At 74.6% G+C, this 112500-nt stretch carries 111 protein-coding genes, 1 tRNA gene, 1 rRNA gene, 1 other RNA gene and 2 pseudogenes (1 of these 116 only partly in view); 65 read left to right on the top strand and 51 right to left on the bottom strand.

The features are described from left to right. The first annotated feature begins 200 nt into the window (after positions 1-200). Both rrf and AB0N29_RS18750 read left to right on the top strand, forming a co-directional pair. Positions 201-317, top strand: a 5S ribosomal RNA gene (rrf, locus tag AB0N29_RS18745). Between the two features lie 101 nt (positions 318-418). Further along, a complete protein-coding gene (locus tag AB0N29_RS18750) occupies positions 419-1474 on the top strand; it encodes a tetratricopeptide repeat protein (protein WP_364869147.1) in 1056 nt (351 codons plus the stop codon). Positions 1475-1490: 16 nt separating this feature from the next. Here the strand turns inward: AB0N29_RS18750 and AB0N29_RS18755 are convergent, their stop codons facing one another. Then, positions 1491-2018 (bottom strand): hypothetical protein, encoded by a 528-nt coding sequence (locus AB0N29_RS18755; RefSeq protein ID WP_364869150.1) that lies wholly within the window; start codon positions 2016-2018, stop codon positions 1491-1493. Positions 2019-2137: 119 nt separating this feature from the next. Here AB0N29_RS18755 and AB0N29_RS18760 point away from each other — a divergent pair, with 119 nt between their 5' ends. Beyond that, the gene (locus tag AB0N29_RS18760; protein ID WP_364869153.1) at positions 2138-2977 is read left to right on the top strand and encodes a protein phosphatase 2C domain-containing protein; all 840 of its coding nucleotides are present in this window, start codon (positions 2138-2140) and stop codon (positions 2975-2977) included. A 169-nt stretch (positions 2978-3146) separates the two neighbouring features. Next, positions 3147-3665: a DUF3145 domain-containing protein gene (locus AB0N29_RS18765; protein WP_166196528.1), complete on the top strand. Its 519-nt coding sequence runs from the start codon at positions 3147-3149 to the stop codon at positions 3663-3665. A gap of 31 nt (positions 3666-3696) precedes the next feature. Here AB0N29_RS18765 and AB0N29_RS18770 read toward each other — a convergent pair whose 3' ends face one another. From AB0N29_RS18770 to AB0N29_RS18805, 8 genes are all read right to left on the bottom strand, one after another. Then, positions 3697-4128: a hypothetical protein gene (locus AB0N29_RS18770; protein ID WP_364869157.1), complete on the bottom strand. Its 432-nt coding sequence runs from the start codon at positions 4126-4128 to the stop codon at positions 3697-3699. Positions 4129-4215: 87 nt separating this feature from the next. Continuing rightward, positions 4216-4641, bottom strand: a complete 426-nt coding sequence (locus tag AB0N29_RS18775; RefSeq protein ID WP_364869159.1) for a hypothetical protein — start codon at positions 4639-4641, stop codon at positions 4216-4218. 75 nt (positions 4642-4716) lie between these two features. Then, positions 4717-6156, bottom strand: a complete 1440-nt coding sequence (locus AB0N29_RS18780) for a carboxyl transferase domain-containing protein (RefSeq protein WP_302267253.1) — start codon at positions 6154-6156, stop codon at positions 4717-4719. Continuing rightward, entirely contained in the window at positions 6153-7403 is a 1251-nt protein-coding gene (locus AB0N29_RS18785) for a beta-ketoacyl-ACP synthase II (protein WP_364869164.1), read from the bottom strand. The genes AB0N29_RS18780 and AB0N29_RS18785 overlap by 4 nt, the downstream gene beginning before the upstream one ends. Before the next feature lie 74 nt (positions 7404-7477). Next, positions 7478-7723, bottom strand: coding sequence for an acyl carrier protein (locus tag AB0N29_RS18790; protein WP_302267251.1), 246 nt, complete (start codon positions 7721-7723; stop codon positions 7478-7480). A 90-nt stretch (positions 7724-7813) separates the two neighbouring features. Continuing rightward, the gene (locus AB0N29_RS18795) at positions 7814-8818 is read right to left on the bottom strand and encodes a beta-ketoacyl-ACP synthase III (protein ID WP_364869168.1); all 1005 of its coding nucleotides are present in this window, start codon (positions 8816-8818) and stop codon (positions 7814-7816) included. Next, entirely contained in the window at positions 8818-10002 is a 1185-nt protein-coding gene (locus AB0N29_RS18800) for an acyltransferase domain-containing protein (protein ID WP_364869171.1), read from the bottom strand. The genes AB0N29_RS18795 and AB0N29_RS18800 overlap by 1 nt, the downstream gene beginning before the upstream one ends. A 130-nt stretch (positions 10003-10132) precedes the next feature. Further along, positions 10133-11323: a helix-turn-helix domain-containing protein gene (locus AB0N29_RS18805; protein WP_364869174.1), complete on the bottom strand. Its 1191-nt coding sequence runs from the start codon at positions 11321-11323 to the stop codon at positions 10133-10135. A gap of 179 nt (positions 11324-11502) precedes the next feature. On the opposite strand from AB0N29_RS18805, the gene AB0N29_RS18810 reads away from it, so the two are divergent. After that, positions 11503-12453, top strand: coding sequence for an alpha/beta fold hydrolase (locus AB0N29_RS18810; protein ID WP_302267247.1), 951 nt, complete (start codon positions 11503-11505; stop codon positions 12451-12453). 74 nt (positions 12454-12527) lie between these two features. On the opposite strand, the gene aceE is transcribed toward AB0N29_RS18810, so the two are convergent. Beyond that, positions 12528-15320, bottom strand: coding sequence for a pyruvate dehydrogenase (acetyl-transferring), homodimeric type (aceE, locus tag AB0N29_RS18815; protein WP_302267246.1), 2793 nt, complete (start codon positions 15318-15320; stop codon positions 12528-12530). A gap of 360 nt (positions 15321-15680) precedes the next feature. Between aceE and AB0N29_RS18820 the strand changes: the two genes are divergently transcribed. From AB0N29_RS18820 to AB0N29_RS18855, 8 genes are all read left to right on the top strand, one after another. Further along, on the top strand, positions 15681-16058 hold the full coding sequence (locus AB0N29_RS18820) for a DUF3052 domain-containing protein (protein WP_364869532.1): 378 nt from the start codon (positions 15681-15683) through the stop codon (positions 16056-16058). A gap of 9 nt (positions 16059-16067) precedes the next feature. Continuing rightward, positions 16068-17735, top strand: coding sequence for an AMP-binding protein (locus AB0N29_RS18825; RefSeq protein ID WP_364869179.1), 1668 nt, complete (start codon positions 16068-16070; stop codon positions 17733-17735). After that, positions 17732-18196 carry a peroxiredoxin gene (locus AB0N29_RS18830; RefSeq protein ID WP_364869182.1) on the top strand — a complete coding sequence of 155 codons (465 nt, stop codon included), beginning with the start codon at positions 17732-17734 and terminating at the stop codon, positions 18194-18196. The genes AB0N29_RS18825 and AB0N29_RS18830 overlap by 4 nt, the downstream gene beginning before the upstream one ends. Positions 18197-18389: 193 nt before the next feature. Next, positions 18390-18464: transfer RNA gene (locus tag AB0N29_RS18835), tRNA-Val, on the top strand. A gap of 46 nt (positions 18465-18510) precedes the next feature. Further along, the gene (locus AB0N29_RS18840; RefSeq protein ID WP_364869185.1) at positions 18511-18777 is read left to right on the top strand and encodes a hypothetical protein; all 267 of its coding nucleotides are present in this window, start codon (positions 18511-18513) and stop codon (positions 18775-18777) included. Between the two features lie 182 nt (positions 18778-18959). Next, a complete protein-coding gene (locus tag AB0N29_RS18845) occupies positions 18960-19130 on the top strand; it encodes a hypothetical protein (RefSeq protein ID WP_302267163.1) in 171 nt (56 codons plus the stop codon). 286 nt (positions 19131-19416) lie between these two features. Continuing rightward, positions 19417-19812 carry a hypothetical protein gene (locus AB0N29_RS18850; RefSeq protein ID WP_302267162.1) on the top strand — a complete coding sequence of 132 codons (396 nt, stop codon included), beginning with the start codon at positions 19417-19419 and terminating at the stop codon, positions 19810-19812. A gap of 3 nt (positions 19813-19815) precedes the next feature. Beyond that, positions 19816-20691, top strand: coding sequence for a serine/threonine-protein kinase (locus tag AB0N29_RS18855; protein ID WP_364869188.1), 876 nt, complete (start codon positions 19816-19818; stop codon positions 20689-20691). Between the two features lie 31 nt (positions 20692-20722). On the opposite strand, the gene AB0N29_RS18860 is transcribed toward AB0N29_RS18855, so the two are convergent. Genes AB0N29_RS18860 through AB0N29_RS18875 form a run of 4 tightly spaced genes read right to left on the bottom strand, consistent with a single transcriptional unit; the run spans position 20723 to position 24595 of the window. Then, the gene (locus AB0N29_RS18860; protein WP_364869190.1) at positions 20723-22051 is read right to left on the bottom strand and encodes an MFS transporter; all 1329 of its coding nucleotides are present in this window, start codon (positions 22049-22051) and stop codon (positions 20723-20725) included. A 29-nt stretch (positions 22052-22080) separates the two neighbouring features. Next, entirely contained in the window at positions 22081-22758 is a 678-nt protein-coding gene (locus AB0N29_RS18865) for a response regulator transcription factor (protein ID WP_302267159.1), read from the bottom strand. After that, complete coding sequence (locus tag AB0N29_RS18870; RefSeq protein WP_364869194.1) at positions 22743-24152, bottom strand: ATP-binding protein; 1410 nt, start codon at positions 24150-24152, stop codon at positions 22743-22745. Before AB0N29_RS18870 ends, AB0N29_RS18865 begins: the two co-directional genes overlap by 16 nt. A 50-nt stretch (positions 24153-24202) precedes the next feature. After that, a complete protein-coding gene (locus AB0N29_RS18875; RefSeq protein ID WP_364869197.1) occupies positions 24203-24595 on the bottom strand; it encodes a hypothetical protein in 393 nt (130 codons plus the stop codon). A 125-nt stretch (positions 24596-24720) separates the two neighbouring features. Between AB0N29_RS18875 and AB0N29_RS18880 the strand changes: the two genes are divergently transcribed. Next, positions 24721-25068: a hypothetical protein gene (locus AB0N29_RS18880; protein ID WP_364869200.1), complete on the top strand. Its 348-nt coding sequence runs from the start codon at positions 24721-24723 to the stop codon at positions 25066-25068. Positions 25069-25105: 37 nt separating this feature from the next. Here the strand turns inward: AB0N29_RS18880 and AB0N29_RS18885 are convergent, their stop codons facing one another. Both AB0N29_RS18885 and AB0N29_RS18890 read right to left on the bottom strand, forming a co-directional pair. Then, positions 25106-26011 (bottom strand): SDR family oxidoreductase, encoded by a 906-nt coding sequence (locus tag AB0N29_RS18885; protein ID WP_364869203.1) that lies wholly within the window; start codon positions 26009-26011, stop codon positions 25106-25108. Further along, positions 26008-27123 (bottom strand): Vms1/Ankzf1 family peptidyl-tRNA hydrolase, encoded by a 1116-nt coding sequence (locus AB0N29_RS18890; protein WP_364869206.1) that lies wholly within the window; start codon positions 27121-27123, stop codon positions 26008-26010. The genes AB0N29_RS18885 and AB0N29_RS18890 overlap by 4 nt, the downstream gene beginning before the upstream one ends. Before the next feature lie 107 nt (positions 27124-27230). Between AB0N29_RS18890 and AB0N29_RS18895 the strand changes: the two genes are divergently transcribed. Beyond that, the gene (locus AB0N29_RS18895; protein ID WP_364869209.1) at positions 27231-28763 is read left to right on the top strand and encodes an AMP-binding protein; all 1533 of its coding nucleotides are present in this window, start codon (positions 27231-27233) and stop codon (positions 28761-28763) included. A gap of 47 nt (positions 28764-28810) precedes the next feature. After that, positions 28811-28957 carry a hypothetical protein gene (locus tag AB0N29_RS18900; protein WP_364869212.1) on the top strand — a complete coding sequence of 49 codons (147 nt, stop codon included), beginning with the start codon at positions 28811-28813 and terminating at the stop codon, positions 28955-28957. Positions 28958-28981: 24 nt separating this feature from the next. Here the strand turns inward: AB0N29_RS18900 and AB0N29_RS18905 are convergent, their stop codons facing one another. Then, the gene (locus tag AB0N29_RS18905; RefSeq protein WP_302267150.1) at positions 28982-29290 is read right to left on the bottom strand and encodes an antibiotic biosynthesis monooxygenase; all 309 of its coding nucleotides are present in this window, start codon (positions 29288-29290) and stop codon (positions 28982-28984) included. A gap of 38 nt (positions 29291-29328) precedes the next feature. Between AB0N29_RS18905 and AB0N29_RS18910 the strand changes: the two genes are divergently transcribed. The 3 genes from AB0N29_RS18910 to AB0N29_RS18920 all read left to right on the top strand — a co-directional run bounded on the left by AB0N29_RS18910 (position 29329) and on the right by AB0N29_RS18920 (position 32462). Then, a complete protein-coding gene (locus tag AB0N29_RS18910) occupies positions 29329-30447 on the top strand; it encodes a Nif3-like dinuclear metal center hexameric protein (RefSeq protein ID WP_364869216.1) in 1119 nt (372 codons plus the stop codon). Between the two features lie 183 nt (positions 30448-30630). After that, positions 30631-31239, top strand: coding sequence for a C4-type zinc ribbon domain-containing protein (locus AB0N29_RS18915; RefSeq protein ID WP_364869219.1), 609 nt, complete (start codon positions 30631-30633; stop codon positions 31237-31239). Beyond that, entirely contained in the window at positions 31236-32462 is a 1227-nt protein-coding gene (locus tag AB0N29_RS18920; RefSeq protein WP_302267147.1) for a bifunctional RNase H/acid phosphatase, read from the top strand. Before AB0N29_RS18915 ends, AB0N29_RS18920 begins: the two co-directional genes overlap by 4 nt. 20 nt (positions 32463-32482) lie before the next feature. Here AB0N29_RS18920 and yaaA read toward each other — a convergent pair whose 3' ends face one another. Further along, positions 32483-33262 (bottom strand): peroxide stress protein YaaA, encoded by a 780-nt coding sequence (gene yaaA, locus AB0N29_RS18925; protein ID WP_302267145.1) that lies wholly within the window; start codon positions 33260-33262, stop codon positions 32483-32485. Between the two features lie 18 nt (positions 33263-33280). Between yaaA and AB0N29_RS18930 the strand changes: the two genes are divergently transcribed. Both AB0N29_RS18930 and AB0N29_RS18935 read left to right on the top strand, forming a co-directional pair. Beyond that, complete coding sequence (locus AB0N29_RS18930; RefSeq protein ID WP_364869223.1) at positions 33281-34744, top strand: RNB domain-containing ribonuclease; 1464 nt, start codon at positions 33281-33283, stop codon at positions 34742-34744. 81 nt (positions 34745-34825) lie between these two features. Beyond that, entirely contained in the window at positions 34826-36385 is a 1560-nt protein-coding gene (locus tag AB0N29_RS18935) for an MXAN_6640 family putative metalloprotease (RefSeq protein WP_364869227.1), read from the top strand. 34 nt (positions 36386-36419) lie between these two features. Here AB0N29_RS18935 and AB0N29_RS18940 read toward each other — a convergent pair whose 3' ends face one another. Continuing rightward, positions 36420-37025 (bottom strand): hypothetical protein, encoded by a 606-nt coding sequence (locus AB0N29_RS18940; RefSeq protein WP_364869231.1) that lies wholly within the window; start codon positions 37023-37025, stop codon positions 36420-36422. A 9-nt stretch (positions 37026-37034) separates the two neighbouring features. Beyond that, complete coding sequence (locus AB0N29_RS18945; RefSeq protein WP_364869535.1) at positions 37035-38174, bottom strand: zinc-dependent alcohol dehydrogenase; 1140 nt, start codon at positions 38172-38174, stop codon at positions 37035-37037. Between the two features lie 222 nt (positions 38175-38396). Here AB0N29_RS18945 and AB0N29_RS18950 point away from each other — a divergent pair, with 222 nt between their 5' ends. Continuing rightward, positions 38397-40409 carry a SpoIIE family protein phosphatase gene (locus AB0N29_RS18950; RefSeq protein WP_364869234.1) on the top strand — a complete coding sequence of 671 codons (2013 nt, stop codon included), beginning with the start codon at positions 38397-38399 and terminating at the stop codon, positions 40407-40409. Positions 40410-40604: 195 nt separating this feature from the next. Here the strand turns inward: AB0N29_RS18950 and AB0N29_RS18955 are convergent, their stop codons facing one another. Both AB0N29_RS18955 and AB0N29_RS18960 read right to left on the bottom strand, forming a co-directional pair. Then, a complete protein-coding gene (locus AB0N29_RS18955) occupies positions 40605-42590 on the bottom strand; it encodes a beta-propeller domain-containing protein (protein ID WP_364869237.1) in 1986 nt (661 codons plus the stop codon). Then, positions 42587-43096 (bottom strand): sigma-70 family RNA polymerase sigma factor, encoded by a 510-nt coding sequence (locus tag AB0N29_RS18960; protein WP_364869240.1) that lies wholly within the window; start codon positions 43094-43096, stop codon positions 42587-42589. The genes AB0N29_RS18955 and AB0N29_RS18960 overlap by 4 nt, the downstream gene beginning before the upstream one ends. 71 nt (positions 43097-43167) lie before the next feature. On the opposite strand from AB0N29_RS18960, the gene AB0N29_RS18965 reads away from it, so the two are divergent. Next, positions 43168-44118, top strand: coding sequence for a hypothetical protein (locus AB0N29_RS18965; protein WP_364869243.1), 951 nt, complete (start codon positions 43168-43170; stop codon positions 44116-44118). Between the two features lie 12 nt (positions 44119-44130). Here AB0N29_RS18965 and AB0N29_RS18970 read toward each other — a convergent pair whose 3' ends face one another. Together AB0N29_RS18970 and AB0N29_RS18975 are read right to left on the bottom strand one after the other, a co-directional pair. Further along, positions 44131-44334 (bottom strand): hypothetical protein, encoded by a 204-nt coding sequence (locus AB0N29_RS18970; RefSeq protein ID WP_302267135.1) that lies wholly within the window; start codon positions 44332-44334, stop codon positions 44131-44133. Between the two features lie 9 nt (positions 44335-44343). After that, the gene (locus AB0N29_RS18975; RefSeq protein ID WP_364869247.1) at positions 44344-45105 is read right to left on the bottom strand and encodes a helix-turn-helix transcriptional regulator; all 762 of its coding nucleotides are present in this window, start codon (positions 45103-45105) and stop codon (positions 44344-44346) included. Positions 45106-45231: 126 nt separating this feature from the next. On the opposite strand from AB0N29_RS18975, the gene AB0N29_RS18980 reads away from it, so the two are divergent. Further along, on the top strand, positions 45232-45594 hold the full coding sequence (locus AB0N29_RS18980) for a DUF1330 domain-containing protein (RefSeq protein ID WP_364869250.1): 363 nt from the start codon (positions 45232-45234) through the stop codon (positions 45592-45594). Positions 45595-45621: 27 nt separating this feature from the next. Here the strand turns inward: AB0N29_RS18980 and rnpB are convergent. Next, positions 45622-46023: RNase P RNA component class A (gene rnpB / locus AB0N29_RS18985), an RNA gene on the bottom strand. A gap of 56 nt (positions 46024-46079) precedes the next feature. Between rnpB and AB0N29_RS18990 the strand changes: the two genes are divergently transcribed. Further along, positions 46080-46520, top strand: coding sequence for a tetratricopeptide repeat protein (locus AB0N29_RS18990; RefSeq protein WP_302267131.1), 441 nt, complete (start codon positions 46080-46082; stop codon positions 46518-46520). A 3-nt stretch (positions 46521-46523) separates the two neighbouring features. Here AB0N29_RS18990 and AB0N29_RS18995 read toward each other — a convergent pair whose 3' ends face one another. Beyond that, positions 46524-47471: a circularly permuted type 2 ATP-grasp protein gene (locus tag AB0N29_RS18995; protein ID WP_364869254.1), complete on the bottom strand. Its 948-nt coding sequence runs from the start codon at positions 47469-47471 to the stop codon at positions 46524-46526. Between the two features lie 97 nt (positions 47472-47568). Then, positions 47569-47877 (bottom strand): annotated as a pseudogene (locus tag AB0N29_RS19000) (circularly permuted type 2 ATP-grasp protein); the annotation flags it as partial. Between the two features lie 185 nt (positions 47878-48062). On the opposite strand from AB0N29_RS19000, the gene AB0N29_RS19005 reads away from it, so the two are divergent. The 5 genes from AB0N29_RS19005 (at position 48063) to AB0N29_RS19025 (ending at position 51577) form a co-directional block, all read left to right on the top strand. Beyond that, positions 48063-48281, top strand: a complete 219-nt coding sequence (locus AB0N29_RS19005) for a hypothetical protein (protein WP_302267129.1) — start codon at positions 48063-48065, stop codon at positions 48279-48281. Between the two features lie 4 nt (positions 48282-48285). Next, entirely contained in the window at positions 48286-48576 is a 291-nt protein-coding gene (locus tag AB0N29_RS19010) for a hypothetical protein (RefSeq protein ID WP_302267128.1), read from the top strand. A gap of 184 nt (positions 48577-48760) precedes the next feature. Continuing rightward, entirely contained in the window at positions 48761-49684 is a 924-nt protein-coding gene (locus tag AB0N29_RS19015; RefSeq protein WP_364869259.1) for an ABC transporter permease subunit, read from the top strand. Positions 49685-49716: 32 nt separating this feature from the next. Further along, positions 49717-50805 carry an ABC transporter substrate-binding protein gene (locus AB0N29_RS19020; protein WP_364869261.1) on the top strand — a complete coding sequence of 363 codons (1089 nt, stop codon included), beginning with the start codon at positions 49717-49719 and terminating at the stop codon, positions 50803-50805. Then, on the top strand, positions 50798-51577 hold the full coding sequence (locus AB0N29_RS19025; protein ID WP_302267125.1) for an ABC transporter ATP-binding protein: 780 nt from the start codon (positions 50798-50800) through the stop codon (positions 51575-51577). The genes AB0N29_RS19020 and AB0N29_RS19025 overlap by 8 nt, the downstream gene beginning before the upstream one ends. Positions 51578-51617: 40 nt before the next feature. Here AB0N29_RS19025 and AB0N29_RS19030 read toward each other — a convergent pair whose 3' ends face one another. The 3 genes from AB0N29_RS19030 to AB0N29_RS19040 form a co-directional block, all read right to left on the bottom strand. Next, positions 51618-52793 (bottom strand): PQQ-dependent sugar dehydrogenase, encoded by a 1176-nt coding sequence (locus AB0N29_RS19030; RefSeq protein ID WP_364869265.1) that lies wholly within the window; start codon positions 52791-52793, stop codon positions 51618-51620. 35 nt (positions 52794-52828) lie between these two features. Then, entirely contained in the window at positions 52829-53683 is an 855-nt protein-coding gene (gene panB, locus AB0N29_RS19035; RefSeq protein WP_364869268.1) for a 3-methyl-2-oxobutanoate hydroxymethyltransferase, read from the bottom strand. A gap of 99 nt (positions 53684-53782) precedes the next feature. Continuing rightward, a complete protein-coding gene (locus AB0N29_RS19040) occupies positions 53783-54292 on the bottom strand; it encodes a VOC family protein (protein ID WP_364869272.1) in 510 nt (169 codons plus the stop codon). 97 nt (positions 54293-54389) lie between these two features. On the opposite strand from AB0N29_RS19040, the gene AB0N29_RS19045 reads away from it, so the two are divergent. The 12 genes from AB0N29_RS19045 to AB0N29_RS19100 all read left to right on the top strand — a co-directional run bounded on the left by AB0N29_RS19045 (position 54390) and on the right by AB0N29_RS19100 (position 68408). Then, a complete protein-coding gene (locus AB0N29_RS19045) occupies positions 54390-56435 on the top strand; it encodes an NAD(+) synthase (protein WP_364869538.1) in 2046 nt (681 codons plus the stop codon). Between the two features lie 307 nt (positions 56436-56742). Beyond that, entirely contained in the window at positions 56743-57414 is a 672-nt protein-coding gene (locus tag AB0N29_RS19050; RefSeq protein WP_302267118.1) for a TasA family protein, read from the top strand. Positions 57415-57592: 178 nt separating this feature from the next. Continuing rightward, positions 57593-58249 carry a hypothetical protein gene (locus tag AB0N29_RS19055; RefSeq protein ID WP_364869276.1) on the top strand — a complete coding sequence of 219 codons (657 nt, stop codon included), beginning with the start codon at positions 57593-57595 and terminating at the stop codon, positions 58247-58249. A 90-nt stretch (positions 58250-58339) separates the two neighbouring features. Continuing rightward, complete coding sequence (locus tag AB0N29_RS19060) at positions 58340-59677, top strand: glutamine synthetase family protein (RefSeq protein WP_302267116.1); 1338 nt, start codon at positions 58340-58342, stop codon at positions 59675-59677. Positions 59678-59682: 5 nt separating this feature from the next. Then, positions 59683-60078 (top strand): hypothetical protein, encoded by a 396-nt coding sequence (locus AB0N29_RS19065; RefSeq protein ID WP_302267115.1) that lies wholly within the window; start codon positions 59683-59685, stop codon positions 60076-60078. Beyond that, a complete protein-coding gene (locus AB0N29_RS19070) occupies positions 60075-60809 on the top strand; it encodes a type 1 glutamine amidotransferase (RefSeq protein WP_364869281.1) in 735 nt (244 codons plus the stop codon). The genes AB0N29_RS19065 and AB0N29_RS19070 overlap by 4 nt, the downstream gene beginning before the upstream one ends. Further along, positions 60806-63781 (top strand): bifunctional [glutamine synthetase] adenylyltransferase/[glutamine synthetase]-adenylyl-L-tyrosine phosphorylase, encoded by a 2976-nt coding sequence (locus tag AB0N29_RS19075; RefSeq protein WP_364869284.1) that lies wholly within the window; start codon positions 60806-60808, stop codon positions 63779-63781. Before AB0N29_RS19070 ends, AB0N29_RS19075 begins: the two co-directional genes overlap by 4 nt. 9 nt (positions 63782-63790) lie before the next feature. Continuing rightward, on the top strand, positions 63791-64600 hold the full coding sequence (locus tag AB0N29_RS19080) for an isocitrate lyase/phosphoenolpyruvate mutase family protein (protein ID WP_364869287.1): 810 nt from the start codon (positions 63791-63793) through the stop codon (positions 64598-64600). A gap of 97 nt (positions 64601-64697) precedes the next feature. Continuing rightward, positions 64698-65408 (top strand): hypothetical protein, encoded by a 711-nt coding sequence (locus AB0N29_RS19085; protein ID WP_364869290.1) that lies wholly within the window; start codon positions 64698-64700, stop codon positions 65406-65408. A 99-nt stretch (positions 65409-65507) separates the two neighbouring features. Then, the gene (locus tag AB0N29_RS19090; protein WP_364869292.1) at positions 65508-66989 is read left to right on the top strand and encodes a PepSY domain-containing protein; all 1482 of its coding nucleotides are present in this window, start codon (positions 65508-65510) and stop codon (positions 66987-66989) included. Positions 66990-67317: 328 nt separating this feature from the next. Beyond that, positions 67318-68034 (top strand): signal peptidase I, encoded by a 717-nt coding sequence (locus AB0N29_RS19095; RefSeq protein WP_364869295.1) that lies wholly within the window; start codon positions 67318-67320, stop codon positions 68032-68034. A 5-nt stretch (positions 68035-68039) separates the two neighbouring features. Further along, complete coding sequence (locus AB0N29_RS19100) at positions 68040-68408, top strand: Hpt domain-containing protein (RefSeq protein ID WP_302267108.1); 369 nt, start codon at positions 68040-68042, stop codon at positions 68406-68408. 2 nt (positions 68409-68410) lie between these two features. Here the strand turns inward: AB0N29_RS19100 and AB0N29_RS19105 are convergent, their stop codons facing one another. After that, positions 68411-69139, bottom strand: a complete 729-nt coding sequence (locus AB0N29_RS19105) for a response regulator transcription factor (RefSeq protein ID WP_302267107.1) — start codon at positions 69137-69139, stop codon at positions 68411-68413. 109 nt (positions 69140-69248) lie between these two features. Here AB0N29_RS19105 and AB0N29_RS19110 point away from each other — a divergent pair, with 109 nt between their 5' ends. Further along, on the top strand, positions 69249-69713 hold the full coding sequence (locus AB0N29_RS19110; RefSeq protein WP_302267106.1) for a hypothetical protein: 465 nt from the start codon (positions 69249-69251) through the stop codon (positions 69711-69713). Positions 69714-70034: 321 nt separating this feature from the next. Continuing rightward, on the top strand, positions 70035-70337 hold the full coding sequence (locus AB0N29_RS19115) for an STAS domain-containing protein (RefSeq protein ID WP_302267105.1): 303 nt from the start codon (positions 70035-70037) through the stop codon (positions 70335-70337). Positions 70338-70434: 97 nt separating this feature from the next. Here the strand turns inward: AB0N29_RS19115 and AB0N29_RS19120 are convergent, their stop codons facing one another. After that, entirely contained in the window at positions 70435-71244 is an 810-nt protein-coding gene (locus AB0N29_RS19120) for a sigma-70 family RNA polymerase sigma factor (protein ID WP_302267104.1), read from the bottom strand. 339 nt (positions 71245-71583) lie between these two features. Here AB0N29_RS19120 and AB0N29_RS19125 point away from each other — a divergent pair, with 339 nt between their 5' ends. The 4 genes from AB0N29_RS19125 to AB0N29_RS19140 are packed head-to-tail and all read left to right on the top strand — an operon-like array spanning position 71584 to position 74373. Beyond that, positions 71584-72339: an IclR family transcriptional regulator gene (locus AB0N29_RS19125; protein ID WP_302267103.1), complete on the top strand. Its 756-nt coding sequence runs from the start codon at positions 71584-71586 to the stop codon at positions 72337-72339. Between the two features lie 48 nt (positions 72340-72387). Then, on the top strand, positions 72388-73164 hold the full coding sequence (locus AB0N29_RS19130; RefSeq protein WP_364869303.1) for an SDR family oxidoreductase: 777 nt from the start codon (positions 72388-72390) through the stop codon (positions 73162-73164). A gap of 11 nt (positions 73165-73175) precedes the next feature. Then, entirely contained in the window at positions 73176-73688 is a 513-nt protein-coding gene (locus tag AB0N29_RS19135) for a MarR family transcriptional regulator (RefSeq protein WP_302267101.1), read from the top strand. Beyond that, positions 73672-74373, top strand: a complete 702-nt coding sequence (locus AB0N29_RS19140) for an alpha/beta hydrolase (RefSeq protein ID WP_364869307.1) — start codon at positions 73672-73674, stop codon at positions 74371-74373. Before AB0N29_RS19135 ends, AB0N29_RS19140 begins: the two co-directional genes overlap by 17 nt. On the opposite strand, the gene AB0N29_RS19145 is transcribed toward AB0N29_RS19140, so the two are convergent. Genes AB0N29_RS19145 through AB0N29_RS19160 form a run of 4 tightly spaced genes read right to left on the bottom strand, consistent with a single transcriptional unit; the run spans position 74360 to position 78319 of the window. Continuing rightward, entirely contained in the window at positions 74360-75136 is a 777-nt protein-coding gene (locus tag AB0N29_RS19145; RefSeq protein WP_302267099.1) for an enoyl-CoA hydratase, read from the bottom strand. The two genes, AB0N29_RS19140 and AB0N29_RS19145, sit on opposite strands and share 14 nt — an antisense overlap. 50 nt (positions 75137-75186) lie before the next feature. After that, a complete protein-coding gene (mmsB, locus tag AB0N29_RS19150) occupies positions 75187-76092 on the bottom strand; it encodes a 3-hydroxyisobutyrate dehydrogenase (protein ID WP_364869311.1) in 906 nt (301 codons plus the stop codon). Further along, positions 76089-77171 carry an enoyl-CoA hydratase/isomerase family protein gene (locus AB0N29_RS19155; protein WP_364869314.1) on the bottom strand — a complete coding sequence of 361 codons (1083 nt, stop codon included), beginning with the start codon at positions 77169-77171 and terminating at the stop codon, positions 76089-76091. The genes mmsB and AB0N29_RS19155 overlap by 4 nt, the downstream gene beginning before the upstream one ends. Then, positions 77168-78319, bottom strand: coding sequence for an acyl-CoA dehydrogenase family protein (locus tag AB0N29_RS19160; RefSeq protein ID WP_364869317.1), 1152 nt, complete (start codon positions 78317-78319; stop codon positions 77168-77170). The genes AB0N29_RS19155 and AB0N29_RS19160 overlap by 4 nt, the downstream gene beginning before the upstream one ends. Positions 78320-78396: 77 nt before the next feature. Between AB0N29_RS19160 and cobU the strand changes: the two genes are divergently transcribed. After that, entirely contained in the window at positions 78397-78948 is a 552-nt protein-coding gene (cobU, locus tag AB0N29_RS19165) for a bifunctional adenosylcobinamide kinase/adenosylcobinamide-phosphate guanylyltransferase (protein ID WP_364869320.1), read from the top strand. Between the two features lie 44 nt (positions 78949-78992). On the opposite strand, the gene AB0N29_RS19170 is transcribed toward cobU, so the two are convergent. Both AB0N29_RS19170 and cobT read right to left on the bottom strand, forming a co-directional pair. Beyond that, positions 78993-79763 (bottom strand): adenosylcobinamide-GDP ribazoletransferase, encoded by a 771-nt coding sequence (locus tag AB0N29_RS19170; protein WP_364869323.1) that lies wholly within the window; start codon positions 79761-79763, stop codon positions 78993-78995. Beyond that, positions 79760-80788, bottom strand: coding sequence for a nicotinate-nucleotide--dimethylbenzimidazole phosphoribosyltransferase (gene cobT, locus AB0N29_RS19175; protein WP_302267090.1), 1029 nt, complete (start codon positions 80786-80788; stop codon positions 79760-79762). Before cobT ends, AB0N29_RS19170 begins: the two co-directional genes overlap by 4 nt. 61 nt (positions 80789-80849) lie before the next feature. Here cobT and AB0N29_RS19180 point away from each other — a divergent pair, with 61 nt between their 5' ends. Further along, complete coding sequence (locus tag AB0N29_RS19180; RefSeq protein WP_364869328.1) at positions 80850-81554, top strand: SprT-like domain-containing protein; 705 nt, start codon at positions 80850-80852, stop codon at positions 81552-81554. 16 nt (positions 81555-81570) lie between these two features. Here AB0N29_RS19180 and AB0N29_RS19185 read toward each other — a convergent pair whose 3' ends face one another. Both AB0N29_RS19185 and AB0N29_RS19190 read right to left on the bottom strand, forming a co-directional pair. Continuing rightward, positions 81571-83508, bottom strand: a complete 1938-nt coding sequence (locus AB0N29_RS19185; RefSeq protein WP_364869331.1) for a CocE/NonD family hydrolase — start codon at positions 83506-83508, stop codon at positions 81571-81573. A gap of 226 nt (positions 83509-83734) precedes the next feature. Beyond that, the gene (locus AB0N29_RS19190) at positions 83735-83995 is read right to left on the bottom strand and encodes a hypothetical protein (RefSeq protein ID WP_302267084.1); all 261 of its coding nucleotides are present in this window, start codon (positions 83993-83995) and stop codon (positions 83735-83737) included. Between the two features lie 264 nt (positions 83996-84259). Between AB0N29_RS19190 and AB0N29_RS19195 the strand changes: the two genes are divergently transcribed. From AB0N29_RS19195 to AB0N29_RS19205, 3 genes are all read left to right on the top strand, one after another. After that, a complete protein-coding gene (locus AB0N29_RS19195) occupies positions 84260-85228 on the top strand; it encodes an MsnO8 family LLM class oxidoreductase (RefSeq protein WP_364869335.1) in 969 nt (322 codons plus the stop codon). A gap of 73 nt (positions 85229-85301) precedes the next feature. After that, positions 85302-86495, top strand: coding sequence for a 4-hydroxybenzoate 3-monooxygenase (locus AB0N29_RS19200; RefSeq protein ID WP_364869338.1), 1194 nt, complete (start codon positions 85302-85304; stop codon positions 86493-86495). 61 nt (positions 86496-86556) lie between these two features. Continuing rightward, the gene (locus AB0N29_RS19205; protein WP_364869341.1) at positions 86557-88005 is read left to right on the top strand and encodes an aldehyde dehydrogenase family protein; all 1449 of its coding nucleotides are present in this window, start codon (positions 86557-86559) and stop codon (positions 88003-88005) included. Between the two features lie 18 nt (positions 88006-88023). Here AB0N29_RS19205 and AB0N29_RS19210 read toward each other — a convergent pair whose 3' ends face one another. Both AB0N29_RS19210 and AB0N29_RS19215 read right to left on the bottom strand, forming a co-directional pair. Further along, positions 88024-88809, bottom strand: a complete 786-nt coding sequence (locus tag AB0N29_RS19210) for an IclR family transcriptional regulator (protein ID WP_302267079.1) — start codon at positions 88807-88809, stop codon at positions 88024-88026. A 31-nt stretch (positions 88810-88840) separates the two neighbouring features. Next, complete coding sequence (locus tag AB0N29_RS19215; protein ID WP_302267078.1) at positions 88841-90118, bottom strand: aromatic acid/H+ symport family MFS transporter; 1278 nt, start codon at positions 90116-90118, stop codon at positions 88841-88843. A 136-nt stretch (positions 90119-90254) separates the two neighbouring features. Between AB0N29_RS19215 and pcaH the strand changes: the two genes are divergently transcribed. The 5 genes and pseudogenes from pcaH to pcaC all read left to right on the top strand — a co-directional run bounded on the left by pcaH (position 90255) and on the right by pcaC (position 94105). Next, positions 90255-91109: a protocatechuate 3,4-dioxygenase subunit beta gene (gene pcaH / locus AB0N29_RS19220; RefSeq protein ID WP_364869346.1), complete on the top strand. Its 855-nt coding sequence runs from the start codon at positions 90255-90257 to the stop codon at positions 91107-91109. Further along, a complete protein-coding gene (gene pcaG / locus AB0N29_RS19225) occupies positions 91109-91666 on the top strand; it encodes a protocatechuate 3,4-dioxygenase subunit alpha (RefSeq protein ID WP_302267076.1) in 558 nt (185 codons plus the stop codon). The genes pcaH and pcaG overlap by 1 nt, the downstream gene beginning before the upstream one ends. Before the next feature lies 1 nt (position 91667). Next, complete coding sequence (locus AB0N29_RS19230) at positions 91668-92885, top strand: lyase family protein (protein ID WP_302267075.1); 1218 nt, start codon at positions 91668-91670, stop codon at positions 92883-92885. Continuing rightward, positions 92882-93619 (top strand): annotated as a pseudogene (locus AB0N29_RS19235) (alpha/beta fold hydrolase); the annotation flags it as partial. The gene AB0N29_RS19230 and the pseudogene AB0N29_RS19235, both read left to right, overlap by 4 nt. A 132-nt stretch (positions 93620-93751) precedes the next feature. After that, positions 93752-94105 carry a 4-carboxymuconolactone decarboxylase gene (pcaC, locus tag AB0N29_RS19240; protein ID WP_364869541.1) on the top strand — a complete coding sequence of 118 codons (354 nt, stop codon included), beginning with the start codon at positions 93752-93754 and terminating at the stop codon, positions 94103-94105. Positions 94106-94133: 28 nt separating this feature from the next. On the opposite strand, the gene AB0N29_RS19245 is transcribed toward pcaC, so the two are convergent. From AB0N29_RS19245 to AB0N29_RS19255, 3 genes are read right to left on the bottom strand one after another with little or no spacing between them, the layout of a single operon-like run. Next, the gene (locus tag AB0N29_RS19245) at positions 94134-94805 is read right to left on the bottom strand and encodes a CoA-transferase (RefSeq protein WP_364869350.1); all 672 of its coding nucleotides are present in this window, start codon (positions 94803-94805) and stop codon (positions 94134-94136) included. Further along, entirely contained in the window at positions 94805-95500 is a 696-nt protein-coding gene (locus tag AB0N29_RS19250; protein ID WP_302267070.1) for a 3-oxoacid CoA-transferase subunit A, read from the bottom strand. The genes AB0N29_RS19245 and AB0N29_RS19250 overlap by 1 nt, the downstream gene beginning before the upstream one ends. Then, positions 95500-96687, bottom strand: a complete 1188-nt coding sequence (locus AB0N29_RS19255) for a thiolase family protein (protein WP_364869353.1) — start codon at positions 96685-96687, stop codon at positions 95500-95502. Before AB0N29_RS19255 ends, AB0N29_RS19250 begins: the two co-directional genes overlap by 1 nt. 72 nt (positions 96688-96759) lie before the next feature. On the opposite strand from AB0N29_RS19255, the gene AB0N29_RS19260 reads away from it, so the two are divergent. Beyond that, entirely contained in the window at positions 96760-97662 is a 903-nt protein-coding gene (locus AB0N29_RS19260; RefSeq protein WP_364869355.1) for a LysR family transcriptional regulator, read from the top strand. Between the two features lie 10 nt (positions 97663-97672). Here AB0N29_RS19260 and AB0N29_RS19265 read toward each other — a convergent pair whose 3' ends face one another. Continuing rightward, positions 97673-98062, bottom strand: a complete 390-nt coding sequence (locus tag AB0N29_RS19265) for a MerR family transcriptional regulator (RefSeq protein WP_364869358.1) — start codon at positions 98060-98062, stop codon at positions 97673-97675. 65 nt (positions 98063-98127) lie between these two features. On the opposite strand from AB0N29_RS19265, the gene AB0N29_RS19270 reads away from it, so the two are divergent. The 4 genes from AB0N29_RS19270 to AB0N29_RS19285 all read left to right on the top strand — a co-directional run bounded on the left by AB0N29_RS19270 (position 98128) and on the right by AB0N29_RS19285 (position 105578). Further along, positions 98128-99663, top strand: a complete 1536-nt coding sequence (locus AB0N29_RS19270; protein WP_364869360.1) for a SulP family inorganic anion transporter — start codon at positions 98128-98130, stop codon at positions 99661-99663. A 106-nt stretch (positions 99664-99769) separates the two neighbouring features. Continuing rightward, the gene (locus tag AB0N29_RS19275; RefSeq protein ID WP_364869363.1) at positions 99770-101299 is read left to right on the top strand and encodes a DUF3375 domain-containing protein; all 1530 of its coding nucleotides are present in this window, start codon (positions 99770-99772) and stop codon (positions 101297-101299) included. Further along, a complete protein-coding gene (locus AB0N29_RS19280) occupies positions 101296-102069 on the top strand; it encodes a DUF4194 domain-containing protein (protein ID WP_364869366.1) in 774 nt (257 codons plus the stop codon). The genes AB0N29_RS19275 and AB0N29_RS19280 overlap by 4 nt, the downstream gene beginning before the upstream one ends. Before the next feature lie 2 nt (positions 102070-102071). Next, positions 102072-105578 (top strand): SbcC/MukB-like Walker B domain-containing protein, encoded by a 3507-nt coding sequence (locus AB0N29_RS19285; protein WP_364869369.1) that lies wholly within the window; start codon positions 102072-102074, stop codon positions 105576-105578. Between the two features lie 212 nt (positions 105579-105790). Here AB0N29_RS19285 and AB0N29_RS19290 read toward each other — a convergent pair whose 3' ends face one another. Next, complete coding sequence (locus tag AB0N29_RS19290) at positions 105791-106633, bottom strand: helix-turn-helix domain-containing protein (protein WP_364869372.1); 843 nt, start codon at positions 106631-106633, stop codon at positions 105791-105793. Positions 106634-106684: 51 nt separating this feature from the next. Here AB0N29_RS19290 and AB0N29_RS19295 point away from each other — a divergent pair, with 51 nt between their 5' ends. Further along, a complete protein-coding gene (locus tag AB0N29_RS19295; protein WP_364869376.1) occupies positions 106685-107068 on the top strand; it encodes a VOC family protein in 384 nt (127 codons plus the stop codon). 62 nt (positions 107069-107130) lie between these two features. On the opposite strand, the gene AB0N29_RS19300 is transcribed toward AB0N29_RS19295, so the two are convergent. Continuing rightward, entirely contained in the window at positions 107131-107958 is an 828-nt protein-coding gene (locus AB0N29_RS19300) for a fumarylacetoacetate hydrolase family protein (protein WP_302267059.1), read from the bottom strand. A gap of 129 nt (positions 107959-108087) precedes the next feature. Here AB0N29_RS19300 and AB0N29_RS19305 point away from each other — a divergent pair, with 129 nt between their 5' ends. Next, positions 108088-109767, top strand: coding sequence for an AMP-binding protein (locus AB0N29_RS19305; protein ID WP_364869381.1), 1680 nt, complete (start codon positions 108088-108090; stop codon positions 109765-109767). Here AB0N29_RS19305 and AB0N29_RS19310 read toward each other — a convergent pair. The 3 genes in view from AB0N29_RS19310 to AB0N29_RS19320 are tightly spaced (each overlapping or abutting the next) and all read right to left on the bottom strand, a layout consistent with a single transcriptional unit that may run on beyond the window. Further along, the gene (locus AB0N29_RS19310; RefSeq protein WP_364869384.1) at positions 109752-111335 is read right to left on the bottom strand and encodes an AMP-binding protein; all 1584 of its coding nucleotides are present in this window, start codon (positions 111333-111335) and stop codon (positions 109752-109754) included. The two genes, AB0N29_RS19305 and AB0N29_RS19310, sit on opposite strands and share 16 nt — an antisense overlap. After that, positions 111332-112117: an SDR family oxidoreductase gene (locus AB0N29_RS19315; protein ID WP_364869387.1), complete on the bottom strand. Its 786-nt coding sequence runs from the start codon at positions 112115-112117 to the stop codon at positions 111332-111334. Before AB0N29_RS19315 ends, AB0N29_RS19310 begins: the two co-directional genes overlap by 4 nt. Continuing rightward, positions 112114-112500: the 3' portion of a nuclear transport factor 2 family protein gene (locus AB0N29_RS19320; RefSeq protein ID WP_364869390.1), read on the bottom strand. Its footprint extends 117 nt past the window's final position; the window shows 387 of its 504 coding nt (coding positions 118-504); the start codon falls outside the window, past its right edge; its stop codon occupies positions 112114-112116. Before AB0N29_RS19320 ends, AB0N29_RS19315 begins: the two co-directional genes overlap by 4 nt.

The following is a 112500-nucleotide window of genomic DNA, read 5'->3' on the forward strand; positions in this document are numbered from 1 at the left end:
AATGCCTAGCCGACCGGTACTAATAGGCCGAGGGCTTGTCCCACAACCACTCAACCAAGACAACAACCACGTTGCATGAGTGCTCGCGTCCACGAATCCAGAACACAGTTCGACCCCACGACAAGTGGGTGCACGACACATGTGAACAGAGGCTTGGCCACACCCGGCTGACAACACGCCAGGGTGTGGACCGCTAGAGTTACGGCGGCCATAGCGAAAGGGAAACACCCGGTCCCATCCCGAACCCGGAAGTTAAGCCTTTCAGCGCCGATGGTACTGCAACCGCGAGGTTGTGGGAGAGTAGGACGCCGCCGGACATACACTCCGTAGAGGCCACCGCAAGGTGGCCTCTACGTGTTTTTCCCGCAATTTCGTGAGGATCGGGCCCGTCCGGGCCAGGAAGTGCAGAGGTGGAGCCGTGGCCGAGGAGCGTCGCAGCCAGCGTCCGTCGCAGGGGACCGGCAGCGGAGGCCGGTCCGGTGGTCCGCGAGGCGGCAAGCCCGCCGGCGGCAAGCCGGCCTCCGGTGGCCGTGGCCGTCCCGACAAGGGCAGTGCCGGTCGTCCCGAGAAGGGCGGCTCCGGCCGCTCCTCGCGGTCGAGCGAGCGCGCCGACCGTTTCGAGCCGGGTGGCGACGAGCGTCGTGACCGCCGCTCGGGCGGTCGTCCGGAGCGGGGCGGTCGCCCCGAGCGCGGTGGACGACCCGAGCGCGGTCGCAGCGAGCGATCCGGCGGCAAGCCCGACTGGAAGCGTCCCGCCGACAAGCAGGTCGACCGCACAGCCGAGCAGGCGCGCTACGACGGTCCCGACCTGCCCGAGGACGTGACCGGCAAGGAGCTCGACCGCTCGATCACGGCCCAGCTCAAGGGTCTTCCGGAGAAGCTCGCGTCCCGTGTCGCCCGGCACCTCGCCGCGGCGGGCATGCTCATCGACGACGACCCGGAGACCGCCTACCAGCACACGTTGGCGGCCCGGGCGCGCGCGCCCCGGCTGGCCGTCGTGCGTGAGGCGGCCGGCGAGGCGGCGTACGCAGCCGGGCACTACGCCGAGGCGCTCGCCGAGCTGCGTGCGGCCAAGCGGATGAACGGCGCGACCGCCTACCTGCCGATCATGGCCGACTGCCACCGCGCCCTCGGCCACCCCGACCAGGCGCTGAAGCTGGCGAAGAGCCCGTCGGTGGCCAACTTCGTCCCCGAGGCGAAGGCCGAGATGACGATCGTCGAGGCCGGTGCGCGTCGGGACATGGGCCAGGTCGACGCGGCGCTGCGCACCCTGGAGCTCGCACCGCTCACGTCGAAGACGCGGGCGTCGTGGGTCGTCCGGCTGCGGTACGCCTACGCCGACACGCTCGAGGCGGCCGGTCGGCTGACCGACGCGCTGGCGTGGTTCCACCGGACGCACGCGATCGACAGCGACGAGGTCACGGACGCCGCGGCGCGTGCCGAGGCGCTGGAGAAGCGGATCCCGCAGGACTGAGCGCGAAGGGCCGTGGTCAGCGTCCCAGGACGTTGACCACGGCGTGGTCCACCCCGGCGGGCTGCGTCGCCGCGCGGATGCCGTCCTGGTAGCCGACTCGGATCCGGTCGACGACCACGATGGCCGGCTCGTCCGCTGCCACCTCGACGAGCAGCGAGTCCCCGGGCTCGAGCCGCTGGCCCTCGGGGTCGACCAGCTCGCTGCAGTACGCCGCCGGGTCGGAGGTGACTCCGGGGGAGCCGTCCCGACACAGCAGCGGACGCACGTCGACGTCGGTGTTGGCGGTCACCCGCAGCTTGACGCCGTCGACGCCCAGCGAGCGGTCGGTCGGCGCCGGCGCCATCGCGACGTACACCGGCACCCCGACCGGTGTGGCGGCCTGGCGGGTCTCCTCGCTGGTGGCCAGCTCCGGAGGGTGGGTGGTGTACCACAGCAGGACCGCGAGCAGCGCGACCAGCAGGACCAGCGCCACGGCGGCGCGGACCGCCCGCCGGCTCCGTGACACCTCGAGCGCAGCCGAGGTCCGGGGCGGGCTGTCGGACATGGGGCGAGGGTAGGGCACGTCACACCGCGATTGCGGACGAGACACGTCGGGTACAGCTCCCGTGGCCTTGACCCGGTCGGCGGTGGAGGATTCACTACCCGGGGGCTGGAGGAGGAGCGGTGCTGCGGTTCTCGGGTGCAGGGTTCAGCGATGTGGGCCACGTCCGCGACCACAACGAGGACGCCGGCTTCGTCGGCACGACGCTCGGCCTGGTGGCCGACGGGGTCGGCGGCGCCGCCGCGGGCGAGGTCGCCTCGGCGACCGTCGCCAGCGCGGTCGTCGAGACGGTCCTGGGTCCCGCCGGGGACCCGGGTCACGCCCGGACGCCCGAGCAGGTCCTCGTCGCCGGGGCCGACCGGGCGCGGGCCGGCATCCGCCGCGCCATCCAGCGCGACCTCACCCGGCTCGGGATGGCCACGACGCTGACGGTGCTCCTGTGCGACGGGGAGCGGGCAGTGCTGGGACACGTGGGGGACTCCCGCGCCTACCGGCTGCGCTCCGGCGTCCTCGAGCAGCTCTCCACCGACCACACGTACGTCGCGCACCTGGTGGAGTCCGGTCAGCTGGCCCGCGAGGCCGTGCCCCGGCATCCCTGGCGCAACGTGGTGCTGCGGTCGGTCGACGGTGACCCCGCCGACCAAGGGCTCGACCTGCGCCCGGTGCGCCTGCGCGCGGGCGACCGCTACCTGTTGTGCAGCGACGGCCTCACCGACATGGTCGTCGACGAGGTGATCGGCGAGGTCCTCGGTCGTGGTCATCCGGACGCGGCAGGTACCGCACTGGTCGACCACGCGCTCGCGGCCGGCGGCAGGGACAACGTCACCTGCGTGGTGCTCGACGTCGTCGAGGTCGACCCCGCAGCGGCCGGTCCGACGGGCCCGGCCGACGGCGTGCGCCTCGGCGCCCTGCTCGACCCGGCCAACGTGGTGGAGCCGAGCAGCCCCGTGCGCTCGGGGTGAGTGCGTCGGCGGGGAGTCCCGACCCGCCGATCGGTCGTGGTGGCTGGTGCTCAGGCGCCTCATGGGTCACAATGGGGGCACAACTACATCGTTGTCACTCGACTGACTTCGACCGACACGAGACCGCTGGGGAAGGCGTAGCTCGCGCCGGAGGAAGAAGGAGGTCACGGTGACCGCACGCACTGCTACCCGCACCGCGACGAGGGGCGTCCTGTACGTCCACTCAGCGCCGTCCGCGCTGTGCCCGCACATCGAGTGGGCCGTCGGTGGTGTGCTGGGTGCTGCCGTCAACGCCGACTGGACCCCCCAGCCGGCGCAGGCAGGCACCTACCGCGCCGAGCTCTCCTGGACCGGCGCACCGGGTTCGGCAGCCGCCATCGCCTCGGCGCTGCGCGGCTGGAACCACCTGCGCTTCGAGGTGACCGAGGAGCCGACCTCCGGCACCGAGGGTGCCCGGTACTCCTACACGCCCGAGCTGGGCGTCTTCCACGCCGTCACCGGCCTGCACGGCGACATCATGATCCCCGAGGACCGGCTCAAGGCCGCCGTGGTCAAGGCCGCTCTCGGGGACACCACGCTGCTGGTCGAGATCGACAAGCTGCTCGGGAAGCCGTGGGACGACGAGCTGGAGACCTTCCGGCACGCCGGCGACGGAGCGCCGGTGCGCTGGCTGCACCAGGTCGTCTGAGCACCCCGGGGCCCTCGGGGGCGGGCGCGGGTCAGCGCTTGCGGTACAGCCGGAAGTGCGACGGCTCGACCCAGCCCTTGTGGATCTCGGTGATGCTCGTCTGCCAGGTCACCCGCATCTTGATGGTGAACCGACCCGGGACCGTCGAGGGCCGGCAGATCGTCCACGACCTCTGGCCCCTCGCCGGGTCCGAGTCCACGTCGATGGCGCCGGAGGCCAGCTTCACGCCCCGGGGGTCGACCAGGAAGATCTCCGCCGCCCAGTCGTCGCTCGGCGGGTCGACGACGTAGTGGTAGTTGTAGCCGTGGCACCCGCTGCGCAGCGGGCGGTCTGGTGCGCCGGTGCTGCCCCAGTCCCGGTGCTCGTACGCCGCGGCCGGCGGTGTCGGTGCCAGCGCGGCGCCGAGGGTGAGCGCGGCGGCGGCGAGGGCGGCCGGTATCGGGCGGGAGCTGCGGCGCGGCATGGCGACCTCCGGTGACTGTGACTGCGGTCACCTGGTCAACGCGTGCGGGTGGTACCGGGTTACGTCACCCCGCGGCCGCCGGGCCCGTCACGGTCGCCGGAGCCGGAAGTGGCTGTTGGGGAGTCGGCCCTCCTCCTCGTCCCAGCCGTCCCAGACCGACACCTTCGCCTTGATGGTGAACCTGCCGGGGGACGAGGCGACGCCGCACAGCCGGAACCTCAGCCCGCCGGTGGGCTCCTCGCTGTCGCTGAGGAGGTAGGTCGAGGCGACCTTGTGGCCCTTCGGGTCCTTGATCTTCACCTCGACCTCCCAGTCGTCGGTCGGGACGGTGAGGCGGTAGCGGTAGGCGTAGCGCTTGCAGCCGCGCTTGAGCACGCCGTCGGGAGCGGCGGTGCGCCCCCAGTCCGCGCGGACCTCGACCGGTTCCGCCGCCGACGCGTGCCCGGCCGGGCCCAGGAGGGGCAGGCTGGCAGCGACCAGGGCGGCGGCGAGCAGACGGGCGTGGGATCGCATGGCCCCATCGTTCCCGACGAGTGGTGAGGGCCACACCCCTCGCGGAGTGTGGCGTGCGCCTCAGCGTCCGGCGGGCTAGAGCGGGATGTTGCCGTGCACGCCGTGGCGGACACCCTCGGCCTGCACCGCCTCGTCGATCGCCCGGGCCAGGGCCGAGCGGGTGAGTGCCGGGTCGACGACCTCGTCGACGACACCGATCTCGACGGCCTTGTCCACGCCGCCGGCGAGCCGCTCGTGCTCGGCGGCCAGCTCGGCCTCGACCTGGGGACGGATCTCGGGAGCGACCTCGGCCAGGCGACGGCGGTGCAGCACCCGGATGGCCGCGACCGCACCCATGACCGCGACTTCGGCGCCGGGCCAGGCGAAGACCCTGGTGGCGCCGAGCGAGCGCGAGTTCATCGCGATGTAGGCACCGCCGTACGTCTTGCGGGTCACCAGCGTGACGCGGGGGACCACGCACTCGCCGAACGCGTGCAGCAGCTTCGCACCGCGGCGCACGACACCGTCCCACTCCTGGCCGACGCCGGGCAGGTAGCCCGGGACGTCGACGAGCACGACGAGCGGGACCCCGAGGGCGTCGCACATCCGCACGAAGCGGCTGGCCTTCTCCGCGGAGAGGGAGTCCAGGCAGCCGCCGAGGCGCAGCGGGTTGTTCGCGACCACGCCGACGGTGCGGCCGCCGAGACGACCGAGGGTGGTGACGATGTTCGGCGCCCACTTGGCGTGCAGCTCGAGTGCCGTGCCCTCGTCGAGCACGGAGGCCACGAGCGGGTGCACGTCGTACGCCCGCTTGCGGGACTCGGGCAGCAGCGCGGCGAGGTCACGGTCCTCGACCTCGGAGACGCGCAGGCTGCCCTGGGCGCCGAGGAGGGTCGCGACGGCCCGCGCGCGGTCGAGCGCCTCGCGCTCGGACTCCGCGAGCACGTGGACGACGCCGGAGCGCCGGCCGTGCGGCTCGGGTCCGCCCAGGCGCAGCATGTCGACGTCCTCGCCGGTGACCGACCGGACCACGTCTGGGCCCGTCACGAAGATCCGGCCCTCGGGACCGAGGATGACGACGTCGGTGAGCGCGGGGCCGTACGCCGCGCCGCCGGCGGCCGGGCCGAGCACGACCGAGATCTGCGGCACGCGGCCGGAGGCCTGCGTCATCACCTTGAAGATCCGTCCGACGGCGTGCAGCGACAGCACGCCCTCGGCGAGACGGGCGCCGCCGGAGTGCCACAGCCCGATGATCGGGACGCCGTCGGTCATCGCTCGGTGGTAGGCGTCGACGACGACCTGGCAGCCCTGGTCGCCCATCGCGCCGCCCATCACGGTGGCGTCGGAGCAGAAGGCCACGACCCGGGTGCCCTCGACGGTGCCGACCGCGGCGACCATGCCGGAGTCGTCGTCGGGGGTGATCAGCTCGAGGGAGTCGGCGTCGAGCAGGGCCCGCAGCCGGGTGACCGGGTGGCGGGGGTCCTGGTCCCGGGGGACCTTGGTGGGCGTCCGCGGGGCCGTCGGCGCCTGGGTCACGAGACGCTCCGGAACGCGATGGCGACGTTGTGGCCGCCGAAGCCGAAGGAGTTGTTGAGGGCGGCGATGTCGCCCTCGGGCAGGTCGCGGACCTTGTCGGCCAGGTCGAGGCCGACGTCCTCGGGGTCCTCGAGGTTGATCGTCGGCGGCACGGTGCGGTGGTGGAGCGCGAGCACGGTGGCGACCGACTCCAGGGCGCCGGCGGCACCGAGGAGGTGCCCGGTCATCGACTTGGTCGAGGTGAGGACCGCGCCGGACGCCGCATCGCCGAGCGCGTTGCGGATCGCGAGCGCCTCGGCCACGTCGCCCTGGGGCGTCGAGGTGGCGTGGGCGTTGATGTGGGCGACGTCGCCGGGGGAGAGGTCGGCGTCGCGGAGGGCGAACCGCATCGCGCGGGTCGCGCCGGCGCCGACCGGGTCGGGCTGGGCGATGTCATGGGAGTCGGCGGTGATGCCGGCACCGCCGGCCTCGGCGTACACCCGCGCGCCGCGGGCGGCGGCGTGCTGCTCGGACTCCAGCACGAGGACCGCGGCACCCTCACCGAGCACGAAGCCGTCGCGGCCCTTGTCCCAGGGACGCGAGGCGGCGGCCGGGTCGTCGTTGCGCTTGGACAGCGCCATCATCTGCCCGAAGGCGGCCATCGGCAGGGCATGGACCGCGGCCTCGGTGCCGCCGCAGACGACGATGTCGGCGCGGCCCAGGCGGATCAGGTCGATGCCCAGTGCGATCGCCTCGTTGCCCGAGGCGCACGCCGAGACCGGCGTGTGGACGCCCGACTTGGCGCCGAGCGCGAGGCCGATGCCGGCGGCCGGGCCGTTGGGCATGAGCATCGGGATCGCCAGCGGGGAGACGCGGCGCGGTCCCTTGGCGAGCAGGGCGTCGTAGTTGGTCAGCAGCGTGGTGACACCGCCGATGCCCGACGCCATCGCGACCGACAGGCGCTCGGGGTCGATGCCCGCCTCGGCGGCGCTGCCGGTCAGGCCGGCGTCGGCCCAGGCCTCGAGGGCGGCGACCATGGCCAGCTGCCCCGAGCGGTCCATGCGGCGCGCCTTGACCCGGTCGAGGGTCTCGCTCGGCTCGACCGCCACGCGGGCGGCGATGCGGGCGCCGAGCGGCTCGGCCCACTCCTCCTCGAGGGGACGGACGCCCGAGCGGCCCTCGAGCAGGGCGGACCAGGTGGAGGGGACGTCGCCCCCGACCGGGGAGGTGGCTCCCAGACCGGTGACGACGACGCGCGTGGCGGACATGATGGCTGCTCCTCGGGGAGGGGACGTGCGGAGGGGGGACGGCGCCGGCCGCGACGGGCCGGCGCCGGTCGGGGTCAGGCGGAGGCGCGCTCGATGAAGGCCACGGCGTCACCGACGGTCTTGAGGTTCTTGACCTCGTCGTCGGGGATGGAGACGCCGAACTTCTCCTCGGCAGCGACGACGACCTCGACCATCGACAGCGAGTCGACGTCGAGGTCCTCGACGAACGACTTGTCGAGCTGGACGTCGGCGGCGTCGACGCCCGCGACCTCGTTGACGATCTCGGCGAGGTCGGAGCGGATCTCCTCAGTGGTGGCCATGCTGGTTCCTCTCGGTGGTGGGGTGGTGCTGGGTCTGGGGGTGCTGCGGGGTGGTGCGGTGGTGCGCTCGTGGTGCCGCGGTCGAGCGGCTCAGGGGACGACGACGACCTGGGCGGCGTACGCCAGGCCGGCACCGAAGGCGACCAGCAGGGCGGTGTCGCCGGAGCGGGCGTCGCCCTCGGTGACCATCCGGTCCAGGGCCAGCGGGATCGAGGCGGCCGAGGTGTTGCCCTGCTCGGCGATGTCGCGGGCGATGCGGACGGTGGGGGGCAGCTTCATCGACCGGGCCATGGCGTCGGTGATCCGCATGTTCGCCTGGTGCGGCACGAAGCAGTCGAGCTGGTCGGCGGTGATGCCGGCCCGGTCCAGGGCCTCCTGGGCCACCTTGGCCATCGCGAACGACGCCCAGCGGAAGACCGCGCTGCCCTGCATGGTCAGGTGCGGCATCGCCGGCTCCGCGGCGGCCAGCACGTCACGCCAGTCGTGGCGGGACCGGATGAGGTCGGACTGCTCGCCGTCGGAGCCCCACACGACCGGGCCGATGCCCGGCTCGTCGCTCGGGCCCACCACGGCGGCGCCGGCGCCGTCGGCGAAGATGAACGCCGTGCCGCGGTCGGTCATGTCGGTGATGTCGGAGAGCCGCTCGACGCCGACGACCAGGACGTGCCTCGCGCTGCCGGTCCGGACGAAGTCGGCAGCCATCGCGACGCCGTGGCAGAAGCCCGCGCAGGCGGCCGACACGTCGAACGCCGCGGCCTGGTCGGTGCCGAGCTCGTGGGCGACCAGGGTCGCGACGGCCGGGGTCTGCATCAGGTGGCTGACGGTGGCGACGACGACGCAGTCGACCTGCCCGGCGTCGAGGCCGGCGCGCTCGAGCGCCTGGCGCGCGGCGGCGACCGACATCATCTGGATGGTCTCGTCGTCGGAGGCGAACCGGCGCTGCTTGATGCCCGACCGCTGCTGGATCCACTCGTCGCTGGAGTCGATCGCCTCGACCACCTCGGAGTTGGGGACGACCCGGCGGGGGCGGTAGGCGCCGATGCCGAGGATGCGTGCGTGCTCCGCGCCGGTGGTGGCCTGGATCCGCGCGCCCATCAGGCCGCTCCCTCGGGGTGCAGCCGCAGCAGTGGCTGGCCGGGCGAGACGAGGTCGCCGTCCTCGACGAGCCACTCCACGACCTGGCCGCCGTGGGCGGCGGTGACCGGGATCCGGTCCCGCAGGCTGGCGACGTCGCCGATCGCTGCCCCGGCGGGCAGGACGGCGGAGGTGGCCGCGGCGCCGGCGATGTGGAAGGTGCCCTTGACCGGGGAGACGACCATCCGCCAGGTGGGGGAGGTCTCCATCTCCGAGGACTCGCCGTGCTCCTCGCAGAAGGCCCGGGCCGCGTCGAGCTGGTCGGGGGTCTTGAGCGCGAACGTCGCCACGCCCTTGAGCGCGCGCTTGGCGATGCCGGTCAGCGTGCCCGCCGGCGGCATCTCGAGGATGCCGGTGACGCCGAGGTCGGCCATCGTCTCCAGGCACAGGTCCCAGCGCACCGGGCTCGCGATCTGCCCGACGATCCGGCGCAGCACCTCGTTGCCGTCGTGGACGACCTGCCCGTCGCGGTTGGAGATCAGCCGCGTCCGCGGGTCGTGGGTCGAGACCGAGCGGGCCAGGTGCGCGACGTGGTCGACGGCCGGGCGCATGTGCTCGGTGTGGAAGGCGCCCGCGACGCTCAGCGGCATCAGCCGGGCCTTGGCGGGCGCGTCGTCCGCGAGGGCGGCGAGCTGGTCGAGGGTGCCGGCCGCGACGACCTGACCGGGGCCGTTGTCGTTGGCGGCGGTCAGGCCGTGCCGCGCGAGGGCGGCCAGCACCTCGTCCCGGTCGCCGCCGAGGACGGCGGTCATCCCGGTGGGCGTCACGGCCGAGGCGTCGGCCATGGCGTTGCCGCGCTCGCGCACCAGCACCATCGCCTGCTCCGCGGTGATCGCCCGGGCGCCCGCCGCGGCGGTCAGCTCGCCGACGCTGTGGCCGGCGACCGCGCCGATCTTGGCGAAGGCGTCGGCCGGGTGCGGGAAAAGCTCGAGCGCGGCGACCAGGCCGGTCGCGACGAGCAGCGGCTGCGCGATCCGGGTGTCGCGGATGGTCTCCGCGTCGGACTCGGTGCCGTGGGCGACCAGGTCGACCCCGGCGACGGTCGCGAGCCACTCGAAGCGCGAGGCGAAGACCGGGTCCTCCAGCCAGGGCCGGAGGAAGCCGGGAGTCTGGGCCCCCTGGCCCGGGGCGACGATGACGAGCACGGGTCCACCCTGCCCCTCCGAGGGGTCCGCGCTCGCCTCCGGCGCCCACGAAATCCGCAGGCCGGTTCTTGTGGGGTTCCCACAAAAGCCGACGTGGCGTCGCAGCTAGTCCCGCGGCCGGTGGAGAGGGCTACTCGACACGGCCGGACTGGCGGCCCAGGACGAGCGCGATCCGCAGGACGAACGCGTCCCGGGGGCGGCTGGGGGAGAAGCCGGTGGTGTCGGTGACCTGGCGCAGGCGGTAGCGGACGGTGTTGGGGTGCACGAAGAGGGCCCGCGCGGTGCCCTCGATCGAGGAGCCCTCGTCGAGGTACGTCGCGAGCGTCTCGACCATCGTCCCGCGGGCGCGCAGCAGCGGGAGGTAGAGCTGCTCGACGAGGTGCCGGCGGGCGTGCCCGTCGCCGGCCAGTGCGCGCTCGGGCAGCAGCTCGATGCTCTGCACCGGCCTCGGCGCCCCCGGCCACCCCGCGGCCGCGCGGTGCGCGGAGACGGCGGCGCGTGCGGAGACGTGCGCACCGGCGAGGTCGTCGGCGGCGGGGCCCACGACGACGGGTCCCTCCCCGAAGAGGCCGACGACCGACTCGGCGGCCACCCGCGGGTCGGCCACGCCGCCCAGGAGCACCACGAGCCGGTCGCCCTGCACGGCGCACAGCGCCTCCAGGCCCGCGGTCCGCGCCGCGCGGCGTACCTCCTCGGGCAGGTCGGCGGCCGCCGTCCGCTCCGGGACCGCCCCGAGGACCACCGCGACGTCGCCGGCGGCGCTCCAGCCCAGCGCGCTGGCCCGGCTCAGCACCGCCTCGTCGGCCTCGGCGCGGAGCACGGCGTCCACGACGAGGGCCTCGAGCCGGGCGTCCCAGGCGCCGCGCACCTCCGCCGCGCGGGCGTAGACCTCCGCGGTCGCGAAGGCGACCTCGCGGGCGTAGCGGAGCACGGCGGCGCGGACCAGGGGCACGTCCTCGGCGCCGAGCAGGCGGTCGATGTCGGACTCGACGACCTCGATCGACAGCCGCACCAGGTCCACCGTCTGCTGGAGGTTGATCACGCCGGCCAGCGCCCTCGGCGCCGCGCCGAACACCGACGCGGCCAGCTCGTTGGCGCCGGGCGCGGGCGTGCCGTCGTCGGCGCGGAACCAGTCGACGAAGCCCCGGATGCCGGCCTGCACGATCAGGCCGACCCAGGAGCGGTCCTGGGCGCTGAGGTCGCGGAACCAGGGCATCTCGGCGTCCATCCGCGCGGTGGCGGCGGTGCTGAGCGCACCGGTGGCCCGCTGCAGCGCATCGGCGGCGCGCGAGTGGGGTACTGCGGCTGGACTGCTCGACACGTCCGCAGGCTAGTCCCGCACCGTTGCGCGGGTGGCCGCGGACCGGTCGACCGGGCGAGGCACGACGACGAGGTCGTGCCGGATGCCCGACAAAACAAGGGAAATCCCGCGTTTCCCGGCGCCGGACCCTAGGGTCGGCGGACAGGCACGAGCACGAGCTCCCGCCGGAGGAGTACCAGGTGTCCACGAAGTCCCACGAGGTCCAGCACGTCACGATCCACGGCCACCGCCGGGCGTACGTGAAGGTCGGGTCGGGTCCCGCGCTGCTGCTCCTGCACGGGCTGGGGTGCTCCCACACCACCTGGGCGCCGGTGATCGACCTGCTCGCTCGGCGCTACACCGTCATCGCCCCCGACCTGCTCGGCCACGGGCAGTCGGACAAGCCGCGGGCGGACTACAGCCTCGGCGGATTCGCCAACGGCATGCGCGACCTGCTGACCGTCCTCGAGGTCGAGCGGGTGACCGTCGTCGGGCACAGCTTCGGCGGCGGGGTGGCGATGCAGTTCGCCTACCAGTTCCCCGAGCGCACCGACCGGCTGGTCCTTGTCGCCTCCGGCGGCCTGGGCCCGGAGGTGACCCCCGCGATCCGCGCGATCACCACCCCGGGGTTCCACCAGGTCATGGGCGTCCTGACGCTCCCCGGCATCCGGCACGCGGGCAAGAAGGGCATGCAGCTGATGACCGCGCTGCCCTCGCGGCACGCGCGGGACCTCGGTGAGATGGCGGAGATCTACGACTCCTTCAAGGACCCGGCCGCGCGCCACGCGATCCGCCACGTCGTGCGCGGCGTCGTGGACTGGAAGGGCCAGGTCGTCACGATGGCCGACCGGGCCTACCTCACCGAGGAGATGCCGATGGCGGTGGTGTGGGGCCGCGACGACACCGTCATCCCGGTGCGCCACGCCGGGCTGGCCGGTGACCTCGCCCCGCGGTCGCGGGTGGAGATCATCCCGAACGCCGGGCACTTCCCGCACAAGGACCACCCCGAGCGGTTCGCCAAGCTGCTCCACGACTTCGTCCGGACCACCCAGCCCTCGACGTACGACCGGGAGCGCGTGCGGACGCTGCTGGTGAACGGCCGCAGCGAGCCGGCGCCGGTCGCCTCGGTCACCGACATCACCAGCGCCTGAGGACGCAGCAGGGCGGTGACCACCGGAGTGGTCACCGCCCTGCCGTCACGCGTCGAGGCTGACGCCCTCGTCCCTCAGGCGTCTCCGCCTTCCTGCTTCACGCCGGCGACGGCGGTGGGGTCGTCGATCCGGTACGTCGCGAACGCCTTCTCGACCTGGGAGCGGTCGACCTGCCCGGCGTCGGCGAGGGCCTGGAGGGCCTGCACGACGACGGACTGGGCGTCGATGTGGAAGTACCGTCGGGCGGCCGGGCGGGTGTCGGCGAAGCCGAACCCGTCGGCACCCAGCACCCGGTAGTCACCGGGCACCCAGCGGGCGATCTGCAGGGGCACGGCCCGCATGAAGTCCGAGACCGCGACGACGGGCCCCTCGACGTCGACCAGCCGCTCCTCGACGTAGGAGCTGCGCGCCTCCTCGCCGGGGTGCAGCAGGTTCCACTCCTCGGCGGCGACGGCGTCGCGGGCCAGCTCGTTCCACGAGGTGACCGACCAGGTGTCGGCCTGGACGCCCCACTCCTCGGCGAGCATCCGCTTCGCGTCCTGGATCCACGGCATGCCGACGCCCGAGCCCATCAGCGTGACCCGCGGGCCCTCGCCCTCGGCGCGCGAGACCTGGTGCATGCCGCGCAGGATGCCCTCGACGTCGACGTCCTCGGGCTCCTTGGGCTGCGGCACCGGCTCGTTGTAGACCGTCAGGTAGAAGATGACGTTCTCGCCGTTGCCCTCGGGCCCGCCGGTGCCGTACATCCGCTCGAGGCCGGAGCGCATGATGTGCGCGACCTCGTAGGCGTAGGCCGGGTCGTAGTGCACGACCGCCGGGTTGGTCACCGCGAGCAGCGGGGAGTGCCCGTCGGCGTGCTGCAGGCCCTCACCGGTCAGCGTGGTGCGACCGGCGGTGGCGCCGACCAGGAAGCCTCGGGAGAGCTGGTCGGCCATGGCCCAGATCGAGTCGCCGGTCCGCTGGAACCCGAACATCGAGTAGAAGATGTAGAACGGGATCATCGGCTCGCCGTGCGTGGAGTACGCCGAGCCGGCGGCGGTCGCCGAGGCCATCGCGCCGGCCTCGGAGATGCCCTCGTGGAGCATCTGGCCTTGGGTCGACTCCTTGTAGGAGAGCAACATGTTCCGGTCGACCGACTCGTACTGCTGGCCGGAGGGGTTGTAGACCTTCGCGCTCGGGAACATCGCGTCCATGCCGAACGTGCGGTACTCGTCCGGGGCGATCGGCACGATGCGCTTGCCGATCTCGGTGTCCTTCATCCAGTCCTTGAGCAGACGGACGACGGCCATCGTGGTGGCGACGGAGTTCTTGCCCGAGCCCTGCTTGAGCTCGGCGTAGGCCTTGTCACCCGGCAGGGTGAGCGGCTTGGCCCGCACGACGCGCTTGGGCAGCGAGCCGCCGAGCTGGCGACGACGCTCGAGCATGTACTCGATCTCGGGGGAGTCCGCGCCGGGGTGGAAGAACGGCGCGGTGCCGGTCTCCTCGTAGGCCCGCTCGAGGTCGCGGTCGGAGATGGGCAGGTAGAGCCGGTCCCGGAACCGCTTGAGGTCGGCCGGGGTCAGCTTCTTCATCTGGTGGGTGGCGTTCTTGCCCTCCAGCGCGTCGATCGTCCAGCCCTTGATCGTCTTGGCGAGGATCACGGTCGGCTGGCCGACGTGCTTGGTGGCCGAGTCGAACGCGGCGTACACCTTGCGGTAGTCGTGGCCACCGCGCGGCAGCTTCTGGATCTGCTGGTCGCTCATGTGCTCGACCATCGCCCGCAGGCGCGGGTCGCCACCGAAGAAGCTCTCGCGCACGTAGGCGCCGTCCTCGACCGAGTAGGTCTGGAACGCGCCGTCCGGCGTGGTGTTCATCTTGTTGACGAGCACGCCGTCCACGTCGCGGGCCAGCAGCGGGTCCCACTCGCGACCCCAGACGACCTTGATGACGTTCCAGCCGGCGCCGCGGAAGTTGGCCTCGAGCTCCTGGATGATCTTCCCGTTGCCCGTGACCGGGCCGTCGAGCTGCTGCAGGTTGCAGTTGATCACCCAGGTGAGGTTGTCGAGCTCCTCGCGGGCCGCGACCCGGATCGCGCCGAGCGACTCGGGCTCGGCCATCTCGCCGTCACCGAGGAACGCCCAGACGTGCTGCTGGCTGGTGTCCTTGATGCCGCGGTTCTGCAGGTAGCGGTTGAACCGCGCCTGGTAGATGGAGTTGATGCCGGTCAGGCCCATGGAGACCGTCGGGAACTCCCAGAAGTCCGACATCAGCCGGGGGTGGGGGTAGGACGGCAGCCCGGCGCCGGGCCCGTGCTGGACCTCCTGGCGGAACCGGTAGAGCTGCTCCTCGTTCAGGCGACCCTCGAGGAACGCGCGGGAGTAGACACCGGGGGAGGCGTGGCCCTGGATGTAGACCTGGTCGCCGCCGCCGGGGTGGTCCTTGCCGCGGAAGAAGTGGTTGAAGCCGACCTCGTAGAGGCTGGCTGAGGACTGGTACGTCGCGATGTGGCCGCCGACCTCGAGGCCCTTGCGGTTCGCGCTGGACACCATGACGGCGGCGTTCCAGCGGATGAACGCGCGGATCCGACGCTCCGCCTCCTCGTCACCGGGGAACCACGGCTCCCGCTCGGGCGGGATGGTGTTGATGTAGTCGGTGCTCCGCAGGGCGGGGACGCCGACCTGCATCTCGCGCGCCCGCTCGAGCAGGCGGAGCATGACGTAGCGCGCGCGCTCGCGTCCGCGCTCGTCCACGAGGGAGTCGAAGGAGTCGAGCCAGTCGTTGGTCTCGTCCGGGTCGATGTCGGGCAGCTGGGTCGGCAGGCCCTCGTGGATCACCGAGGGGGTCGAGCCCTTGCGCGTGCCTGAGCTGGTGGGTGGTTCTCCGGTCACCTCGTCATCGTTGCACGCGGGTGCGAGGGACGGAATTTACCCGTCGGTAGCCAGGCGGCCACGAAGGGCGGGGGCGACCGGTCGTCGGTCGCCGGTCGGCCCTCGGCCGGCCCCGAAGCCGACGTCGACGGGGCCGGTGGGCGCCGATCGGGCCGGCGATCGGGGCGGCGCGCGACGTTCCCGCAGGTCGGGACGGCTTGCGCCTCGGCGCGGTCTCCGCTGGACTACTCCCCATCGCCCGCGGAGCGCGGGCGTACCGATCGCGTCTGGAGGACCACGTTGAGCTCGACCGAGGGTGGGGGGACCACCCGGACCGGCGCCGCAGGCGCCGACCAACCCGACACCGGACCTGCGGAGCGACTGGGGTTCACCAAGGGCATGGTCGTCCAAGAGCTCGGGTGGGACAACGACACCGACGACGACCTCCGCGTCTCCATCGAGGACACCATCGACGCCGACATGGTCGACGGTGACTACGGCAACGTCGTGGACGCGGTCCTGCTGTGGTGGCGCCAGGAGGACGGCGACCTGGTCGACGGCCTCGTCGACGCGCTGACCGACCTCGTCGGCGGCGGCGCCATCTGGCTGCTGACCCCGAAGGTCGGCCGCCCGAACTCCGTCGACGCCGCCACCGTCGCGGAGGCCGCACCGATCGCCGGGCTCTCCCAGACGACGACCGCCGCGGTGAGCAAGGACTGGGCGGCGACCCGCCTGGTGGCGCCCAAGACCCCCGCGTAGGTTCGCCCCGTGCTGCAGACCCTCCTCGGCCGCGCGGCGACCGCGGGCACCGGTGCCAAGGTGCTCGCGTCCTCGGGCATCATCCGGCCCTACCCGCCGGCCGTGCTGGCGCGCCTGGCCAGGACGGTCAAGGACTGGGGGACCGGCCCCGCGGGCGGCTTCGCCAGCCTGGCCGTGCGCTACCCCGACCGGGTGGGCCTCGTCGACGAGCTCGGCGAGCTGACCTTCGGCGAGCTGCACCGCCGCTCGAACGCACTGGCGCGCGCACTGCGTGCCCGTGGCGTCGGCGAGGGCGACGGGGTCGCGGTGATGTGCCGCAACCACCGCGGGTTCATCGACGCGAGCATCGCCGTGGCCAAGCTCGGCGCCGACGTGCTCTACCTCAACACCGCCTTCGCCGGGCCGCAGCTGGTCGACGTGCTGGAGCGCGAGCAGCCGACCGTCGTGGTCCACGACGAGGAGTTCACCGACCTGCTGGCCGCGGCCGACGTCGAGGAGCGGGTGCTGGCCTGGGTCGACGGCGACGGCGACGGTGAAGGCGCCACCGGGGGCGTCGCCACCCTCGAGCAGCTCATCGCTGCCGAGGACGACGGCGACCTCGACCCGCCCGACCGGCACGGCCGCACGATCATCCTGACCTCGGGCACGACCGGCACGCCGAAGGGCGCCCCGCGCAGCGAGGCCGGCATCGACGCCGCGATCTCGCTGCTGTCGCGGATGCCGCTGCGGCACGGCTGGCGCACCCACATCGCCGCGCCGCTCTTCCACACGTGGGGCTTCGCGCACATGGCGCTGTCGATGCTGCTGGGCTCCACGGTCGTGCTGCGCCGCCGCTTCGACCCCGAGGACTGCCTGCGCACCGTCGAGGAGGAGCGCTGCGACTCGCTGGTGGTGATCCCGGTGTTCCTGCAGCGGATCCTCGGCCTGGAGGAGCAGGTGCTGCAGCGGTACTCCCTCGACACCGTCAAGGTGGTCGCGTCCTCCGGCTCGGCGCTGCCCGGTGACCTGGCGGTCACCTGGATGGACCACTTCGGCGACCACCTCTACAACATCTACGGCTCGACCGAGGTCGCCTACGCCTCGATCGCGACGCCGGTGGACCTGCGCGAGGCCCCCGACTCCGCCGGCCGGCCGCCGTGGGCCACGACCGTCCGCATCTACGACGAGCAGGGCAAGGAGGCGCCCGCGGGCGCCTCGGGCCGGATCTTCGTCGGCAACAGCCTGCTCTTCGAGGGCTACACCGGCGGGGGCGGCAAGGACGTCCTCGACGGGCTGATGGCCACCGGCGACGTCGGCCGGTTCGGGGAGGACGGCCGCCTCTACGTGGAGGGGCGCGACGACGAGATGATCGTCTCCGGCGGGGAGAACGTCTTCCCCAAGGAGGTCGAGGACTGCCTGGCCCGCCACGAGGCCGTGGTCGACGTCGCGGCGATCGGGGTGGACGACCCCGACTACGGCAAGCGGCTGCGGGCGTTCGTGGTGCTGCGCGACGGCGCTGCGGCCGACGAGGACACGCTCAAGGACTGGGTGAAGGCGAACCTCGCGCGCTACAAGGTCCCGAAGGAGATCGTGCTCATCGACGAGCTGCCCCGCAACGCCACCGGCAAGGTCCTCAAGCGTGAGCTGAAGGACCACCCGGGGCCCGGCCAGGACGCCAGCACGGAGGCCGCCGGGTGAGCGGACTCGCGCTCGGGTGCGAGGCGCCCGACTTCACGCTGCGCGACCAGTTCGGCCAGGACGTCACCCTCTCGTCGTACCGCGGCACCAAGGCGGTCGCGATCCTGTTCTTCCCCTACGCCTTCTCCGGGGTGTGCACCGGGGAGCTGACCGGGGTGCGCGACCGGCTGGCCGAGTTCCTCACCTTCGACACCGAGGTGCTGGCGATCTCCTGCGACCCGCTCTACGCGCTCCGGGCGTTCGCCGACAGCGACGGGCTGAACTTCCCGCTGCTCTCCGACTTCTGGCCACATGGGCAGGTGTCGCGCTCCTACGACGTCCTCAACGAGGCGACCGGTGCGCCCCGGCGGTCGTCGTACGTCGTCGACCGGCAGGGCGTCCTGCGGTGGGCCGTCCACAACCCGACGTCCGAGGGCCGCGACCTCGACGAGCACCTGCGCCAGCTCTCCGCGCACGCCTGACCGGGGCCACGGTCGCCGTCTAGACCGCCGTCCCGATTTTGCCGCGATCCGCGGACGGGGCTCGTCGCGGACGCGTAGAGTTCTTCTCGTTGAACCGCTGGTGACCCGAGACGCCAGCGGTTCAACTTCCATTTACGGCCCTTTTCACGCGGCCGACCGCCACCGTCTAGTCTGTGGCCGCCCGAGCGGGCACGGGCGTATAGCTCAGCGGTAGAGCACCTCGCTTACAACGAGGTGGTCGGGGGTTCGATCCCCTCTGCGCCCACCATCCGCGCGCGCGGCACCGTCGGTGCGCCCGCCTAGCGTCCGGCGGCATGGGCGTGAGCGACCGGGACCGGATGGACACGAGCCGCCCGGTGCCGGTGTGGGTCGACGAGTCGACGGCGTTCCGCGGCCCGGTCGCGCCAGGGATCCTGCTGGAGTGGCGGCAGGTCGCCGGCCACCGGGAGCCCCGGTGGGAGGGCCTGACGACGTTCGCGGTCGGGGGCGGCGAGCTGCCCTGGTCGGTGGTGACGAAGTGGGTGCGGGAGGCGTGCCTGCTGCCGATGGAGCCGCGCTTCCCGCCCGGCGCCCGCACGTGACCCATCCGGACGGCGACCCGCTCCGAACGTCCTCCTGGTGCCCCGGCCGGGGGCCCGTGGGGGGAGTCACCGGCGGGGCGCCTGCGCGGCCCTGGAGCCACCTGCGTCCAGGGCCGCGCCCCGCTTCCACCGCGTCCACGGCGACCGGTGACGGGTGACCGGCGGCGGCCTACGCTGGGGTCATGCCCGAGTGCGAGTACGGCGAGGACTGCCCGCTGGCTCCCGTCGCGCTGGTGCCCATGGACCCCGTCGACCTGCTGGCGTGCGCCGAGCACGTCGACCAGGCGCTCGCGTGGGAGCCCGAGCTGCTCGTGACCTGGCTGGCCGACGAGGACGCCGCCCGCGCGTCGTGACCGACCGGCGCCGGACGCCCTGCGTGGTGGCCCGCCACCTCCCCGATTCCGGGGATGAGCCGGGGGCCGGACGGTCGTAGCGTCGGAGGTGTTCGGCGTTACCCCATGGCGCCGCTCCTCGCGGGACCCGGGGGTGCCTACCGCTGCTGGCGCCCCCGGGGCCCGGTCGCGCCCCCCGTCCGGTCAAGGCACTCCATGAGGGCGCTCTCATCCGCGGCTCACGGTGACCTCACTCGCGGGCCGCAGAGTCCTTCTCGTCAGCACGACACCGACGAGAGGACGAGACATGAGCAAGCTGGTGAGGACCGGGGTCCTGGCGGTCGCGGGCGGCGTGAGCGCCGGGCTGATCACCTGGGGAGCGCCCGTGGCGTTCGCCGACGACGAGCGCGACGACCGGGGGACCGCGTTCCAGCGCAAGGACGACAACCCCGACGTCGTGATGACCGTCGACGACGACGATGACGACGACACCAACGACGACACGCGGACGAACACCGGCACCGGGGTGAGCAAGTCGACCCGTGACGGCACCAACAGCCGGTTCACGAACGTCAGCCGCGACCGGGACAAGAGCCGCAGCGACCTGACCCGGGACTGGACGCGGGACGGCGGCGACCGGACCCGCGACTGGAGCAAGAACAAGACGAACGACGCCTCGCGCAACGACACGCGGGGTCGCTGACCGATGGCCCGGGACAGCTGGCACCTGACCGAGGGGGACGCGATCACCCCCGAGCTGACCGCCGTGAAGCTGCTCGGCGGCGGCTCGTCGTACGAGGCGTTCCTCGCCTTCGACGAGATCACCTACGCGCCGGTGGTCGTCAAGGTCGTGCGTCCCGGGCTGGTCGCCGACGCCTCGGCGCTGCGCGGCCTGCGCCGCGAGGTCGAGGCGTTGGCGACCGTCAACCACCCGGTGGTCGTGCGCGGCCTGCGCCACCGGCTCGACGGGGAGCGGCCGCACGTCGTCCTGGAGCAGGTGGACGGCCCGCGGCTGTCGACGCTGGTGCGGCGCTACGGGCCGCTCCAGGAGCAGCAGTACCTGCCGCTGGCCATCGAGGTGGCCTCGGCGCTCCACTACCTGCGCCACCTCGGGTGGACCCACCTGGACATCAAGCCGAGCAACGTGATCATGGGCGCTCCCGCACGGCTGATCGACCTGTCGGTCGCCCGGCGGGTCGAGGATGCCGCGGCGCTCACCTCGCCGATCGGCACCGACGCCTACCTCTCACCGGAGCAGGCCGAGCCGCCGCGCACCGGGACCCCCGGGCACGCCAGCGACGTCTGGGGGCTGGGCGCCACCCTGTTCGAGGCGGTCGCCGGCCACCGCCCCTTCGACTACGGCGACCTCGACGCCCGGGACGTCCGGGACCGCTACCCCCAGGTGTGGGCCGACCCTCGGCCGCTGCCGGACCGGACCCCGCACGAGGTGGTCAAGGTGGTGGCCGCGATGCTCGAGCGCGACCCGGCCCACCGACCGCTGCCGCACGAGGTCGCCGAGGCGCTCGAGCCGGTGCTGGACCGCCTGCCCCGTGCGCGGCTGGCGGGGTTCCGGACGCGCTGAGGGCGAGCCGGGACAGCCGGGGCAGCCGCGCTCAGGCGTCGCTGAGCGCGTCGCCGGCGCGCTCGGGCAGTCCCCAGGTGGCGGCGGCGGCGACGGCGAAGAACGCCGCGAACACGACGAACAGGCCGGTGGTGCCGGTGCCGGCGTCGAGCAGCCACGGCACCGACAGCGGGGCGAGCACCGAGGCGATCCGTCCGAAGCCCGCAGCCGCACCGGCGCCGGTCGCGCGGAGGCCGGTGGGGTAGACCTCGGGGGTCACGGCGTACAACGCGCCCCAGGCGCCGAGGTTGAAGAACGACAGCGCCATGCCGGCCGCGAGGATCGCGGCCTCGCTGTCGGCGCGCCCGAACAGCACCGCCGAGACGGCCGAGCCCACGAGGAACGTCGAGAGGGTGGCCCGGCGGCCCCAGAGCTCCACCAGCACCGCGGCGGCGGCGTACCCCGGCAGCTGCGCCAGGGTGATGACGAGGGTGAACCCGAAGGACCGCACCAGGTCCATCCCGTCGGCGACCAGCAGGGACGGGATCCAGATGAAGGCGCCGTAGTAGGAGAAGTTCACCCCGAACCAGACGGCCCACAGCGCGGCCGTGCGGCCGGCGTGGGGGCGCTCCCAGACCGCGAGCGGTCCGGGCGTCGCCGGGGGAGCGGCGGTGGTCGCCGGCTCGACGGCGGTCGGCGGTGGGGCCGGGACGCCCGCCGCCGCCTCGAACCGGCGGACGGCCGCCTCCGCCTCCTCGTACCGCCCGCGACGCTCGAGGAAGCGCACCGACTCCGGCAGGCCGCGACGCACCACGACGGCGTACGCCGTGGGCAGGGCGCCGATCGCCAGCGCCCACCGCCAGCCGTCGTCGGACTGCGGCACGACGTAGTAGCCGATCAGGGCCGCGACGACCCAGCCCACCGCCCAGAAGGACTCGAGCGCGACGACGACGCGGCCCCGGATGCGGGCGGGGGCGTACTCGCTCACCAGCGTGCTGGCGACGGGAAGCTCCGCGCCGAGGCCGAGGCCGATGAGGAAGCGGAAGACGAGCAGCGCACCGACCGACCAGGACAGCGCGGCGGCGCCGGTCGCGACCCCGTAGACCAGCAGCGTCATCGCGAAGACCTGGCGCCGGCCGAACCGGTCCGCCAGGAGGCCGCCGAGCGTGGCGCCGACGGCCATGCCGACGAAGCCGATGCTGGCGATCCACGACAGGGTCGTGGGACCGAGGTCCCACTGCACGGCCAGCGCCGCCATCACGAAGCTGATCAGGCCGACGTCCATGGCGTCGAGCGCCCAGCCGACGCCGGAGCCGACGACGAGACGACCGTGCTCGCGGGTGAAGGGGAGGGCGTCGAGCCGCTCGCTGCGGGTGGGCACGGGCGGACCGTACCCGGAGGGGCACCGGGTCAGCGCTCGAAGCGGTACCCCATGCCGCGGACCGTGACGATCGTCGCGGCGCCGAGCTTGCGGCGCAGGTAGCCGACGTACACGTCGACGACGTTGGAGCCGGGGTCGAAGTCGAAGCCCCACACGTGGTCGAGCAGCTGCTCGCGGGAGAGCACCTGGCCGGCGTTGAGCATGAAGATCTCGGCCAGCGCGAACTCGCGGGCCGAGAGGTCGAGCTCCGCGCCGGCGACCGTCGCGCGACGGGTGCGCAGGTCGAGGCGCACGCCACCGGCCTCGACGGAGTCCCGCGCCGCCGCGCCCGGGCCGGCCTGCTCCTGGGCCTGGCGCAGCCGCAGCCGGATCCGGGCCTGCAGCTCGGCGAAGCGGAACGGCTTGGGCATGTAGTCGTCCGCACCGCCCTCGAGCGCGGTGACGGTGTCGGTCACCGAGTCCCGCGCGGTGAGCACGACGACCGGCATCCGGGAGCCCTGGGCGCGCAGCAGCTCGAGGACCTCCTGGCCGTCCATCCCGGGCAGGCCGAGGTCGAGCACCATCAGGTCGTGGGCGCCCGACAGCGCCTCGTCGAGCCCGGCGCGCCCGTCGTCGACGACGGTGGCCTGGTGGCCGTCGGCCCGGAGGCCCTTGGCGAGGAACGACGCGATGCGCGCCTCGTCCTCCACGATCAGGATGCGGGCCACGGGACCTCCTCGACGACGACGGACCGGGGGAGCGAGACCAGGAAGCGGGCGCCGTGCGGGGGCGTCGGGCTGGCGTCCTCCACGGTGACGGTCCCGCCGTGGGCGGCGACGATCGCCCGGACGATGGAGAGCCCGAGGCCGAACCCTTCGTCGCCCGCAGGCACCCGGCTGCGGCCGAACCGCTCGAAGACCGTCCGGCGGTCCGCCTGCGGGACGCCGGGGCCCGTGTCCCGCACCCACAGCAGCACCCGCCCGGCGTCGTACGACGAGCCGATGCCGACGACGTCCCCGGGTCCGGTGTGCTTGACGGCGTTGTCGGCGAGCTGGAGCAGGGCCTGGGTGAGCCGTTGGCCGTCGACGCGCGCGACGACGTCGGCCGTGCCGTCGAGCCGCCAGTCGCGGTCGCCGAGACCGCGCACCTTGGCGAGCACGTCCTCGGTGAGCTCGCCGAGCGGGACCTCGGTGGGCATGACGAAGTCGGGACGGTCGGACTTGGCCAGCAGGATCAGGTCGCCGACCAGGCGGGCCATCCGGTCGATCTCGTCGAGGAGCAGCGCGCGGGTCTCGGCGACGTCGACCGGGTCGTGGACGTCGAGCAGCTCGAGGTGGCCGCGCAGCACGGTGAGCGGCGTGCGCAGCTCGTGACCGGCGTCGTCGAGGAACCGGCGCTGGTCGGCGAAGGCCGTCTCCAGCCGGTCGAGCATGCCGTTGAGCGTGCGCGTGAGCGCGGTGATGTCGTCGTTGCCCGACTCGGGGATCCGGCGTGACAGGTCGGTCTCGCGGAGCTCGTCCGCGGTCTCCCGCAGGACGCGCAGCGGCGCCAGCAGGCGCCCGGACTGCCACGCGGCCGCCGCCACGACGAGGAACGTCAGCAGGCCTGCGACCACGACGTAGGTCCGCATCGTGTCGAGCAGCTCGGCGCGGTCCTCGTCGAGGTAGACGACCACGAGCAGCGCGCCCCGCCGGTCGTCCTGGCGGACCGGTTGCGCGGCGACCAGCACGCGGCCCTGGGCGGTGTCGACGCGGGTCGAGCCGCCGGCGGTGACCAGGGGGCGCACCGCGGCGAGGAAGTCCGGGTCCCGGTAGAGCGGGTCGTCGCCGGGGAACCGCACCACCGGTCCGTCCCCGACCCAGCCGATGAGCACCTCGTCGTCGTCCGGGACGTTGCGCGAGAGGAACAGGTCGAGCAGCGCCCGGATGGTCGCGAAGGGCTGCCCGGTCGTGGGGTCGATGCCGTCCCCGCGAAGCTTGGCGAACTCGTCGAGCTCCTGCTCCACCTCGTCCACGGTCTGCGCCTGCACCCGCTGGGACTCCACGGCGTACACGATCGCCCCGGCGGCGCTGAGCGCCACCAGCACCAGCACGGCCACGGTGGCGGTGATCCGGGCACGCACGGAGAACCCCGTGCGCGGGGCACGGGGTCCGGGCGGAGGCGGTACGCCGTTCAGTCGTCGTCCCCGCCGCCGCGCTCGTCCTCGTCCCGCTCGTCCTCGTCGGGCTCGTCCTCGTCGGGCTCCTGCTCGTCGGGCTCGTCCTCGAGGTCGTCGGGCCGGGGGCTGACGACCGGCACGCCGCCGTCCGAGCCGTCCCCTGACCCGGCCCCGGACCCGCTGCGGTCGCCGGTGCCGTCGTCGTCGGGGCTCGGCGACGCCGACCGGGACGGGCGGGCGCTGAGCGTGGTGCCGGGGGAGGGCGGCGACGAGGGCGCGTCCTCGATGACGATCACCTCGCGCGGGGCGGGGTCGTCGGCGCTGGAGGCGACGAGCGACCCGGCGACGTACCCCCCGACGGGGAGCGCGACGGCGAGGCCGAGGAGGTACTTCCACACCGGGCTCATGGTGCCCACGATCCTGCCGCACGGTGGGTGGTGGATGAGAGGCCCATGAGAGGACTCTCATCGGGATGCCCCCGGTGCCGTCGGGTACCCCGACGGGGACCTGTCTCCGGAACGAAGGAGTCCCCGTGGCTGACGTGCCGCACCACGACCAGCTTCCCCTTCCCGACTACGACCACCTCCCGGTCGGCTCGCTCGAGGGCCGGATCCGCTCGCTCGACGGCGCCGCGCTCGAGGCGGTGCTGGCCTACGAGCAGGCGCACGCGAACCGCGTGCAGGTGGTGCAGCTGCTGGAGAACCGGCTCGCCGCGGTCCGCGACGGCGCCCCGACGTCCGGCGGCTCGCCGCTCGCGGCCACCCCGGAGGCCGGTCAGGCGCCGCAGTCGGGCTCGCAGGACTCCGCGAGCCTCAAGGAGGGCCCGGCGATGAACCCGCCGTCGCAGGGAGTGCCGACGAACCCCGCCCAGCCGCGCTGAGCGGGGCCCGTCCCACGACCCGGCCGGTGGGCGTCCGTCACACGGTGACGGGCTGCCCACCGGTCACGGCGATGACCTCGCCGGTGATGTAGCTGGCGTCCGCGGACGCCAGGAAGACGTACGCCGGCGCGAGCTCCGCCGGCTGGCCCGCCCGCCCGAGCGGCGTCTGCTGGCCGAACGTCTCGACCTTCTCCTCCGGCATGGTGGCCGGGATCAACGGCGTCCAGATCGGACCGGGCGCCACGGAGTTGACCCGGATGCCCTGCTCGCCGAGCTGCGCGGCCAGGCCGCGCGTGAAGTTGGCGATGCCGGCCTTCGTGGTCGCGTAGTCCAGCAGCGGCACGGACGGCGAGGAGGCCTGCACCGAGGAGGTGTTGATGATGGAGGACCCCTCGCGCATGTGCGGCAGCGCCATCTTGCACAGCCAGAACATCGCGTAGAGGTTCGTCTTCATCACCCGGTCGAGCTGCTCGGTGGTGATGTCGGCGATCCCGCCCGGCTGGGACATCTGGTACGCCGCGTTGTTGACCAGCACGTCGACCCGGCCGAGCTCGCGCACGGTGGTGTCGAGCAGCTCCCGGCACGCGTCCTCGGAGGTGAGGTCACCCGGGACGGTGATCGCGCGCCGCCCTGCCTCCTCCACGAGACGGGCCGTCTCCCGGCCGTCCTCGTCCTCCTCCTCGAGGTAGGCCAGCACGACGTCGGCGCCCTCGCGGGCGTAGGCGATGGCCACCGCGCGGCCGATGCCGGAGTCGCCGCCGGTGATGACCGCGACCTTGTCCTGGAGCCGGCCGCTCCCGCGGTAGCTCTCCTCGCCGTGGTCGGGCTCCTGGCCCATCTGCCGGGTGACCGAGTCCTCCGACCCGGGCGGCGGCAGCTGCTCGCCCTCGGTGTCGGGCTGGGTGTGGGCGCCGTGCTCGGCGCCGAGGTCCTCGCTGCTCACGACCCGGCCTCCTGGGTCCCGACGCTGGGCTGGTCCCAGCGCAGGAGCGCGGCGACCGGCTCGCCGGCCATCGCCTGGTGGGGGCTGACGGTGACCGCGGCGTCGGTGAGGACGGCGGCAGCGACGAGGGCCTGGTCGGCGCGCAGCGGCTGCTGGGGCACGCCGTCGCCGAGGCTGAGGCCCTCGTGCCGGGAGGGGTCGAGCTCGTGCTCGGCGGCCGCGGTCGGGTCGAGCAGGAGGGTGTCGACCTGGCCGCGGACGAAGGCGTCGGCGACGTCGTCGATCCCGGTCGCCACCGACTCCCCGCGGCCGAGGCGCTCGCGGAGCTCGTGGACGACGCCCAGGCGGCGCTGGACGACCTGCTCCATGAGCGCGTCGCGGATGGCCTGCTGCAGCGCCTCGTCGCCGCCGTCCTCGGCGCGCTGTCCGGTGCCGAGCTCGACCACCTCGGCCGCGGTCCCGGCGAGCTTGTCGCGGACCATCCCCTTCGACGTCGGGTCGCCGGCGAGCAGCACGAGCCGGTGGCCGGCGCGGATGTGGGAGGTGACCGCCTCGACGACCTCCTCGGCGCTGTCGCGCCAGGCGTTCTCGGCCCGCAGCTCGTAGTGCTTCTGCGCCCAGCCGCCGACGGTCACCTTGTTGATGTCGTCGGCGCGCTGGTCGTCGACCTCGATGCTCTGCTCCTCCAGCGCGGTCGGCACGTCCGAGACGTGCACCGCGACGTCGCCGCCGGTGTGGTCCACGACCGCCAGCACGAACGAGACGGTGCTGTCACGGTGCTCGATCCAGGCGGCGAGGTCGGGGAGCGGTCCCCACGTCGCGACCGGCTGGTCGACCTGGACCGAGGCGGCCTCCTCGAGCACCACGCCGCCGGCGTTCGCGACCACCAGCCGCCCGACCGGAGCGGGCCGGTCGCTGGGCTCGGAGAGGACGCGGACGACGGTCTCGACGACCGCGTCGTCGGCGCCCTGCTCGCGCAGCTGGTCGCCCGCCGCGCGCACCCGGAGCTCGTGCTCGTGCTCACCGTTCTCGGTGCCGCGGCTGACGTCGACGAAGGCGGTGGCGAAGGGACCGGCCGCCTGCTTGAGCTTGCTGAAGTCGGTGGTGTCCATGGGGCGTCGGTTCCCCGAGACCCGTTCGGAATACCGCCCTGGGCGCGACCCCGGAGGCCTGCCTAGAGTGGCCGGCGTCACGCCGTACCCGCCGCCCAGGAGGTCCCGTGCTCGTCCCCTTCAGCGTCTCCGACTTCATCGACCGGGCCGTGACGGTCTACCCCGACCGCACCGGCGTCGTCGACGAGCCGCAGCAGCCGGCGCCGTCGCTGGGAGAGGTGACCTACCGTGAGCTCGGCGACCTCGCCGCCCGGCAGGCCGCCCACCTCGACGAGCTCGGCATCGGTGTCGGGGAGCGGGTGGCGGTGGTCAGCCACAACAGCGCCCGGCTGCTCGGCTCCTTCTTCGGCGTCGCCGGCTCCGGGCGGGTGCTCGTGCCGGTGAACTTCCGGCTGCGCCCCGACGAGGTGCGCTACATCGTCGAGCACTCCGGCGCGCGCGCCCTCTACGTCGACCCCGAGCTCGAGGACGCGCTCGGCGGCGTGGGCGCCGAGCACCGGTTCACCCTCGGGCACGACGAGGACCTGTACGCCGCACCCGGTGCCATGCCCCGGCCCTGGGACCCCGACGAGAACGCCACCGCCTGCATCAACTACACCTCCGGCACGACCGCGCGGCCCAAGGGCGTGCAGATCACCCACCGCAACATCTGGGTCAACGCGCTGACCATGGGCCTGCACACCGGCTTGACCGACCGGGACGTCTACCTCCACACGCTGCCGCAGTTCCACGCCAACGGCTGGGGCATGCCGTTCGCGACCACCGGCCTCGGCGTGAAGCAGGTGGTCATCCGCAAGATCGACGGCGCGGAGATCCTCCGGCGGGTGCGCGACCACGGGGTGACGATCATGTGCGCCGCGCCCGCCGTCGTCGCGGCGGTGCTCGACGCCCTGCCCACCTGGGAGGGCGACGTCCCCGGCCGCGACCGGGTGCGGATCGTCGTGGCCGGCGCCCCGCCGCCGACCCGGACCGTCGCACGGGTCGAGGAGGAGCTCGGCTGGGAGTTCATCCAGATCTACGGCCTCACCGAGACCTCGCCGCTGCTGACGGTCAACCGGACGCGGAGCGAGTGGGACGGGCTGTCCACCGACGACCGCGCTGCCAGGCTGGTCCGCGCCGGCGCGCCCGCCCTCGGCGTACGGCTCTCGACAGGTCCCGAGGGCGAGGTGCTCGCCCGGTCGAACGTCGTGATGGACGGCTACTGGGAGCAGCCGGAGGAGAGCGCCACGGCACTCGCAGACGGGTGGTTCCACACCGGCGACGGCGGCACGATCGGGGAGGACGGCTACCTGACGATCTCGGACCGGAAGAAGGACGTGATCATCACCGGCGGGGAGAACGTCTCCTCCATCGAGGTCGAGGACGTCCTGTTCTCCCACCCCGCGGTCGCCGAGGTCGCCGTGATCGGCGTCCCGAGCGAGAAGTGGGGCGAGACGATCAAGGCCCTGGTCGTCCTCACCGAGGGCTCCTCCGCCACCGAGGAGGAGCTGATCGCGTGGTGCAAGGACAAGGCCGCCGGCTACAAGGCGCCGACGTCGGTGGAGTTCCGCGAGGAGCTGGCCCGCACCGCGACGGGGAAGCTGCAGAAGTTCAAGCTGCGCGCGCAGTACTGGGAGGGGCAGGGCCGGCAGGTCGGCTGAGCCGGCTGCCGCGGTTCGCCGGGGGCCGCGCGGGGCACCGACGGGTCATGAGCGAGCACAGCGACGAGGTCCCTCCCGCCCTCGACCTCTCGGAGGTGGCCGACGAGCCGGCGGACGAGTCGGTCGGCGAGGAGCAGGACATCGTCGGAGACGGGCCCGGCGGGGACACCGTGCCGGAGGACGACGCCCAGTAGCCGGCAGCCGGTGGCCGGTACCGGTCAGCCGCGGCCGACGTCGAGGACGACCTCGAACTCCAGGAGCGAGGCGCCGGTGGAGACCGGACCACCTGCGGGGGCGCCGGCGTGGGCGGCGCGGGCGTCACCGTCGCGCCAGGCCTCGAAGGAGGCGTCGTCCTCCCACTGGGTCACCACGAAGTAGCGGTCCTCGCCGGCGACGGGGCGCAGCAGTTGGAAGCCGAGGAAGCCGGGGGTGCCCTCGACGGTGCCGGCCCGGGCGGCGAACCGCTTCTCGAGCTCGGGCCCGGCCTGCGGGGGGACGGCGATGGCGTTGATCTTCACGACGGGCATGCCCCGAGCCTAGGCAGGCTCGGCGATAGCCTGGCCGCGTGCCCACGCTGTCGGACCTCGTCGACCTCCTGCACGCCTGGTACCCGCCGGCCACGGCCGAGGGCTGGGACGCCGTCGGGCTGGTCCACGGCGACCTCGACGCGCCGGTGGCGAAGGTGATGCTCGCCGTCGACCCCACCGAGGTGGTCGCCCGCGAGGCGGCGGAGTGGGGCGCGGACCTGCTGGTCGTCCACCACCCGCTGTTCCTCAAGCCGGTGCACGGGTTCACCACCGCGACCCCCAAGGGACGCACCCTGACCACGCTCGCCCGGGCCGGCTGCGCGCTGCTCGCGGCGCACACCAACGCCGACCAGGCCGTGGGCGGGGTCTCGGAGTCGATGGCGCTGGCGCTCGGGCTGACCGACCTGCGGCCGCTGGTGCCCGCGCCCGCCGAGCCGCTGGACAAGCTCACCGTCTTCACCCCGGCCGGCACCGCCGAGGCGGTCCGCACCGCGCTGGCCGAGGCGGGCGCCGGGCGGATCGGCGACTACGACCAGGCCTCGTTCACCAGCCCGGGGGAGGGCCGGTTCCGTCCGCTGCCCGGCGCCGACCCGACGATCGGCGAGGTCGGCCGGCCCGAGGTCGTCGACGAGGTCGGCATCCAGGTCGTCCTGCCGCGCGCGCGGCGTACGGCGGTCGTCCGAGCGGTGCTCGAGGCGCACCCCTACGAGGAGCCGGCGTACGACGTCGTGGAGCTCGCCGATCCCGGGACCGCGACGACCGGGACCGGTCGCGTCGGCGACGTCGAGCCGACCACCCTGCGCGGGTTCGCCGAGCGGGTGCGCGACGCGCTGCCCGCGACCGCCCACGGCGTGCGCGTGGGTGGGGACCCCGACCGGGGGGTGCGTCGCGTGGCGCTGTGCGGCGGCGCGGGCGACTTCCTGCTCGACCGGGTGCGCGACGTCGACGTCGACGTCTACGTCACCAGCGACCTGCGTCACCACCCGGCGGGGGAGTTCCTGGAGCACGGCGGGCCCGCGCTCGTCGACGTGGCCCACTGGGCGGCGGAGTGGACCTGGCTGCCGGTGCTCGAGAGGCGGCTGACCGAGGCGCTGGGCGGTACGGTGAGCACCCGCGTCAGCACCACGTCCACCGACCCGTGGACGTTCCGCGCCTGACCGGACCGCAGCACCCACCCATCTGAACACGCACGAGGGAGTACTCCGCTGAAAGCCGACCCCGCCGCCCAGCTCGCGCTGCTCGAGGTCCAGGAGATCGACGCCCGCGTCGACCAGCTGCGCCACCAGCGGACGCACCTGCCCCAGCTCGCCGAGATCGCCGAGCTCGAGGCCAGCCGGAAGGTGGTCGACGACCAGGCCCGCGACGCGCGCATCGTCGTCGACGACCTGACCGCAGACCAGGCGAAGGTCGACGCCGACGTCGAGGCCGTCCGCACGCGCCGTACCCGCGACCGCGACCGGATGGACCAGGGGCTGATCACCAACCCCAAGGACCTCGAGCGGATGCAGCGCGAGCTGGAGTCGCTCGAGCGGCGGATCGGGTCCCTCGAGGACGACGAGCTCGAGGTGATGGAGAAGCTCGAGGAGGCCCAGCGCGCGCTGGCCCACCTCGAGGAGCAGCTCGCCGCCCACGACGAGCGCCTCGCCGCGCTGGTCGCCGAGCGCGACCAGCGGTTCGCCGAGATCGACGCCGAGCTCGCCACCGTCGAGGGCGGTCGCGGCGCCAAGACCGAGGGCCTCCCCGCGGACCTGCTGGCGCTCTACGACAAGCTGCGCGCCGCCAAGGGCGGCGTCGGGGCGGCCGAGCTCCGCGCGCGCCAGTGCGGCGGGTGCCGGCTGACCCTCGACAACGCCGAGCTCTCCGTGATCGCCCGCACGCCCGCGGACCAGGTCGTGCGCTGCGAGGAGTGCTCGCGGATCCTCGTGCGCACCTCCGAGTCGGGGCTGTGAGCCGCTTCCGCTCGGTCGTCATCGAGGCCGACGGCGGCTCGCGGGGCAACCCCGGCCCCGCGGCGTACGGCGCGGTGCTCAAGGACGCCACGACCGGCGAGGTCATCGCCGAGGACGGGACGACGATCGGGCGCGCGACCAACAACGTCGCGGAGTACTCCGGCCTGATCGCCGGCCTCGAGCTGGCCGCCGCCCACGCCCCGGGCGCCGAGGTGGAGGTCCGGATGGACTCCAAGCTCGTCGTCGAGCAGATGTCGGGCCGGTGGCGGATCAAGCACCCCGACATGCAGCCGCTGGCCCGCGAGGCGACGCGGCTGGCGCCGCCGGGCACGACGTACACCTGGGTGCCGCGCGCGCAGAACGCGCACGCCGACCGGCTCGCCAACGAGGCGCTCGACGGCAAGCGCTCCGGCGTGACGGTCGCCGGGCCGCAGGGCGGGGACGTGCCTGACGAGGACTCCCTGATCGAGGAGATCGAGAGCCCCGACGCCGCGGCCGCCGGCGACCCGCCCGCCTCGATCCAGTCCCAGGCCCGGGGCTGGTCCGCCCGCACCGGAGCCCCCACGACCCTGGTGCTCGTCCGGCACGGCGTCACCGCGCACACCAAGGAGAAGCGGTTCTCCGGCGGGCTCGCCAGCGCCAACCCCGGGCTCAGCGACGAGGGGCGGGCGCAGGTCCGCGCGACCGCCCGCTGGCTGCAGCCGATGGCCGAGCGGGTCGACGCCGTCGTCGCGAGCCCGGTACGCCGCACCCGGGAGTCCGCCGAGATCGTCGCGGAGGTCCTGGGCCGCCCGCTGGTGGAGGAGCCGGGCTTCGCCGAGATGGAGTTCGGCAGCTGGGACGGGCTCACCTTCGGCGAGGTCGCCGAGCAGGACAAGGCCGGGCTCGACGCCTGGCTCGGCTCGCTGGACGTGCCGGCCGGTGGCGGGGAGTCCTTCCGCGCGGTCGAGGAGCGGGTGCTCGCCGGGCTGGGGCGGGTACTGGCCGACCACGCCGGCCGCACCGTCGTGGTCGTCAGCCACGTGACCCCGATCAAGACGCTCGTCGCGCACGCGGTCGACGCCCCTCTGGACGCGGTCTTCCGGATGGAGCTGACGCCGGCCTCGGTGACCGTGCTGTCGTTCTTCCCGGCCGAGGAGGACGGGGAGCGGCGCGCGTCGATGCGGCTGTTCAACGCGCTGCCCCCGGGCGACGACGTCTTCGCCGACCTCGGCCGCTGGTAGGGGCGGGGGCCGGCCGCGGGCTACAGCTCGCGGACGACCACGTCGAGCTGCGTGCCCCTGGCGGTCGGCTCGCCCACCTCGACGGTCCACCCGAGGTCGGTGAGCACCTCCGCCAGGGCGGCCGGCGTCCGCGGGTCGCGGCCGTCCTCCAAGAGGGCGCGGACGATGCGGCCCTTGGTGGCCTTGTTGAAGTGGCTCACCACCTTGCGGGTGCCGCCGACCTCGTGCAGCACCCGCACGGTGGCGGTGCGCGCCGCGAGGCTGGGGTCGGGGCGCCAGAAGGCGACGTACATCGTGCTGCGCAGGTCCACCAGCAGCCCGCGCCCGAGCGCGTCGGTGACCGCGGGGCCGAGGGCCTCGCGCCACACGCCGGCGACCGGTCCGACGCCGGGGAGGGACGCGTCGCCGGAGAGGCGGTACGCCGGGATCCGGTCGCCGAGGCGCACCAGCCCGAAGAGGCTCGAGACCACCGCGACGCGAGAGGCCGCCCGCCGCTTGGCCGCCGGGCTGAGCGTCGTGGCCCCGAGGGCGTCGTACACGACACCGGCGTAGACCCGGTCGGCGCGCGCGGTCGCCGCGTCGCGGAGCATGGCGTTGCGCTCGACCAGGTCGATCTGGGAGGGGCCGAGGTCGAGCACGGTCGCGGCCTCCGCGGCGTTGCCGGAGCAGAGCCCGACCAGGGCGGCGAGCACGCGCTCGCGGGCCTCGGTCAGCACCGGGGAGGAGAGGGCGGCCAGGTCGAGCGGCGCGCCTCGGCGGGGGGCGGTCTTGCCCTCGCTCGGCGGGAGCAGGATCAGCACCGGCCTAAGGTACGAGGCATGCCGAGCAACCGCGTGGTCCGGGTCCGCACGAGGCAGGACGGGGTGGCCGCCGCGCGGCTGCGAGCAGGGATCGAGGAGGTGCGCGAGGAGCTGGGGGTCGCCCCCGACTTCCCGCCCGAGGTCGAGGAGGCCGCCGCCCGTGCGGCCGCCGCGCCCCGGCTGCCGGACCTCGACCGCACCGACCTGCCCTTCCTCACCATCGACCCCGAGGGCTCGATGGACCTCGACCAGGCGCTGCACATCGAGCGCGCCGACGGCGCCGAGGGCGGGTACGTCGTGCACTACGCGATCGCGGACCTGCACGCCTTCGTCAGCCCCGGCGACCCGGTCGACCTCGAGTCGCACCGCCGCGGCGAGACGCTCTACGGGGCGGACTCCAAGATCCCGCTGCACCCGAAGGTGATCTCCGAGGACGCCGGCTCCCTGCTGCCCGACCGGGTCCGCCCGGCGCTGCTGTGGACGATCCGGGTCGACGCCGAGGGGGAGGGCACGGCCGTGCACGTCGAGCGCGCGCTGGTGCGCTCGCGCCGCCGGCTGTCCTACGACGAGGCGCAGGCCGCCCTGGACGCCGGCACCGCCGAGGAGGTGCTGGTGTTGCTCGGCGAGGTCGGCCGGCTGCGGCTGGCGCGCGAGGCGGCCCGTGGCGGGGTCTCGCTGCCGCTGCCGGAGCAGGACGTCGTCATCGACGGCGACCGTTGGCACCTCGAGCTGCGGCGGCTGCTGCCGGTGGAGGAGTGGAACGCGCAGATCTCCCTGCTGACCGGCTTCGCCGCGGCGTCGCTGATGGTCTACGCCCGGGTCGGCCTGCTCCGCACCCTCCCGCCGCCGGACCCGCGCGACGTCCAGCGGCTGCACCGCACGGCCCGGGCGCTCGGGATCGAGTGGCCCGCCGAGCAGCTCTACCCCGACTTCATCCGGTCCCTGGACCCCGAGCTCCCGCACCACGCCGCGATGGTGGTGGCCTGCACCCGGCTGCTGCGCGGGAGCGGCTACGTCGCGCTCGACGGCGAGGTGCCCGAGCAGCCGCTGCACGCGGCGCTGGCCTCGGAGTACGCCCACGTGACCGCCCCGCTGCGTCGCCTGGGGGACCGGTACGCCGGCGAGGTCTGCCTGGCGCTCTGCGCCGGCACCGAGGTGCCCGGGTGGGTGCGCGAGCGGCTCCCCGACCTGCCCGCGACGCTGCAGGCCTCCGGCCAGCGCGGCAACCGCTACCAGCGCGCGGTGGTCGACCTGGTCGAGGCCGGGGTGCTGGCGCCGCTGGTCGGCCAGGTCTTCGCGGGCGTGGTCGTCGACGTCGAGGACGACGACCCGCGCAAGGGCGACGTCGCCGTCGACGAGCACGCCGTGGAGGCACGGGTGACCGCGACGGGCGACCTGCCGCTCGGGACCGACGTGCGCGTGCGCCTGGTGACCGCCGACGTCGCGACCCGGAAGGTCGCCTTCGAGCTGGTCGAGGGCTGAACCACTCTCCGGGGGTCCCCGGCCTGTGGCAGGCTCACCGGCCTGGGCGTCGGTGACGCCCGTCACACTCCCGGAGGACCCGTGCTCCCTCGACTCCACGCCCGGATCGTCGCCGCCGTCCTCGCGCTCGGGGTGGTGGTCGTCCTCCTGTCGGCCGCCCCGGTCCTCGCCCGGGCGGATCGGCCGGCGGGTCCCGCGGGGCGGCTCCCCGGCGACCCGGCGGCGCGGGTCGCGCTCGCCGCGGCCCGGGGTGCGCTCGCCGGGGACGGTCGCGAGGTCACCCTGGCCCTGCGCGACCTCGCGCTGCGCCGCGGCGGCCTGGTCGGGAGGGAGCGGGAGGAGGCCGACCGGATCCTCGCGCGGCCCACCGACGGCCCGCTGGACCCCGACGGCTACGGGCTGCTCGCCGACCCGCAGCGCACGTGCACGGTGGTCTGCCTGCACTGGGTCGAGCGGGGCGTGGACGCGGTGCCCACCGCGGACGCCGACGCCGACGGCCTGCCCGACCACGTCGAGCAGGCGCTCGCGGTGCTGACCCGCGTGCACCGCACCTACGTCCGCGCCGGCTACCGCGCCCCGAAGGCCGACGGTGCGCTGGGCGGCGACCGCCGGCCCGACGTCTACCTGGTCGACATCGGCGACCAGGCGGTCTACGGCTACTGCACCACCGACGAGCTCCTGCGGCCCGGTGGTCCCTACGACGCGTGGGCCTACTGCGTGCTCGACGACGACTACGACCCCGCGCAGTTCCCGCAGGGCACCCCGCTCGGCAACCTCCGGGTGACCGCCGCGCACGAGTACTTCCACGCGGTGCAGTACGGCTACGACGCCGCGGAGGACCCGTGGCTGCTCGAGGCCACCGCGACCTGGGCCGAGGACGAGCTGTACGACGCCGTCGACGACAACCTGCAGTACCTCCGCCGGTCGCCGCTCAGCCAGCCGGCGGTCCCCGTCGACGCCGGTGGCTTCACCAGCTACGGCGGCTGGGTGCTCTTCCGCCACCTCACCGAGCGGTTCCGCACGGCCAGGGGCGGGCTGCCGACGTTCGTGCGGGACGTGTGGCGCCAGGCCGACTCGAGACGCGGTGCGCCGGACCGCTGGTCGGTCCAGGCGATCGGGCGGGTGCTGCAGCAGCGGGGCACGACCCTGCGCGGTGCGTTCGTCCGCTTCGCCGCGGCCAACCGCCACCCCCGCGCGACGTACGACGAGGGGCGGGCCAACGACTACCCGCAGGCGCCGCTGGCTGACCGGGCGGTGCTCGGCGCCGGTCGGACGACGGGCTGGGGCTCGGTGCGGCTGGACCACCTCACCTCCGGGACCGTGCGGCTGAGCCCGCACGCGGGCCTGGGGGGCGCCTGGCGGGTGCGGCTGCAGCTCGACCTGCCGCCGCCCGCCGCGGGCGCGGCGGCGGTGGTGACCACGAAGGTGCGCGGCCGGCCGGCCACCACGCGGCTCGTGCGCACCGACCGGCGGGGCCGGGCGGCGCTGCGGGCACCGCTCGGGGCGGCCTCGTGGGTCGAGGTGACGCTGGCGAACGGCAGCGGCCGGTACCGCTGCTGGCAGGCCACCGACCTCGCCTGCATGGGGACGCCGGTCGACGACGGTGCCGACTTCCGGTGGCGGGCGACGGCCACCCGGTAGCCGCCGCCCGGCGGACGCGGGACCGGACGCGGGGTCAGCCGCGGGCCGCGGCCCTCGCCAACCGGCGCACGACCCAGGCGGCGCCGAGCGCCCCGGCGACCCAGGGTGCGCCGTTGACGACGGGGTCGACGGCCTGGTGGCGGATGTCGGAGCGGCCGGCGCCGAAGCGCGACCGACCGTGCGACACCTCGGCGCGGATCCCGGTCTCGGTGACCGGGTTGTCGGGGCGGAGCGTCGCGAACGACCGCACGACGTTCTCGGCCACGTCGACCCGGTCGGCGGCGAGGAGCAGCAGCCAGTGCGCAGCCTTGCCCTCGCTGTGCCGGCGGTAGGCGTAGCGCCGCACCGCCCCGGACAGGCCGTGCAGCGGCTGGGCGGTGCCGAAGACGGGGGTCAGCATGCCGTGCTCGATCGAGCGCTCCCGCTCGCCGTGCTCGGGCTGCCGCTCGGGCAGGTCCCAACGGGCGCCGGTCTCCGCGGCGACCTCGCGCGGGTACGACGGCCGGTCCGCCGGGTCCAGGTCGGCGCCCCAGCCGGGAATGCGCGCGCGCAGCTGCTCAGGGGTCTCGGGGAGCGGCGGCTTGCGGCGGGTGTAGACGGGCGGGTGCTCGCTGCGCCCGAGGTCCTCGGTGTGGTCCACGACCCCTCCTCAGCTCGCGTCCGGGATGATGACCGGCTTGATGCAGCCGTCGAGCTTGGCCGAGAACAGGTGGTAGGCCTCGGCGATGTGCTCGAGCGGGATGCGGTGCGTGACGATGTCGCTGGGCTTGAAGTAGCCGGCCCGGATGTGCTCGAGCAGGCGCGGCCACTGCCGCTTGACCGGGCACTGGTTCATCCGCAGGGTCAACCCCTTGTTCAGCGCGTCGCCGAACTTCACCGAGCTGAACATCGGGCCGTAGGCGCCCATCACCGAGATGACCCCGCCCTTGCGCGCCCCGTCGATGGCCCAGTTCAGCGCGACCGGCGAGCCGCCCTGCAGCTTGAACCGGGCCGAGGTCAGGTGCTGGGTCATGTTGCCGTCCGCCTCCGCGCCCACGGCGTCGATGACCGCGTCGAAGCCGAGGTGGTCGGTCTGCTTCTTCATCTCCAGCACGATGTCGTCGACAACGTTGAAGTTGATGGTCTCGGCGTGCGCGAAGGTGCGGGCCTTCTCGAGGCGCTCGGGCAGCTGGTCGACGACCACCACCCGGCCGGCCCCCATCAGCCAGGCGCTGCGCGCGGCGTACAGCCCGATCGGGCCGGCCCCCAGCACCGCCACCGTGTCGCCCTCGCCGATCTCGGCCAGCTGGGCGCCGAAGTAGGCGGTCGCCAGCGCGTCGGTCATCAGCAGGGCGTCCTCGTCGTCGAGCCAGTCCGGGATGACCGAGGGGCCGACGTCGGCGAACGGCACCCGGACCCGTTCGGCCTGCCCGCCGTCGTACCCGCCGGTCGTGTGGGAGTAGCCGTAGATCGCGCCCACGGCGGTGGCGTTCGGGTTGACGTTGTGGCAGTTGGAGTAGAGGCCGCGGGCGCAGAAGAAGCAGGAGCCGCAGAAGATGTTGAACGGCACTATCACCTTGTCGCCGACCTGCAGGTTCTGCACCGACGGGCCGACCTCCTCGACCACGCCGATGAACTCGTGGCCGAACGTGTGGCCGACCCGGGTGTCCGGCATCATCCCGTGGTACAGGTGCAGGTCGGAGCCGCAGATCGCGGCCCGGGTCACCCGGACGACGGCGTCGTTGGGGTGCTCGATGCGTGGGTCGGGCTTCTCCTCCACGCGGACGCGGTAGGGGCCGCGGTAGACCATCGCTCGCACGGTGTCGCTCCTGTAGGGACGAAGGGCTGTGGCCGGCGGAGTACCCAGCGGCGTCGGGACGCAGACCGCGGAGGGGTGCCCGGCCACTTGGGGGATTCGGCCCACCGCGCACCAGCGCCGTGGGACCATCGGACGTTGACGAGTCCCGGGAGCGGTCTGGTGGAGATGCGGTCGAGCACGACCGGGGGGTCTCCGACCCCCGCCCCTGACGAGGTGCACCCCTCGGTCCGCTGGGGCCGAGCGGTGGCCGCGAGCGGCATCGGCGCCTTCGACTGGGACCTCGTGACCGGCGAGCTCCGGTGGGACGACCGCCTGCTCGAGCTGTTCGGGGTCGAGCCCGAGGCGTTCTCCGGGACCATCGCGGCCTTCGAGGCCGTCGTCCACCCCGACGACCGCGCGCGGGTGGACGCCGCGCAGCGGACCGCCATCTCGACCTGCGGCGACTACGCCGCGGAGTACCGCGTCGTCCTGCCCGACGGGCTCACCCGGTGGGTGGTCGCCCGCGGGCGCGCGCTCGCCGGGCCGGACGGAGCAGCGGTGCGGCTGCTGGGCGCCGCCTTCGACAACACCGTGGTGCAGGACGGCGAGGCGCGCGTCCAGCGCGTGCTCGAGGCGATGCCGACGGCGTTCTTCCACCTCGACCAGCAGTGGCGCTTCACCTACGCCAACCGGGTCGCGCACGAGCTGCTCGGCGGGGTCACCGAGGAGCTGGTCGGCGGGGTGATCTGGGAGCTGTTCCCGGCGGCGGTCGGCAGCGAGTTCGAGCGGCACTACCGCGGCGTCGCCGAGAGCGGCGAGCCGGTGTCCTTCGACGCCTACTACCCGCCGCCCCTGGACGCCTGGTACGAGGTCCGCGCCTGGCCGACCCCGGACGGCATCTCGGTCTACTTCAACGACGTCACGGACCGGCACGCGGCCCAGCAGCTGCTCGCGCGGGACAGCCGGCGCACGGCGATGATCGCCGCGGTCTCGGAGTCCCTGACCGGCACGCTGGACCCCGAGGTCGGTGTCAGCCGGCTCGCGCAGGTGCTCGTCCCGGAGGTCGCCGACTGGTGCGTCGTCACGCTGGTCTCGGAGACGGCCCGCGGTGACTGGCGCGAGCGGCTGCGCGACGTCGGGTGGTGGCACTCCGACCCCGCCCGCCGGCCCGACCTGGACCGGTACGCCGCGCTGCGGGTCTCCTCCCTCACCGACGCCTCCTTCGTGGCTCGTGCCCTCTCGACCGACGCCCCGATGCTCGTCGGGTCCGGGGCGACGGCCGCCATCGAGCGCGTCCTGGTCCCGGGGGAGGCGCGGGAGCTCGTGCAGGGGTTGCTGCCGGAGTCGGCGGTGGTCGTCCCGCTGCACGGCCGCGGGCGCACCGTGGGCCTCCTGACGCTCTTCCGGGGCGCGGACCGGCCGACGTTCGACGGTGACGACCTGGAGCTGGTGCGCGAGGTGGCCGTCCGGGCCGGGGTGCACGTCGACAACGCCCGCCTGTACGCCGAGCAGCGTGACCTCGCCGCCGCCCTGCAGCGCAGCATGATGACGGCGCCGCCGCAGTCGGAGGAGCTCGACCTGGTCGTGCGCTACGAGGCAGCGGCGCAGGCCGCGCAGGTGGGCGGCGACTGGTACGACGCGTTCCGCCAGCGCGACGGCTCCATGGTCGTCGTCATCGGTGACGTCGTCGGCCACGACGTCGCGGCCGCGGCCGCGATGGGCCAGATCCGCAGCCTCCTGCGGGGCATCGCGGTGCACACCGGCGACGGTCCGGCCGCGGTGCTGCACGGGGTCGACGAGGCCATCGAGGTGCTCGACCTCGCCACCACCGCCACCGCGGCAGTCGTGCGCCTCGAGCGGGGCAGCGAGCCGGGGACCACCCGGGTCCGCTGGTCCAACGCCGGCCACCCGCCGCCCGCGGTCGTCGACCACGCCGGCGAGGTGCACTTCCTGGCCGGGGAGGAGCCCGGGCTGCTCCTGGGGCTCCAGCCCGACCCGGGCCGGGAGGAGTCGGTCGTCGAGCTGCCGCACGGGTCGACCCTGCTGCTCTACACCGACGGCCTCGTCGAGCGGCGCGACCAGTCGATCGACGTCGGGCTGAAGCTGCTCGCGGACCGGCTGGCCGACCTGGCCGACCTGGCCGGCGAGGGCCACGACCTGGAGACGTTCTGCGACGAGCTGCTCCACCAGATGCTGCCCGGCAGGCGCGAGGACGACGTCGCGCTGGTCGCGGTCCACCTGCGCTGAGCCGCCCACGGGGGCCGCGCAGCCGGCACCGGTCCCCGACGCCCGGACGGCGCGACCCGAGGACCCCATGCCGGCCCCCGAGCCGCGCCTGTGCCGGGAGCACCGCAGAAGGGTGACGCTTCACCCTGGCTGGTGTGTCCGACCCCTGCCCCATAGCCCCGTGGTGGCGGACGAAACCCACCCGTAAGAGCGGTCTCACCCAGCGGACGGTCCGAGGGGCAGAAACGAGGCGTCGTCGTCGGTCACCAGCACGACCCGGTCGCCGGCCAGCGGGACCAGGCGCACGGCGTCGACGTCGTCCCCGCGTTCGGCGAGGACCATCCGGTTGCTCATCCGGCCCTCGGCCAGCCGCAGGACCGAGACGTACCCGGCCCGGCCGCGGCGGACCACGGTGACCACGGTGCGCCGTCCCGGCACCCAGGTCAGCTGCCGCGGGTCGGCGGTCGCCCCGGCCCAGGAGCCGGCGGGGTAGTCGACGGTGTCCAGGCGGCGTACGTCGGTCAGGTCGGTGACGTCGAAGAGCCCCACCTGCGCGCCCCAGCCGGTCCGTCCGTCCCGCGCGGGCACCGGGCCCTCGCCCACACCGAGCAGCCGTCGCTCGCCGAGGGGGTGGAGGTAGGAGCTGAAGCCGGGGATCTTGAGCTCGCCGAGCAGCCTGGGGGCGCGCGGGTCGCCCAGGTCGACGGTGAACAGCGGGTCGACCTGCCGGAAGGTCACGAGGACGGCCAGGTCGTCGAACCAGCGGACCGCCGTCAGGTCCTCGCCGGGCGCGATCCCCTCGAGCCGCCCGACCTCGAGCAGCTCGTCACCCTCGCGCCGCAGCGTCACCACGGCGTTGCCGGTGCCGGTCTCGGACGTGGGGGACAGCGCCAGCCGCAGGACGCCGTCGGCCTCGTCCATCGACCAGCGGTCACGCACGGCGCCGTCGACGCGACCCGCGCCGGCGTACCGGGTGCGGATCCCATCGAGCTCGAGGTCGAAGACCTGCGTCGTGCCGTCGCCCGCCGGCCCGACCGTCCGGCTCGTGCAGGTGGCGCACCCCCAGGGATCGACGGTCTCGCCGGTGGTGGCGAGGAAGAGGTGGTCGGTCGAGGAGTACGTCGTGGAGGCGTCGGCGGCGATCGCGGTCACGTCCCAGGCGCCGACGTCGCTGCCGGTGAAGCCGAGCACCGTGGTGGTACCCAGGGGCGCGGTGGCGCTCGGGACGGCGACGTCGGCGCAGTCGGAGAGCTGCTCCTCGGGTCCGCGGTCGAGCGAGGCACGGGGGAGCCAGTCGGCGATCGTCGTGTCCGCGACCACCGCGCGGTTGCGCCGGGTCGCCTCCGCCTGGCTGATGCCGCGGCGGCGGCCCGGCTGCACGAAGGGCAGGTCGGGCAGGCCGGTCGAGACGACCAGGCGCACGTCGTCCCCGTGCTGGCGGGCGGTCACCACCGGGGAGGTCAGGTCGACCCGGCTCCGGAGCTCCATCGCGGCCGGGTCGGCGACGTCGACGCTCAGCAGCCGGTCCTCTCCGACCACGACCACGGTGTCGCCGGCGAGCAGGATCTCCGCGTCGGGCATGCCGGTCAGCGCCACCGAGGCGATCCGCTCGACGTCGGGCCCGCTCACGTCGTACGACGTCAGGCGGCCGTCGGCGACCCGGTAGAGCACCTCGCCGTCGGTCTTGACCACGTCCGGCTCGTCGACCCCCGCCTCCTGCACGTTGGTCCCGGTGTCGCTGCTGGTCGACCGGGTGACCTTGGCCTGGTCGGGGGCGTAGGCGTTGCGCTGCATGGCGCCGCCGAAGCCGCCGCGAGGGATGGCGCCGTCGGCCCCCAGCCCGACGAGGTACGGCAAGCCGTCCCAGCCCCACGGGCCGACGAGCTCCCGGCCGGCGTCGACGTAGTGCTCGAGCAGCGCCTCGCAGGAGCCGGCCGCGACCAGTGCGCCCGAGAACGTCGCGGGTCCCGTGGCGGCCCCGCCGTACGGCCGGTCGCCGGGCTCGCCCGGCCCGTCCCCGCCGGTCACGTGCGTGCCCGCGACGAAGGCCGCGGCGAGGGCGCCGAGCGCGAGCACCGTGCCGGTCGGGCGCAGCAGGGCACGGCGTCGGCCGCCGCGCTCAGCCCGTGCGGCGCGGAGGATGCGGTCGGTGGGCGCGGGGCCGACGGGGAGGTCGTCCCAGAGGCGCTCGAGGTCGGTCACGGGGCGTTCCTCCCGGTCAGGTCGGCGAGGTGGTGGTCGGTGGCGAGCTGGGCGAGGGCCCGGGACAGGCGGCTCTTGACGGTGCCGGGGGCGACGTCGAGCGCGGCGGCGGTCTGGGCCTCGGTGAGCTGGACGAAGTAGCGCAGCACCACGACGTCGCGGTTGACCTTGCTCAGCCCGTCCAGCGCCCGGTGCACTGCGTCGGTCACCTCGACCGCGAGGTGGGGGTCGTGCCCCTCGGCCCGACCCTGCGGCACGTCGGCGTGCGAGCGCTCCCGGCGCCACGGCCGGCGGTGGCTGTCCCGGACGGTGTTGACGAGCATCCGGTAGACGTAGGCCTCCCGGTTGTCGGCCCCGGTCACCTTGGCCCACGACCGGTAGCACTTGACGAGGGTCGCCTGCGCGGCGTCCTCCGCGTCGGGCAGCGCGCACCCGAGGAAGACGGCCGCCCGCACCAGCGTCGGCCACGCCCCGTCGGCGTACGCCGCGAACTCCGTCTCGTCCATCACGCGTACGACGCGGCCCGGCGGGCACGGGGTTCCCTCCGGCCGGCACGAGATCGCACTAGCGTGCCCGCGTGCGCCTCAAGCCCGGACGACCCGACCTGCACCGGCACGCCTCCCGCCACGACGTGGCGCCCGCGGAGGCGGGAGCGCTGGGGGTGACCTTCCTCGGGGTGTCGACGCTGCTGGTCTCCGACGGGGCCTCGGCGGTGATGACCGACGGGTTCTTCTCCCGACCCGGGCTGCTGCGAGTGGCGCTGGGGCGGATCGCCCCCTCGCCGGGCCGGATCGACGCGGCGCTGGCCCGCGCCCTCGGCGACGCCGGCGTGGCCGGGCTGGACGCGGTCGTCCCGGTGCACAGCCACTACGACCACGCCCTCGACTCCGCCGTCGTCGCGGCGCGCACCGGCGCCCCGCTGCTCGGCGGCGCCTCGACCGCGAACGTCGGCCGCGGGGGCGGGCTGGCCGAGGACCGCGTCCGCACGGTCGCCTCCGGGGACGTCGTCGGGTGCGGGGCGTTCACGTTGACGTTCGTCGCCTCGGCGCACTGCCCGCCGGACCGCTACCCCGGCACCATCGACGCGCCGCTCGTGCCGCCGGCGCGCACCGCGGCGTACCGCTGCGGCGAGGCGTGGTCCCTCCTGGTCGGGCACGGGCCGAGCGGCCGGACCGCGCTGGTGCAGGGGAGCGCGGGGTACGTCGCCGGCTCGCTCGCCGGGCACCGCGCCGAGGTCGCCTACCTCGGGGTCGGCCAGCTGGGCGTGCAGCCTGAGTCGTACCTCGAGGAGTACTGGGAGCACACCGTGCGCGCCGTCGGTGCGCGTCGCGTCGTGCTCACCCACTGGGACGACTTCTTCCGGCCGCTGGACCGGCCGCTGCGCGCGCTGCCGTACGCCGGGGACGACCTCGACGCCACCATCCGCATCCTCGACCGGCTCGCCACCGCCGACGGCGTCACCGTCCACCTGCCGACCCTGTGGCGTCGCGAGGACCCCTGGTCGGGGCTGCCCGGGCTGCCCGGCTGAGCCCTCGCGGTCTCAGGCGGCGGGCGCCTTCTCGCAGTACAGCGAGACCACCATGTCGCCGGAGAGGTCCGGGAACCCCGTGGTGTGGCTGAGCACCGACCAACCCTCGTCGAGCATCGTCAGGACGCTGTCGGGCAGCTCGAAGGCGGTCGCGGCACCCGCGGTGGGCATCTCGGCCGCGGTGATGCGGACCAGGACGAGTCGGCGTTCGGTCATGGCGCGAGCCTACGGACGACCCTGGAGGAACCTGCGGGTCGGCTCGTCGGCAGGGTAGAAGGCCTCGATCGCCAGCTCCGAGAGGGTCACCTCCCGCGGGGTGCCGAAGACCGTGGTGGTGGAGATCAGCGACAGCACCGCCTCCGTCCCGACGCGCAGCCGCAGCGGCACGACGAGCGACGACGAGGGCGCCGGGGCCGTCCGCCCGTCACGCGCCAGCTCGAGCAGCGCGGCGATCGCCGCCTCCCCGCTCGCCTCGTGCTCACGGCGCAGGCGCTCGGCGAGGTGCGCACGCCACTCGGCGAGGTTGAGGATCCTGGGCGCGAGTCCGCGCGGGTGCAGCGAGAGCCGGATGACGTTGACGGGCGGGGCGAGCAGCTCCTCGTCGAGGTCGCCCAGCAGCGCGTAGAGCGCGTCGTTGGCGGTGACGAGGTCCCACTGCCGGTCCACCACGAGCGCCGGGTAGGGCTGGTGGGCCCGCAGGATCGCCTCGAGGGCCGCGTTGGCCTCCGCCATCGGCGGGTCCCCGAGCCGGTGCTCGGGATGGGCGGGTGCGTGCCCGGCGGCGAGGAGGACGCGGTTCTGCTCGCGCAGCGGCACGTCGAGGTGCGAGCAGAGGCGGAGGACCATCGCGGCGGTCGGCCGGCTCCGCCCGGTCTCGATCCAGCTCAGGTGCCTCGAGGACACCTCCGCGCGGTCCGCCAGGCCGAGCTGGGAGAGGTGGCGGCGCACCCGCCACTCGCGGATCAGGGTTCCGGCCGGGGCGTCCACCCTCGGGACGCTAGCGGCGGTGCGCCGGCGCCGCCATGACCTCCGAGGTCATCGACGCGACCACCTCCGGCGCGCTGTGATCGGGCTCCGATGCAGCACCCGAACCCTCACTCCCGGAGGAACCACATGGACACCACCCAGACCGACCCCCGCGCCGCGAAGGCCTACGCCGTCGCCTACCTCCGTGACGTCAACGTCGGTCCGGCGATCGTCGACTACCTGCAGCGCATCGACGCCTCGATGGCGCCCTTCGGGGGAAGGTTCCTCGTGCACGGCGGCGCGCTCTCCCCGCTCGAGGGCGCCTGGGACGGGGACCTCGTGGTCCTGGAGTTCCCCGACGTCGAGGCCGCCCGCCGGTGGTACGACTCGCCCGCCTACCGGGCGATCCTCCCGCTGCGCACCGAGAACTCGCACTCGATCGCCTGCGTGGTCCAGGGCGTGCCCGAGGGCTACCGGGCCACCGACAAGCTCGCCGAGCTCGCGGTCTGACGTCGTCGGGCCGGGGTTCGGGGGGTGCGGACGGGCTGGCCTGTAGGCCGGGTTCTGTCCCCGGGCCCCTCGCGGGGCACCGGGGGGCGACCATCCATCTACGAGCGCCGTTGCCGACGCCCTCCAGCGGTCTACCCGTGCACTCGGGCGGGCAGCCCTCGAACGTGCACGCGTCGCGGGCGGACCCGCGACTTCTTGACCTTGCTCCGGGTGGGGTTTGCCGAGCCGACCTGGTCACCCAGGTCGCTGGTGGTCTCTTGCACCACCGTTTCACCCTTGCCGCCCGGCCGGAGCCGGGAGGCGGTCTGTTCTCTGTGGCACTTTCCCGCGGGTCACCCCGGGTGGGTGTTACCCACCACCCTGCCCTGTGGAGCCCGGACCTTCCTCGCCGCACCCCGAGGGGTGCGCCGCGGTCGCCCAGCCAGCCCGTCCGCGGCCCAAGGATCGCACACCCCGGCCGCCGCCACCCGACGTAGGTTGGAGCCATGGAGGAGCCCGAGGAGCTGAAGGCGCCGCCGCTGGTCTTCCCCGGCCAGCGCGGCCACGAGTCCGCCTACCGCACCGCGCACGACCTGCTCGCCCGCCGCGCGCCGGTGGAGGCGCTCGACGTCATCGAGCCGGCGCTGGAGCAGGAGCCGGGGAACACCGGGCTGCGGTCGCTGCGGGCGTGGGCGTTCCTGCTGCGTGCGCAGCTGGGCCGCGCCGAGGAGGAGCTGGCGTCGCTCGTCGCGGAGAACCCCGACGACGACTGGGCACGCCACGCGCTGGGACGTGCCCTCGAGCGCCAGGCGCGGCTCGCCGAGGCGCTGCCGCACCTGCGGCTCGCGGCCGCGATGAGCGGGGACCCCGAGCACGAGGTCGCCGTCCTGCGCGTCGAGCGACGGCTGGCCGAGACCGGCCAGCGGTCCTACGACGACCTCACCTGAGGCTCACGCCAGGCGCGTGACGTCCACCTTCACCGACATCCGCGCGCTCCAGGTGCCCGGGGTGCCCGGGGTGCCCGGGGTGCCCGGGGTGCCCGGGGTGGTCGGGGTGCCCGGCGTGGTCGGCCCGCCCGGGCTCCTGCTCGGTGGCGGCCAGCTCGACGGCGGTCGGCCCGGCGAGGACCCAGGTGTCCTTGGCCCCCCACCGCGCGAGGAGTTCACGATCAGCTCGCCCTCCGCGAGCGCGACCCGGGTCAGGCCCCCGGGCAGGACCCACACCCGGCTGCCGTCGTTGACTGCGAACGGCCGCAGGTCGACGTGGCGCGGCCCGAGCTCGCCGTCGACGAAGGTCGGCACGGTCGAGAGCTGGACGACCGGCTGGGCGATCCACGCCCATGGGTCGGCGAGCACCTTGCGGCGCAGCTCGTCGAGCTCGGCGCGGGTCGCCTGGGGGCCGATGACGATGCCCTTGCCGCCCGAGCCGTCGACCGGCTCGAGCACGAGCTCGTCGAGCCGGTCGAGCAACTCGTCGGCGTGCTCGGGCTCGCCCATCCGCCACGTGTCGACGTTGCGCAGCACCGGTTCCTCGCCGAGGTGGTAGCGGATGATGTCGGGCATGTAGGTGTAGACCAGCTTGTCGTCGGCGACGCCGTTGCCCACGGCGTTGGCGAGCGTGACGTTGCCGGCCCGGGCGGCGTCGATCAGCCCGGGGCACCCGAGCGCGGAGTCGGCGCGGAAGTGCACCGGGTCGAGGAACTCGTCGTCGATGCGCCGGTAGACCACGTGGACCGGCTCGAAGCCCTTCGTGGTCCGCATCAGCACCCGGCCCCGGCGGCAGACCAGGTCGCGCCCCTCGACGAGCTCGACCCCCATCGTGCGGGCGAGCAGGGCGTGCTCGAAGTAGGCGCCGTTGTGGACGCCGGGGGTCAGCACCACCACGGTGGGGTCGGCCACGCCGGGCGGGGCGGCGGCGCGCAGCGCGGCGAGCAGGCGCTGGGGGGTAGCCCGCGACCGGCCGGATCCGGTGCTCGGCGATCGTCTCGGGCAGCGCGGCCGAGATCGCGCGCCGGTTGGTCATCACGTACGACACCCCCGACGGCACCCGCACGTTGTCCTCGAGCACGCGGAACTCGCCGGCGTCGTCGCGCACCAGGTCGATGCCGGACACGTGGACCCGCACGCCGTTGGCGGGGCGGACGGTGGCGGCCTCACGGTGGAAGTGCAAGGAGGTGGTGACGACCTGGCGCGGGACCACCCCGTCGTCGAAGACCTGCCCGGCGTCGTGCACGTCGGCGAGCAGGAGCTCGAGGGCCCGCACCCGCTGCTGGACGCCCCGGTCGATGGTCGACCAGGTGTCCATCTCGATGACCCGCGGCAGGGATGTCGAGCGGGAACGCGCGCTCCTAGCCGTCGAACATCTCGTCGTACGCCGGGCCACCGGAGGTGTAGCCCTCGAACATCGCCTCCATGGCGGACATGCACCCACAACCGTGTGTCGCCGGTGTTGCGGCGCTGTGACCCGGGACCGCGGGGTACTTTCACCGCATGAGCGAGCCCGAGGAGTACTGGTTCTGCGTCAAGCACCACCGCGTCGAGACCACGGACAACCTCTGCCCGAGCCGGCACCGGCTGGGCCCTTACCCCTCGGCGGCCGAGGCGGAGCGCGCGCTGGAGAAGACCCAGGAGCGCAACGAGGCGTGGGACAACGACCCCGACTGGAACGACGACGCGCCCGCGGACGGCGCCGAGCCCGGTCGGGACTGACCGGTTGGCCCGCCGCCGCAAGGTCCGCCCGCAGAACCCGAACGCCGTCTCGCCCCAGCCCTTCATCGGCATGGGGCTGGTCGTCGTCGCGTTCTTCCCGTACGCCGCGAGCGGGCTGCTCGCCCCCTGGTGGGCCGTCGTGCTGCTCGTCGCCGTGTGGCTGGCCTTCCTGGTGCTGGCCTGTGCCTGGTGGACGCCGCACCCCGGCCGGCTGCCCTGGCTGGGCGGCACCGCGCTCGTGCTGTGGTTCGCGGTGATGAACGCCGGCGGCGCGTTCCTCGGCTGGACCGCCTGACCGCCTGACCGCCCGGCCCCGCGCCGCGGCCCGGCAGGACCGACGCGCCCCGACACATGCCGACACGCGTGGGCGGCTCGTCTGGACCTTCCTAAAGTCGATCGAGTTGATGTGTTTAGATGTGCACGCACCTCCGGGGGTGTCACGTCCGAACCGTTCCGTCGACCGGAGGAGTCCACGCACGATGGCGCAGACCCAGGCCGCTGCCGCGAGCACCAGTGCGACCACCCGTGCGACCGCCGTCGTGGATGCCGCCGACCCTGGCCCGGCCCCCTCCGGGCCGGGTCCGCGCGAGGTTCGCCGCCGGCAGCGCCTGCGGCGGCTCGCCCTCCACACGACCTCGCTGGCCGTGCTGGTGCTCGGCTGGTGGATGGTGACCCGCGCCGGGCTGGTGCGGCCCCTCTACCTGCCCTCGCCGGGTGCCGTGTGGGACGCGCTCGTCCGGGCGAACACCGACCACCCGATCAGCCCGGGCTCGGAGCGGGTGGTGCGCGGTGAGCAGAACTACTACCTCTGGGAGCACCTGCTCGCCAGCCTGCAGCGGATCGCCGTCGGCGTCGGGGGAGGCGTCCTGCTCGGCGTCCCGCTCGGCCTGCTGATGGGCACGACCTGGCTGGGGACGCTGCTGGAGCCGTACCTCAACTTCCTCCGCTCGCTGCCGCCGCTGGCCTACATCGGCCTGCTCATCGTGTGGTTCGGCATCGGCGACACCAGCAAGATCTGGCTGCTGTTCCTGGCGGCCTTCCCGCCGATCGCGATGTCGACGATCAGCGGGGTGCGCGGGGTCCGCGAGGACCAGGTCAACGCGGTCCGCTCGCTGGGCGCCTCCCGCCGGCAGGTGCTGTCCGCGGTGGTGCTCCCGGCGACGCTCCCGGAGGTGCTCACCGGCGTCCGGGTGGCGACCGGGTTCGCCTGGACCACGGTCGTCGCCGCCGAGATCGCCAACGGCATCCCCGGCATCGGCGGCCTGGCCTACCTCGCCGGCGAGCAGCTGCAGAGCGCGCTCGTCATCGCCTGCATCGTCGTGATCGGCCTCGCGGCGATCGCCCTCGACCTCGGCCTGAAGTCCCTCGAGAGAGTCCTTGTCCCGTGGCGGGGCAAGGCATGAGACGTCCGTCCGCGGACGCTGAAGGAGCAGATGTGAAGACTCGACCCAGGCGGAGCGCCACGGCGCTCACGACCGCGGCCCTGGCCGCCGCGCTGGCCCTGTCCCTGACCGGGTGCGTGGAGTCCGGGCGCAGCAGCAGCGCCGCCACCGCCTCCGAGCCGTCGGACTGCCCGTGGGAGGCCGACGACTCGGTGACCACCACCGCGCGGATCGCCTGGCAGGCGATCCCGAACGCGGACGTCGTGGTCAAGGACCTCGGCCTGCTCGAGGCGTGCATGCCGAACGCCGAGATCACCTGGGTGCAGGCCGCCTCCGGCGGGGACGTGGTGAAGTACTACGGCTCCGGCGACGTCGACCTCGGCCTGATGGGCTCCTCGCCGGCGACGATCGCCTCCTCCGAGCCCGTCGTGCGCGACGTCGACATCGCGGTCGTCTGGATCCACGACGTCATCGGCGACGCGGAGTCGCTGGTCGTGAAGGACCCCGCGGTCACCGGGCTCGAGGACCTCCGGGGCGGGAGGATCGGCGTGCCGTTCAGCAGCACCGCCCACTACTCGCTCCTCCAGGCGCTGACCGAGGCCGGCCTCGACCCCGCCACGGACGTCGAGGTGGTCAACCTCGACCCGGAGAAGATGCCGGGGGCCTGGCAGGGCGACCAGATCGACGCCGCCTGGGTCTGGGACCCGGTGCAGACCCAGCTGCTCGACGACGGCGGCACCCGCCTGCTCTCCAGTGCCGACACCGCGAAGGCGGGCCGCCCGACGTTCGACGTCGGCACCGCGGACCGCGGCTTCGTCGCGGAGAACCCCGCGTTCATGGAGCAGTGGGCCAAGGCGCAGGACCACGCGGTCGGGCTGGTCAAGGACGACCCGTCCACCGCGGCCGAGTCGGTCGCGGCCGTCCTGGGCATCGACCCGGCGGACGCCGAGAAGCAGTTCGCGGGCCTGTCCTACCTCACCGCGCAGGAGCAGGTCGACTACCTGTCCGCCTCGTTCCCCGACGACCTGCTCACCACCGCCGGCTTCCTGCTCGACCAGGGCGGCATCGAGGCGGTCGGCACCGCGGAGGAGTACGCCGAGCACGTCGACGCCGGCCCGGCGAAGAGCGCCCTCGGTGGTTGATCGGACCGACCGCCGGGTGGCCTTCCGGGACGTGCGGCACCACTTCACCGTGGGTGGTGCCGCCGTCCCGGCGCTCGGGCCGGTCGACCTGACCATCGACGCCGGCGAGCTGGTGACCATCGCCGGTCCCTCGGGCTGCGGCAAGACGACGCTCCTGCGGCTGCTGGCCGGCTTCATGCGCCCCACCGACGGCTCGATCACCGTGGGCGACGCCCCGGTGAGGGGACCGGCGGCGGAGCGGGGAGTGGTCTTCCAGCAGCCGACGCTGTTCCCATGGCTCTCGGTCCGGCGCAACGTCGAGCTCGGTCCGCGCCTGCGCGGCACCGGGTCCGCCGAGCGGCGCGCGGCCGCCGAGCGCTACCTGGAGCTGGTCGGGCTGCAGGACTTCGCCGAGCACCGTCCCTACGAGCTGTCCGGCGGCATGCAGCAGCGCTGCCAGATCGCCCGGGTGCTCGCCAACGAGCCCGACATCGTGCTGATGGACGAGCCGTTCGGCGCACTGGACGCGCTGACCCGCGAGCGGCTGCAGGAGGAGCTGCTCGAGATCTGGCGCTCGACCGGCCGGACCATCCTGTTCATCACCCACAGCGTGGACGAGGCGGTGTTCCTCGGTTCCAGGGTCCTGGTGATGAGCCCCCGGCCGGGCCGCATCGTCCTCGACGAGCGGGCGGTCTTCACCGACGGTGGTGGACGGGTGCCGGCCGAGGAGATCCGCGCGCTGCCGGAGTACGTCGCGCTGCGCGAGGAGGTCCGGGGCGCCATCGCGGCGTGACGCCCGAGCCGGCCGGCGGGCCCTGCCGCCGGTGCTCCGGTCAGCGCGGGCTGACGCGGAGCAGGCGGTCCTGGCCGTCGCCGTTGTCGGTGGTGAGCAGCAGGTCGCCGTCGGGGGCGCTCACGACCGAGCGGATCCGGCCGAACTCCCGGAGCGCGGCGGGGGTGCGGGAGCCCTTGAGCCGGCCGCGGGCGTCGAAGCGGAGGAAGAGCACCCGCTGGCCCTTCTGCACCCCGACCGCGAGCATCCCGGCGTATCCGCCCCAGCCCCCGCCGCCCCGGACCCACGCAGCGCCGGACGTGGCCAGCGTCGGGTCGCCGGAGCGCCACCGGGCCGCCTGCTGCTCGCCCGGCAGCGACTGGTCGGTCATCGGCACGTCCTCGTTGTAGCCGGGGACCGGGTGGTAGCCGTAGTCACCGCCCCGCTTGAGCAGGTTGACCTCGTCGTCGCGGTAGGTGCCCTGCTCGACCGACCAGATGCTGCCGTCGGCGCGCTGCGCCAGGCCCTGGACGTTGCGGTGGCCGTAGGTGAAGACGTAGCGCTTGTTGCGGTTGCCGGCCTTCGCGAACGGGTTGCCCGGCCACGGCTTGCCGGTCCTCCGGTCCAGGCGCAGGACCTTGCCGCCGAGCGACCGCAGGTCGCGCGGGTTGGTGCCGACGGCGGCGTCCCCGGTGCCGACGAGGAGCGCGCCGTTGCGGGCGACGAGCAGCTTGCAGCCCCCGTGCCGTCCGCTGCTGACCGGGAAGCCGCCGACGAGCTTGCGGACGGGCTTGGCCGCCCCGCCCTTGAGCTTCCAGGCCATCACCCGGACGTCGTGCCCACCGCCGCCGGTGAAGCCGCCCTGGCAGGTGTAGAAGCGCTTGTTGTCGGCGAAGTCCGGGTCGACCTCGAGCGACATCAGCCCGGTCTCGCCCGAGACCCACACCGACCCGCTGGGGAAGTCGACCGGCCGGGCGGTGCCGCCGTCGACCACCAGCAGCCGGGCGCTGTCGCGCTCGGTCACCAACAGCCGCCCGCCGGTGATCGGCTTGACGTCCCAGGGATGGTCGAGCCCCGACGCGAGGGTGCGCACCCGGAGCGCGGGCAGGGCCTTCGCGGCCCGGTCCGGCCCGCTCGCCGCGGTCCGCGGGGGGCCGTCGAGGGGCGCCGCCCCGGCCGAGGCCGGGGCGAGCCCGACGACGAGGGTGGTGAGCAGTCCGGCCGAGAGCGCGCGCATGCGGTGACGGTGCCCGTCCCGCGGCCCGACAACCCTCAGAACGTGTGCTCGGGCCCGGGGAACGTGCCGGCCCGGACGTCCGCGGCGTACTCCTGGGCGGCGGCGAGCAGGACGCCGTGCAGGTCGGCGTACTGCTTGACGAAGCGCGGCATCCGCGCGGTCCGGAGCCCGAAGGCGTCCTGCCAGACCAGCACCTGGCCGTCGCACGACGCGCCGGCGCCGATCCCGATGGTGGGGATGGCGAGCGCGGCGGTCACCTCGGCGGCGACGTCGCCGGGGACCATCTCCATCACGACGGCGAAGGCGCCGGCGTCCTCCATCGCGCGCGCCTCCTCGAGCACCCGCTTCGCGGCCTCGCCGCGGCCCTGGACTCGGTAGCCGCCGAGGGTGTGCTCGCTCTGCGGGGTGAAGCCGATGTGGGCCATCACCGGGATGCCGCCCTCGACGAGCTTGCGCACCTGCGGGGCCATCTCGACGCCGCCCTCGAGCTTGACGGCGTGCGCGCCGGCCTCCTTCATGAAGCGCACCGCGGTGAGGTACGCCTGCTCCGGCGAGGCCTGGTAGGAGCCGAACGGCAGGTCGGCGACGACCAGCGCGCGGCGGGCCGAGCGGGTCACGGCGCGCGCGAGCGGGAGGAGCTCGTCGACGGTCACCGGGAGCGAGGTCTCGTTGCCGAAGACGTTGTTCGAGGCGCTGTCGCCGACCAGGAGTACGTCGATGCCGGCCTCGTCGAAGGTCTGCGCGGCGTACTGCTCGTAGGCGGTGAGCATCGTGAACCGCTCGCCGCGATCCTTCAGCTCGCGCAGGTGGTGGGTGCGGACGCGCTTGACCGGTGCGCTCGCGGCCGGCTTCGCCGGACCGGTGCCGTACGGCGCGGTCTCCTCGCTCATGACGGGCTCCTCGGGTGTCATCTCGCGGCCTCCTGATGAGGTCCACGGACCGCTCCCCAGGCTAGTGCCGGGCCGCCGCCCGAGCGCCTGTGCCGCTCGTCACGCGGGGGCGCCGGTGGCGGCGTCCACGGCCGCCTCGAGGTCGGCGACGACGAGCCGGCGCATCCCCAGCATCGCCTGGACGGCGGCGCCGGCCCGGACCGGGTCGGGGTCGGAGACCAGCTCGTAGAGACGGGTCGGCACGACCTGCCAGGACAGCCCGAAGCGGTCCTTGAGCCACCCGCACATCGACTCCTCGCCGCCGTCGGCGAGCAGGACGTCCCAGTACCGGTCGACCTCCGCCTGGTCGCGGCAGGCGATCTCGAAGGACACCGCCTCGGTGAACCGGAACTGCGGGCCGCCGTTGATGCCGCGGAAGGTGATCCCGTCGAGGACGAAGTCGCCGGCCATCACGGTGCCGGGCTCGCCGGGCCCGGCGTCGCTGTAGCGGCTGAGGTGGCCGAGCGAGGAGTTCGGGAAGACCGACACGTAGAACGCCGCGGCCTCCTCGAGCTGGTCGTCGAACCACAGGCAGGGACTGATGCTGGTGGGGTGGGCGGTGACGGACATGGTCGCTCCTCGGGTGGGTGTCGCACGGCTGCCTGCTCCGACCGCCGCCGCCGCGCGGACTCATCGCTCGTGCATGCCGGGGAGCGGACCTGGGAAACTGCCCGGCGTGGACTTCTACTCGGCCTACGCCCACGGGTTCGCGCGCGTCGCGGCCTGCACCCTCCCGGTCGCGCTGGGGGACCCGGCGGCCAACGCCCGCGCCGTCCTCGAGCAGGCCCGCGCCTGCGCCGAGGAGGGGGTGGCGGTCGCCGTGTTCCCCGAGCTGTGCCTGAGCGGCTACTCCGCCGAGGACCTCTTCCTCCAGGACGTGCTGCTCGACGCCGTCGAGGACGCGCTCGCCGAGATCGTGGCCGCCTCCGAGGACCTGCTCCCCGTCATCGTCGTCGGCGCCCCGCTGGCCCACGGCAACCGGGTGCTCAACGCCGCGGTCGTGGTCCACCGCGGCCGGGTGCTCGGCGTGGCGCCGAAGTCCTACCTGCCGAACTACCGCGAGTTCTACGAGCGTCGCTGGTTCGCGCCCGGCGACGACCTCGGCGGCACGACCGTCGTCGCCGGTCAGGAGGTGCCGCTGGGCGCCGACCTTCTCTTCGCCGCGACCGACGTGCGCGGGCTGGTCCTGCACGTCGAGGTCTGCGAGGACATGTGGGTGCCGATCCCGCCGAGCGCCGAGGCGGCGCTGGCCGGTGCCACGGTCCTGGCGAACCTCTCCGGCAGCCCGATCACCGTCGGCCGCGCCGAGGACCGCAAGCTCCTGGCCCGCTCGGCGTCGTCGCGGTGCCTGGCGACCTACGTGTACGCCGCGGCCGGCCAGGGCGAGTCGACCACCGACCTGTCGTGGGACGGGCAGACGATGGTCTACGAGCACGGCGAGCTGCTGGGGGAGACCGACCGGTTCCCCGACGGCCCGCGCCGCACGGTGGTCGACACCGACCTCGACCGCAGCCGGCTCGAGCGGCTCCGCACCGGCACCTTCGACGACAACCGCCGCTCGCACGCGACGTACGCCGACTTCCGCACGGTCGAGTTCGAGCTCGACCCGCCGACCGACGACATCGGGCTGCTGCGCAAGGTCGACCGCTACCCGTTCGTCCCCGACGACGCCGAGCGGCTCGCGCAGGACTGCTACGAGGCCTACAACATCCAGGTCTCGGGCCTGGAGCGCCGGCTGGACTCCATCGGCCAGCCCAAGGTGGTCATCGGCGTCTCCGGCGGGCTGGACTCCACCCACGCGCTCATCGTCGCGGCCCGGGCGATGGACCGGCTCGGCCGGCCCCGCAGCGACATCCACGCCTTCACGCTGCCGGGCTTCGCAACCGGCGACACCACGAAGTCCTACGCCACCCGGCTCTCCCGGTCGCTCGGCGTGACCTTCGAGGAGATCGACATCACCGCCGCGGCGGGCCAGATGCTCGCGGACCTCGGCCACCCCTACGCCCAGGGGGACGAGGTCTTCGACATCACCTTCGAGAACGTCCAGGCCGGCCTGCGCACCGACTACCTCTTCCGCCTCGCCAACCACCGCGGCGGGATCGTGCTGGGCACCGGGGACCTCTCCGAGCTCGCGCTGGGGTGGTGCACCTACGGCGTCGGCGACCAGATGTCGCACTACACGGTGAACTCGGGCGTGCCGAAGACGCTGGTGCAGCACCTGATCCGCTGGGTCATCAGCAGCGGCCAGTTCGAGGAGGACACCAACGAGGTGCTGCAGGAGATCCTCGAGCAGGAGATCACCCCCGAGCTGATCCCCACCCGCGAGGACAAGCTCCCGCAGCGCACCGAGGACAGCGTCGGCCCATACGCCCTGCAGGACTTCACGCTCTTCCACGTCCTGCGCTACGGCATGCCGCCGTCGAAGATCGCGTTCATGGCCTGGCACGCCTGGCACGACAAGGAGGCGGGGGACTGGCCTCCGAACTTCCCCGAGCACCGGCGCGCCGAGTACGACCTCCCCGAGGTCCGCCGCTGGCTCGTGCTGTTCGTGCAGCGGTTCTTCGCCAGCCAGTTCAAGCGGTCGGCGCTGCCCAACGGGCCGAAGGTCTCCGCGGGCGGCACGATGTCGCCCCGCGGTGACTGGCGGATGCCCTCCGACGCCTCCGCAGCCGCGTGGCTCGCGGAGATCGAGGCGCACGTCCCCGAGGGCTAGGGCCGCCCGGGTCCAGGCGCAGGGAGTCGCTGTGCGCGCACCTCCGGCGAGGACGCTGAGGCTCGACCCGGACGCCGCCATGACGTGACCCGCTGACCCCGCAGGGCGGCCCCCGCGCCCTCGCCGACCGGCGTCCGCGTGGCCCGGACCACACGCGGGCGGGGAGTCTCAGGGGACTTGCGGAGGGCTTGAGGAAACGTCGCGGAGAAGGCGGGGAGTGCCTTGATCCGGGCTCGGCAGAGTTCTGGTCATCAAGGAACACCCCGCCGGAGAGACCGGCGGCCACCTCGTCGAAAAGGACTCCCCGATGCGCGCCACCGGTACCCGCAAGGCCACCTCCGCCACGACCCGCAAGGCGAAGCGGACCACCGCCGCGAAGCTGGCCGCCTCGGTCCTGCTGGTCGCCGGTGCCGCCTCCGTCGCCGGCCTGGGCACCTTCGGTTCCTTCACCTCCAGCACCTCGGCCTCCGAGCAGGTCGCCTCGGGCACCATCAAGCTCGGCCTCAACCAGGGCGTGCAGGGCACGACGCTCGCCGCGACCGGCCTGGTCCCCGGCGACACCGTGCAGCGCGACGTCACCCTCACCCGCGGCGCCACGGACGAGAAGTTCGGCTCGCTCCGCCTCACCTCGACCGCCTCCGCCGCCAACGCCCTCTCCACCGACACCACCAACGGCCTGCGGATCGCCGTCGACCAGTGCTCGGTCGCCTGGACCAAGGGCGCCACCGCCGGCGCCACCGACAAGACCCCGCTGACCTGCGGCGGCACCGTCACCCCGGTCCTCACCGAGCGGGCGCTCGTGCAGTCGAACGTCGACCTCCCCAACGCCCTGGCCGCGCTCAACACCGACGCCTCCCGCACCTCGAACCTGCGCGTCACGCTGACCCTGCCCTCCGCCGCCGGCAACGAGTTCCAGGGCCTCTCGAACACCGCCAACCTCGTCTTCGACGTCACCCAGCGCGCCGCCGAGAGCCGCTGACCCCAGCCCCGCTCGACACGGACGAGCGGTTCCCGACCACGAGCGGTCGCCGGTCCCCGGCGGCCGCTCGTGGCGTTGCTGCGCGTCGCGGGGGAGCGTGCAACCAGATGCGGTCCCCGGGCGTATCCCCCTCGCACGCGGGCGGAGGGCCCGCGGCGGGACAGGAAGCAGGGAACAGATGGAGCTCCGTACGGCGGCGGCGGTCGCCGCAGTGACCGTGGCCCTCTCGGGGGTCGCGGCAGGCACGTCCGCCGCGGCTCCGGGAACGGCCACCGGCAGCAGCGCCCCGGCCAGCAGCACGGGCAGCGGCGCGGGCAGCGGCGCGGGCAGCACCGGGCCGGCGATGACGCGGCTGGTCTACGAGGTCGCCGGGTGCGAGGGGTGCTCGGTCCAGCTGACCAGCGCCCGGCAGCAGGCGGACCGGGAGGAGCCGGTCGTGTGGACCTCGAAGGTCAAGCAGGTCGAGGACGGCGAGGTGCGGTTCACCGTCGCCACGCGGCGTACCTGGGGCATGACCACGACGCTCGAGGCGCCGTGGGAGGGACAGACCGGCTACGTCACGAACGTCGTCCAGCGCTACCGCGGACTCACCGTCGGCGACCGGGTCGGGTTCGGCGAGGCGCGCCGCCACGGCTCGGCGTCCTCCTGCTGGGCCGGCACCCGCCAGGACGAGGTGCGCACCGAGGTGGTCGTGCGCAGGGTCCGCGTCGCGGGGGTGCGCGGCCGGGTCCCCGGGACGATCGCGTTCACCCGCACCACCCAGGACTGGCAGGGCGGGATGCGCCGGGCACCCGGGGGCGTCCTGGGCACCCAGGACGTCGAGGTCTGCCGCTGACGGGGGCCGGGCGGCGTCGCCCGTCGGGCGGCGCCGTCCACGGCCGGGTCCGGCGGCGGGGTCGGGCCCGTCCGGCCCTAGGCTGGCGCCATGGGCAAGCAGGAAGACTTCGTTCTCCGCGCTCTCGAGGAGCGCGACGTCCGGTTCGTCCGGCTCTGGTTCACCGACGTGCTCGGCTTCCTGAAGTCCGTCGCGGTGGCCCCGGCCGAGCTCGAGGGGGCCTTCGCCGAGGGCATCGGCTTCGACGGCTCGGCGATCGAGGGCTTCGCGCGGGTCTACGAGGCCGACATGCTGGCCAAGCCGGACCCCTCGACGTTCCAGATCCTGCCGTGGCGGGGTGAGGGACCTTCGACGGCGCGGATGTTCTGCGACATCGAGATGCCCGACGGCTCGCCGTCCTACGCCGACCCCCGCTACGTCCTCAAGCGGACGCTCGGCAAGGCCGCCGACCGGGGCTTCACCTTCTACACCCACCCCGAGATCGAGTTCTACCTGTTCAAGAACGCCCCGGAGGCGGGGGAGGAGCCGGTGCCGGTCGACCGCAGCGGCTACTTCGACCACACCGCGCAGTCCAAGGGCGCCGACTTCCGCCGCGAGGCGATCACGATGCTGGAGTCGATGGGCATCTCGGTGGAGTTCAGCCACCACGAGGGCGGCCCGGGCCAGCAGGAGATCGACCTGCGGTACGCCGACGCGCTGACCACCGCCGACAACATCATGACCTTCCGCACGGTCATCCGCGAGGTCGCGCTGGGCCAGGACATCTGGGCGTCGTTCATGCCCAAGCCGTTCACCACCCACCCCGGGTCGGGCATGCACACCCACGTCTCGCTCTTCGAGGGCGACCAGAACGCCTTCTACGAGCCGGGTGCGCAGTACCAGCTCTCCCGCACCGGCCGGCAGTTCATCGCCGGCATCCTGCGGCACGCGCCGGAGATCAGCGTCGTCACCAACCAGTGGGTCAACAGCTACAAGCGGATGATGTTCGGCGGCGAGGCGCCGTCCTACATCTGCTGGGGCCACAACAACCGCTCCGCGATGGTGCGGGTGCCGATGTACAAGCCGAACAAGGGCCCGTCGACGCGGGTCGAGCTGCGCACGATCGACGCCGCGTGCAACCCCTACCTCGCCTTCGCCGCGGTGCTCGCCGCCGGCATGAAGGGCATCGAGGAGGACTACGAGCTGCCGCGCGAGGCCGAGGACGACGTGTGGTCGCTGACCGAGCGCGAGCGCGGGGCGCTGGGCATCGAGCCGCTGCCGAAGAACCTCAACGAGGCGATCACCATCGCCGAGCGCTCCGAGCTGCTGGCCGAGACCCTCGGCGAGCAGGTCTTCGACTTCTTCCTGCGCAACAAGCGGGCGGAGTGGGACGAGTACCGCGGCCAGGTCTCCGCCTTCGAGCGGGACCGGATGCTCCCGGTCATCTGAGCGCCGTGCCCGCCACCGACCGCCCGACGGTCGTCTACAGCCAGGACCGCGCGCGCCGCCTGCGGATCGCGCTCCTCGTCGCCCTCGGCGTCGGGGTGGCCGTCGCCGCCCTGGCGGCGTGGGTGCTCGTGGACGTGCTCCCCGAGGACGGCGGGGCGGCGACGTACGCCGTGTCGCTCTCGGTGGCGGCGGTCGCCGTGCTCGGCCTGACCGCCCTGGCGCTGCGGTCCCTGCCGGCCCGCGGCGCGGCCGCGCGGCGGGCCTGCGTGGCGGTCGGCGTCGCGCTGCTCCCGTGCTCGGTGCTCGTCGGCCAGCTGGGGTTCGTGACGATCGTCGTCGGCCTGAGCCTGCTCTTCCTCGCGCTGATCGCCGACGACCCGGACCTGGCGGCGAAGCGGTGACGGGCCCCCGGGTGCTCGTGGTCGAGCACGACCGCGACTGCCCGCCCGCCCTCGTGGGCGACTGGCTGGTCGAGGCGGGCTGCACGCTCGAGGTGCTCCGCCCCCACGCCGGCGACGTGCTGCCGGACGCCGTCGCCGCCGACGCCCTGCTCGTCCTGGGTGGGCCGATGGGCGCCCGCGACGACGCCGAGCACGCCTGGCTCGCTCCGACCCGCGAGCTGGTCCGGGCGGCGGTCCGTGACGGCGTGCCCACGCTCGGCATCTGCCTGGGCCACCAGCTGCTCGCCGTGGCGCTGGGCGGCGAGATCGCGGTCAACCGCCACGGGCAGCAGCTCGGGCTGCTGGAGGTCGGCTGGACCGCCGAGGCGGCCGACGACCCCCTCCTCGGCGAGCTGGTCGCGGGTGCGCGCCGCGGCGTGCACTGGAACAACGACGTCGTCACCGCCCTCCCGGCGGGGGCGGTCTCCCTGGCGCACGCCCCCGACGGCACCGTGCAGGCGGCGCGCCACGCGGCCGCCGCCTGGGGCGTCCAGCTGCACCCGGAGGTGACGGCCGAGGTGCTCGGCCCGTGGGCCGAGGACGACCGCGGGTCGCACGAGGCGCGCGGGATCGACCAGGCCCGCCTGCTCGAGGACGTCGACCGGGCCCGCCCCGAGCTCGACGCCGCCTGGCGGCCGCTGGCCCGCCGCTTCGCCGAGCTCGCCGAGCGGTCCGCGGGCGGCTCCCGGTGAACCGGGCGGCGACCTCGAAGGGCGCGCTGCTGCGGCTGGGCTTCCTCGACGGCGAGGACGCCATGGCGCACCTGCGCGACCTGGGGCCCGCCGCCGAGGAGCTGCTCCACCTGCTGGCCCGCACGGCCGACCCCGACCTCGCCCTGGCGACGCTCGTCCGGCTCGCCGGGGCGCTCGAGGACCCGGCCCCGATGCTCCGCGCGCTCACCGAGGACGAGGGCACCGCGATGCGGCTGCTCTCGGTGCTCGGCGCCTCGGCGGCGCTCGGCGACCACCTCGTCCGGCACCCGGGCCACTGGCAGGAGCTGACCGACCCGACGCTCGGCTCGACCCGCCCGGCGGCGTACGCCCTGCGTGCCTCGCTGCTGCGCAGCGTCGGCGCCGACCCCGACGACGCCGCACCGGCCGCGACGCTGCCCGACGTGGAGGCCCGCGACGCGCTGCGCGTGGAGTACCGCCGGCTGCTGCTCCGGCTGGCCGCCCGCGACCTGGCCCACGACCTGGGCGTCGACGACGCGGCGGCCGAGCTGAGCGACCTCGCCGCCGGCACGCTCGAGGCCGCGCTCGCCGTCGCCCGCCAACGCGTGGGCGAGCAGGGTGCGCTGGCGCGGCTGGCGGTGGTCGCGATGGGCAAGTGCGGTGGCCACGAGCTCAACTACGTCTCCGACGTCGACGTGGTCTTCGTCCACGAGCCGGCCGAGGGCGCCGACGACCACGCCGCGCTCCGCGCCGCCACCCAGCTGGCCAGCAACCTGATGCAGGTCTGCTCCGACCAGACCGGCGAGGGCACGATCTGGCCCGTCGACGCCGCGCTGCGACCGGAGGGCAAGGCCGGGCCGCTCACCCGGACCCTCGCCAGCCACCGCGGCTACTACGAGCGGTGGGCGAAGACCTGGGAGTTCCAGGCGCTGCTCAAGGCGCGCCCCGTCGCCGGGGACCGCGAGCTCGGCGCGGCGTACGTCGAGATGGTCGCCCCGCTGGTGTGGAGCGCCGCCGAGCGCGAGGGCTTCGTGGCCGACACCCGCGCCATGCGGCGGCGCGTCGTCGAGCACATCCCGGCCCGCGAGGCCGACCGCCAGCTCAAGCTGGGGTCCGGCGGGCTGCGTGACGTCGAGTTCGCCGTGCAGCTGCTGCAGCTGGTCCACGGGCGCGGTGACGAGGGGATCCGGGCCACCGCCACGCTCAGCGCCCTCGCCGAGCTGACCCGGGGCGGGTACGTCGGGCGCGAGGACGGCGAGGCGCTGCACGAGGCCTACGCGTTCCTCCGCACCCTCGAGCACCGGATCCAGCTCTTCCAGCTGCGCCGGACCCATGTGGTGCCCGAGGAGGAGGAGGCGATGCGGCGGCTGGGCCGCAGCATCGGCTACCTGCGCGACTCCGCGGCCGCGCTGGACAAGGAGTGGCAGCACCACCGGCGCGAGGTGCGCCGGCTGCACGAGAAGATCTTCTACCGGCCGCTGCTCGAGGCCGTGGCGGCCATCCCCGGCCCCGGCGTCCGGCTCTCGACCGCGGCGGCGGGCGAGCGGCTCGCCGCCCTGGGCTACCTGGACCCCAAGGCCGCGCTGCGCCACCTCGAGGCGCTGACGACCGGCGTCTCGCGCAGCGCGAACATCCAGCGCGCCCTGCTGCCCGTCATGCTGCAGTGGTTCGCCGAGGGCCCCGACCCCGACGGCGGGCTGTTCGGCTTCCGCCGGATCAGCGAGGCGCTGGGCGACAGCCCCTGGTACCTCAAGACCCTGCGTGACGAGGGCCAGGTCGCCGAGCGGCTGGCCCAGGTGCTGTCCCGGTCGCGGTACGCCACCAGCCTGCTCGAGCGCGAGCCGCAGGGCGTCCGGATGCTGGGGGAGGACCTCACGCCGCTCGCCGGCGAGGCGCTCGTCGACGAGATGCGTGCCTCGGCCCGCCGGCAGCAGGACCCCGAGAAGGCCGTGCGCGCGGTCCGCGCGATCCGCCGGCGCGAGCTGTTCCGGATCGCCGCCGGCGACCTCGTCGGCCTCACCGAGGTCGACGCCGTCGGCGCCGGCCTGAGCAGGCTGACCGACGCCACGCTCGAGGTGACCCTCGACGTGGTCGGCCGGTCGGTCTGCGCGCAGCGCGGGCTCGAGGAGCCGCCCACCCGGATGGCGATCGTGGCGATGGGCCGGTACGGCGGGTTCGAGCTGTCCTACGGCTCCGACGCCGACGTGCTGTTCGTGCACGAGCCGGCGCCGGACGCGGACCCGCAGCGGGCGTCGTCGTACGCCCAGGCGGTGGCGAACGAGCTGCGCCGCCTGCTGGGCCTGCCCGGCGGCGACCCGCCGCTCGCGGTCGACGCCGACCTGCGGCCCGAGGGCAAGCAAGGGCCGCTGGTCCGCACGCTCGACTCCTACGCGGCGTACTACGCGAAGTGGTCGAAGGTCTGGGAGGCGCAGGCGCTGCTGCGCGCCGACGCGGCCGTCGGCGACCCCGACGTGCGACGACGCTTCGAGGAGGTGGTCGACCCGCTGCGCTTCCCGGCGGACGGCATCTCGGAGGACGACGTGCTCGAGGTGCGCCGGATCAAGGCGCGCGTGGACCGCGAGCGGCTGCCGCGGGGTGCCGACCCGCAGATGCACCTCAAGCTCGGCCGGGGCGGCCTGGCCGACGTGGAGTGGACCGTGCAGCTGCTGCAGATGCGGCACGCCGGCCGGGTCGAGGGGCTGCGGACCACCCGCACCATGGCCGCGCTGGACGCCGCCCGCGACGCCGGCCTGGTCGAGGCCGAGGACGCCGACGTCCTGCAGCAGACCTGGCGGCACGTGAGCCGGGTCCGCAACGCGGTGACGCTGGTCCGTGGGAAGCCGTCGGACGAGATGCCGCGCGACGCGCGGGAGCGCGCGGCCGTCGCGAGCATCCTGGGCTACCCCGCCGGCGAGACCGACGCGATGGTCAACGACCACCTGCGGCGCACCCGGCAGGCGAGCGCGGTCGTGGAGCGGGTGTTCTGGGGGTAAGGGTGGGCCATGACCGACGCCACCGCCGACCCCACCGCCACCGCCGACGCCACCGCCGACAAGGCGCGTGAGCTGCTCCGCCTCCACCGCGAGCCCGAGCTGCTCACCGTCGTCAACGTCTGGGACGCCATCAGCGCCAGGGTCGTCGCCGACGTCCCCGGCACGCGGGCACTGGCGACCGCGAGCCACTCGATCGCCGCCACCCTGGGCTACGAGGACGGGGAGAACATCCCGGTCCAGGAGATGCTCGACATGGTGGGCCGCATCGTCCGGGCCACGGACCTGCCGGTGACCGCCGACCTCGAGGGCGGGTACGGCGACGCGGCCGGCACGGTCCGGCGGGCGATCGACGTCGGCGTCGTCGGCGCGAACCTCGAGGACCAGCTCAAGCCGCTGCCCGAGGCCGTCCGCCAGGTGGAGCAGGTGATGGCGGTGGCCGAGCAGGCCGGGGTCGAGTTCGTCCTCAACGCACGCACCGACGTGTTCCTCCGGGCGGGGGACCGCGACCGGGGCGAGGTGCTGGCCGAGGCCACCGAGCGCGGACGCGCGTTCCTCGACGCCGGCGCCCCCGTGGTGTTCGTGCCGGGCTTCCTCTCCGAGGAGGAGGTGGCCCACCTCTGCGACGCGTTCGGACCGCAGCGGCTGACCGTCATCGGCCTGCCCGGGCACCCGCCGCTCGCGCGGCTGCAGGAGCTCGGCGTGGCCCGGATCAGCTTCGGCCCGGTCTCGCAGAACGTCGCCCTCACCGCGCTGCAGAAGATGGTCGAGGACGTCCACCGCGGCGGCACCGCGCCGGAGGACACCCGCCGGCTGAACTGACCGGGCGGGGCGGTGGGACGGCGGCTCGCCCGGGCTCGCCTGCTCGACCAGCGACCGGCACCGTCGACGCGCGCCCGCCAACCTTCGGGGGCGTGGGATGATCGCGGGCGTGGAGGGCCGGATGGATCCCGTCGTGCTGTGGGCACGCGCGCTCCTGGTGACCCTCCTGGCCGTCTTCCTCGGCGCGGCCGGGCACGTCACGGCCGACGGGCTGCTGCCCGGCCCGGGAGTGCTCGCGCTGGTCGTGGTGGTCGGCTCGGTCGTCTCGGCGGCGCTGCTCTCGCGGCCTGCCTCGACACTGCGGGTGGTCGGCCTGCTCGTCGCCGGCCAGGCCGCGGTCCACGGGGTCCTCACGGCCACCGGCGGCCACGTCGGTGACGCCCCCGCGTCGCCCGGCCGGGCCGCCGCGGAGCCGGCGGGCGCCGTCCTGCCGCTCGTCGACGGCCGGCGGATGGGCTCCCTCCAGGAGGCCTACGAGTCCGGGAGCCACGCGGTCGCACCCGCGCTGCCGGTCGGCCACCTGCTGGACGACCTGTCGGCGCACGCGCCGATGATGGCCGTCCACCTCGTCGCCGCGGTCCTCGTCGGGCTCTGGCTCGCCGCGGGGGAGCGCGCCCTGTGGACGCTCGTCGCGCTCGCCTCGGCCGTGGTGCTCCGGCCGCTCCTCCTCGCGCTGGCGCTGGTCCTGGCCGCGCCCGTCGTGGTCACCACTCCCGCCCACGCGCCGGCCACCCGACCCGCCCGCCGGCCGACCGACCTCCTCGCGCGCTGCGTCGTACGACGCGGGCCGCCTCTCCTCGCGGCCTGACCCAGCCCGTCCCAGCGGACCACCTCTGCGGTGGTCCGTCGTCCCGTGCGTGCCCGTCGCCCGACGGCGGCCGCGGCACGCCGTCTCGAGGAGAGACCCATGACCGACCTCCGCGCGCCCGAGCGCGCTCCGACCCCACCCACCCCGCCGCGGCCACCGGGCAGGACCCGCCCGAAGGGATCCGGCAGCGGCCTCTTCCGGGCCGTGTGGCGCTGGCACTTCTTCGCCTCGTTCGTCGTGGTGCCCGTGCTGCTCGTGCTGGCCACGACCGGCCTGATCTACCTGTTCCGGTTCGAGCTCGAGCCGATGCTCCACCCCGACCTGATGAAGGCCGAGCCCTCGGCGACCCAGCCCGCCGCCCAGCCGTACTCCGCCCAGCTCGCCGCGGTGCGCTCCGCCTACCCCGACGCCACCGTGGTCTCCCTGGCCGAGCCACGGGAGGAGGGCCGCAGCACCGTCTTCTCCGTGACGATGCCCGACGGCGAGGGCCGCGACGTCTTCGTCGACCCCTTCGCAGTGGAGGTGCTCGGGTCGATGGACCCCGACACCACGCTGTCGGGCACCGCGGTCCGGCTGCACGCCGACCTGATGGCGGGGCGTGTCGGCGACGCGGTGATGGAGCTCGGCGCGTGCTGGGCGATCGTCATGGCCGTCACCGGCTACTACCTCTTCCTCCGCGGGCGCCGCGCCCGGAAGCGGCTGGCGAGGTCGGGGCGCAAGGGCGCGAAGCTGCGGGGCAGGCACGGCGTCGTCGGCGCGGTCGTGGGGCTGGGCCTGCTGTTCCTCCTCGTGTCCGGGCTGCCGTGGACCGGGTTCTGGGGCGCCCAGGTGCAGTCGCTGGCCACCAGCCAGGGCTCGTCGCTGTGGAGCACCGACCACGGCGCCGCCTCGAGCCCGCTGTCCACGCTCGACGAGTCGCTCCCGCACAGCCACGCCCAGGACATCCCGTGGGCCCAGCAGAAGGGCGACGTGCCGACCTCCGAGGTGCCCGAGGACACCGGGGGCGCCCGGGGCGGCGAGCACGGCGAGGGCGAGGTCAACGTCGCGAACGTCGACACCGCCGTCGCCGTGGCGGAGCGCGAGGGCCTCCGGCGGCCCTTCACCGTCGCGCTGCCGGCGACCGACGACGGCGTCTTCTCCGTCATCGGGTACGCCTTCGACGCGCCCTCCGACGAGCGGACGGTGCACGTGGACCGGTACGGCGGCCAGGTCGTCTCGACCTACGGGTTCGACGACTACCCGGCGCTCGCGAAGGTGGTCGCCCAGGGCATCGGTCTCCACGAGGGGCGCAGCCTCGGCCTCTGGTCGTTCTGGGGGGCGGCGCTGATGTGCCTCGGCGTGATCTTCTCCTGCGTCACCGGGCCGCTGATGTGGTGGCGTCGCCGGCCGAAGCGGCACGGCTCCGTGGCGGCACCGCGCGGCCGGATGCCGCTGCGGTCCTCACCCGTCCTGGTCGTCGGGATCGTCGCCCTCGGGGTGCTGCTGCCGTTCTTCGGCATCTCGCTGCTGGCAGTGCTCCTGCTCGACCAGCTGGTGCTGCGGCGCGTGCCGGCGCTGGCGGGCTGGTTCGACAGCGTCTGAGTGCCGCCGTACCGGTGGCTCGCCCGGGGCCCCTCCCGCTCGTGCGGGGGAGGCCCCGGGCGCTGTCCGAGGGGTTTGCGGGCGGCTTGAGGAAACCTGCGGTATTCACCGGCTCGAGCCTTGATCTGCGAGCGGCAGAGTTCTGGTCATCAGGTTCCCGGCAGCACCACCCGCCGGACCACCTGAGGACCACCACCGGACGGAGCCCCCGCCCAGCGGGCCGGCGAGCTCCGCTGACCGACTCCCGTGCGGCTGACGGCGATCCCGCCGGCCGCACGGGGCCCCACCCCGCCAGCCACCCACCCCGACCACCCGAGGAGACCCGCTCGTGAGCACCGTCGCAGCGCAGGCCGTCGTCGTGGGCCGCCACCGCGCCGAGCAGCCGCAGCGCCCCGCGCTGCGCCAGGGCGCCCTCGCCGGCCGTGTCGCCGACGCCCCGGGCCAGGACGCCCGGCCGGGCGGCGAGCAGGGTGCTGCCGGGGGCGAGCGTCCCGGTCGTGGCTGGGGCCGCCGGGTGGTCAGCCTGGTGACGAGCCTGGTGCTGCTCGTGTGCGCCGTGGCGTTCTGCTTCCTCGCGGTCGGCCCGCACCTGCTGGGCTACCGCACCTCGACCATGCTGACCGGCAGCATGGAGCCGGGCATCATGCCCGGCGACGTCGTGGTCACCACGCCGCAGCCGGCGGCCGACGTCGCGGTCGGCGACGTCATCACCTACCAGATCCCGGTCGAGGACCACCGCGTCGAGACGCACCGCGTCGTCGAGGTCATCCACGGCGAGGACGGCTCGGTCGCGGTCCGCACCAAGGGCGACAACAACGAGAACGCCGACCCGTGGGTCGCCACCCTCGAGGGCGACATCGTCTACGAGATGCAGGCGGTCGTGCCGAAGCTGGGCTCCGCGATCCGCGCCCTCCGGTCGCCGGCCGTGCAGGACGGCGTCCGCTGGGTCGCCCTGGCCGGTGCGCTGCTCCTCGGCTTCTCCCTCATCTGGTCACCCGCCGAGGACGGGGACCAGGACGAGGACACCGCGGGGGACGAGGCGTGATCGCCATGCTGAGCCCCGACGGCGTGCTCGACCGCGACGCCCTCGTCCGCCTCGGCGAGGACGTGCAGGACCACGGCTTCGCGCTGTCGTTCGCGCAGCGCTACCGGGCGATGCTGTCGGGCCGCGTCGAGCGGCTCGTCGCCGCACTCGCCCAGGGCGACCTGGTCGACGCGATGGACGCCGTGCTGAGCCTCAAGGTCTCCTCGATCACCATGGGGACCCGGGAGCTCGCCGGCCTCGCGATCTCGGTCGAGCAGGAGGTGCGCCGACGGGACGTGGCCGCAGCCTGCTCCCGGGCCGCGCACCTGCGGTCGGCGGCCACCCGTGCGGAGTCGGCCCTCGACGACTACCTCGCGTCGTACCGACCGCGCTGAGGCTAGAGCGACTCCATCCGGTAGCCGACGCCCCGGACGGTCCGCACGAACTTGGGGCCCTCGCGCTTCTCGCCGAGCTTGCGCCGCAGGTTGCCGACGTGGACCTCGACCAGGTGGGTGTCGGTCGCCCAGTCGGTGCCCCACACCGAGCGCAGCAGCGCCTCGCGGGTCCAGACCCGGGCGGGGGTGCGCATCAGCTCGGTGAGCAGGTCGAACTCGGTGCGGGTGAGCGCGAGCTCCTCCTCGTCGCGGAACGCGCGCCGGCCGTCGACGTCGACCCGCAGCGCGCCGTGCTCGAGGACCTCGTGCTCGGGCTCGGAGGACGTCGGCGCCACCGACAGCGCCGGACCGCGGCGAGGCCGCCGGAACAGCGCGTTGACCCGCGCCTTGAGCTCACGGACGCTGAACGGCTTGGACAGGAAGTCGTCGGCCCCGGTCTCCAGGCCGATGAGCCGGTCGATCTCGTCGTCGCGGGCGGTGATCATCACGATGTAGGCGTCGCTGGTCTCGCGGATCCGCCGGCAGGTCTCGATGCCGTCGATCCCGGGGAGCCCCAGGTCCAGCGTGATCAGGTCCGGGTCCAGGGAGTGCACCGCCTCGACGCCGGCCAGGCCGGAGTCGACCGCGGTGACCACGAACCCCTGGGTCTGCAGGGTGAACTCGATGAGGGAACGGATGTCCTCGTCGTCCTCGACCACCAGTGCCGTGCGTTCGTGCTCCGCTGCGTCCACGGGGCGAGTGTGCCAGACCTTGCGGAATTCTTGAGTTTTCTGGTCGGCCCCCTTGAAGCCGTGTCGGCAGACTTCTCATCAGTCCCTCCCGAGACCCGCAGGAGCCCGCATGAACCGCACCGACACGTGGCGCCGCGCCGCGGCCGTCGTGCTCGCGGTGGTGTGCTTCCTGCTGGTCCCGCAGGTCGCCCAGGCGGTGTTCAGCGTGCGTCAGGCGCCTGCCGGCACGGGCGTCTCGATCGCCCGGATGGCCACCATCTCCTCGGTCACCGGGTCGTTCCAGTGCACCAGCAACGCCGGTCGGCTGGCCGCGGGAGGTACGGCGACCATCAGGGGCGTCGGCGACGCCGGCCAGCTGGGCGGCACGACCTACGAGGTCGAGGTCTCGGACAACGGCGCCACGTCCGCCCCCCTCAGCAACAAGCAGGGCAGCGTCACGCACACCCAGGAGTTCCGCCTCTTCAGGTCGTCGACCTACACCGTCACGGTCACCGCGAGCTTCCGGTCGTGGACCACCGAGTGGTCGCGGGAGTTCACCTGCAACCCGTTCAGCACGGCGACGACGACCTTCTGACGGACACGCCGGTGCTCGTTGCGCACGGCAGGGCGGGCCTGTGCCAGGATCCTGCCGCCAGGTCGCGACCGATGCCCCCCAGAGGTCGCGTCCTGGCCCTGCCGCGCCGTTTCCGGGGCACGGGTGCCCAGCCCTGACCTGCCTGGACAGCGGCTCGCGCCGCGCCTCACCCGCAGGGGTGGCTGTCCCGATTGTTCGTCCGCTGATGGTGACGTGGACACCGAGGCGGCGTAGCGTCGAGGTGTGCCGGGGACTCCGGCGCACCTCCACCAGGACCTCACGGCCCGGATTGTCGGTTCCTTGTACTTCTCAGTGAACGCCGTGGTCGATCCCCCTCAGCTGCGCGTCGTCGTCACCGGCGAGCTCGACGTCCTCTCGGCGTCCGGCTTGCGGGCATCGATCGCGCGCCGCACGGCGGACGGCTGCAGCTCTGTCGTGCTCGACCTCGACGGAGTGACCTTCATCGACTGCACCGGCCTCTCGGCACTGTTGGCCTGCCAGCAGGAGGTGGCCGCCTCCGGTGGCTCCTTCAGCGTGGCAGCGCTCAGCGCCGCGGTGGCCCGCGTCATCGACCTGACCGGCACGACCGGTCGGTTCGACCACGCGGAGCGCGTCCCCGCCTGACGGCGACAGCTCCTCCAGCCAGGCACGACAGCCAGACACGACGAGGCCCGCCGCTCCCCTCGGGAGCGGCGGGCCTCGTGTCGTGCCGTGGGGCCGGTCAGCCGGCGGTGGGCTCCAGCTCGCCGATGCCCTCGCGCAGCGTGCCGAGGATCCGGCTCAGGAGGCGCGAGACCTGCATCTGGGTGACGCCCAGCTGGTCGGCGATCTCCTGCTGGGTGCAGTCCTCGGCGAAGCGGAGGTGCAGGATGCGACGGTCGCGTTCGCTCAGCTCGCGCATGAGCGGGGTGAGCATGGCCCGGGCCTCGGCGGCGCGCTCGCCGCTCGGGTCGTCGTCGCTGAGCGTGTCGCCCAGGGAGCCGCGACCGTGGTCGGGGGAGACCGGCACGTCGAGCGAGAGCGGCTGGAAGCAGCCGTCGGCCATCAGCGCGGCCCGGACCTCGGAGGGCTTCAGGTCGAGCTGCTCGGCGATCTTCTCGGCAGAGGCGGGCTCGCCGGCCTCGCGAGCGCGCTGGTGGGCGGCGACGACCTCGGACTGGATCTCCTGGACGCGACGGGGCGGACGCACCATCCAGCCGAAGTCACGGAAGTAGCGCTTGAGGTCGCCCCGGATGGAGGGGACGGCGTACGCGAGGAAGTCGCGGTCCTTGCTGGCGTCGAACTTCGGCACGATCCGCACGAGGGTGAGGAGGGCGACCTGCTCGAGGTCCTCGATCGGCACGCCGCGGTTGCGGAACCGCGAGGCGAGGGTGCGGGCGACCTCGATGTTCAGCAGGACGATCTCCTCGTGGAGGCGCTCCCGCTCGGCCTCGCTCACGGCGGTGGCCGCTTCGTCGAAGAGGCGCTTGGTCTCGGCCTTGCGACGGAGGTCCTTCGGTCGGCGTCCCAGCGGTACAGCACTCGTCGTCATGGCTGGTCCCTACCCGACGGCACACCCGTGAAACCGGGACAGGGACAAATGACCCGAAAGGGTGAGGTGAACCATCGGGGCCGGTCCTCGTCCCGCCGAAACATCCGCGACACGTGGCACCCGTAGGGTTCCGCGGCGGGCCACCTCCCAAACGCGGCAGGGCCCGGAGGACGGCCGGAGCCGAGGTCACGGAACGGTCACGGAACGGTCACGAGACGGTCGTGAGGCGGTCGCGGACGCCTCGGGACCCGCTGACCGGGAGATCGCGCCCGGCCACCCCGCCGCGCTGCTAGCGTCCGGCCGTCCAACGAGGGTGCGTGGCAGTCCCCAGGAGGTCCGGTGCCGCTGCTGACGGCCGACGAGGTCGGTGAGACGGGTACGCCGGTGACGATGGTCGAGCGGATGACGCTCATCCTCGACGCGTTCGGGTCCGCGCGCACGCGGCTCTCGCTCGAGCAGGTCGCCGCTGCGACGGCGCTCCCGCGGTCCACGGCCCACCGCATCCTCGAGCAGATGGTGCGCCTGGAGTGGGCCGACCACTCGCCGTTCGGCTACGCGCTGGGCCGCCGGGCCCAGGGGCTCGCCCGCCGCACGGACGGACACCTCGGGCTGCGCGAGGCGGCGGCGCCGCACCTGCACGAGCTGCACGTCCGCACCGGCCTCGTGGTCCACCTGGCCGTGCTGGAGGACGCCGACGTCAGCTACCTCGACAAGATCGGCGGACCCCGGGCGAGCACCGTCCCCTCCCGGGTCGGGCGCCGCCTGCCGGCGCACCGCACCGCCCTGGGCCGCGCCATGCTGGCCTGCCTGGACTCCGAGGACGTCGACGTCCTCGTCGGTCCGGCGCTGGACGCCGAGGCGCTGGCGCGGTTCCACCACGAGCTCCACCGGATCCGTGGCCGGCACGGCCTGGCCTTCGAGCGCGGCGCCTACGCCCGCGACGTCGCCTGCGTCGCCGCGCCGGTGCGGTACGGCGACGGCCAGGTCGCCGCCCTCTCGCTCGTCGGTGACGCCACCACCCCGCTGACCCGCGTCGCGCCCCTGGTCGTCGACGCCGCCCGCTCGGTCGGCCGCCGGCTCGCCGACGGCACCTGACGCCCCAGTTCCACGCACCGTCCCGACCCACCTCACCAGGAGGCCCCCGTGCCCCGTCGTACCGTCGTCACCGGCAGCGCCTCCGGCATCGGCCGCGCCCTCACCGAGCAGCTGCGCGCCCGCGGCGAGGAGGTGGTCGGGGTCGACCTGCGCGACGCCGAGGTGGTCGCCGACCTGTCCACGCCCGCCGGCCGCGCGGACGCCGTCGCGGCGGTCCGCGAGCTGACCGGCGACCGCATCGACGCGCTGGTCACCTGCGCGGGGGTCTCCGAGCCGAGCCCGCTGATGGTGCGGATCAACTACTTCGGCACCGTCGAGGTGGCCCAGGCGCTGCGACCGGTGCTGGCGGCCTCCGACTCCCCGCGGGTGGCGGTCGTCGGCTCCATCGCCGGCACCCAGCCCTTCGACGAGGAGACCACGCGTGCCTGCCTCGACGGCGACGAGGACGCGGCGCTCGCGCGCGCGACCGCGCTGGGGGAGCGGGGCGCCGGCTACTCGGTCTACCCCTCCTCGAAGCGGGCGCTCGCGACCTGGGCGCGGCGCACCTGCGTGACCTCCGGCTGGGCCGACGCCGGCATCGCGCTCAACGTGGTCGCGCCCGGCGTGGTGCTGACCCCGATGACCACCTGGCTCTTCGACGACCCGGCGATGCGCGAGGTGATGGACGCCGCGGTGCCGATGCCGCTGAACAGCTACGCGCCGCCCGAGGCCGTCGCGTCGGTCCTGGGCTTCCTCGTCTCGGAGGCCAACACCCACGTCACCGGACAGGTGGTGTACGTCGACGGCGGCGCCGAGGTGAGCCTGCGCAGCGACGACCTGTTCTAGGCTCTGCCGCGATGAGCAGCCCACCGACGCCCGGCCGCGACCCGATCGCCGAGGCCCGCCGTCAGTGGACGGCCCACGGGTGGGACGACGCGGCGCCCGGAATGGCGGCGGTCACCTCGATCATGCGCGCCCAGCAGCTGCTGCTCACCCAGATCGACGGTCTGCTGCGACCCTTCGGGCTGACGTTCGCGCGCTTCGAGCTGCTGCGGCTGCTGTCGTTCGCCTCCGAGCAGCAGATGACGATGCGACGGGCCGGCCAGCGGCTCCAGGTGCACCCGACGTCGCTGACCAGCCTCGCGGCCCGGCTCGCCGAGGACGGGCACGTCCAGCGGGTCGCCAACCCCGACGACGGCCGGTCGGCGGTGCTGGTCCTCACGGCCTCGGGCGCGCGGCTGGTCGAGGAGGCCACGGCCGTGCTCAACGCCGAGGTGTTCGAGGCGATCGGGCTGGCCGAGGAGGACGTGGCGGCACTGGTCGAGGTCCTCGGCCGGTTCCGCGCCGGTCGCGGTGACTTCGCGCCCTGAGCCCGGGCCGGCGCTCGTCGCCGTGCCGGGCCTCGGGCTGCGCCCGACCGCGTGGGACACCACCCTCGCCGCGCTGCCCGGCCACCGCTCACGCACCGAGGTGCTGCCGGGGTACGGCGTGCGGCCGCGCCGCGGGGAGGCGCTCGACCCGGCCACCCGCGGCCTGCGGCTCGCCGCGGTGCTGCAGCCGGAGGACGGGCCGGTCGTGCTGCTCGGGCACTCGGCGGGCGCGCAGGTCGTCGCCCACGCCGCCGCGGCCGCGGCCGACCGCGTGGTCGGCCTCGTGCTGGTGGGTCCGAGCACCGACCCGCGTGCGCGGACCTGGCCGGCACTGGCCGGGCGCTGGCTGCGGACCGCCCGCCACGAGCGGCCCGGCCAGGTGCCGTTCCTGGCGTGGAGCTACTCCCGCACCGGGCTGCTGCACATCCAGCGGACGATGGACGCGGCCCGGCACGACGACGTCGAGGCGACGCTGGTCGACGTCCGCTGCCCGGTGCTGGTGCTGCGCGGGCGCCACGACCGGATCTGCCCGGCGGACTGGGCCGGGCGGCTCGTGGCCGCTGCGCCGGCCGGGTCGCGCGTCGAGACGTTGCCGGCCGGGGCGCGCATGGTGCCGCTGACGCACGGGCCGCAGGTCGCCGCCGCGGTGGCGGCGTACCTGCGGGCCGACGTCAGCGGTGCTTGAACTCGGCCTTCCGCTTCTCCACGAAGGCGCCCATGCCCTCGGTGCGGTCCTCGAGCGCGAACGCCGCGTGGAAGGTGCGGCGCTCGAACCTCACACCCTCGGCGAGGGTGGTCTCGAAGGCGCGGTTGACGGCCTCCTTGGTGGCGTAGAGGACCGGCAGCGACTTCTCGGCGATCGTCGCGGCGACCTCGGCGACCTGCGTGAGCAGCTCCTCGGTCGGCACGACGCGGGAGACCAGCCCGACCGCGAGCGCCTCCTGGGCGGTCAGCGTGCGGCCGGTGAGGATGAGGTCCATCGCCACGGCCTTGCCGACGGCCCGGGTCAGCCGCTGGGTGCCGCCGATGCCGGGGAAGACGCCCAGGTTGATCTCCGGCTGGCCGAAGCGCGCCGACTCGGCGGCGAGGACCATGTCGCACATCATCGCCAGCTCGCAGCCGCCGCCCAGGGCGTGGCCGGAGACGGCTGCGATGACCGGCGTGCGGAGGGAGGCGAACCGGTCCCAGTCGGCGAACCAGTCACCGAGCGCCATGTCGGCGTAGGACTGCTCGGCCATCTCCTTGATGTCCGCGCCGGCCGCGAACGCCCGCTCGGAGCCGGTGAGGACGATCGCGCCGATGCCGCGGTCGGCGTCGAGCTCCTCGGCCGCGGCGACGACCTCGGTCATCAGCTGGGCGTTGAGCGCGTTCAGCGCCTTCGGGCGGTCGAGGGTGATCGTCCCGACGCGGCCCTCGCGGGTCACCTGGATGGTCTCGTACGACGGCATGGGGCTCCTCAGCGATCGGTCGGCGGTGCGGGTCGGGTGGCGCGTCCGGGTCACCCGGCCGCGGTGGCCGAGCGCTCCCGGATGGTGTTGACGATGGCGGAGAAGTCGAGGCCGGCGCCGCCCTCGTCGGCGAAGCGACGATAGAGCTCCTCGGCGAGCGTGCCCACGGCGGCGTCGGTGCCGGACTCCTCGACCGCGCGGCGCGCCAGGCCGAGGTCCTTGGCCATCAGCGCGCCCGCGAAGCCGGGCTTCCAGTCCCGGTTGGCCGGGCTCGTCGGCACCGGTCCGGGCACCGGGCAGTTGGTCGTCAGCGCCCAGCACTGGCCCGACGCGGTGGAGGCGACGTCGAAGAACGCCTGGTGGGTCAGGCCGAGCTTCTCGCCGAGCACGAACGCCTCGGAGATCGCGATCATCGACGCGCCGAGGACCATGTTGTTGCAGATCTTCGCGGCCTGCCCGGCGCCCGAGGCGCCGCAGTGGACGACGCGGCCGGCCATCGGGTCGAGCAGCGCGGTGGCCTCCTCGAGGAGGGCGTCGTCGCAGCCGAGCATGAAGGTCAGCGTGCCGGCCTCGGCGCCCCCGACACCACCGGAGACCGGTGCGTCCGCGGCCCGGTGGCCGGCCGCGACGGCGCGGTCGGCCGCGGTGCGGGCGTCGGAGACCGCCACGGTCGAGCAGTCGACGAAGAGGGTGCCGGGTGCCGCGGAGGTCAGCACCTCGTCGTACACCGAGAGGAGGAGGGCGCCGTTGGGCAGCATGGTCACGACCGAGCCGGCACCGTGGACGGCCTCCTCGGCGGACCCCTTGACGTCGACGCCGGCCTCGCGGGCCCGGTCGCAGGCCTCCTGGCCGACGTCGAAGCCGGTGACGTTGCGGCCGGCGGCCACCAGGTTCGCGGCCATCGGGCCGCCCATGTTGCCCAGGCCGATGAAGGCGACGGTGGTGCTGGTGCTCATGCGGTTCCTCCGGAGGTGGTGGGGAGCTCGAGCTCGCCCGAGGGCAGGGGCTCGAAGAGGGCGGCGACGGCGGCGGGGTCCACCTCGTCGAGCGACGCGGGCCGCCACTGCGGGTCCCGGTCCTTGTCGATGACCTGGGCGCGCACGCCCTCGACGAAGTCGGGGACGTCGAGGAACCGCACGGTCAGCCGCAGCTCCATCGCCAGGGCCTGGCCCAGGTCGGCGAGCCCGCCGGCCTCGCGCAGCGCGCGCAGGGTGGCCGTCACGGCGAAGGGCGAGCGCTTCGCGAGCGTCCCGGCGGCCTGCTGGGCCTCGGGGGCACGGTGCTCGCGCAGCCGGGCGAGGACCGCGGCGGCGTCGTCGCCGGCGTAGCACTCGTCGATCCAGTCCCGCTGCGCGAGCAGCGGCGCCTCGGGCGCCTCCTCGGCGAGGTCGGCCAGCACCGCGTCCGGCTCCTCCTCGGCGAGCCGGCGGACCAGCTCATCGATCCGGTCGGAGGGGACGAAGTGGTCGGCCAGGCCGAGGGCGATGGCGTCGCCGGCGCCGACCGAGCCGGCGGTCAGGCCCAGGTGCGTGCCGAGCTCGCCGGGTGCGTGGGAGAGCAGCCAGGTGCCGCCCACGTCGGGCACGAACCCGATGCCGGTCTCGGGCATGCCGAGGGAGGAGCGCTCGGTGACGACGCGGTGGCTGGCGTGCGCCGAGACGCCGATGCCGCCGCCGAGGACGATGCCGTCCATCACCGCGACGTACGGCTTGGGGTAGCGGCCGATCGTGTGGTTGAGGACGTACTCGTCGGACCAGAAGCGGGCCGACTCGTGGGTGCCGGCCCTGGCGTCCTTCCAGATCGAGACGATGTCGCCGCCGGCGCACAGGCCGCGCTCGCCGCGGCCGGTGAGCAGCACCGTGCGGACGGCGTCGTCGTCGCGCCAGGCGTCCAGCGCCTGCTGGAGCAGGCCGACCATCGGGTGGTTGAGCGCGTTGATGGCGTGGGGGCGGTTGAGCTCCAGCCGGCCCAGGTGGCCGGTGGTGGAGACGACGACCTCGGGCTCGGCCGGTGCGTCCGGCTGGTGGTCGCTCATGCCGTTCCCCGGGTGAGCGCGCGGCCCACGATGACTCGCATGATCTCGTTGGTCCCTTCGAGGATCTGGTGCACACGGAGGTCGCGGACGACCTTCTCGACGCCGTACTCGGCAAGGTAGCCGTAGCCGCCGTGCAGCTGCAGCGCGGTGTTCGCGGCCTTGAACCCGGCGTCGGTGACGAAGCGCTTCGCGCCGGCGACGACCACGGCCGCGTCGGGCTCGCCGGCGTCGAGCCGGGCGGCGGCGTCGTGCAGCATCGTGCGCGCGGCCTGCAGCTCGATGTGGGCGTCGGCGAGCGCGAAGACCAGGCCCTGCTGGTCCGACAGCGGTCCGCCGAAGGCCTGGCGGGTGCCGATGTGCTCGGCGGCGCGGTCCACGGCCCACTGGGCGCCGCCGAGGGAGCAGGCGGCGATGTTGAGCCGGCCGCCGTTGAGCCCCCGCATCGCGATGGCGAAGCCCTGGCCCTCCTCGCCCAGCAGGCTGTCGGCGGGGACGCGGACCTCGTCGAGGACGACCTGCCGGGTCGGCTGGGCGTGCCAGCCCATCTTCTGCTCCTCGGCGCCGAAGGACAGGCCCTCGGACCCCGCCGGGACGATGAACGCGCTGATGCCCTTCGGGCCGGCGCCGCCGGTGCGGGCCATCACGACGTACACGCTCGAGGCGCCGGCGCCGGAGATGAACTGCTTGGTGCCGCTGAGCACCCACTCCTCGCCGTCGCGGCGGGCGCTGGTGCGCAGGTTGCCCGCGTCGGAGCCCGCGTCGGGCTCGGTGAGGCAGTAGCTCGCGAGGTTCTCCATGCCGGCCAGGTGCGGCACCCAACGGGCGCGCTGCTCGTCGGTGCCGAAGGTGTCGATCATCCAGACGGCCATGTTGTGGATCGAGATGTACGCCGCCACCGCGACGTCGCCGCGGGCGAGCTGCTCGAAGATCAGCACCGCCTCGCTGCGGCCCAGCCCGGAGCCGCCGACGTCCTCGCGGGCGTAGATGGCGCCGAGGCCGAGCCCGCCGGCCTCGGCCAGCACGTCGACGGGGAAGTGGTGGTCGCGGTCCCACGCCACGGCGTTCGGGGCGATCCGGGCCTCGGTGAAGTCGCGGACGGCCTCGATGATCGCCCGGCGCTCGTCGGGGTCCAGCGCTGCGGTGCTCATGCCGGGCACTCTGCCATTTGGTTGGATGTCCAAGCAAGAGGTCGGGCGCCCGACCATCGGGTCGCTAGGCTGCCGCCGTGCTCGGGTCGACGAAGGTGCTGGTGACCGGCGGCGTCCGCTCGGGGAAGTCCACCCACGCCGAGCGGCTGCTGGCCGACGAGCCGGCCGTGGCGTACGTCGCCCCGGGCCCGGTCCCCTCGGCGGACGACGCGGACTGGACGGCCCGGGTCGCCGCGCACCGCTCGCGCCGCCCGTCGTCCTGGACCACCCACGAGACCCGGGACCTCGCCGCCGTGCTGTCGGCCGCCGCGGGCGCCGTGCTGGTGGACTGCGTCGGCACCTGGCTGACCGCGGTCGTGGACGCGGCGGCCCTGTGGGAGGCGCCGGCCGAGGAGGTGCACGGCGCGGTGCTGGCCGAGCTCGACCCAGTCCTCGCCGCGCTCGGTGCCGCCGCGGGCCCGGTCGTGCTGGTGACGAACGAGGTGGGCCTCGGGGTCGTCCCCGCGCACCGCTCCGGCCGGCTCTTCCGCGACCTGCTGGGCACGGTGAACCAGCGGCTCGGCGCCGCCTGCGACGAGGTGCACCTCGTCGTCGCCGGGCGGGTCCTGCGGCTGCCCGACCCGCTCTGAGCCGCTCTGAGCGGCCGCGGAGGGGCCGGCCCAGGTGGGCCGGGTCAGCCGGCGGAGGCGACGACGAGCAGGGCGGCGAGGGCGAGCTCGACGGCCGCGCCGAAGACGTCGCCGGTGACGCCGCCGAAGCGGGTGACCGTGCGGCGCAGGAGCAGCACCACCACGCCGGCCGCGACGACGACCGCCACGAGGCCGGGCACGCCGGCCAACACGGCCGCCAGCAGGGCCGCGCCCAGCCACAGGGTGACCGTGGCGAGCGGGCGCACCGAGCCGACGTACGTCGCGCCGAGGCCGTCGGGGCGGGCGCCGGGCACGCCGCGGGTGCAGGCGAGGGCCAGTGCGCAGCGGGAGAGGCACACGAGCACGCCGGCGAGCAACCACCCCCGGTCCTCGCGGAGCACGGAGGTGAGCGCGGTGACCTGCAGCAGCAGCACGAGGGCGACGGCGGCGACGCCGGCGGGACCGGCCGTGCCGGACTTCATGACCTCCAGGGAGCGGCGCCGGTCGTAGGACGCGGTGAGCCCGTCCGCGGTGTCGGAGAGGCCGTCGAGGTGGAGCGCGCGGCTGCCGGCGGCGAGGCCGGCGACAGCGAGGACGGCGGTGACCAGCGGGGCCAGGCCCGCCTCCCGGCCGGCCAGGCCGACCACCGCGACCAGCAGCCCCAGCGGCAGCACGGCGAGCGGCGCGAGGAGCATCGCGCGACCCGCGGTGCGGGCGTCCACGGTGCGCGGGGGCGCGACCGGCACGGCGGTCAGCGTGCCGACCGCGAGCCGCCACGCGTCGGCGGGGGAGCCCACGTCGACGGGCCGGGTCACCCGGGGAGCAGGTCGCTGAGCAGGGCGACGTCGCGCATCAGCGCGACCGCGCTGCGCAGCACCGGGACGGCGGCGACGGCGCCGCTGCCCTCCCCGAGCCGGAGGCCGAGGTCGAGCAGCGGGTCCAGGCCGAGCTTCTCCAGCGCCAGCGACTGCGCCGGCTCGGTCGAGCGGTGGCCGGCGACGAACCAGGCGGCGGCCCCGGGGGCGAGGCGCTCGGCGGTGAGCGCGCAGGCCACCGACATCAGGCCGTCGAGGACCACCGGCACGCCGGCCTCGGCGGCGGCGACGAGGAAACCGGTGGTCGCGGCGAGGTCGGCGCTCGCCAGGGCGGCGAGCGACTCGAGCGGGTCGGCGGTGCGGCCGCCGGCGCGGCGCAGCGCCTGGGCGACGACCTCGGTCTTGCGGGCCAGGCCGGCGTCGTCGACGCCGGTGCCGCGGCCGACGACGTCCTCGGCGGGGAGGCCGAGCGCGGCGGCGACGAGCGCGGCGGCCGGGGTGGTGTTGCCGATGCCCAGGTCGCCGCTGATCAGCACCTGGGCGCCGGCGGCGAGCTCTTCGGCCGCGACGGTGCGGCCGACCTCCAGCGCGCGGCGCACCTCGTCGGCGGCGAGGGCGTCCTCGAGGTGGATGGCCCCGCTCGCGCGGCGCAGGTGGTGGGCGGAGACCTCCGCGGGCACGCCGTCGAGGTCGTCGTCGACCGCGATGTCGAGCACGCGGACGGACACGCCGTGGGCGCGCGCGAGCGCGGAGACGCCGGCGGTCCCCGCGACGAGCGAGCGGACCATGGCGGGGGTGACGGCGGCCGGGTAGGCCGAGACGCCGTGCTCGGCGACACCGTGGTCACCGGCGAAGACGACGAGCCGGACGTCGGTGAGCTCCGGCGGCGGGACCGATCCGAGGGCGGCGCTCAGCCGGGCGCCGAGGTCGCCGAGCCGGCCGAGGGCGCCGGCCGGGGTGGCGAGGCCGGCGAGGCGCTCGCGCGCCGCGGCCTCGAGGGTCGGGTCCGGAGGAGTGATCGACACGGGCGGAGCGTACGACGCGGCGCTGCCGCGGTCCGTCGGTGGACCGGCCTAGGGTGCCGCCGTGGACCTGGACGAGGCGGCGCGGATGGCGCGCGGGCTGCTGGACGATCACGGCCTCCGGGACTGGACGCTCGTCTTCGACCGGGCCAAGCGGCGGGCCGGCATCTGCCGTCCCCACCAGCGCCAGATCGGCCTCAGCGGACCCCTCACCCGGCTGCACGACGAGGCGGAGGTGCGCGACACGGTGCTGCACGAGGTGGCGCACGCACTGGTCGGCCCGCGTCACGGCCACGACGCGGTCTGGCAGGCGACCGCCCTGCGGATCGGCTGCTCGGGCCGGCGCTGCTCGGACCCGGACGCCCCCACCATCGAGGGGGACTGGGCCGGCACCTGCCCGGCCGGCCACCGGGTCACCCGGCACCGCCGACCGGCCCGGCCGGCCTCGTGCACCCGGTGCTCGCGCACGTTCAGCCCCGAGCACCTGCTGTCGTGGACGCACCGGGGTGCCGTCGTACCTCTCGGCGAGGAGTACGACGCCGCGCTGCGCCGGGTCCTCGCGGGGCCCGCGGCCGGTGCCGCGGGACCCGCGGGCGCCTCGGTCCGTCCGGCGCCGCGCGTGGGCCAGCGGGCGCGGATCGTGGCGGCCGGTCGCTACGAGGGCACCGTCGGCACCGTGCTCAAGCGCGGGCGCACCCGCTTCCACCTGCGCGTGCGCGACCAGGTGCTCACCGTGCCGTTCGCCCTGCTCGAGCCCGTCGACGGCTGAGCGGTTCCGGCGCGGCTCAGCGCGCTCCGGCCGGCAGCCACGGGATCGTGAGCCGGGAGGGGTGGGCGCGCGAGGTGTGCAGGGTCAGCGGGGCGAGTGCACCCGGCAGGTCCGGCAGCGAGGGCAGCAGGTGGGGCACGTCGAAGGCCTGGACCGCGATGCGCAGCCGGTGGCCCTTCCGGATCTTCGCCGCGGTCGGGAAGACCTCGACGTCGACCGGCACGACCCTGCCCGGCGCCGGGGACCGGGACCCGCGGGTGAAGGGGTGGTAGGGCTGGAGCACCTCCCCGTCGAGGTAGCGGGTCCGTCGCCGGTCGAGCTGCCGCTGGGCGAGGAGCTGCCAGCCGCCGGTGAGGCGGGTGACCCGCCCGGAGGGCGAGACGTCGGAGACCGAGACCGCCAGCATGCCGCCACCGGTGGGGCTCGAGGCGTGGAGGCGTGCGTTGAGCGGTCCGGCGAAGCGGACCGGCCTGGTGACCGGTGCGGTCTCGTAGACGATGCCGGTGGTGTCGTTGAGCGCGTTGTCGGTGAAGCACGGCAGGTCCCCGGCCAGCAGGCCGGGGATGCCCGCGGTCCACTGGCTCGCCGATCGGGTGCACAGCCCGGAGACCGGCACGGGCGGCACGACCGCCGTGCCGTCCCGGGCCGTACCCGTCGTCAGGCTGCCGGGGCGGAGCCCGGTCGTCGCGCTCCCCGACAGCCGGTAGCTGCGCGCCCGGGCGTCGCGGCTGATCCACTCCCGCTGGGTGCGCCACGTGCCCGAGCCGTTCTCGTGGACGGTGACCGGTGCGATCCGGCCCAGGCGGGTGCCCGTCGCCCCGCGCAGCCAGCGGTCGAACCAGCGCAGCTGCAGCTGGGAGAGGGTGCCGTGGCCGGCCTCCTCCAGGCCCGTGCCGGCCGAGCCCTCGAGGTGGTTCCACGGTCCGACGACGAGCCGGGTCGGCACGCCGCGCTCCTGGAGCGCCTCGAACAGCAGCGGCGTCCCGCGCTGGAAGAGGTCCTGCTGCCCGCCGACGAGGAACGTCGGCACGTCCACCTCGTCGACCACCTCCAGCGGTGAGCGGGTCCGGTAGAACGGCCCGTCGTGCGCCGCGTCGCCGCCGAGCACGGCGTCGAGCAGCAGCGGGGCGGTGAACGTCGCGGCGCCGTGCACGTGGGACAGCAGGGCCCCGATCCCGGAGGCCGGGTCCGTCGCGGTCACCGCGGGCGGGACGACACCGGTCGTCGTGACCAGGCCCAGCCACAGCGGGATGAAGCCGACGTCCACCTGGCCGCCGGAGGCGACGACGTCGCGGTAGACGTCACCCGCCGGCACCTGGGGGAAGATCGCCCGGAGGCCCTTCGGGTGCAGCGCTGCAGTGAAGAGCTGGTTGATGCCCATGTACGACGGGCCGCGCATGCCCACCTTGCCGTTGCTCCAGGGACGTGCCCGGGAGGAGGCCCACTCGACGACCTCCTTGCCGTCGAGCTGCTCGCGCTCGCCGAAGGCGTCCCAGGTGCCCTCCGAGCTGCCGGTGCCGCGGGCGTCGACGGTGAGCGAGGCGTAGCCGCGCCGGACCAGGTAGCCCGGCTCGTCCTCCCCGAGCGAGGACCCGGCGACGGACTTGTTGTACGCCGTGATCGTCACCAGGACCGGGAACCGGCCGGCCGCGGCCCGGCCGTCGGCGCCGGCCGGCAGCTCCAGGTCCCCGCGCAGGACCGTGCCGTCGGACATCGCGATGGCGAGGTCGCTGCGCGCGACGGTGCCGGGGTACGTCGCCGTGCGGGCCCGCCACCCGTCCGGCACCGTGGCCGCGCGATCCGCGTGCGCCGCCCCGGGTGCCGGGGCTGCCACCGAGGCGGGGGTGCCGGGGAGGACCGGTGCGGCGGCGCCGACCGCGCCGAGCACGCCGGTGGCGAAGAGGGCGGCTGCCCGGGAACGGGTGCTGGTGCGGCTGCGGGCCGGGTGCTTCACGTCGGGTCCTCGGGGCTCGGTGGCGACGGTCACCGGCTCAACGGCCGAGCCGGGGGTCGGTTACCCGCTGGGTCCCGCGGAGGTCCGGACGTGGGGACGGCCCACCAGCCGTGGTCTCAGCTGGTGGGCCTCGAGCGCGTCCCAGGTGCACCTCGGAGGGGCCCGTGGGGTGCAGGTACCTCGTCCGGTACCGGCCAGACCCCGGCGGGGCGTCGAGGGGAGAGGCTCAGATGCGCGCGATGAGGCGCGCGATGTCGCGCCGCACGCGGCCGGTGACGGCGGCGGCCGGCCCGGCGGCGGGGACCGGGGGACCAGCCGCGCCCGTGGCGACCGGCAGCGGCGGTGCGGTCCGCTGGCAGCGGGCGAGCTCCTCCGCCGTCGGACGCCGCCCGTGGACGCGGATGAACTGGTGGACGGCACAGTGCTCGTCGACACCGGCGAGCGGGATGGGTGCGGTGGTACGCCAGGGTGTGGTGGTACGCCCCATGGGTGGACACCTCCGGGTGGAGCGGTCTGCGACGCCGGGTGCTCAGCGCCGCTCTGGAGGTGCCCGCGGCCGCCCTCCCGGACCCACCCCCGAGTGGGTGAGAGCAGCTGGAGGCGAAGGTCGCGGCCGACGGCGACGACCGGCTGGGCACCGGGCTCCTCGACGACCGGAACGCCGAGGTGCCCGGGTCCGGCGAGCCGCCGGACTGAACCGGCCGGCGCGCGCGGCGGGAAGCCTCGACGGCACCGCACCGTTGGGGACGGCATGAGGTTGTCCCTGCTCGACCGCTCCCGGACGCGCGCCGGCCGCCCGGAGGGCGAGGCCCTGGCCCACACCGTCGAGCGGGCCGTCGCGGTCGAGCGGCTGGGCTACCACCGGTTCTGGGTCGCCGAGCACCACGGCGTGCCCGGCGTCGCCTCCGGTGCGCCGGCGGTGCTGCTGGCCGCGGTCGGCGGGCGGACGACGACGATCCGGATCGGCTCGGGCGGGGTGATGCTGCCCAACCACCAACCGTACGTCGTGGCCGAGCAGTTCCGGATGCTCGCCGCGCTGCACCCGGACCGGGTCGACCTGGGCGTCGGCCGGTCGGTCGGGTTCACCGCGCCGGTGCGGCGCGCGCTGCGGCGCGGCTCCGAGGAGCCGGACACCTTCGCCGAGGACGTCGCCGAGCTGCGCGCCTACCTCGAGGACGCCGGCCCGGTCACTGCTCGTCCGGCCGGGGTCGGCGCGGTCCCGCTGTCGGTGCTGGCCACCGGGCGGGGGCTCGAGGTCGCCGCCGGGCTGGGCCTGCCGGTAGTCGTCGGCGGACCGGTGCTGGACGAGCCGGACGTGGGGGAGCGGCTCGCGGCGTACCGCCGGGGGTTCCGGCCGCACGGGGGCGGCGATCCCCAGGTCACGGTGTCGCTGGACGTGCTGGTCGCCGACACCGACGCCGAGGCGCGCGAGCTGGCCCTGCCGGAGGTGTGGGCGATGGCGCGGTCGCGCCGGACCGGCGTCTTCGGCCCGCTGGAGCCGGTCGCCGACATCCGTGGGCAGGACTGGGACGCCCAGGACGCCGGGCGGGTGGAGAAGGGCCTGGCGGCCGTGACCGCCGGCAGCGCGGGCACGGTACGACGGCGGCTCGAGCGGCTCGTGGAGCGCACGGCCGCCGACGAGCTGCTCGTCACCGGCTCGACGTACGACCGCGACGCGCTGGCGGCCTCGGACGCCGCGCTCCCCGCGCTGGTCGGCTGACCACCGCAGGGCACTTCCGCCGAGCGGAAGGGTGGCATGGTCCCGGCGTGGCCGTGGGCGCAGGATGCGCGGCATGACGCCTCCCACGCCGATCCGGACGCAGGTGGCCATCGTCGGAGCCGGGCCGGCGGGCCTGATGCTCTCCCACCTGCTGTCCTCGGCCGGGATCGAGTCGGTCGCGGTCGACCTGCGCAGCCGCCGGGAGATCGAGGAGACCCAGCGGGCCGGCATCCTGGAGCAGGGGTCGGTGGACCTCCTCGTCGAGACCGGGGTCTCGGACCGCGTGCACCGCGACGGCTACCGCCACGGGGGCATCGAGCTCGCCTTCGGCGGCGCCAGCCACCGCATCGACTTCGAGGGCCTCGTCGGCGCCGCCGCCCAGCTCTACCCGCAGACCGACGTCTTCATCGACCTCGCCGACGCCCGTGCGAGGGACGGCGCCGACGTGCGGTTCGGCGTCACCGACGTGGGTGTCGGCGACCTCACCTCGGAGCGGCCGGTGCTGCGGTTCACCGACGCCGAGGGCGTCGCCCACGAGGTGCGGGCCGACTTCCTCGTCGGCACCGACGGGTCCCGCAGCCTGTGCCGCCGCGAGGTGCCGGAGCAGGAGAGGACGCAGTACTTCCGCGAGTACCCCTTCGCCTGGTTCGGGATCCTCGCCGAGGCGCCGCCCAGCGCGCCCGAGCTGATCTACAACCACTCGCCGCGCGGGTTCGCGCTCATCAGCCAGCGCACGGAGACCCTGCAGCGGATGTACTTCCAGTGCGACCCGGCCGCGGACGTCGGCGACTGGTCGGACGACCGGATCTGGTCGGAGCTGCAGGCGCGGGTGGGCCACAACGGGCACGTGCTGCAGGAGGGGCCGATCACCTCGCGGACCGTGCTGCCGTTCCGCAGCTTCGTGCAGGAACCGATGCACCACGGCCGGCTCGTCCTGGCGGGCGACGCCGCGCACACGGTGCCGCCGACCGGCGCGAAGGGGCTCAACCTCGCGCTCGCCGACGTCCGCGTGCTCGCCGAGGAGCTCGAGCGGGCGGTCGCGCAGCGCAGCACCGAGCCGTTGGCGACGTACAGCGAGCGCGCGCTGGGCCGGGTGTGGAAGGCGCAGCACTTCTCGTACTGGATGACCACGATGCTCCACACGCTGCCCGAGGCGACGCCCTTCGACGTACGCCGCCAGGAGGGCGAGCTGGCCTCGCTCACCGGCTCGCCGAGCGGGTCCGCGTACCTCGCCGAGGGCTACACGGGCTGGCCGGGGCCGCGGTGAGCGCCCCGGCCCCGCTGGGGACGGGACACGCCCGTCGCCAGGACACGAGAGGACGGACGCCATGGTGACCGAGGCCTGGGACGGCAAGATCTTCAGCGGCGGCTTCGTCGCGGGCGGCGCGGGCACCAGTCCCGTGCTCGCGCCGGCGACGGGGGAGACCATCGCGAGCGTCGGGCAGGCCGACACCGCCGACCTCGACCGGGCGGTGCGGGCCGCGGCGGCTGCTCAGCCGGCGTGGGCGGCGCTGCCCTACACCGAGCGCGCCGCGGTGATGACCCGAGCGGCTGCGCTCCTCGGCGACGAGCCGGAGCGGCTGACCCGCTGGTTGGTGCCGGAGTCCGGCTCCGGCCAGGGCAAGGCCGGCTTCGAGGCGATGCTCGTGACCTCCGAGCTGCAGGCCGGTGCCGCGCTCGCGGCCCAGCCCTACGGGCAGCTGCTGCGCAGCATGAAGCCGCGCATGTCGATCGGCCGCTACGCCCCGGTGGGCGTCGTCGGCGTGATCAGCCCCTTCAACTTCCCGGCGATCCTCTCGATGCGATCGGTCGTGCCCGCCCTCGCGCTCGGCAACGCGGTCGTCCTCAAGCCCGACCCGCGCACGTCGGTCTCCGGCGGGCTCGCGCTCGCCGCGCTCCTCGCCGAGGCCGGCCTGCCCGAGGGCCTGCTGCACGTGCTGCCCGCCGGCGCCGACGTCGGCGCGGCGCTCGTCGCGCACCCCGACGTCCCCTGCATCTCCTTCACCGGCTCCACGGCCGCCGGCCGCCGGATCGGCGAGACCGCGGGTGGGCTGCTGAAGAAGGTGCACCTCGAGCTCGGCGGCAACAACGCGCTGCTCGTGCTGCCCGACGCCGACATCGACGCCGCGGCGTCGGCCGGCGCCTGGGGGTCCTTCCTGCACCAGGGCCAGATCTGCATGACGACCGGCCGGCACCTGGTGCCCCGGGACCGGCTGGAGGAGTACGCCGCGAAGCTGGCCCAGGCGGCCGACCGGATCTCGGTGGGCGACCCGACCGACCCGGCCAACGCGCTCGGCCCGATCGTCGACCAGGGCCAGCTGGAGAAGGTGCACGCCCTGGTCGGGTCGACCGTCGAGGCAGGGGCCCGGCTGCGGGCCGGCGGCACGCACGAGGGGCTCTTCTACCGACCGACCGTGCTCACCGACGTACCCCTCGACAGCCCGGCCTGGCGCGAGGAGATCTTCGGCCCGGTCGCCCCGGTGACCGGTTACGACACCGTCGAGGAGGCGATCGACATCGTCAACTCCTCGGAGTACGGCCTGTCGGTCTCGATCCTGACCGCGGACCCGTTCGCGGCCCTCCAGCTCGCCGACCGCATCAAGGCGGGGGCGGTCCACGTCAACGACCAGACGGTCGACGACGAGGCGGTGGCGCCGTTCGGCGGCACGAAGGCCTCCGGGGCCGGCGGCCACTTCGGCTCCTCGGTCAACCTCGACACGTTCTGCGACGTGCAGTGGGTGACGATCCAGTCGGACATCCAGCGCTACCCGTTCTGACCGGGTGACGCCGGCCGCTCAGGTGCTCCGCACCTCGGGCGGCACGACGGCGGGCAGGCGGCCCACGGCACGCTCGATGCCGCGGGCCGCCACCTCCAGGGCCGCCACCAGGCGGGGCCGGTCCGTGCGCAGCGACGCCACCACGAGCCCGAGCGCCGCGACCACCTCGCCACGCTGGCGCACCGGCACCGCGACCGAGCAGGCGCCCAGGCTCATCTCCTCCGCGGTGGCCGCCCATCCCTCGCGTCGGGCGCGGCTGAGTTGGCGCCGCAGCGTGCCGGGCTGGGTGACGGTGTACGGCGTCACCGGCTCCAGCAGTGCGAGCGCCGCGGCCTCGACCTCCGGGCCGGCGTGCGCGAGCAGGACCTTGCCGACCCCCGTCGCGTGGAGGGGCAGGCGGGACCCGACCGTGCTCACCACCGGCACCGACGAGCTGCCGCGGAGCCGGTCGACGTAGAGCACCTCCAGGCCGTCGCGGACGGCGAGGTGCACGGTCGCCGCGGTCGCGCCGTAGAGGTCGTGGAGGTACGGTGACGCCGCCTCCCGGAGGCCGGTCTGCACCGGGGCCAGCAGGCCGATGTCCCACAGCCGGCGGCCCACCACGTAGTCACCGGACGGGCTCCGGCTGAGGGCGCCGAACGCCACCAGCTCGCCGACGAGGCGGTGCGCGGTGCCGAGCGGCAGGTCGGCGCGGCGAGCCATCTCGCTCAGGCCGAGCCGCCGGTGGGTCTCGTCGAAGGCGGTCAGCAGCGACAGGGCGCGCGCGGTGACGCTGACGCCCGGGGAGCTCGAGTTGCCGGCCACCCGACCAGTCTGCCGCGCCGGTCGTCCCGGCTCAGGCGGTGGCCGGTGCGGCGACCGGCTCCGGGGTGGTCCGGGAGGGCACGGTGGCCAGGGCCAGGACGGCCAGCACGGCGGCGACCGCGAAGGCGTAGAAGCCCCAGGGGTAGGCGATCCCGGCGGTCACCATCGCGCCGCCGAGGGAGGGTCCGACGATGGCGCCGACCCGGCCGACGCCGGCCGACATGCCCAGCGCGGTGCCGCGCACGGCGGCGGGGTAGAGGGTGCCGACGAACGCGTAGACGAGGACCTGCGCGCTGAAGACGAAGATGCCGGCGAGCAGCACCGCGACGTACACCAGCACGGTGCTCTCGATCTTGATCGAGAGCAGCGCGAGGAAGACCGCGGCGAGGCCGAACCACGCGAGCACGGTGCTCTTCCCGCCGCGGGCGTCGGCGATCGAGCCGGCGACGACCAGGCCGATGACGGCGCCGACGTTGAGCACCAGCAGCAGGCCGGTGCCGGCGTTGATGGAGTAGCCGGCCTCGCCCATGATCTTGGGCAACCAGGTGTTGAGCCCGTAGACGAGCAGCAGGCCCATGAACGAGGCGACCCACAGGCCGATGCTGATCCGCAGGTAGCGGCCGCGCACGACGTCGACCGGACGTGCGACGGGCTCCGCGGTGACGCCGGACCGGACGGCCTCGCGGGCGGCGAGGTAGCTGTCGGACTCGGGGAGGCGCGCGACCATCACGGGCACGACGAGCAGGCCCGCCACGCCGCCGACGACGAACATCGACTCCCAGCCCCACGCGTCGATCACCCACAGCGCGAGCAGCGCGGTCAGCACGGCACCGACGTGGTAGCCGGTCATCATCCGCGTCGTCGCGGAACCCGAGCGGCTCGTCGGGGCGTGCTCGGCGATGTAGGCGAGCGCGGTGGGCAGGCACGCCCCGAGCCCCAGCCCCGCGAGGAAGCGCAGCACGGTGAACTGGGTGACCGACTGAGCCAGGGGGATCGCCAGGGTCAGCACGGAGAACAGCGCGATGCTGCTGATGAGCGCGCGCCGGCGACCGAAGCGGTCGGTGAGGGGGCCGATGAGGACGGCGCCGATGCCGACGCCGACGAGCCCGAGGGTGGAGGCAGTCGTCAGGGACGCGTCGGTGAAGCCGAGCGCGCCGGACTCCGAGAGCACCGGGATGACCGCGCCGAGCACGACCAGGTCGAAGCCGTCGAGCGCGACGGCGAGCCAGCACAGGACGACCGGCCAGGCGGGGTGGGGCGACGTCCCGCGGACGGACCCCGGGGAGGAGGTGGACGGTGTGCTGCTCACGGGGGTGCTCCTAGCTCAGGTGGTGCGGGGACCCGCTCACCGTGACACCGGCGTCCGGGAGCATGGCACGACAGGCTTCCGCTGGCCGGAAGCGTGCTGAGGCGGCCGTCACACACGGGGGCTTAGCGTCGGACCCGTGAGCGAGAGCAGCGCGGCGGCCGCCGCCGGGAGCACCGCGGCCAACCGACCGGACGTCGAGCGGGACCCCACCAGCGGGCTGGAACCGCAGGCCGCGGTCTCGGCCGAGATGCGCCGGACCGCCGAGGAGTACGCCGCGCGCGACGCGGACGCCGGCGAGGAGACCCGGCCGCGGTTGGACTACCCGCCGTACCGCTCGAGCCTGCTGCGCCACCCCACGAAGGCCCTGGTGCAGGTCGACCCCGAGGGCGTCGAGCTGTGGGCGCCGTGCTTCGGGGAGCGCGACGTGGACCCCCTCGAGGCGGACCTGACCATCCAGCGGGGCGGCGAGCCCGTCGGCGAGCGCACGGTGGTCACCGGGCGCGTGGTCGACGGCGACGGCCGGCCGGTGCGGCGCCAGCTCGTCGAGATCTGGCAGGCCAACGCGGGCGGGCGCTACGTCCACCAGCGCGACCAGCACCCGGCCGCCCTCGACCCGCACTTCACCGGCATGGGGCGGTGCCTGACCGACGAGGACGGCTGGTACCGCTTCACCACGATCAAGCCGGGGCCCTACCCGTGGCGCAACCACCACAACGCGTGGCGGCCGGCGCACATCCACTTCTCGTTGTTCGGCACCGACTTCACCCAGCGGGTCGTGACGCAGATGTACTTCCCGGGCGACCCGCTCTTCGCCCTGGACCCGATCTACCAGTCGATCGTGGACCCGCAGGCCCGCGAGCGGTTGGTGGCGACGTACGACCACGACCTGACCCAGCACGAGTGGGCCACCGGCTACCGGTGGGACATCGTGCTCACCGGGGCCCACCGGACCCCGGTCGAGACCGACACCACCGAGGAGGGGGACGCGTGATGCCGCGCCGGACCGCCACGCCCGGCCAGACCGTCGGGCCGTTCTTCCACTACGCCCTGCCCTACGCCGGCGACCGCGACCTGGTCGCCCCCGGCACGCCCGGTTCGGTGCTCCTGCACGGGACGGTCACCGACGGAGAGGGCCGGGGCGTGCAGGACGCCCTGGTCGAGATCTGGCAGGCGGACCCCGCGGGGAACGTCGTCCAGCGTGCCGGCTCCCTGCGGCGCGACGGCCACACCTTCACCGGCTGGGGCCGCTCGACCACCGACCGGACCGGCCGCTACACGTTCACGACGCTGGAGCCCGGCTCCGTGGACGGCCGGCTGCCGTGCTTCGCGGTGACGGTCTTCGCCCGGGGACTCCTCGACCGGCTGTTCACCCGGGCCTACCTGCCGCTGGCCGAGCGCCCGGGCGCCGGGCCCGACGGGCTGCTGCGCTCCACCGGCGACCGGGCCGGCACGCTGCTGTGCGAGCGCGACGAGCACGGGCTGCGCTTCGACATCGCGCTGCAGGGGGCGGACGAGACCGTGTTCCTCACCTATCCGGGACACTCCTGAGGTGACGACCCTGTGGTGGCCCGGCGACCACCGCGCCGGCCCGGCGATGTCGGACCGTGCGCTCCTCGCCGCGATGGTGTCCGTCGAGCACGCGTGGCTCCGGTGCCTCGTCGACGCGGCCGTGGCCCCGGCGTCGGCCGGTGCGGCGCCGTGGCCGGATCCGGCCGCGGAGCCCGCGGTGCTGGCGTCGCTCGCCGTCGAGGCCGAGCGCGGCGGCAACCCGGTGATCGGGCTGGTGCGGCTGCTGCGCGAGCGCCTGCCGGAGCCCGCCGCCACCTGGGTGCACCGCGGCCTGACCAGCCAGGACGTGCTGGACACGGCCTTGGTCCTCTGCGCCAGGGACGCGGTGGCCGCCGTCCGTGCGGAGGTCGCGGACCAGGTCGCCGTCCTCGTCGACCTCGTCGAGCGGCACCGCGGCACACCGATGGTCGCGCGCACGCTCACGCAGCCGGCCGTGCCCACGACCTTCGGCGCCAAGGCCGCGACCTGGCTCCACGGCGTGCTCGACGCCGACGAGCTCCTCGCGGCCCTGGCCCTGCCGGTGCAGCTCGGCGGCGCCGGCGGCACCCTCGCCTCGCTCGTGGAGCTCGCCGGTGCGGACGGCGCGCGCTCCCTGCGGCGGTCCCTCGCACCGGCGCTGGGCCTCGAGCAGCCGTCCGCCCCCTGGCACACGCGCCGCACCCCGGTCACCCGCCTCGCCGACGCCGCCGTCACCGCCTCCGACGCCTGGGGGCGGGTCGCCAACGACGTGCTCGCGCTCGGCCGGCCGGAGGTGGGCGAGCTCCGGGACGGTTCCGCCGGCGGCTCCTCGGCCATGCCGCAGAAGGCCAACCCGACCCTGGCCGTGCTCGTCCGCCGCGCCGCGCTCGCCGGCCCGCAGCAGGCGGCCGCGCTGCACCTGGCCGCGGCGGAGCAGGTCGACGAGCGCGCCGACGGCGGGTGGCACCTGGAGTGGCACACGATCGCGGTGCTGCTGCGCCGCACCGTGGTGGCCGCCTCCCATACGTCCGACCTCCTGCGGGGGCTCTCCGTCCGGACCGACCGGATGGCCGCCCGCCTCGCCGAGGTCGAGCACGACGTGCGCGCCGAGCAGCGCTCGCTGGCCGGCCTGACCGGACGCGAGCCCCTCGCGTCGTACGACGGGCTGGTGGGGGACCTGGTCGACGAGGCCCTGGCCCGCGCCGCCGAGCATCCGCGACCTCGAGGAGACCGATCGTGACCGTCACCGCCGTCCACCTCGGAGGCCGTCCGGAGCTGCCGCTCCTGGTCCTGGGCCCGTCGCTCGGGACGTCGGTCACGGCGCTGTGGTCGGCCGCCGCCGAGCACCTCGCGCGCGACTTCCGCGTGGTCGGCTGGGACCTGCCGGGCCACGGCAGCAACCGGCTGCCGGTCGGCGCCTCCCCGGTCACCGTCGGCGGGCTCGCCGCCGACGTGCTCGCGGTGGTCGACGAGGTCGCCGGCCCGTCCGCCGCGTTCCACTACGCCGGGGACTCCGTCGGTGGCGCGGTCGGGCTCCAGCTGCTGCTCGACGCCCCGGACCGGGTGCTCACCGCGACCGCGCTCTGCACGGGCGCGACGATCGGCACCCCCGAGTCCTGGCTCGAGCGCGCGGCGACGGTGCGCGCGTCCGGGACACCGTCGATGGTCAGCGGCTCGGCCCAGCGCTGGTTCGGACCCGGTTTCCTCGAGCGCGAGCCGGCACGCGGGTCGGCGCTGCTGCACGCGCTGTCCGACGCCGACGACGAGGGGTACGCCGCGGTCTGCGGCGCGCTCGCGACCTACGACGTCCGGCACCGGCTCGCCGAGGTCGCGGCCCCGGTGCTGGCGGTGGCGGGGGAGCTCGACCAGCCGACGCCCCCGTCGGCGCTCGAGGAGATCGCCGACGGGGTCCCGGACGGCCGGGCGGTCGTCCTGCCGGGTGTCGCGCACCTGGCCCCGGTCGAGGCGCCGGAAGAGGTGGCCCGCCTCGTGCGCGAGCACGCACTCCGCGGGCCCGGGAGGCGTCCCGGCGGTGGCTCCACCGCCGAGGGCCCCGCGGGCGCCCGCAGGCCGGACGCGACCGTCGCGCAGGTGCGCGACGAAGGGATGGCGGTGCGCCGGGAGGTCCTGGGCGACGCGCACGTCGACCGGGCGACGGCCGCGGCCACCGACCTCACGCGGGACTTCCAGGAGCTCATCACCGAGTACGCCTGGGGCGGCATCTGGACCCGCCCCGGGCTGGACCGCCGCTCGCGCTCGATGGTCACGCTGACCGCCCTCGTGGCGCGGGGCCACCACGAGGAGCTGGCGATGCACGTCCGTGCCGCGCGGACGAACGGGCTCAGCGTGGAGGAGATCAAGGAGGTGCTGCTGCAGACCGCGATCTACTGCGGGGTGCCCGACGCCAACACGGCGTTCCGGATCGCGCAGGCCGCCCTCGCGGAGCTGGGCGAGGCCTGACCCCGGCGGTGCGGGGCCGGGCCTCCGCTCAGGTCCGGTCGACGAGCGCGACGGACAGGCGCTCCTGCAGTCCGGCGACGGTCGTCCCGAACGTCGCCAGCACGCCCACCTCGCCCGGGGCGAGCGTGTCGTCGCCGACCGTGAAGACCCCGTGGTCGGTGTAGACCCGGCTGACGCAGGCGACGCCGGTGAGCGGGTAGGTGCAGGCGGGCACCAGCTTGGGGGAGCCGTCGCGACCGAAGAGCGACATCATCACGCGCACGTACTTCGCGCCGATCGCGAGGTCCATGGCGCCGCCGACGGCGGGGATGTCGTCGGCCCGCCCGGTGTGCCAGTTGGCCAGGTCGCCGGTGGCGGCGACCTGGTAGGCGCCGAGGACGCAGACGTCCAGGTGGCCGCCGCGCATCATCGCGAAGGAGTCGGCGTGGTGGAAGTACGCCGCTCCCGGCAGCTCGGTGACCGGCACCTTGCCCGCGTTGGTCAGGTCGGCGTCGACCTCGTCGGGGCCGGCGGCGGGGCCCATGCCGAGCATGCCGTTCTCGGTGTGGAGGACGACCTCCTGCGCGGGGGTCAGGTGGTCGGCGATGCGGGTCGGCTGGCCGATGCCGAGGTTGACGAACGATCCGGCCGGGATGTCGGCGGCGATGACCGCGGCCAGCTCCTCGGTCGACAGCGGGGCGTCGGTGGAGGTCAGGGTCATCAGCGGGCTCCTCGGACGGTGTGGTGCTGCGGCTCGACGGCGACGACGCGGTCGACGTAGATCGAGGGCGTCACGACGGCCTCGGGGTCGAGCGAGCCGGTCTCGACGACCTCGGCCACCTGGACGATCGTCGTCGCCGCCGCGGTCGCCATGACCGGCCCGAAGTTGCGCGCGGTCTTGCGGTAGACGAGGTTGCCCGTCCGGTCGGCGCGGTGGGCCGCGACGAGCGCGTAGTCCCCGCGGATCGGGTGCTCGAGCACGTGCTCGCGCCCGTCGATCACCCGGGTCTCCTTGCCCTCGGCGAGCGCGGTGCCGGCGGCGGTCGGGCTGAAGAACGCGCCGATGCCGGCACCGGCCGCACGCATCCGCTCGGCGAGGTTGCCCTGGGGGACGACCTCGAGCTCGATCCGCCCGGAGCGGTAGAGCTCGTCGAAGACGTAGGAGTCGGACTGCCGCGGGAAGGAGCACAGGATGCGGCGGACCCGGCCCGCCTTCAGCAGCGCAGCCAGGCCGACCTCCCCGTTGCCGGCGTTGTTCGCCACGACCGTGAGGTCCGTGGCGCCCTGGCGGACGAGGGCGTCGAGGAGGTCGAAGGGCATGCCCGCCAGCCCGAAGCCGCCGACCAGGACGGTCGCGCCGTCCTCGATGCCGGCGACGGCCTCGTCGGCGGTCTCCAGCACGGCGGTCCGGGCCATCAGGCGGCCGCCTCGTTCTCGAGGACGACGGCCAGGCCCTGGCCCACGCCGATGCAGATGGCCGCGACCCCCCAGCGCTCGCCGCGCTCGCGGAGCACCTTCGCCAGCGTGCCGACGACCCGGCCGCCGGAGGCGCCGAGCGGGTGGCCGAGGGCGATCGCGCCGCCACGGGTGTTGACGATCTCCGGGTCGACGCCCCAGGCGTCGAGGCACGCCAGCGACTGCACGGCGAACGCCTCGTTCAGCTCCACCGCGCCGACCTCCCCCCAGCCGATGCCGGCGCGGGCCAGTGCGCGGTTCGCGGCCTCCACGGGGGCGTAGCCGAACGCCTGGGGCTCCAGCGCGTGCGCCGCGCGCCCGGCGATCCGCGCCAGGGGAGCGCTGCCGAGGCGGTCCGCAGTTTCGGCCGACCCCAGCAGCACCGCCGAGGCGCCGTCGCTCAGCGGCGATGCGTTCCCGGCCGTGATCGTGCCGTCGGGACGGAACGCGGGCTTCAGCCCGGCCAGGGTCTCGGGCGACGCCGACGGGCGGATGCCCTCGTCGCGGGTCAGGTCGGTGCCCTCCACGGTGACGACCAGGTCGTCGTAGAAGCCGTCCTCCCAGGCCTGGTGCGCCAACCGGTGCGACCGCGCGGCGAAGGCGTCCTGGCGCCCGCGGTCGATGCCGAACCGCTCCTGCAGCTGCTCGTTGGCCTCGCCGAGGGAGACCGTCCACTCCCGGGGCATCCGCGGGTTGACCAGCCGCCAGCCCAGGGTCGTGGACACGGCGGTGGTGTCCCCGGCCGGGAAGCCCTTCGCCGGCTTCGGCAGCACCCACGGGGCGCGGGACATCGACTCCACTCCGCCGGCCAGCACGACGTCGGCGTCCCCGGTCTCGATCGCGCGCGAGCCGGTGACCACCGCGTCCAGGCTCGAGCCGCAGAGCCGGTTGACCGTCGTGCCGGGCACGGTCACCGGCAGGCCGGCCAGCAGGGAGGCCATCCGGCCGACGTTCCGGTTCTCCTCACCGGCGCCGTTCGCGTTCCCCCAGACGACGTCGCCGATCGCGGCCGGGTCGAGCCCGGGCGTCGTGGCGAGGACCGCCCGGATGACCGAGGCGGAGAGGTCGTCGGGGCGGACACCGGCCAGCGCGCCGCCGTACCGGCCGAAGGGCGTGCGCACGGCGGCGTAGACGTAGGAGGAGCTCATGCCCTCGACCGTAGGCGGAGCGGCCCGGATCCTGAAGTATCAAGATGCCGCCCGATTGATATGTTCGGTGATATGGATTCGCTCCGACAGCTCCGTTCGTTCGTCGCGGTCGCGGAGGAGCGGCACTTCGGCCGGGCGGCCGAGCGCCTGCACATCGCCCAGCCGCCGCTCTCCCAGCAGGTCCGTCGGCTCGAGGCCGAGCTCGGCGTGGAGCTGCTGACCCGCACGACCCGCAGGGTCGACCTCACGCCCGCGGGTGCGGCGTACCTGGTGCGGGCCCGGGGGATCCTCGCTGCCGTCGAGGACGCCGCCCACGAGGCCCGGCGCGCGGCCGCCGGGGTGGTGGGCCACCTGACCGTCGGGTGCGTGGGCTCGGTGACCTACAGCCTCCTGCCGGCGCTGGCGAGACGGCTCAGCGAGGAGCTGCCCGGCGTCGACGTGTCGTTCCGCGGCGAGATGCTGGCCGCCGACCAGCAGGAGGCCCTGCGGCAGGGTGCCGTCGACCTGGCGCTGCTGCGCCCGCCGGTGACCGACGGGACGCTCACGGTCACCCCGCTGCGCGAGGACCGCCTCGTGGCGGCCGTGCCGGACGACCACCCGCTGGCCGGCCGTCGGCGCCTGCGCGTCGCCGACCTCCAGGGTGTCGAGCTGCTGGTGCACGCCTCGGAGCGCCGCTCCGCGATGTACGACGTCGTGCGGGGGCTGTGCCGCGACGCCGGGTTCGAGCCGACGGTGCGGCACGAGGTGGGTGAGACCTCGACCCTCGTCACCCTGGTCGCCGGGGGGCTCGGCATCGCGGTCGTGCCCGAGCCGGTGCGGGCCCTCCCGCTGGGCGGGGTGACCTACGTGCCGCTCGTCGGCCCGGTGCCGCGCGTCGCGCTGGTCGCCGCCCACCGGGCGGCGCGGGACGAGCCGCACCTGCTCGCCGCCCTCGACGTCGTGCGGCAGCTGGCGGCCGGCCGGTCGGGGCGCTAGGTGCATCGAGCTAGGGGGTCTCCCGGCCGAGCAGGTCGATGAACTCGTCGGCCATGCCGAGCTGCCGCACGAGCCGCTCGCGCCGGCCGACGGCGTCGTCGCGGACCGCCTCCAACCGAGCGCCCGCCTCTCGGCGCGCGTCGGGGCCGGTGCCGGGGTCGCGCAGGACCTCGATGTCGGTCATGACGGCCTTCATCTCCTCGATGCTGAAGCCCAGCGGCTTCATCCGCCGGATGACGAGGATCTTGTCCACGTCCTCCTCGGTGTAGAGGCGGAAGCCGCCGTCGGTGCGGCCGGAGGGGTGAAGCAGGCCGACCTCCTCCCAGTGGCGCAGGCTGCGCAGGGAGAGCTCGGTGCGGGCCGCGACCTCACCGATGTGCATGCTGCGCGCGGTGTCCATGCCCACGCTCCTCACTGTCGTCCGGGATGCCAACCCTACCCTCACGTAAGGGTAGGGTCCGGGCGGTGCCGACGTCCCACCCCACGCCCGCCCCCGCACCTGCTCCCGGCGCCGCCGCGCCCGTCGAGCCGTCGGTCCGCGCCGCGCTCCGCTCGCCGAGGCTGCTGCGCACCGAGGTCCTCGCCGGTCTCGTGGTGGCCCTCGCCCTCATCCCCGAGGCGATCTCGTTCTCGATCATCGCCGGGGTGGACCCGCGGGTGGGCCTCTTCGCGTCGTTCACGATGGCCGTCGCGATCTCGTTCCTGGGCGGTCGCCCGGCGATGATCTCGGCCGCTACCGGTGCGGTCGCGCTCGTGATCGCGCCGGTCATGCGCGACCACGGGTACGACTACCTGATCGCTACCGTCATCCTCGGCGGCCTCGTCCAGGTCGTGCTCGCCCTGGCCGGCGTCGCGCGGCTGATGAGGTTCATCCCGCGCTCGGTGATGGTCGGCTTCGTCAACGCGCTCGCGATCCTCATCCTCGAGGCCCAGGTCGACCACCTCGTCGACGTGCCGTGGCTGGTCTACCCGATGGTCGCGGTCGGCATCGCGGTCATCGTCGGCTTCCCGCGGGTCAACAGCGTCGTGCCGGCGCCCCTCGTCGCGATCGTCGCGCTCACCGCCTTCACGCTGGTCGGCTCCTTCGACGTCCCGGACGTGGGCGACGAGGGCCGGCTGCCGGACAGCCTGCCGAGCTGGTTCGTCCCGGACGTGCCGTACACGCTCGACACCCTCGAGACGATCGCGCCGTACGCCCTGGCCATGGCGGTCGTCGGGCTCCTGGAGTCGCTGCTGACCGCCAAGCTCGTCGACGACATCACCGACACCCCTTCGGACAAGACCCGTGAGGCGTGGGGGCAGGGCACCGCCAACCTGGTCACCGGCTTCTTCGGCGGCATGGGCGGCTGCGCGATGATCGGCCAGACGATGATCAACGTGAAGGTCTCCGGGGCCCGCACGCGGATCTCGACCTTCCTCGCCGGCGTCCTGCTGCTGGTGCTCGTCGTCGGCTTCGGCGACGTCGTCGCGCTGATCCCCATGGCCGCGCTCGTCGCGGTCATGGTGATGGTCTCGGTCGGCACCTTCGACTGGCACTCGGTCCGCCCCCGCACCCTGCGCCGGATGCCGCGGTCGGAGACGGCCGTCATGGTCGCGACGGTCGTCGTCACGGTCGCCACCCACAACCTCGCGATCGGCGTCGTCGTCGGCGTCCTCGTCGCGATGACGCTCTTCGCCCGCCGGGTCGCCCACCTGACCGCGACCGAGCGCACGCTGGTCGAGGACGAGCACGGCGCGGCCACGGCGGTCTACCGGGTCACCGGCGAGCTCTTCTTCGCCTCGAGCAACGACCTCGCCACCCAGTTCGACTACGCGCACGACCCCGGCCGGGTGGTCATCGACCTCGCGGACGCCCACGTCTGGGACGCCTCGACCGTCGCCGCGCTCGACGCGATCACCACGAAGTACGAGCGACGCGGCACCGCCGTCGAGATCGTGGGCCTCGACGCGGCCAGCGCCGAGCGGCACCGCCGGCTGAGCGGGCGGCTCGCCGCGCACTGAGCCGGCAGGAGCGTGACGGGGACCGCGTTTCGGCGCACGCGACCGGCCCTGGGATGCTTGGCGGTCGCACGAGCGGCGCAGCAGGCACGACGGAGGGGCAGCAGGCATGAGCGGGATCGCGGGGGAGCTCGCGGGGGTCCGGCGCGCCTTCGCGCAGCCGACCCTCACCCTGCTGCACCAGCGCCAGGCCGCCGTCGTCATCACGATCTTCCGCGAGGCCTTCGGCCGCAACAACGTGCCGATCCCCACCGCCCGGCTGCACGCGCAGGTCGAGGAGCACCTCGCCGAGGTCCGCGCCGCCGGTGAGACCGACCTGCCGACCGGGAGCGGTCGCGAGATCTGCCAGCGGTGGATGCGCGGGCAGTGGCTGGTCCGGTCCCTGGACGAGGGCGGCCGCGAGGTCTACACGCTGACCTCGCACGCCCAGCAGGCGCTGGAGCTGGTCAAGAACCTCGCCCGCGACCGCGCCACCCTCAGCGAGCACCGGATCGCGACGATCCTGGGCACGGTCCGCCGCTTCAACGCCGAGGCCAACCCCGACCGCGGCGCGCGCGTCGGGCTGCTCAACGCGGAGATCGCCCGGCTGCAGGCCGAGCGCGACCGGCTGGTCGACGGGGCCGAGCTGGTGGGGGCGACCGAGGACTACATGCTCGAGGGGTTCACCGAGCTGCTCTCGCTCGTCTCGGCCCTGCCGAGCGACTTCGCCCGGGTCGAGGAGCGCTTCGCCACCATCCGCGGCGAGATCCTGGCCGCCTTCCGGGCCGAGGACCGCCCGCCGGGCCAGGTGATCGACGACTACCTGGCCCGCGCCGACGCGCTGATGACCGCCACCCAGGAGGGCCGCGCGTTCGAGGGCGCGTTCGCCCTGCTGCGCGACGACGGCCTGGTCACCCAGCTGCGAGAGGACCTCACCGCGCTCCTCGAGCACCCGCTCGCGGACCGGATCACCAGCGACGCCGAGCGGGCGGAGCTGCGGGGCACCGTCCGGCTCGTGCGCGACGGCCTGGACCGCGTGCTGGCCCAGCGGTCCCGGGTCACCGCGACGCTCAAGGAGTACATCGTCTCCCGCGACGCCGTCCGGGACCGCGAGCTCGAGCAGACGCTGCGCCAGGTGGAGTCGGAGCTGATGACGTGGATGGCCGGCACCGGTCCCCGCGCCACCCACGACGTGCCGCTGCTCCCGGCGCGGACCGGCATCGAGCACCTGCGCGAGCGGTTCCACGACCCCGCCGACGACGTGCTGCCCGAGCGGATCGGGCACCCCGACCCCGAGGACGCCCCACCGCTGTCGATGGCCGACCTGGTCGCCCAGGGCGGCCCGCGCCTGGCCGAGCTGCGCGAGCGGCTGGACGCCTCCCTCGCCTCCCTCGCGCCGGCGGGGTCGCTCGGCGAGCTCTTCGACACCCTGGAGCCGCCGCTGCGCCGACCGGTCGAGGTCTTCGGGCTGCTGCACCTCGCCGCCGACCGCGACTGGACCAGCGAGGAGGACGCCGTGGAGGCCTTCGCCGCCGTGCGACCCGACGGCTCGACGCGCACCTTCGCGGTGCCGCGGACGCCGCTGCCCGACCCCGACCGGCCCGACCGGCCCGACCGACCCGACCGACCCGACCGACCCCAGGGGGAGACCCGAGCATGAGCGTGGACACCGGCGACGAGCTGGACCTGGGCCCCGGGCTGGCCGGTGGGCTGGACGGTGGGCTGGACGGTGGGCTGGACGACACGTCGGTCTCCCTGTGGGAGGGCGACGAGGGCGGGCTGGAGCACGCGCAGCGCCACGCCCTGGTGACCCTGCTCAAGCAGCGCTTCATCAGCGCCCGCACGCACCCGCGCGACTGGCAGGTCCTCGTCGAGCACGAGCGGGTGCTGCGCTCCCGGCTCAACGACCTCTTCCTCGACCTGGTCGTCGACCGCGTCCGCGAGGTCGCCTGGAAGCGGCAGGCGACCTCGGAGACCGGCAGCCGGTTCCCGACCCTGCTGTACGACGCGGCGTGGTCGCGCGAGGAGACCCTCGTGCTCGTGCACCTGCGCGACCGGCTGCGCGCCGGCGCCGCCGGGGGCGAGTCCCGGGTGTTCGTGGACCTCGAGGACGTCCTCGAGCACGTCGCGAGCTTCCGGCCGGCGCACGCCACCGACGAGGCCGGTGACGAGAAGCGCGCCCGCAACGCGGTCACCAGCATCGTCAAGGCCGGGCTGCTGGTCGCCGGTGACCACGAGGACCGGTTCGAGATCAGCGAGGCGGTCGAGCCGCTGCTGCCGCTCGAGCTGCTGCAGGAGCTGCTCGAGGCGCTGCGGCGTGCCAACGCCGAGCCGCGCGCGACAGAGGAGGAGCCGGAGGGCGCCGGCCTCTTCGGCGACCACGCCGCCGCCGATGAGGCCGCCGACGCCGCCGTGCAGGCAGGGGAGTGACCATGTCGATCGACGAGACCGAGCAGCTGACCCAGCACCCCGAGGACCCCGCGCGCCCGGAGCACGTCGAGGGCGAGCGCTCCGACGGGCTGTTCGACCGGCAGGTCGTGGCCCTGCCCTCCGACGACGGGATGCAGTGGCGCGCCGCGCTGATGCAGCTGGTCAACTGGGGCGGCTTCGGCGGGCTCACCACCATCCCGCTGCGCGGCGACGCCACGATGATCTCCGGCGCTTCCGGCGTCGGCAAGAGCACCGTGCTCGACGCCTACACCGCGCTGATGATGCCGTCGGACACCAAGTTCAACGGCGCCTCCAACGACGCGGTCGCCGGGCGCGCCCGGGGCGTCGGCCAGCGCAACCTGCTGTCGTACCTGCGCGGTGCCGTCGACGTCGTGGACGACCCCCGGACTGGCCGACCGGTCGAGCGGCTGCTGCGCGGGCAGGGCTCCGACACCTGGGGCGCCGTGGCGATGACCTTCGTCAACGACCGGGGCGGCCGGTTCACCGCCCTGCGCACCTACTACGTCCCGCGCCGCGCGACCCGCTCCGCCGACGTGCAGATGCAGCTGGCCACCCACGAGGGCGCGCTCCCGCTGGCGACGCTCGAGGTGGCGGTCCCGGACCGGTTCCACGCGAACACGCTCAAGAAGCTCTTCCCCGGCGTCCGGGTCCACCGGACCTACGCGGACTTCTCCGCGGTCCTGCACGCGCGGCTCGGCATCGGCGCCAACGGCGACGGCGCCAAGGCGCTGCGGCTGCTGGCCCGGATCCAGGCCGGCAACCAGGTCCGCAGCGTCGACGAGCTCTACAAGGAGATGGTGCTCGAGCGGCCCAGCACGTACGCCGCCGCCGACCGCGCCGTCGAGCACTTCGACGACCTCGAGCGCGCCTACGCCGCGATGCGCACCGAGGAGCAGAAGCTCGCACTGCTCGAGCCGATCACGGCCCTGCACGAGCGGCGGGTGGCCGCCGCGGCCCGGCTGGCCGAGCTGGACTCCTACGGCGTGACGCTGCCCGGCGACACCCCGCTGCGGCTGTGGCTGCTGCGCACGCACCTGCGGCTGATCGAGGCCGCGGTGACGGAGAACCGCGAGGCCCGGGCCACCACCACCAGCGAGCTCACCAGCGCGCTGTCGACCGAGAAGACGCTGCTCGGCGACCTCGAGGCCGCGAAGGAGGAGCACCGCGCCGCCGGCGGCTCCACCCTGCAGTCGCTCGGGCTCGCCCTGGAGCAGGAGCAGGTCGTGCGCGAGGACCGGCTGGCCCGGCGCGCCGCGCTGCAGGAGCGCCTGCTCCCGCTGGTCGACACCAGCGACGGCGAGGGGCCCGACCTGGACGGCGCGCTGATGTCGGCCGAGGCCTTCGCGGTGCTCCAGCAGCACGCGCGGCAGTGGCTCTCGGGGTGCCGGTCGGCGCTGGAGACGATCAAGCGGGACCGCGACGGCGCCCGCGACCGGCGCTACCCGCTCCAGCAGCGGCAGGGCGAGCTGCGCCGCGAGCGCGCTTCCCTGGAGAGCCGGGCCGGCCGGGTGCCGGCCGGCATGCACGAGATGCGCGCCGAGGTCGCCCGCGCCAGCGGGCTCGCCGCCACCGACCTGCCGTACGTCGCCGAGCTGCTCGACGTCGCCCCGGAGGAGTCGCGGTGGCGCACGGCGGTGGAAACCGTGCTCGGCGGCACCGCGCGCCTCATGCTGGTGCCGCTCGACCGGCTCGGCGACTTCTCGCGCGCCATCGACGGCCTCCGGCTGCGGGGACGGCTGACGTTCGAGGGCGCCGAGCTCGACCTGCCCGACCTCGGACCGGCCGACCCCGAGCGGATCGCCGGCAAGCTCCTGTACCAGGACTCGCCGTTCTCCGGCTGGGTCCAGGCCCACGTCGCGCACCCCTCGCGCAACGCGCGCTGCGTCGAGACCGCGGCCGACCTGTCCGGCGACGGGTTCCGTGTCACGCCCGCGGGCCAGACGCGCAACGGCCGCCGCGGCACGCACGGCCGCTCCGAGGTCCGCAGCATCATCGGCTTCTCCAACGCCGAGGCGATCGCCGAGATCGACGCCGAGCTGGCCGCGCTCGAGGAGCAGCTGCGCGGGCTCGACGCCGAGGTCGCCGAGCTCGACCGGCGGGCCGGCGTGCTCGAGCAGCGGCGCACGGCGTACGAGACCGTCGCGGCCGCGCGCTTCGACGACCTCGACGTTGCCGCGAGCGACCGTCGGACCGCGGACCTCGAGCGGCGCCGGGAGGAGATCCTGGGCTCCGACGACCGGCTGCAGGTGCTGCAGGCCCAGGTCGAGGAGCTCTCCGAGCGGCTCGAGGTGGTCCGGCGCGAGCGGTTCGCCCTCGAGCAGCGTCAGCGGGAGCTGGCCGGGGCGCACGCCGCGCTCGTCGACGACGAGGACGCCGTCAAGGACCGGCTCGAGGCCGTCGAGCAGGCCGGCGAGGTCGAGCTGACCCCCGAGCAGGACGCCGCCCTGGCCGCCGAGCTCGCGGTGGCTGCCGCGCCGGCGGATCCCGAGGACCTCGAGCGGTTCCACGAGAGCTCCCACCGGCTCGCCGAGGGGCTGCGCGCGGCGGTGGCCGACGCCGAGGCGGAGACGCGCCGGGTCGAGGAGGAGCTCAGCGCGATCTTCCGGCTCTACAAGGTGCAGTGGGACTCCCCGAACCTGGGCACGAGCGCCGACTCCTACCCCGACTACGCGCGGATCCTCGACGAGGTCCGCGGGACCGGGCTGGCCCAGCGCCGCTCGGAGTGGCGACGCCGGCTCACCGAGTGGAGCGGGCAGGACCTCGTGCCCCTCGTGGGTGCCATGGCCGCCTCGATCGAGGAGATCGAGGACCGCCTCGAGCCGATCAACGCGATCCTGCGGCGGCTGGAGTTCGGCGCCACCCGCGACCGCCTGCGGATCCGGCTGCGCCGGCTGGCCCCGGCGCACGTGCAGGTGTTCCTGCGCGACCTCCGCGCGCTCTCCTCCGGCACGACCCGGGAGCTGGACGAGGCGGGCCTGGAGGAGCGGTTCGACCAGCTCAGCCGGTTCATGCAGCAGCTGCGCCGGCCCGCCCAGAACGGCGAGGCCGGCCCGGTCACCACCGACCGCGACCGGCTGCTCGACGTGCGCCGCCACGTCGAGGTCAGCGCGGAGCGCTACGACCACACGACGGGCGAGCTGCGCGCGACGTACCGGACGCTGGGGGAGAAGAGCGGCGGTGAGACCCAGGAGCTGGTCGCCTTCATCGTCGGCTCCGCGCTGCGCTTCCGGCTCGGCGACGAGCTGCGCTCGCGGCCGCGGTTCGCCCCGGTCTTCCTCGACGAGGGCTTCGTCAAGGCCGACTCGGAGTTCGCCGGCCGCGCCGTGCAGGCCTGGAAGGGGCTCGGCTTCCAGCTGGTCGTCGGCGTCCCGCTGGACAAGGTGACCGGTCTGGAGCCGCACATGGACGAGCTGCTCGCGATCACCAAGAACAGCGCCACGCACCAGGCCTGGATCACCCCGATCAGCGACGTGGTGGCCGGGGGCTAGCCGGCCGGGGCGGGCCTTGCCTGGCCTGGCCTGGGCTGGGGCGCGGCCGTGCCTGTCGGTCCATCAAGGTATGTCGCCGAACGGTCGCCTCCCGTGGCGAGCTCACCCGGGGAAGCGCTGGTCCACCAAGGTATGCAGACGAACCAGCCGCCGTCGCTCCGTCTGCATACCTTGATGAACCGACGAGGGCGAGGGTGAAGCCCCGGCGACGCTCACCGCGGCTCGGCGGCGAACGCGCCCGGCGTGGTGCCGGTGACCGCGCGGAAGTCGCGGGTCAGGTGCGACTGGTCGGCGTAGCCCAGCTCGGCGGCGACGGTCGCGAGGTCGGCCCCCTCGCCGGCACGCAGCCGCTCGGCGACCTCGTGCAGCCGGCGGCGCTGGACCAGCCACTTGGGCGACAGTCCGATCCGGCGGGCGGTGAGCCGCTGCAGGGTGCGCTCGGTCGTGGCGAACCGCTCGCACAGGTCGCCCACGCGGCGGATGCCCGGGTCGGCCTCGACCTCCGCCACCAGCCGGTTGACGAGCAACCCCTCCTCGTCGACGGGCAGGAGGGCGGCGAGCGCCGTCGCCAGGAGCGAGCAGGCCTGGGCCTGGCGCTCGGGGTCGGCCGGCCCCGGCGCCATCACCGCCCGGACCCGCGACGCGAGACCGGCCGCGCCGCCCGCGGCGTCGAGCCCCCGCACGGCCGCCAGGTCGAGCTGCCGGTCGGTGAGCCCCGTCATCGGCCCGCCGGCCAGCACCGTGCCCACGGCCGGCTGCAGCATGACGCCGACCGCCCAGCCGCTGCCGCGCAGCTCGCGGGTGCCCATCCCGCGGTCCGGCCCGACCAGGACCGCCTCCTCGGAGCCGACCACGAGCTGGCAGACGGGGTGCTGCAGGACCCGCTGCACCGAGGAGGCGCTTGGCGGCAGTGACCAGACCGGCACCCAGAACCGGCGTACGACGTCGTTGAGGGCGGCCGGAGGTGCCCAGCGCCGCAGCGACGGGGTGAACCCGCGCGCGTCCCGCAGGTGGGCGGGCTCGTCCACCTCGATCGGTGCCACGGACCAGGTCACTGTCGGATTCTTGCAAGACCCACCGACGGTGGGTCGCCGATCGTGGGCACCATGACCAGCACCCCCGTCACCGCCCTCCTCGCCGTCACCATCGACTGCTCGGACTCCGCCCGGCTCGCCCGCTTCTACGCCGACCTCGTCGGTGGGGAGGTCACGGGGGAGTACCCGGAGTACGGCTTCGCGCAGGCCGTCCTGGACGGCACCACCGTGAACTTCCAGCGCGCCGAGGGGTTCACGCGGCCGCAGTGGCCCGGGCAGGAGCACCCGCAGCAGTACCACCTGGACTTCCGCGTCAGCGACCTCGGCCGGGCGGTCGCCCACGCCGAGTCGCTCGGTGCCACGCCGGCGCCCGAGCAGCCGGGCGGGGAGCAGTGGCACGTGATGCTCGACCCCGACGGGCACCCGTTCTGCCTGTGCCCGCCGCGGGAGGGCTGATCGCGGCCGGAAGTTTCATCGGCCGGCCGATGGATCTCCCGGTCAGCCGACGAATCTCCCGGTCAGCCCGAGAACCGCGCGGTGACGGAGCCGAGCCCGCCGATCTCGGCGACGACGGTGGCACCGGGGTGCACCTCGCGCATCGGGCCCAGCGCGCCGGAGAGGACGACCTGGCCGGCGCGGAGCGGCTCGCCGTACGCCCGGGCGGCGCGGGCCAGCCACGCCAGGGCGTTGATCGGGTCGCCGAGGCAGGCCGCGCCGTTGCCGGTGGAGACCTCCTCGCCGTCGATCGTCATCCGCATGGTGACCTCGACCGGCTCGACCTCGTCGAGGGTGCGGCGCTCGGTGCCGAGGACGTAGAGGCCGCTGGAGGCGTTGTCGGCGACGGTGTCGCCGAAGGAGATGTCCCAGCCCGCGATCCGGCTGTCGACGACCTCGATCGCCGCGACGGCGTGGTCGACGGCCGCGCGGAGCTGCGCGTGGTCGAGCGGGCCCTCGTCGAGGTCGGCGCCGAGGACGAAGGCCACCTCGGCCTCGGCCTTGGGCTGCAGCAGCCGGGCCATCGGCACCTCGGCGGCGCCGGTGAGGTCCATGTCGTCGAAGAGCCAGCCGAAGTCCGGCTGGTCGACGCCGAGCTGCTGCTGCACCGCCACCGAGGTCGCGCCGATCTTCCGGCCGACCACCACCGCGCCCTCGGCCCGCCGCGCGGCGACGAGCCGGGACTGCACGGCGTACGCCGCGGCGAGGTCCTCGGAGCCGATCAGGTCGCGCACCGGCGCGCAGGGCTCGACGGTCCGCGCCGCCTCGAGGAGCCGGTCGGCGGCCTCGCGGATCGCGGCGTCGGGGACGTCGGTGCGGCCGACGTTGCTCGGGGAGTAGGGGTCGCTCACGGGGCCAGCGTGTCGTGCGCTGCGGGCCGGCCGCCGGACGGTCTCGCTGATCGGTACGGCCGGCGCGCGGAGGTACCGGTGGTCGGGAGGCCGCTGCGGGCGCCACCGTCCGCGACCTAGCGTGCGGTCGTGGAGACCTTCGCGCAGATCGTCCGCTCCCGGCTCGGCGACGGGGCGGCCGGGCTGCGCTTCGAGGACCGGGAGTGGACCTGGGACGAGGTCGTGCGGGAGGGGGCGGTGCGTGCCGCGGCGCTGGCGCGGCTGGTGCCCGGCCCGCCGGCGGGGGAGCGACGGCAGGTCCACGTCGGCGTCCTCCTCGAGAACGTCCCCGACCACGTCTTCTGGATCGCGGGCGCCTCCATGGCCGGCGCGGTGGTGGTCGGGCTCAACTCCAGCCGCAGCGGCCCCGAGCTGGCCCGCGACGTCCGGCACGCCGACGTCGACCTGCTGGTCACCGAGGACCGGCTGGCCCACCTCCTCCACGGCGCCGAACACGGCGTCCCGCCGGACCGGGTGCTCGTCGTCGACCACCCGTCGTACGACGCGGCGCTGGCGCCCCACCGGGGCGCGGACGTGCCGGAGGAGCTGCCGCCGGCCGAGGCGGTCGCGCTGCTGCTGTTCAGCTCGGGATCCACCGGCGCGCCGAAGGCGGTCGTCGTCAGCCAGGGCCGGCTGGGGCGGCTGACGGAGGCCCTCGTGGAGCGGGTGCGGCTGCGGCGCGACTCGGTGACCTACCTGTGCATGCCGCTCTTCCACGGCAACGCGGTGATGCTCAACCTGGCGACCGCGATGCGGGTCGGCGCGACGGTCGCGATGGCCCGGAGGTTCTCCGCGGGCGGCTTCGCCGAGGACGTGCACCGGCACGGGGCCACCTTCGTCAACTACGTCGGGCGGGCGCTGTCCTACGTGCTGAGCCGCCCCGAGGGCCCGCGAGACCGCACCTCGACCCTCGAGCTGGCCTTCGGCACCGAGGCCTCCGAGGTCGACGTCGCCCGGTTCGCCGAGCGCTTCGGCTGCGAGGTGGTCGAGGGCTACGGGATGAGCGAGGGCGTCTTCCGCGTGGCGCGTACGCCGGACACCCCGGCCGGGGCGCTGGGCGTGCCGGCCGGTGGCGCGGACGTGCGCGTCCTGGACGAGGCGACCGGGGAGGAGTGCCCGCGGGCGGTGCTCGAAGCGTCCGGGCGCCTGCTGAACCCCGAGGCGGTGGGCCAGATGGTCGCGATCGGCGGCGCTGCGTCGTTCGAGGGCTACTGGCGCAACCCGGAGGCGACGGCGGACCGCGTCCGCGGGGAGGACTTCTGGTCCGGCGACCTGGCCTACCGCGACGAGCAGGGCTTCCTGTGGTTCGCCGGGCGCTCCTCGGACTGGTTGCGGGTGGACTCGGAGAACTTCGCGGCGGCTCCGGTCGAGCGGGTCCTCGCCCGGGTGCCCGGCGTGCTCTCCGCGGTGGTCCACGCGGTGCCGGACCCGGCCACCGGTGACCAGGTCATGTGCGCGCTGGAGCTGCTGCCGGGCGCGCGGTTCGACCCCGACGCGTTCGGGACCTTCCTCGCGGCGCAGCCGGACCTCGGCGCGAAGTGGTGGCCGCGCTTCGTCCGGGTCACCCCCGCGGTCCCGCTCACCGCGAGCGGCAAGGTCGACAAGGCCCCGCTGCGGAGGGCCGCCTGGCTGACCGGCGACCCGGTCTGGGTCCGGGTCGGCCGGACGTCGGCGTACGCGCTGCTCGACGAGGCGGGGCGGCGGGCGATCGAGCGGGACTTCGCCGCGCACGGGCGCAGCGCGCTGCTGCCGGCTCAGCCGGGTGCGTAGCGGTAGGAGCGTCCCTGCCGGACCAGGACGCCGTCGAGCCCGGTGTCGACGGCGCGCTTGACCACCTTGCTCGTCGCCGTGCGCGGCAGCTCGTCGACCAGGCGCAGGTAGCGCGGCACCCAGGTGGTGCCGAGGTCGGGCTGGGTGGCGAGGAAGCCGGCGAAGTCCTCGGCGTCGAAGGACGCCCCGGGCGCGAGCTCCGCGACGGCCAGGACAGCGTCGCCGACCGCCTCGTCGGGCACCGCCAGCACCGCGACGGAGGAGAAGCCCGGGAACCGGCCGAGGAGCCGCTCGACGGGGGCGGTGGCGACGTTCTCGCCGTCGACGCGCAGCCAGTCCCCGGTCCGGCCGGCGAAGTAGAAGAACCCGGCGGCGTCGCGGTAGGCGAGGTCGCCGGACCACACCCAGCCGTGCCGCAGCCGGCGGGCCTCCGCCTCGGGGTTGCGCCAGTAGCCCTCGAAGAGCCCGGCCCCGGCCTTGTTGACGATCTCGCCGACCGCCTCGTCGGCGTTGAGCAGCACCCCGGCGTCGTCGAAGCGCGCCGGCGGGCACTCCTCGAGGGTCTCGGGGTCGACGACCACCGTGCCTGCGGGCGCCGTGCCGAGCGAGCCGGGCGGGGTGTCGGGGGTGCGCATCACCCGGACCTCGCCCTCGCTGGAGCCGAAGGAGTCGACGACCTGGCAGTCGAAGCGCCGGGAGAACTCCGCGATGTCGCGCTCCGAGGCCTCGTTGCCGAAGGCGATCCGCAGCGGGTTGTCGGCGTCGTCGGGACGCTCCGGGGTGGCCAGCACGTAGTGCAGCGGCTTGCCGACGTAGTTGAAGAACGTCACGCCGTGCCGCCGCACGTCCGGCAGCCACGCCGACGCCGAGAACCGGCGGCGCAGCACGATGGTGCCGCCGGTCCGCACGGCCGGGGCGATGCCCGCCATGATCGCGTTGGAGTGGAACATCGGCATCACCACGTAGAACACGTCGGCCGCGGTGAGGCCACGCCGCTCGACCTGCTGCGCCGCGATCCGGCCCATCCGGCCCTGCGTGCACACGACGGCCTTGGGGGCCGCGGTGGTGCCGCTGGTGAAGACGAGGGAGTACGTCGTGCCGGGCGCGACGGCCGCCTCCGCACCGGCGGCGAGCGGCGCGGCGTCCGCGAGCCGGGCGGCGTACGCCGGGTCCTCGACGTGCAGCGTGCGCTCGGCGGGGACCCCGGTGTCGACCCCCTCGAGGAGGGGTCGCCGGCTCTCGTCCACGACCAGCGCCTGGCACTCGGTGAAGGAGACGTCCCGCGCGAGGTCGGGGCCGCGCCGGGTGGGGTTCACGCCCACGACGGTGGCGCCGGCGAGCGCGGCGCCGCACCACCAGAACAGGTGCTCGGCGGTGTTCTCCATCGCCAGGCCGACGTGCCAGGGACCCTCGACCCGCAGCTCGGCCAGCAGGCCGGCTCGGCGCCGCGCCTCCTCGACCACCTCGCGCCAGGACCAGCGGCGCTCCTCGAACCACAGCGCGGTGGCGTCGTCCCCGGCGCGGTCGGCGACCAGTCCGGCGAAGGTCGGGTCAGGCGTCTGCGTCACGGCAGGTCAGGCTGCCACGCGACCCCGTTGATGTGCGCGCCACCGTCCACGAACAGCGTGTTGCCGGTCAGGTAGCGGCAGTCCTCGCTCGCCAGGAACACCGCGACCGGCGCGACGTCGGCGAGAGGGTCGCCGATGCGGCCCATCGGGTTGCCGGCGTCGGCCATCGCCTCGAGCTCGGGGTGGTCGCCCATCACCCGGCGGAACGCCGCGCTCTTCGCGCCGGGGCACAGCGCGTTGACGACGACCCCGGTCGGCGCCCACTCGCGCGCGGCGGTGCGGGTGAGCGCGCGCAGGGCCTCCTTGGCGGCGTTGTACTCCAGCGTGCCGACGTGGGCGTTGACCCCGTTGAGGCTGCACATGTTGACCACCCGGCCCCAGCCGCGCGCCGACATGTGGGGGAACGCCGCCTGCATCGCCCACAGGGGGCCGCGGAACCCGACCGCCATGCCCTGGTCGATCATCGCGTCGGTCTTGTCCTCGACCCGGCACAGCTGCGCGGAGCCCCAGGCGTTGTTGACCAGCACGTCGAGGGAGCCGTAGGTGTCCAGGGCGGTCGCGACGGCCGCCTCCACCTGCGCCCGGTCGGAGACGTCGGTGCGCACGAAGGTGCCCCCGACCTCCGCCGCGACGGCCGGGCCGGTCTCCTCGGACAGCTCGGCCACGACCACCCGGGCGCCCTCGGCGGCGTAGGCCCGGGCCACCGCGGCGCCGATGCCGTCGCCGGCGCCGGTCACCAGCGCGACCCGGCCGGCCAGCCGGCCGGTGCCCGCGCCGCTCACGGCCGCTCGCCGCGGGCGCCGGCCGCGAGCAGGGCGGGGGACTCGGGCCGACCGTCCAGCACGCGGGTGGTCCGGACCGTCACCCGCCAGCCCTGCGGCGTACGACGCAGCTGCCAGTGGTTGGCGGTCGCCCGCCGCACCCGGAAGCCCTGCTCGCCGTTGACGACCATCAGCGAGTGGCAGACCGCGACGGCCTCGTCGCCGTCGATGCTGACGCGGGGCGGGCCGATGAAGTGCGCGCAGCCCCGCTCGATCCAGCCCTGGTGGCCGGGCGACTCGACCATCCGGCGGATGGCGGTGCCGCCGCCGAGGAAGACCTCGTCGACGTCGTACACGCCGTCCTCGGTCCACAGCGCCGCAACGTCCTCGGCGGCGCCGGCGTC

It is taken from the genome of Nocardioides sp. NPDC092400 (assembly GCF_040684155.1).
GTDB lineage: Bacteria > Actinomycetota > Actinomycetes > Propionibacteriales > Nocardioidaceae > Nocardioides.

Coding starts and splice junctions, on each gene's coding strand:
- AB0N29_RS18755 (WP_364869150.1), bottom strand. CDS start 2,018: ATGTCCGACAGCCCGCCCCGGACCTCGGCTGCGCTCGAGGTGTCACGG.
- AB0N29_RS18770 (WP_364869157.1), bottom strand. CDS start 4,128: ATGCCGCGCCGCAGCTCCCGCCCGATACCGGCCGCCCTCGCCGCCGCC.
- AB0N29_RS18775 (WP_364869159.1), bottom strand. CDS start 4,641: ATGCGATCCCACGCCCGTCTGCTCGCCGCCGCCCTGGTCGCTGCCAGC.
- AB0N29_RS18785 (WP_364869164.1), bottom strand. CDS start 7,403: ATGTCCGCCACGCGCGTCGTCGTCACCGGTCTGGGAGCCACCTCCCCG.
- AB0N29_RS18790 (WP_302267251.1), bottom strand. CDS start 7,723: ATGGCCACCACTGAGGAGATCCGCTCCGACCTCGCCGAGATCGTCAAC.
- AB0N29_RS18795 (WP_364869168.1), bottom strand. CDS start 8,818: ATGGGCGCGCGGATCCAGGCCACCACCGGCGCGGAGCACGCACGCATC.
- AB0N29_RS18840 (WP_364869185.1), top strand. CDS start 18,511: ATGGGCGTGAGCGACCGGGACCGGATGGACACGAGCCGCCCGGTGCCG.
- AB0N29_RS18845 (WP_302267163.1), top strand. CDS start 18,960: ATGCCCGAGTGCGAGTACGGCGAGGACTGCCCGCTGGCTCCCGTCGCG.
- AB0N29_RS18850 (WP_302267162.1), top strand. CDS start 19,417: ATGAGCAAGCTGGTGAGGACCGGGGTCCTGGCGGTCGCGGGCGGCGTG.
- AB0N29_RS18855 (WP_364869188.1), top strand. CDS start 19,816: ATGGCCCGGGACAGCTGGCACCTGACCGAGGGGGACGCGATCACCCCC.
- AB0N29_RS18875 (WP_364869197.1), bottom strand. CDS start 24,595: ATGAGCCCGGTGTGGAAGTACCTCCTCGGCCTCGCCGTCGCGCTCCCC.
- AB0N29_RS18890 (WP_364869206.1), bottom strand. CDS start 27,123: ATGGACACCACCGACTTCAGCAAGCTCAAGCAGGCGGCCGGTCCCTTC.
- AB0N29_RS18900 (WP_364869212.1), top strand. CDS start 28,811: ATGAGCGAGCACAGCGACGAGGTCCCTCCCGCCCTCGACCTCTCGGAG.
- AB0N29_RS18905 (WP_302267150.1), bottom strand. CDS start 29,290: ATGCCCGTCGTGAAGATCAACGCCATCGCCGTCCCCCCGCAGGCCGGG.
- AB0N29_RS18930 (WP_364869223.1), top strand. CDS start 33,281: ATGCCGAGCAACCGCGTGGTCCGGGTCCGCACGAGGCAGGACGGGGTG.
- AB0N29_RS18945 (WP_364869535.1), bottom strand. CDS start 38,174: ATGGTCTACCGCGGCCCCTACCGCGTCCGCGTGGAGGAGAAGCCCGAC.
- AB0N29_RS18960 (WP_364869240.1), bottom strand. CDS start 43,096: ATGGACGAGACGGAGTTCGCGGCGTACGCCGACGGGGCGTGGCCGACG.
- AB0N29_RS18970 (WP_302267135.1), bottom strand. CDS start 44,334: ATGACCGAACGCCGACTCGTCCTGGTCCGCATCACCGCGGCCGAGATG.
- AB0N29_RS18980 (WP_364869250.1), top strand. CDS start 45,232: ATGGACACCACCCAGACCGACCCCCGCGCCGCGAAGGCCTACGCCGTC.
- AB0N29_RS18990 (WP_302267131.1), top strand. CDS start 46,080: ATGGAGGAGCCCGAGGAGCTGAAGGCGCCGCCGCTGGTCTTCCCCGGC.
- AB0N29_RS19005 (WP_302267129.1), top strand. CDS start 48,063: ATGAGCGAGCCCGAGGAGTACTGGTTCTGCGTCAAGCACCACCGCGTC.
- AB0N29_RS19015 (WP_364869259.1), top strand. CDS start 48,761: ATGGCGCAGACCCAGGCCGCTGCCGCGAGCACCAGTGCGACCACCCGT.
- AB0N29_RS19030 (WP_364869265.1), bottom strand. CDS start 52,793: ATGCGCGCGCTCTCGGCCGGACTGCTCACCACCCTCGTCGTCGGGCTC.
- panB (WP_364869268.1), bottom strand. CDS start 53,683: ATGAGCGAGGAGACCGCGCCGTACGGCACCGGTCCGGCGAAGCCGGCC.
- AB0N29_RS19040 (WP_364869272.1), bottom strand. CDS start 54,292: ATGTCCGTCACCGCCCACCCCACCAGCATCAGTCCCTGCCTGTGGTTC.
- AB0N29_RS19050 (WP_302267118.1), top strand. CDS start 56,743: ATGCGCGCCACCGGTACCCGCAAGGCCACCTCCGCCACGACCCGCAAG.
- AB0N29_RS19055 (WP_364869276.1), top strand. CDS start 57,593: ATGGAGCTCCGTACGGCGGCGGCGGTCGCCGCAGTGACCGTGGCCCTC.
- AB0N29_RS19060 (WP_302267116.1), top strand. CDS start 58,340: ATGGGCAAGCAGGAAGACTTCGTTCTCCGCGCTCTCGAGGAGCGCGAC.
- AB0N29_RS19080 (WP_364869287.1), top strand. CDS start 63,791: ATGACCGACGCCACCGCCGACCCCACCGCCACCGCCGACGCCACCGCC.
- AB0N29_RS19085 (WP_364869290.1), top strand. CDS start 64,698: ATGATCGCGGGCGTGGAGGGCCGGATGGATCCCGTCGTGCTGTGGGCA.
- AB0N29_RS19090 (WP_364869292.1), top strand. CDS start 65,508: ATGACCGACCTCCGCGCGCCCGAGCGCGCTCCGACCCCACCCACCCCG.
- AB0N29_RS19100 (WP_302267108.1), top strand. CDS start 68,040: ATGCTGAGCCCCGACGGCGTGCTCGACCGCGACGCCCTCGTCCGCCTC.
- AB0N29_RS19110 (WP_302267106.1), top strand. CDS start 69,249: ATGAACCGCACCGACACGTGGCGCCGCGCCGCGGCCGTCGTGCTCGCG.
- AB0N29_RS19120 (WP_302267104.1), bottom strand. CDS start 71,244: ATGACGACGAGTGCTGTACCGCTGGGACGCCGACCGAAGGACCTCCGT.
- AB0N29_RS19135 (WP_302267101.1), top strand. CDS start 73,176: ATGAGCAGCCCACCGACGCCCGGCCGCGACCCGATCGCCGAGGCCCGC.
- AB0N29_RS19145 (WP_302267099.1), bottom strand. CDS start 75,136: ATGCCGTCGTACGAGACCATCCAGGTGACCCGCGAGGGCCGCGTCGGG.
- mmsB (WP_364869311.1), bottom strand. CDS start 76,092: ATGAGCACCAGCACCACCGTCGCCTTCATCGGCCTGGGCAACATGGGC.
- AB0N29_RS19155 (WP_364869314.1), bottom strand. CDS start 77,171: ATGAGCGACCACCAGCCGGACGCACCGGCCGAGCCCGAGGTCGTCGTC.
- AB0N29_RS19160 (WP_364869317.1), bottom strand. CDS start 78,319: ATGAGCACCGCAGCGCTGGACCCCGACGAGCGCCGGGCGATCATCGAG.
- AB0N29_RS19190 (WP_302267084.1), bottom strand. CDS start 83,995: ATGGGGCGTACCACCACACCCTGGCGTACCACCGCACCCATCCCGCTC.
- AB0N29_RS19195 (WP_364869335.1), top strand. CDS start 84,260: ATGAGGTTGTCCCTGCTCGACCGCTCCCGGACGCGCGCCGGCCGCCCG.
- AB0N29_RS19200 (WP_364869338.1), top strand. CDS start 85,302: ATGACGCCTCCCACGCCGATCCGGACGCAGGTGGCCATCGTCGGAGCC.
- AB0N29_RS19205 (WP_364869341.1), top strand. CDS start 86,557: ATGGTGACCGAGGCCTGGGACGGCAAGATCTTCAGCGGCGGCTTCGTC.
- pcaG (WP_302267076.1), top strand. CDS start 91,109: ATGCCGCGCCGGACCGCCACGCCCGGCCAGACCGTCGGGCCGTTCTTC.
- pcaC (WP_364869541.1), top strand. CDS start 93,752: ATGGCGGTGCGCCGGGAGGTCCTGGGCGACGCGCACGTCGACCGGGCG.
- AB0N29_RS19245 (WP_364869350.1), bottom strand. CDS start 94,805: ATGACCCTGACCTCCACCGACGCCCCGCTGTCGACCGAGGAGCTGGCC.
- AB0N29_RS19250 (WP_302267070.1), bottom strand. CDS start 95,500: ATGGCCCGGACCGCCGTGCTGGAGACCGCCGACGAGGCCGTCGCCGGC.
- AB0N29_RS19255 (WP_364869353.1), bottom strand. CDS start 96,687: ATGAGCTCCTCCTACGTCTACGCCGCCGTGCGCACGCCCTTCGGCCGG.
- AB0N29_RS19260 (WP_364869355.1), top strand. CDS start 96,760: ATGGATTCGCTCCGACAGCTCCGTTCGTTCGTCGCGGTCGCGGAGGAG.
- AB0N29_RS19265 (WP_364869358.1), bottom strand. CDS start 98,062: ATGGACACCGCGCGCAGCATGCACATCGGTGAGGTCGCGGCCCGCACC.
- AB0N29_RS19275 (WP_364869363.1), top strand. CDS start 99,770: ATGAGCGGGATCGCGGGGGAGCTCGCGGGGGTCCGGCGCGCCTTCGCG.
- AB0N29_RS19280 (WP_364869366.1), top strand. CDS start 101,296: ATGAGCGTGGACACCGGCGACGAGCTGGACCTGGGCCCCGGGCTGGCC.
- AB0N29_RS19285 (WP_364869369.1), top strand. CDS start 102,072: ATGTCGATCGACGAGACCGAGCAGCTGACCCAGCACCCCGAGGACCCC.
- AB0N29_RS19295 (WP_364869376.1), top strand. CDS start 106,685: ATGACCAGCACCCCCGTCACCGCCCTCCTCGCCGTCACCATCGACTGC.